The 113950-nt window shown below is 60.0% G+C and carries 105 protein-coding genes, 2 tRNA genes, 1 pseudogene and 1 riboswitch; of the genes and pseudogenes, 28 read left to right on the plus strand and 80 right to left on the minus strand.

Translation table 11 applies throughout. The features are described from left to right. Positions 1–82 precede the first annotated feature (82 nt). Together ACFP6B_RS04670 and ACFP6B_RS04675 are read left to right on the plus strand one after the other, a co-directional pair. On the plus strand, positions 83–1603 hold the full coding sequence (locus ACFP6B_RS04670) for an Eco57I restriction-modification methylase domain-containing protein (RefSeq protein WP_377127464.1): 1521 nt from the start codon (positions 83–85) through the stop codon (positions 1601–1603). Then, positions 1600–4161: a DEAD/DEAH box helicase family protein gene (locus ACFP6B_RS04675; RefSeq protein WP_377127467.1), complete on the plus strand. Its 2562-nt coding sequence runs from the start codon at positions 1600–1602 to the stop codon at positions 4159–4161. Before ACFP6B_RS04670 ends, ACFP6B_RS04675 begins: the two co-directional genes overlap by 4 nt. Before the next feature lie 626 nt (positions 4162–4787). Here the strand turns inward: ACFP6B_RS04675 and ACFP6B_RS04680 are convergent. Then, positions 4788–5075, minus strand: coding sequence for a hypothetical protein (locus ACFP6B_RS04680; RefSeq protein ID WP_377127470.1), 288 nt, complete (start codon positions 5073–5075; stop codon positions 4788–4790). A 785-nt stretch (positions 5076–5860) separates the two neighbouring features. On the opposite strand from ACFP6B_RS04680, the gene ACFP6B_RS04685 reads away from it, so the two are divergent. The 4 genes from ACFP6B_RS04685 to ACFP6B_RS04700 all read left to right on the plus strand — a co-directional run bounded on the left by ACFP6B_RS04685 (position 5861) and on the right by ACFP6B_RS04700 (position 7786). Then, on the plus strand, positions 5861–6526 hold the full coding sequence (locus tag ACFP6B_RS04685) for an NAD(P)H-dependent oxidoreductase (RefSeq protein ID WP_377127473.1): 666 nt from the start codon (positions 5861–5863) through the stop codon (positions 6524–6526). Positions 6527–6770: 244 nt separating this feature from the next. Further along, positions 6771–7043, plus strand: coding sequence for a type II toxin-antitoxin system RelB/DinJ family antitoxin (locus ACFP6B_RS04690; RefSeq protein WP_377127476.1), 273 nt, complete (start codon positions 6771–6773; stop codon positions 7041–7043). A gap of 230 nt (positions 7044–7273) precedes the next feature. After that, positions 7274–7519, plus strand: coding sequence for a type II toxin-antitoxin system prevent-host-death family antitoxin (locus tag ACFP6B_RS04695; protein WP_377127479.1), 246 nt, complete (start codon positions 7274–7276; stop codon positions 7517–7519). Positions 7520–7528: 9 nt separating this feature from the next. Then, complete coding sequence (locus tag ACFP6B_RS04700) at positions 7529–7786, plus strand: type II toxin-antitoxin system RelE family toxin (protein WP_377127482.1); 258 nt, start codon at positions 7529–7531, stop codon at positions 7784–7786. Between the two features lie 325 nt (positions 7787–8111). On the opposite strand, the gene rplT is transcribed toward ACFP6B_RS04700, so the two are convergent. The 3 genes from rplT to infC form a co-directional block, all read right to left on the minus strand. Further along, on the minus strand, positions 8112–8495 hold the full coding sequence (rplT, locus tag ACFP6B_RS04705; RefSeq protein WP_135011424.1) for a 50S ribosomal protein L20: 384 nt from the start codon (positions 8493–8495) through the stop codon (positions 8112–8114). 114 nt (positions 8496–8609) lie between these two features. Beyond that, complete coding sequence (gene rpmI, locus ACFP6B_RS04710; RefSeq protein ID WP_135011425.1) at positions 8610–8804, minus strand: 50S ribosomal protein L35; 195 nt, start codon at positions 8802–8804, stop codon at positions 8610–8612. Positions 8805–9007: 203 nt separating this feature from the next. Continuing rightward, a complete protein-coding gene (infC, locus tag ACFP6B_RS04715; protein WP_083093583.1) occupies positions 9008–9658 on the minus strand; it encodes a translation initiation factor IF-3 in 651 nt (216 codons plus the stop codon). Positions 9659–10025: 367 nt separating this feature from the next. On the opposite strand from infC, the gene ACFP6B_RS04720 reads away from it, so the two are divergent. After that, a complete protein-coding gene (locus ACFP6B_RS04720) occupies positions 10026–10445 on the plus strand; it encodes a DUF1844 domain-containing protein (RefSeq protein WP_237205532.1) in 420 nt (139 codons plus the stop codon). Here the strand turns inward: ACFP6B_RS04720 and ACFP6B_RS04725 are convergent. From ACFP6B_RS04725 to ACFP6B_RS04755, 7 genes are all read right to left on the minus strand, one after another. Beyond that, positions 10442–11362, minus strand: coding sequence for an SseB family protein (locus ACFP6B_RS04725; RefSeq protein ID WP_377127489.1), 921 nt, complete (start codon positions 11360–11362; stop codon positions 10442–10444). The two genes, ACFP6B_RS04720 and ACFP6B_RS04725, sit on opposite strands and share 4 nt — an antisense overlap. Beyond that, complete coding sequence (gene priA / locus ACFP6B_RS04730) at positions 11362–12093, minus strand: bifunctional 1-(5-phosphoribosyl)-5-((5-phosphoribosylamino)methylideneamino)imidazole-4-carboxamide isomerase/phosphoribosylanthranilate isomerase PriA (RefSeq protein ID WP_237186834.1); 732 nt, start codon at positions 12091–12093, stop codon at positions 11362–11364. Before priA ends, ACFP6B_RS04725 begins: the two co-directional genes overlap by 1 nt. 53 nt (positions 12094–12146) lie before the next feature. Beyond that, positions 12147–12317, minus strand: coding sequence for a hypothetical protein (locus ACFP6B_RS04735; RefSeq protein ID WP_167752239.1), 171 nt, complete (start codon positions 12315–12317; stop codon positions 12147–12149). Positions 12318–12320: 3 nt separating this feature from the next. Beyond that, positions 12321–13001 carry an imidazole glycerol phosphate synthase subunit HisH gene (gene hisH / locus ACFP6B_RS04740; protein WP_377127494.1) on the minus strand — a complete coding sequence of 227 codons (681 nt, stop codon included), beginning with the start codon at positions 12999–13001 and terminating at the stop codon, positions 12321–12323. Then, the gene (gene hisB / locus ACFP6B_RS04745) at positions 13001–13633 is read right to left on the minus strand and encodes an imidazoleglycerol-phosphate dehydratase HisB (protein WP_377127497.1); all 633 of its coding nucleotides are present in this window, start codon (positions 13631–13633) and stop codon (positions 13001–13003) included. The genes hisH and hisB overlap by 1 nt, the downstream gene beginning before the upstream one ends. 54 nt (positions 13634–13687) lie before the next feature. Then, positions 13688–14797: a histidinol-phosphate transaminase gene (locus ACFP6B_RS04750; protein ID WP_377127500.1), complete on the minus strand. Its 1110-nt coding sequence runs from the start codon at positions 14795–14797 to the stop codon at positions 13688–13690. Between the two features lie 75 nt (positions 14798–14872). After that, a complete protein-coding gene (locus tag ACFP6B_RS04755) occupies positions 14873–15475 on the minus strand; it encodes a LysM peptidoglycan-binding domain-containing protein (RefSeq protein WP_237186838.1) in 603 nt (200 codons plus the stop codon). A gap of 218 nt (positions 15476–15693) precedes the next feature. Here ACFP6B_RS04755 and lexA point away from each other — a divergent pair, with 218 nt between their 5' ends. Then, entirely contained in the window at positions 15694–16410 is a 717-nt protein-coding gene (gene lexA, locus ACFP6B_RS04760) for a transcriptional repressor LexA (RefSeq protein WP_237222223.1), read from the plus strand. Between the two features lie 14 nt (positions 16411–16424). Here lexA and ACFP6B_RS04765 read toward each other — a convergent pair whose 3' ends face one another. Next, positions 16425–18461 carry an ATP-dependent DNA helicase gene (locus ACFP6B_RS04765; protein WP_377127505.1) on the minus strand — a complete coding sequence of 679 codons (2037 nt, stop codon included), beginning with the start codon at positions 18459–18461 and terminating at the stop codon, positions 16425–16427. Further along, positions 18458–20062, minus strand: coding sequence for a GTPase HflX (gene hflX, locus ACFP6B_RS04770; RefSeq protein ID WP_135011434.1), 1605 nt, complete (start codon positions 20060–20062; stop codon positions 18458–18460). The genes ACFP6B_RS04765 and hflX overlap by 4 nt, the downstream gene beginning before the upstream one ends. An 87-nt stretch (positions 20063–20149) precedes the next feature. Between hflX and ACFP6B_RS04775 the strand changes: the two genes are divergently transcribed. Next, on the plus strand, positions 20150–20755 hold the full coding sequence (locus tag ACFP6B_RS04775) for a class I SAM-dependent methyltransferase (protein ID WP_237222226.1): 606 nt from the start codon (positions 20150–20152) through the stop codon (positions 20753–20755). Here ACFP6B_RS04775 and ACFP6B_RS04780 read toward each other — a convergent pair. From ACFP6B_RS04780 to miaB, 4 genes are read right to left on the minus strand one after another with little or no spacing between them, the layout of a single operon-like run. Continuing rightward, positions 20732–21373: a class I SAM-dependent methyltransferase gene (locus ACFP6B_RS04780; protein ID WP_377127509.1), complete on the minus strand. Its 642-nt coding sequence runs from the start codon at positions 21371–21373 to the stop codon at positions 20732–20734. The two genes, ACFP6B_RS04775 and ACFP6B_RS04780, sit on opposite strands and share 24 nt — an antisense overlap. Beyond that, positions 21374–22330 carry a diaminopimelate epimerase gene (gene dapF, locus ACFP6B_RS04785; RefSeq protein ID WP_237186843.1) on the minus strand — a complete coding sequence of 319 codons (957 nt, stop codon included), beginning with the start codon at positions 22328–22330 and terminating at the stop codon, positions 21374–21376. A gap of 36 nt (positions 22331–22366) precedes the next feature. Continuing rightward, complete coding sequence (gene miaA, locus ACFP6B_RS04790) at positions 22367–23329, minus strand: tRNA (adenosine(37)-N6)-dimethylallyltransferase MiaA (protein ID WP_377127513.1); 963 nt, start codon at positions 23327–23329, stop codon at positions 22367–22369. Positions 23330–23332: 3 nt separating this feature from the next. After that, on the minus strand, positions 23333–24847 hold the full coding sequence (gene miaB / locus ACFP6B_RS04795) for a tRNA (N6-isopentenyl adenosine(37)-C2)-methylthiotransferase MiaB (RefSeq protein WP_377127516.1): 1515 nt from the start codon (positions 24845–24847) through the stop codon (positions 23333–23335). Between the two features lie 34 nt (positions 24848–24881). Here miaB and ACFP6B_RS04800 point away from each other — a divergent pair, with 34 nt between their 5' ends. After that, complete coding sequence (locus tag ACFP6B_RS04800) at positions 24882–25937, plus strand: phosphotransferase family protein (protein ID WP_377127519.1); 1056 nt, start codon at positions 24882–24884, stop codon at positions 25935–25937. Positions 25938–26009: 72 nt separating this feature from the next. Here ACFP6B_RS04800 and ACFP6B_RS04805 read toward each other — a convergent pair whose 3' ends face one another. The 12 genes from ACFP6B_RS04805 to dapB all read right to left on the minus strand — a co-directional run bounded on the left by ACFP6B_RS04805 (position 26010) and on the right by dapB (position 39055). Then, positions 26010–26792 (minus strand): GIY-YIG nuclease family protein, encoded by a 783-nt coding sequence (locus ACFP6B_RS04805; protein WP_377127522.1) that lies wholly within the window; start codon positions 26790–26792, stop codon positions 26010–26012. Positions 26793–26937: 145 nt separating this feature from the next. Then, complete coding sequence (locus ACFP6B_RS04810) at positions 26938–27933, minus strand: RecX family transcriptional regulator (RefSeq protein WP_377127525.1); 996 nt, start codon at positions 27931–27933, stop codon at positions 26938–26940. Positions 27934–28028: 95 nt separating this feature from the next. After that, positions 28029–29135 (minus strand): recombinase RecA, encoded by a 1107-nt coding sequence (gene recA / locus ACFP6B_RS04815; RefSeq protein WP_377127528.1) that lies wholly within the window; start codon positions 29133–29135, stop codon positions 28029–28031. 204 nt (positions 29136–29339) lie between these two features. Beyond that, positions 29340–29561 (minus strand): DUF3046 domain-containing protein, encoded by a 222-nt coding sequence (locus ACFP6B_RS04820; RefSeq protein WP_377127531.1) that lies wholly within the window; start codon positions 29559–29561, stop codon positions 29340–29342. Between the two features lie 102 nt (positions 29562–29663). Continuing rightward, on the minus strand, positions 29664–30113 hold the full coding sequence (locus ACFP6B_RS04825; protein ID WP_377127534.1) for a helix-turn-helix domain-containing protein: 450 nt from the start codon (positions 30111–30113) through the stop codon (positions 29664–29666). A gap of 204 nt (positions 30114–30317) precedes the next feature. Then, positions 30318–30860: a CinA family protein gene (locus ACFP6B_RS04830; RefSeq protein ID WP_377127537.1), complete on the minus strand. Its 543-nt coding sequence runs from the start codon at positions 30858–30860 to the stop codon at positions 30318–30320. 6 nt (positions 30861–30866) lie between these two features. Further along, positions 30867–31469 carry a CDP-diacylglycerol--glycerol-3-phosphate 3-phosphatidyltransferase gene (gene pgsA, locus ACFP6B_RS04835; protein ID WP_237186850.1) on the minus strand — a complete coding sequence of 201 codons (603 nt, stop codon included), beginning with the start codon at positions 31467–31469 and terminating at the stop codon, positions 30867–30869. A gap of 81 nt (positions 31470–31550) precedes the next feature. Then, the gene (locus tag ACFP6B_RS04840; RefSeq protein ID WP_377127540.1) at positions 31551–34760 is read right to left on the minus strand and encodes an FtsK/SpoIIIE family DNA translocase; all 3210 of its coding nucleotides are present in this window, start codon (positions 34758–34760) and stop codon (positions 31551–31553) included. Positions 34761–34847: 87 nt separating this feature from the next. Continuing rightward, on the minus strand, positions 34848–36563 hold the full coding sequence (locus ACFP6B_RS04845) for a ribonuclease J (RefSeq protein ID WP_377127543.1): 1716 nt from the start codon (positions 36561–36563) through the stop codon (positions 34848–34850). 103 nt (positions 36564–36666) lie between these two features. Beyond that, positions 36667–37599: a 4-hydroxy-tetrahydrodipicolinate synthase gene (gene dapA / locus ACFP6B_RS04850; RefSeq protein ID WP_377127546.1), complete on the minus strand. Its 933-nt coding sequence runs from the start codon at positions 37597–37599 to the stop codon at positions 36667–36669. 91 nt (positions 37600–37690) lie between these two features. Next, entirely contained in the window at positions 37691–38296 is a 606-nt protein-coding gene (locus tag ACFP6B_RS04855) for a hypothetical protein (protein ID WP_377127549.1), read from the minus strand. Between the two features lie 3 nt (positions 38297–38299). Continuing rightward, on the minus strand, positions 38300–39055 hold the full coding sequence (dapB, locus tag ACFP6B_RS04860) for a 4-hydroxy-tetrahydrodipicolinate reductase (protein ID WP_237209447.1): 756 nt from the start codon (positions 39053–39055) through the stop codon (positions 38300–38302). 337 nt (positions 39056–39392) lie between these two features. Between dapB and ACFP6B_RS04865 the strand changes: the two genes are divergently transcribed. Further along, complete coding sequence (locus tag ACFP6B_RS04865) at positions 39393–41351, plus strand: acyltransferase family protein (protein ID WP_377127553.1); 1959 nt, start codon at positions 39393–39395, stop codon at positions 41349–41351. A 155-nt stretch (positions 41352–41506) separates the two neighbouring features. Here ACFP6B_RS04865 and ACFP6B_RS04870 read toward each other — a convergent pair whose 3' ends face one another. The 5 genes from ACFP6B_RS04870 to ACFP6B_RS04890 form a co-directional block, all read right to left on the minus strand. After that, positions 41507–42442, minus strand: a complete 936-nt coding sequence (locus tag ACFP6B_RS04870) for a DUF559 domain-containing protein (RefSeq protein WP_377127556.1) — start codon at positions 42440–42442, stop codon at positions 41507–41509. Positions 42443–42764: 322 nt separating this feature from the next. Then, a complete protein-coding gene (locus tag ACFP6B_RS04875; RefSeq protein WP_377127559.1) occupies positions 42765–44096 on the minus strand; it encodes a M16 family metallopeptidase in 1332 nt (443 codons plus the stop codon). Positions 44097–44210: 114 nt separating this feature from the next. Next, positions 44211–46439 (minus strand): polyribonucleotide nucleotidyltransferase, encoded by a 2229-nt coding sequence (locus tag ACFP6B_RS04880; protein WP_377127562.1) that lies wholly within the window; start codon positions 46437–46439, stop codon positions 44211–44213. Positions 46440–46673: 234 nt separating this feature from the next. Beyond that, a complete protein-coding gene (gene rpsO / locus ACFP6B_RS04885; protein WP_135012745.1) occupies positions 46674–46943 on the minus strand; it encodes a 30S ribosomal protein S15 in 270 nt (89 codons plus the stop codon). Between the two features lie 196 nt (positions 46944–47139). Then, on the minus strand, positions 47140–47442 hold the full coding sequence (locus tag ACFP6B_RS04890; RefSeq protein WP_377127566.1) for a hypothetical protein: 303 nt from the start codon (positions 47440–47442) through the stop codon (positions 47140–47142). An 88-nt stretch (positions 47443–47530) separates the two neighbouring features. Between ACFP6B_RS04890 and ACFP6B_RS04895 the strand changes: the two genes are divergently transcribed. From ACFP6B_RS04895 to ACFP6B_RS04905, 3 genes are read left to right on the plus strand one after another with little or no spacing between them, the layout of a single operon-like run. Continuing rightward, the gene (locus ACFP6B_RS04895; RefSeq protein ID WP_377127569.1) at positions 47531–48013 is read left to right on the plus strand and encodes an S-ribosylhomocysteine lyase; all 483 of its coding nucleotides are present in this window, start codon (positions 47531–47533) and stop codon (positions 48011–48013) included. Next, positions 47992–48753, plus strand: a complete 762-nt coding sequence (mtnN, locus tag ACFP6B_RS04900; RefSeq protein ID WP_377127572.1) for a 5'-methylthioadenosine/S-adenosylhomocysteine nucleosidase — start codon at positions 47992–47994, stop codon at positions 48751–48753. The genes ACFP6B_RS04895 and mtnN overlap by 22 nt, the downstream gene beginning before the upstream one ends. 36 nt (positions 48754–48789) lie before the next feature. Continuing rightward, positions 48790–49614 carry an aldo/keto reductase gene (locus ACFP6B_RS04905; protein WP_377127575.1) on the plus strand — a complete coding sequence of 275 codons (825 nt, stop codon included), beginning with the start codon at positions 48790–48792 and terminating at the stop codon, positions 49612–49614. A gap of 179 nt (positions 49615–49793) precedes the next feature. Here the strand turns inward: ACFP6B_RS04905 and ACFP6B_RS04910 are convergent, their stop codons facing one another. The 9 genes from ACFP6B_RS04910 to ACFP6B_RS04950 all read right to left on the minus strand — a co-directional run bounded on the left by ACFP6B_RS04910 (position 49794) and on the right by ACFP6B_RS04950 (position 58899). Then, positions 49794–50750, minus strand: a complete 957-nt coding sequence (locus ACFP6B_RS04910; RefSeq protein ID WP_377127578.1) for a bifunctional riboflavin kinase/FAD synthetase — start codon at positions 50748–50750, stop codon at positions 49794–49796. 80 nt (positions 50751–50830) lie between these two features. Then, entirely contained in the window at positions 50831–51253 is a 423-nt protein-coding gene (locus tag ACFP6B_RS04915; RefSeq protein ID WP_185173284.1) for a hypothetical protein, read from the minus strand. A gap of 195 nt (positions 51254–51448) precedes the next feature. Then, entirely contained in the window at positions 51449–51823 is a 375-nt protein-coding gene (locus ACFP6B_RS04920) for a hypothetical protein (RefSeq protein ID WP_377127582.1), read from the minus strand. A gap of 12 nt (positions 51824–51835) precedes the next feature. Beyond that, entirely contained in the window at positions 51836–52873 is a 1038-nt protein-coding gene (truB, locus tag ACFP6B_RS04925) for a tRNA pseudouridine(55) synthase TruB (RefSeq protein WP_377127585.1), read from the minus strand. A gap of 3 nt (positions 52874–52876) precedes the next feature. Further along, a complete protein-coding gene (gene rbfA, locus ACFP6B_RS04930) occupies positions 52877–53314 on the minus strand; it encodes a 30S ribosome-binding factor RbfA (protein ID WP_237198489.1) in 438 nt (145 codons plus the stop codon). Positions 53315–53611: 297 nt separating this feature from the next. Beyond that, the gene (infB, locus tag ACFP6B_RS04935; RefSeq protein WP_377127588.1) at positions 53612–56476 is read right to left on the minus strand and encodes a translation initiation factor IF-2; all 2865 of its coding nucleotides are present in this window, start codon (positions 56474–56476) and stop codon (positions 53612–53614) included. A 231-nt stretch (positions 56477–56707) separates the two neighbouring features. Beyond that, on the minus strand, positions 56708–56953 hold the full coding sequence (locus ACFP6B_RS04940) for a YlxR family protein (RefSeq protein WP_336603471.1): 246 nt from the start codon (positions 56951–56953) through the stop codon (positions 56708–56710). A 169-nt stretch (positions 56954–57122) separates the two neighbouring features. Further along, on the minus strand, positions 57123–58163 hold the full coding sequence (gene nusA, locus ACFP6B_RS04945; RefSeq protein WP_377127591.1) for a transcription termination factor NusA: 1041 nt from the start codon (positions 58161–58163) through the stop codon (positions 57123–57125). Between the two features lie 136 nt (positions 58164–58299). Next, positions 58300–58899, minus strand: coding sequence for a ribosome maturation factor RimP (locus ACFP6B_RS04950; protein ID WP_377127594.1), 600 nt, complete (start codon positions 58897–58899; stop codon positions 58300–58302). A 165-nt stretch (positions 58900–59064) separates the two neighbouring features. Between ACFP6B_RS04950 and ACFP6B_RS11440 the strand changes: the two genes are divergently transcribed. Further along, on the plus strand, positions 59065–59961 hold the full coding sequence (locus tag ACFP6B_RS11440) for a hypothetical protein (RefSeq protein ID WP_237209471.1): 897 nt from the start codon (positions 59065–59067) through the stop codon (positions 59959–59961). Here the strand turns inward: ACFP6B_RS11440 and ACFP6B_RS04955 are convergent. The 6 genes from ACFP6B_RS04955 to ACFP6B_RS04980 all read right to left on the minus strand — a co-directional run bounded on the left by ACFP6B_RS04955 (position 59958) and on the right by ACFP6B_RS04980 (position 68648). After that, positions 59958–60758, minus strand: coding sequence for a TSUP family transporter (locus tag ACFP6B_RS04955; protein WP_377127597.1), 801 nt, complete (start codon positions 60756–60758; stop codon positions 59958–59960). The genes ACFP6B_RS11440 and ACFP6B_RS04955 overlap by 4 nt on opposite strands. Before the next feature lie 109 nt (positions 60759–60867). Beyond that, entirely contained in the window at positions 60868–62667 is a 1800-nt protein-coding gene (locus ACFP6B_RS04960; protein ID WP_377127600.1) for a proline--tRNA ligase, read from the minus strand. A gap of 201 nt (positions 62668–62868) precedes the next feature. Further along, the gene (locus ACFP6B_RS04965; RefSeq protein ID WP_377127603.1) at positions 62869–64563 is read right to left on the minus strand and encodes a hypothetical protein; all 1695 of its coding nucleotides are present in this window, start codon (positions 64561–64563) and stop codon (positions 62869–62871) included. 176 nt (positions 64564–64739) lie between these two features. Further along, positions 64740–65933, minus strand: a complete 1194-nt coding sequence (locus ACFP6B_RS04970) for a GNAT family N-acetyltransferase (RefSeq protein WP_377127606.1) — start codon at positions 65931–65933, stop codon at positions 64740–64742. A 21-nt stretch (positions 65934–65954) separates the two neighbouring features. Beyond that, positions 65955–67118 carry a flavodoxin-dependent (E)-4-hydroxy-3-methylbut-2-enyl-diphosphate synthase gene (ispG, locus tag ACFP6B_RS04975; protein WP_185173294.1) on the minus strand — a complete coding sequence of 388 codons (1164 nt, stop codon included), beginning with the start codon at positions 67116–67118 and terminating at the stop codon, positions 65955–65957. Positions 67119–67301: 183 nt separating this feature from the next. After that, positions 67302–68648 (minus strand): M50 family metallopeptidase, encoded by a 1347-nt coding sequence (locus tag ACFP6B_RS04980; protein ID WP_377127610.1) that lies wholly within the window; start codon positions 68646–68648, stop codon positions 67302–67304. A gap of 425 nt (positions 68649–69073) precedes the next feature. On the opposite strand from ACFP6B_RS04980, the gene ACFP6B_RS04985 reads away from it, so the two are divergent. The 3 genes and pseudogenes from ACFP6B_RS04985 (at position 69074) to pflA (ending at position 72492) form a co-directional block, all read left to right on the plus strand. After that, positions 69074–71191: a pyruvate formate lyase family protein gene (locus ACFP6B_RS04985; RefSeq protein ID WP_377127613.1), complete on the plus strand. Its 2118-nt coding sequence runs from the start codon at positions 69074–69076 to the stop codon at positions 71189–71191. Between the two features lie 167 nt (positions 71192–71358). Further along, positions 71359–71601: pseudogene (gene grcA2, locus ACFP6B_RS04990) on the plus strand (autonomous glycyl radical cofactor GrcA2); the annotation flags it as partial. A 9-nt stretch (positions 71602–71610) separates the two neighbouring features. Further along, on the plus strand, positions 71611–72492 hold the full coding sequence (gene pflA / locus ACFP6B_RS04995) for a pyruvate formate-lyase-activating protein (RefSeq protein ID WP_237186880.1): 882 nt from the start codon (positions 71611–71613) through the stop codon (positions 72490–72492). Positions 72493–72608: 116 nt separating this feature from the next. Here the strand turns inward: pflA and dxr are convergent, their stop codons facing one another. The 12 genes from dxr to rpsB form a co-directional block, all read right to left on the minus strand. Beyond that, positions 72609–73913, minus strand: a complete 1305-nt coding sequence (dxr, locus tag ACFP6B_RS05000; RefSeq protein WP_377127618.1) for a 1-deoxy-D-xylulose-5-phosphate reductoisomerase — start codon at positions 73911–73913, stop codon at positions 72609–72611. A gap of 23 nt (positions 73914–73936) precedes the next feature. Then, entirely contained in the window at positions 73937–74956 is a 1020-nt protein-coding gene (locus tag ACFP6B_RS05005) for an alpha/beta hydrolase (protein ID WP_377127621.1), read from the minus strand. A gap of 91 nt (positions 74957–75047) precedes the next feature. Then, the gene (locus ACFP6B_RS05010; protein WP_377127624.1) at positions 75048–76886 is read right to left on the minus strand and encodes an ABC transporter ATP-binding protein; all 1839 of its coding nucleotides are present in this window, start codon (positions 76884–76886) and stop codon (positions 75048–75050) included. A gap of 186 nt (positions 76887–77072) precedes the next feature. Then, the gene (locus tag ACFP6B_RS05015; protein ID WP_185173300.1) at positions 77073–77336 is read right to left on the minus strand and encodes a GlsB/YeaQ/YmgE family stress response membrane protein; all 264 of its coding nucleotides are present in this window, start codon (positions 77334–77336) and stop codon (positions 77073–77075) included. Positions 77337–77568: 232 nt separating this feature from the next. After that, complete coding sequence (locus ACFP6B_RS05020) at positions 77569–79191, minus strand: solute symporter family protein (RefSeq protein WP_237242857.1); 1623 nt, start codon at positions 79189–79191, stop codon at positions 77569–77571. A 14-nt stretch (positions 79192–79205) separates the two neighbouring features. Beyond that, the gene (locus tag ACFP6B_RS05025) at positions 79206–79577 is read right to left on the minus strand and encodes a DUF485 domain-containing protein (RefSeq protein ID WP_377127629.1); all 372 of its coding nucleotides are present in this window, start codon (positions 79575–79577) and stop codon (positions 79206–79208) included. 120 nt (positions 79578–79697) lie between these two features. Then, the gene (locus ACFP6B_RS05030) at positions 79698–80300 is read right to left on the minus strand and encodes a DivIVA domain-containing protein (RefSeq protein WP_377127632.1); all 603 of its coding nucleotides are present in this window, start codon (positions 80298–80300) and stop codon (positions 79698–79700) included. A 31-nt stretch (positions 80301–80331) separates the two neighbouring features. Next, on the minus strand, positions 80332–81177 hold the full coding sequence (locus tag ACFP6B_RS05035) for a phosphatidate cytidylyltransferase (RefSeq protein ID WP_377127634.1): 846 nt from the start codon (positions 81175–81177) through the stop codon (positions 80332–80334). Between the two features lie 6 nt (positions 81178–81183). Then, on the minus strand, positions 81184–81741 hold the full coding sequence (frr, locus tag ACFP6B_RS05040; protein WP_185173305.1) for a ribosome recycling factor: 558 nt from the start codon (positions 81739–81741) through the stop codon (positions 81184–81186). A gap of 81 nt (positions 81742–81822) precedes the next feature. Beyond that, positions 81823–82563 (minus strand): UMP kinase, encoded by a 741-nt coding sequence (gene pyrH, locus ACFP6B_RS05045; protein ID WP_135012806.1) that lies wholly within the window; start codon positions 82561–82563, stop codon positions 81823–81825. 141 nt (positions 82564–82704) lie between these two features. Next, positions 82705–83535 carry a translation elongation factor Ts gene (gene tsf / locus ACFP6B_RS05050; RefSeq protein ID WP_185173306.1) on the minus strand — a complete coding sequence of 277 codons (831 nt, stop codon included), beginning with the start codon at positions 83533–83535 and terminating at the stop codon, positions 82705–82707. A gap of 123 nt (positions 83536–83658) precedes the next feature. Further along, positions 83659–84468, minus strand: coding sequence for a 30S ribosomal protein S2 (gene rpsB, locus ACFP6B_RS05055; RefSeq protein WP_185173307.1), 810 nt, complete (start codon positions 84466–84468; stop codon positions 83659–83661). Positions 84469–84993: 525 nt separating this feature from the next. Here rpsB and ACFP6B_RS05060 point away from each other — a divergent pair. Beyond that, on the plus strand, positions 84994–85530 hold the full coding sequence (locus tag ACFP6B_RS05060; RefSeq protein WP_377127640.1) for a M23 family metallopeptidase: 537 nt from the start codon (positions 84994–84996) through the stop codon (positions 85528–85530). Here ACFP6B_RS05060 and ACFP6B_RS05065 read toward each other — a convergent pair. From ACFP6B_RS05065 to ACFP6B_RS05110, 10 genes are all read right to left on the minus strand, one after another. After that, complete coding sequence (locus ACFP6B_RS05065; RefSeq protein WP_377127643.1) at positions 85527–87671, minus strand: S8 family serine peptidase; 2145 nt, start codon at positions 87669–87671, stop codon at positions 85527–85529. The two genes, ACFP6B_RS05060 and ACFP6B_RS05065, sit on opposite strands and share 4 nt — an antisense overlap. Before the next feature lie 70 nt (positions 87672–87741). After that, the gene (locus tag ACFP6B_RS05070) at positions 87742–88749 is read right to left on the minus strand and encodes a hypothetical protein (RefSeq protein WP_377127646.1); all 1008 of its coding nucleotides are present in this window, start codon (positions 88747–88749) and stop codon (positions 87742–87744) included. Positions 88750–88939: 190 nt separating this feature from the next. Next, positions 88940–89013: transfer RNA gene (locus ACFP6B_RS05075), tRNA-Ile, on the minus strand. A gap of 115 nt (positions 89014–89128) precedes the next feature. After that, on the minus strand, positions 89129–90334 hold the full coding sequence (locus tag ACFP6B_RS05080; RefSeq protein ID WP_377127649.1) for a glycosyltransferase: 1206 nt from the start codon (positions 90332–90334) through the stop codon (positions 89129–89131). A gap of 207 nt (positions 90335–90541) precedes the next feature. Continuing rightward, positions 90542–91411 (minus strand): phage holin family protein, encoded by an 870-nt coding sequence (locus tag ACFP6B_RS05085; protein WP_377127652.1) that lies wholly within the window; start codon positions 91409–91411, stop codon positions 90542–90544. A gap of 120 nt (positions 91412–91531) precedes the next feature. Continuing rightward, positions 91532–92827, minus strand: a complete 1296-nt coding sequence (locus ACFP6B_RS05090; RefSeq protein ID WP_377127655.1) for a M20 metallopeptidase family protein — start codon at positions 92825–92827, stop codon at positions 91532–91534. A gap of 232 nt (positions 92828–93059) precedes the next feature. Continuing rightward, a tRNA-Asn gene (locus tag ACFP6B_RS05095) sits at positions 93060–93132 on the minus strand. 96 nt (positions 93133–93228) lie between these two features. Further along, entirely contained in the window at positions 93229–95133 is a 1905-nt protein-coding gene (gene dnaG / locus ACFP6B_RS05100; RefSeq protein WP_377127658.1) for a DNA primase, read from the minus strand. 42 nt (positions 95134–95175) lie between these two features. Further along, positions 95176–96513, minus strand: a complete 1338-nt coding sequence (locus tag ACFP6B_RS05105) for a deoxyguanosinetriphosphate triphosphohydrolase (RefSeq protein ID WP_377127661.1) — start codon at positions 96511–96513, stop codon at positions 95176–95178. A gap of 48 nt (positions 96514–96561) precedes the next feature. Further along, positions 96562–97122 carry a GNAT family N-acetyltransferase gene (locus ACFP6B_RS05110; protein ID WP_377127664.1) on the minus strand — a complete coding sequence of 187 codons (561 nt, stop codon included), beginning with the start codon at positions 97120–97122 and terminating at the stop codon, positions 96562–96564. A gap of 225 nt (positions 97123–97347) precedes the next feature. Here ACFP6B_RS05110 and ACFP6B_RS05115 point away from each other — a divergent pair, with 225 nt between their 5' ends. Next, positions 97348–97767: a hypothetical protein gene (locus tag ACFP6B_RS05115; protein ID WP_377127667.1), complete on the plus strand. Its 420-nt coding sequence runs from the start codon at positions 97348–97350 to the stop codon at positions 97765–97767. Positions 97768–97789: 22 nt separating this feature from the next. Here ACFP6B_RS05115 and dusB read toward each other — a convergent pair whose 3' ends face one another. Beyond that, complete coding sequence (gene dusB, locus ACFP6B_RS05120) at positions 97790–98986, minus strand: tRNA dihydrouridine synthase DusB (protein WP_377127670.1); 1197 nt, start codon at positions 98984–98986, stop codon at positions 97790–97792. Between the two features lie 129 nt (positions 98987–99115). Then, the gene (locus ACFP6B_RS05125) at positions 99116–99898 is read right to left on the minus strand and encodes a DUF2382 domain-containing protein (protein ID WP_377127673.1); all 783 of its coding nucleotides are present in this window, start codon (positions 99896–99898) and stop codon (positions 99116–99118) included. Positions 99899–100328: 430 nt separating this feature from the next. Between ACFP6B_RS05125 and ACFP6B_RS05130 the strand changes: the two genes are divergently transcribed. Then, on the plus strand, positions 100329–100868 hold the full coding sequence (locus ACFP6B_RS05130; RefSeq protein ID WP_377127676.1) for a hypothetical protein: 540 nt from the start codon (positions 100329–100331) through the stop codon (positions 100866–100868). 362 nt (positions 100869–101230) lie between these two features. Here ACFP6B_RS05130 and ACFP6B_RS05135 read toward each other — a convergent pair whose 3' ends face one another. The 3 genes from ACFP6B_RS05135 to ACFP6B_RS05145 are packed head-to-tail and all read right to left on the minus strand — an operon-like array spanning position 101231 to position 102546. Further along, positions 101231–101404 carry a hypothetical protein gene (locus ACFP6B_RS05135; RefSeq protein ID WP_377127678.1) on the minus strand — a complete coding sequence of 58 codons (174 nt, stop codon included), beginning with the start codon at positions 101402–101404 and terminating at the stop codon, positions 101231–101233. Continuing rightward, on the minus strand, positions 101371–101565 hold the full coding sequence (locus tag ACFP6B_RS05140; protein WP_377127681.1) for an MGMT family protein: 195 nt from the start codon (positions 101563–101565) through the stop codon (positions 101371–101373). The genes ACFP6B_RS05135 and ACFP6B_RS05140 overlap by 34 nt, the downstream gene beginning before the upstream one ends. 6 nt (positions 101566–101571) lie before the next feature. Further along, positions 101572–102546, minus strand: coding sequence for a GNAT family N-acetyltransferase (locus ACFP6B_RS05145; protein ID WP_377127684.1), 975 nt, complete (start codon positions 102544–102546; stop codon positions 101572–101574). Between the two features lie 196 nt (positions 102547–102742). On the opposite strand from ACFP6B_RS05145, the gene ACFP6B_RS05150 reads away from it, so the two are divergent. Further along, complete coding sequence (locus ACFP6B_RS05150) at positions 102743–103363, plus strand: GNAT family N-acetyltransferase (protein ID WP_377127687.1); 621 nt, start codon at positions 102743–102745, stop codon at positions 103361–103363. Positions 103364–103503: 140 nt separating this feature from the next. Here ACFP6B_RS05150 and ACFP6B_RS05155 read toward each other — a convergent pair whose 3' ends face one another. Next, complete coding sequence (locus tag ACFP6B_RS05155) at positions 103504–104886, minus strand: glycine--tRNA ligase (RefSeq protein ID WP_237236387.1); 1383 nt, start codon at positions 104884–104886, stop codon at positions 103504–103506. A gap of 140 nt (positions 104887–105026) precedes the next feature. Between ACFP6B_RS05155 and ACFP6B_RS05160 the strand changes: the two genes are divergently transcribed. Genes ACFP6B_RS05160 through ACFP6B_RS05170 form a run of 3 tightly spaced genes read left to right on the plus strand, consistent with a single transcriptional unit; the run spans position 105027 to position 105843 of the window. Continuing rightward, positions 105027–105245, plus strand: a complete 219-nt coding sequence (locus ACFP6B_RS05160; protein ID WP_185173331.1) for an RNA-binding S4 domain-containing protein — start codon at positions 105027–105029, stop codon at positions 105243–105245. 39 nt (positions 105246–105284) lie between these two features. After that, positions 105285–105518, plus strand: coding sequence for a ribbon-helix-helix domain-containing protein (locus tag ACFP6B_RS05165; RefSeq protein WP_185173332.1), 234 nt, complete (start codon positions 105285–105287; stop codon positions 105516–105518). A 28-nt stretch (positions 105519–105546) separates the two neighbouring features. After that, a complete protein-coding gene (locus tag ACFP6B_RS05170) occupies positions 105547–105843 on the plus strand; it encodes a type II toxin-antitoxin system PemK/MazF family toxin (RefSeq protein WP_377127692.1) in 297 nt (98 codons plus the stop codon). Between the two features lie 27 nt (positions 105844–105870). Here ACFP6B_RS05170 and ACFP6B_RS05175 read toward each other — a convergent pair whose 3' ends face one another. The 3 genes from ACFP6B_RS05175 to ACFP6B_RS05185 are packed head-to-tail and all read right to left on the minus strand — an operon-like array spanning position 105871 to position 109176. After that, positions 105871–106557: an alpha/beta hydrolase gene (locus ACFP6B_RS05175; RefSeq protein ID WP_377127695.1), complete on the minus strand. Its 687-nt coding sequence runs from the start codon at positions 106555–106557 to the stop codon at positions 105871–105873. A 31-nt stretch (positions 106558–106588) separates the two neighbouring features. Continuing rightward, a complete protein-coding gene (metX, locus tag ACFP6B_RS05180; protein WP_377127698.1) occupies positions 106589–107815 on the minus strand; it encodes a homoserine O-acetyltransferase MetX in 1227 nt (408 codons plus the stop codon). 14 nt (positions 107816–107829) lie between these two features. Then, the gene (locus tag ACFP6B_RS05185) at positions 107830–109176 is read right to left on the minus strand and encodes an O-acetylhomoserine aminocarboxypropyltransferase/cysteine synthase family protein (RefSeq protein ID WP_237235950.1); all 1347 of its coding nucleotides are present in this window, start codon (positions 109174–109176) and stop codon (positions 107830–107832) included. 121 nt (positions 109177–109297) lie between these two features. Next, positions 109298–109415: riboswitch (SAM riboswitch) on the minus strand. A 138-nt stretch (positions 109416–109553) separates the two neighbouring features. Here ACFP6B_RS05185 and ACFP6B_RS05190 point away from each other — a divergent pair. From ACFP6B_RS05190 to ACFP6B_RS05200, 3 genes are read left to right on the plus strand one after another with little or no spacing between them, the layout of a single operon-like run. Next, complete coding sequence (locus ACFP6B_RS05190; protein WP_377127702.1) at positions 109554–111737, plus strand: S9 family peptidase; 2184 nt, start codon at positions 109554–109556, stop codon at positions 111735–111737. 8 nt (positions 111738–111745) lie between these two features. Next, positions 111746–112786: a hypothetical protein gene (locus tag ACFP6B_RS05195; protein WP_377127705.1), complete on the plus strand. Its 1041-nt coding sequence runs from the start codon at positions 111746–111748 to the stop codon at positions 112784–112786. A 1-nt stretch (position 112787) separates the two neighbouring features. Continuing rightward, positions 112788–113684, plus strand: coding sequence for a hypothetical protein (locus ACFP6B_RS05200; protein WP_377127708.1), 897 nt, complete (start codon positions 112788–112790; stop codon positions 113682–113684). Positions 113685–113950: the final 266 nt, after the last annotated feature.

A 113950-nucleotide genomic window follows, 5' to 3' on the forward strand; every position in this document is an offset into this window, starting at 1 on the left:
TAACGCTCATATTTTTGCCGCGGGTGGGGCCGTTGTCTAGTTGGTGGGTGTGGGGTGCGTGTCTACTTTTGAATAAGCCTCTATGCTCGACCAGGTGGCTCGCTCCTGGGAGGAGCGTTATGGTGAGGATATTTGGTCTAATCCTGACGTGAAATTTTTGGACCCTTTCACGAAGTCAGGGGTCTTCTTGCGTGAAATTACTTCACGCCTGGTAAAAGGGCTCGAAGACAAAATTCCCGATGTTCAAGAAAGGGTCAATCATATTTTGACCCGCCAGGTCTACGGGATAGCGATTACTGAGATAACGGCTCTAATAGCCCGGCGTAGTGTTTATTGTTCCAAGTGGGCCTCGAAAAAACATTCAATTTGCACTGCTTTTGAGACTGATGACGGCAATATCTGGTTTGAGCGGATAGAGCACACTTGGACTGGTGGGAAGAAGAAGCTAATCAGTCGCAAAAACGCTAAGACAAAGAAGTACACCTACGTCAATAGACGCTGTTCTTTCTGTGGGGCTAACGAAGCGGAATATAGCCGAGGTGACGACTTTGAATCCCATGCCTACGCTTTTATACACACTAACGAACCTCGAACACTGATAAGAAAGATTTTTGGAGAAGATATGCAGTTTGACATCGTGATTGGCAACCCGCCTTACCAGCTCTCAGATGGTGGGCATGGGGCCTCTGCTTCTCCTATCTACCAGCACTTTGTTGAGAAGGCTTTAGAGCTCGACCCAAAGTATGCGGTCTTTATTACCCCGTCCCGGTGGTTTGCTGGCGGTAAGGGCTTAGATGAGTACCGGCAAAAAATGCTATCTGACCACCGTATGAAAGCACTCGTAGACTACCCCAAACTCTATGAGGCCTTCCCCGGGGTTAAGATTCGTGGAGGTGTTTCCTACTTCCTCTGGGATAAGAATCATGACGGTAAGTGTAGCGTTCAGACTATTTGGGACGGTAAGCCCACAGGTGAGCCTGTCGAGCGGTACCTTGACCAGTTTGATGTCTTGGTGAGATCTAATCAGGCGGTTTCTATTCTCGAAAAGGTACAGGCCGTTGAAGAAGAAACCATGGACAAAATGGTTTCTAGTCAAAAGCCTTTCGGTCTACGAACTTACGTTCATGGAAACGCAAATTCAAAGGGAATGGAATCCCCTATCACTCTTTTTGGTTCCCAACGTATTAGCTGGATAGAAAGAAATGAGATTCCATCTAATCAAGACTGGATTGACCAGTGGAAGGTCTTGATGACAGGTGTGCAAGGGACTAGTGCTGCCGTCGAAACGATGTTCCTTTCTCGCCCTATTATTGCAGGACCTGATTCTGCATGCACCGAGACTTATCTAGTTGCTGGTCACTTTGAATCAGAAGATGAAGCAAAAAGCTTAGCTTCATATCTAAGAACCCAGTTTGCACGCTTTCTTGTTTCATTACGCAAAGTAGCTCAACATGCTTCAAAGAACGTATATGGCTTCGTTCCATTACAGGCCTGGGACCGTATCTGGACAGATGAAGACCTATATATCAAATATGGACTAACGGATGAAGAAATCTCCTATATCCAGTCTGTTGTTCGTCCCATGGAGGAAGAGCTGCTGTGAGTCAAAAGATTGAAGCGCTCCTCCCTGAAAAGCCCTCAGCCCGTCTCAAGGTCTACGCTTGGAAGCCGAATACCCCTCCTGCTGGTTATGAGGGTCTCATCAAGATTGGCCAGACCACCCAGGCCGATGTCAATGACCGTATTCGGCAGTCTCAAGGGCAAATGCAGCAGGAATACACCCTCCACATAGATGTCCTAGCAGAGCGTCAGGATGGCAGTCTTTTCAAGGATAGAGATGTCATTAACCATCTCAAGGCTAAAGGGTTCGATAACCCCGCTATTGGGTCGTCGCGTGAGTGGGTTCGCTGCACAGTTGCCGATGTATTAACAGCCATTGAGGAAATCCGTTTAGGCCAGGTCTTTTCAGGTAAGCGCCACCAAACTTTTGGGCTCCGCCCCGAACAACAACGTGCCGTAGATTTTACCTACGATTACTATTTTTCACTCTGGCACGAAGAACCCGATGTTACGCCCCGATTCCTGTGGAACGCCAAAATGCGTTTCGGTAAAACCTTTACCGCTTATAAGCTGGCCCAAAAAATGAATGCACAGCGCGTTCTGGTTGTTACCTTCAAACCAGCAGTACAGTCAGCCTGGCAAGAGGACCTTGAATCTCACATTGATTTTGAGGGATGGCAATACCTCAACGCGTCGAGAAAAGCCGCCCAGGAAGAATACGACCCCTCACGGCCACTCGTATATTTTGGGTCTTTCCAAGACCTAATGGGCCGGGACAGAGTAACAGGGCTCATCAAAGCTAAAAATGAGTGGCTCCACACCATTAACTGGGACCTTGTTATTTTTGACGAGTACCATTTCGGTGCCTGGCGTGATAAAGCAAAGGAACTTTTCGAAGGCGAAGAAGCCAAGGAACGTCAGGCAGAATTTAAGGCTGAATTTCACGACTCGCTTAGGACTTTTGACGAAGAATTAGATGAACTCGACAATTCCGAAGAGGACTTCCTACCTATCACTACCAGGGCCTACCTTTACCTCTCAGGTACACCTTTTAAAGCTCTAACCAGTGGTGAGTTCATCGAAGAGCAAATCTTTAACTGGACCTACACAGATGAGCAGCAGGCAAAAACTGATTGGGAACAGGAGCACCCCGGCGAGTTGAACCCCTACGGTTCTCTACCTGAAATGCGCCTGATGACCTATCAAATGCCTGACGATATTCTATCGATTGCAAGTCAAGGCGAGTTTGACGAGTTCGACCTCAACAGTTTCTTTGAAGCCACAGGAACTGGGGCTGAGGCCAGGTTCGTGCATGAATCAGATGTGCAGAAATGGTTAGACCTGATTCGTGGTGAACATGCACCAACTCAGCTAGACGCTCTCCGTTCAGGTTCGCGTCCGCCTTTCCCCTACGCCGACGTTAGACTCCTACCGTATCTACAGCACTCATTCTGGTTCCTGCCTAATGTTTCAGCTTGTCATGCTATGGCTAGACTTCTAAAGGCCAGGCACAATACCTACTGGCATGATTATCAGGTTTTGGTTGTAGCTGGTGCCGAAGCTGGGGTAGGTGTTGAGGCTTTACCGCCCGTTCGTAACGCTATTGGTGATGGTTATAGCTCTAAGACGATTACGCTATCGTGTGGGAAGCTCACCACGGGTGTGACGGTCAAGCAATGGTCTTCGATTTTAATGTTGAGGAATTTGTCGAGCCCTGAAACATATTTTCAGGCTGCTTTCCGGGTTCAATCGCCGTGGTCGATTAGGAATCCTGATGGTGATGATCCCAGCAGAGAAGATACCTTGAAGCCTGTAGCTTTTGTGTTTGATTTTGCTCCGACACGGGCTTTGCGTCAGATAGCTGAGTATGGCCAAAAGCTGAATCCGTCCGAGTCGAATCCTGAGAATTCGGTGGCTGAGTTGGTTAAATTTTTGCCCGTGCTTGCCTACGACGGTGCGAAAATGACTCAGATAGATGCTGGGAGCATTCTTGATATTGCTATGGCTGGTACCTCTGCCACGCTTTTGGCCCGTAAATGGGAGTCAGCTGTCTTGGTAAATGTTGATAATGCGACACTTCGTAGGGTCATGAATAGTGAGGCTGCTATGGAAGCTATCATGCAGATTGAGGGCTTCCGTGCCTTGGGAACTGATGTCATTGAAACTGTAGTTAATAAGAGTGACAAGGTTTCTGAGACGAAGAAGTCTAAAGGTGCTTCCTTGTCTGCACGCGAGAAGAAGAAGCTGTCTGCGGAAGAGAAAGAATATAAAGATAAGCGAAGGAAGATTCAAGAAAAGCTCATCAAGTTTGCAACTCGCATTCCTGCTTTCATGTATCTCACCGATTTCCGCGAGAACACCCTGCAGGATGTCATTTCGAGGATAGAACCGGACTTGTTTAAGACAGTTACGGGCCTGAGCGTTGCTGACTTCGAGTTGCTGGTTAGCTTGCGGGTTTTCAATTCGGTGCATATGAACCAGGCAGTTTTTGCGTTCCGCCGCTATGAAGACGCCTCCCTTTCATATACAGGACTTCGCAGCCACAAAGACCTTCACCAAGTAGGACTATTTAATACAGTAATTAAAATTGAAAAAAATTGAGATAAAAATTGTACACACTATTTTACCTACTACTATTCTCCACGCCAATCACATTTTTAATTTACCTTTTCACCTACCTGGGGCCTTCAATCAGCATATCAAAAAGAGAAATTTTTATCATCAGACACAAAGTGCGAAAAATATACGCTCAAAAATTTGCAGGAAGCAGCCTTCAAATAAACGAAATAAATAGTATACTATCCGCCACACCGACGATAATAATTTTAAGAGATTCCCCCCCCTACAATTATCGCAGAAATTATCACTAAATTAACTGGCTTAAAATCAGATGAAAAAATTTTTAACGATATCAATAATTTAAGAGATTCCGCTGTAAAAGTTAAACTTTCAAATCTAGAGAAATCAAGATTTTTCACCAAGATCCCCTCCACCCCAAGGGGTTTGAAATGGATTTTATTTACAACCTATATAGATTTCACTATACTGCTTTGGATTACAAGGACACAGCTATCCGGAGTAGGACTACTATTCAGTCTATATTTCCCTGTACTCATAGACAAAATAAGTAAATTTGTTACAACATCTGCACTATTAGCTTTTGCCGCTTCCTTTTTTAACTGGATATCAAACCCGAACAACGAACTTAGAGAAATCGATCAATTACTTCAGCAGACTTTAACCAGCACATCTTTACTGGCAGTTATTTTTGCCTCCATTGCCTGCCTAATCGAGATTCTTAAAATATACAAAGTTAGTCCGCCACGAGATTTTCTAAAAAATCGATACCATCTAACTATTAAATTAGCCTTACCGCAGTTAATCATTCTTTTTCTAGTAATGTCCTTAATTTCATTTGTGCGATTTGACGTAACTAATTTATTGCTTGACCCTTTTTCAAACATTACAGATTTGAACACCAGCGCTGGAATTATTCTTACACTTTTTGTCGTCATCCTCCCTTTTTATACCAATTACACCTTCCGGATTATTCGAAGCCACATACATGACACATTAAGTAAAACTGTCTCAATTTTATATTATTTTTACTACATACTTGTAGTTATCGGAATATCCACTTCAAGCAATTTAATTCCAGCGCCACTATTTCAAGCTGTAGCGTTTGCAGTAATATTCATAGTATATTTAGCGCCCACTCTATTATTCCTAACATTTTTTACGAGCATGCTAGATGCATACAGAGATTCAGTTAAATATAGCTTTACTTTTGGACAATATGGCATTACATGTACGATACTTCTCATTATATATACGAGTCCAATTTACTTCTGGATATCTATTTATTTTTCAAGTTCTCCGATCTTTCTCATTATTAATTACTTTACAAAGACTCCGCTAATCTCCAACCTACTCTTCCTGATTTCCGTTCCCACATTCTTAACTGCACCGTTGGCATTTCTAGCAATCCTTATTTTTATCCATTATCACCATTGGTACAGAAAAAGAATCGAGACTGTAAAAATTAAATCAAATATCAAGATATTGTCTTCTCCTAGCTATTTCAAAAAAATATATGGGCATACTTTGATATCAGCCGACTACAACTATAAAATTTGGGCAAGAACAACCTGGAAGAGAATAAGTGACTCACTGTTTCGATAAATAGATGTAATTATCAGGAGTATGGTAGCTTGAGCTCATCTTCCTGCCAACGGAATAAATCCATCACCTCGCTTGTTGTTACGGAGAAACTACCCACCCTCGAAGGAAGATACACCCCATGCAGAACCAAGCCATCAAGCAGCTCCTCCTCGACGCCGCCCACCGCCGCCGCGCCATCAAGTTCTTCGATCCCGAGAAGAAAATCAGCGACGACGACATCACCTACATCCTCGAAACCGCCCGCCTCTCCCCCAGCTCCGTCGGCGCTCAGGGCTGGCGCTTCGTCGTCCTGCAAAACCCAGAGATCCGCGAAGCCCTCAAACCCTTCAGCTGGGGAGCTGCCCGCCAGCTCGGCGGCGCAAGCCACTTCGTCCTGCTCCTAGCCAAGCGCAACATGCAGCACGACGGCCCTCATATGCAGGCCTCACTCGCCTCCCGTAACCTCTCCCCCGAAGACCACGCCAAAGCCCTCGAAACCTACAAGAGCTTCCAGGTCAACGACATGGGCCTCACCACCGACCGTGCCCTCTTCGACTGGTCAGCCAAGCAAACCTACATCGCCCTGGGCAACATGATGACCGCCGCCGCCCTCATCGGCGTCGACTCCTGCCCCATCGAAGGCTTCAACGCCGACAAGGTCAACGCCCTGCTAGCTGACCACGGCATCATCGACCCCGAAACCGAAGGCATCGTCACCATGCTGGCCCTTGGTTACCGCACCGAAGAGCTGCCCTGGCCCCAGACCCGCAAGCCCGCCGAAGAGGTCATCACCTGGGTTAAGTAGCAAACCCCACCCCACCTGCAGCTTCAGGTAGCGCAAAAAGCCCACCCCGCCACCGTCCGCACCAGGACGGAAGCAGGGTGGGCTTTTGCGTAAGCAGGCCCCCAGCACACCATGGCCCAAGCGCCTCGATCATCTCGTATTTGCTTTTTACTCACCTATTTCCTCGAACCTGATGACTCTTCAATCATTGATGTATCCCTGCTAATGTAGAACTATGTCGCACAAATGCAAGAAAGGAGCGACTATGAGCACCACTATTAGCGTTAGAACCGACGAGGAGACTAAACGCCAGGCAGAGGAACTCTTCAACGAGCTAGGTCTAAACATGTCTACAGCAATCAACATGTTCATGAAGCAGGCCCTTCGCGAAGGAAGAATACCTTTCACCGTTGGGCGCCCCTACCCCAACGCGACGACTATTGCTGCCATCGAAGAAGGACGTCGGCTCGCCCAGGACCCAAACACTCCCCGAATTACATCAATCGAGGAGTTCAAAACTCTCATTGACGACCTATGAGATACGAGATCATCACCACCAATGCTTTCAAAAAGGGTCTAAAAGCCGCTAAAAAGCGTGGAAAAGACCTCCAGAAACTCACGGATATTGTTGAGGCTCTCGCCGAGGGCAAGTTCCGGTGTCTAGCCCGCCCCACCGCCGTCCACCCACGGACGAAAGCGGGGTGAGCTTTTCCATACAGAAATAGCTACCCTCTTGAAACCATCTTGTACAAGATGTACTTTTAGGTCATGACTACAGCAACCCTCTCAGAGTTCCGTGCCAATCAAAGCGATTACATTGCGGCAGCACAGAAAGCACCCGTAGAGCTCGCTTCACGCGGGGCAAAACGCCGGGCCGTTGTGGTATCCCCTGAATTTTTTGACCGCGCCATCCAAGCCCTCGAAGACCAGGCCGATATCGCAGATGCCGCAAAAGCACGCTCAGAGAATGAAAGAATCAGTCACGAGGATCTGCTTAAAGAACTTGGCTTGTAACCGGTGTCCATGACCTACACCATCACCTATGCCCCTACCGCAGCCAAAACCCTCAAGAAACTGGATCGACAGATAGCCCGACAAATAATCACAGCGATAGAAGCCCTCCAGAGCAAACCCTACCCTCAGGGAGCAATTCAGCTCAAGGGTGGTGCTGGTGAACTCCGAATCCGCACAGGAGATTACAGAATTATCTACGAAGTAGAACACGGGGAACTGGTCATTTTGGCGCTCAAGGTAGGGCATAGACGAGAAATCTACAGATAAGGTACCAGTATTTCCTTTCCAGTTAAGAAAAAGGAACTACTCTAACAACCCAGCCATAGGCAGTCTGGGCCCTCTACTTATCAGCGGACGACCCCGCTCAAAATCTGACAGTCCACCAGACTCTCGCTGCGCCCATCATAGGCGTAGACGCCACGAGAGTCTGGTGGACGTTCACTGCGCACCCGGCCCCAGCCTCGGCACCCCGGATCCAGTAAGACCATAACAAAAAGGACGCCGCCCCTCGCTGCCCTGCCAGGTGGCAGGAAAGCGGGAGGCGGCGTCCGCACCCCAACGATCAGGTGGGGCAAGACAAACCTAAAAAGACTTAGGCAGCCTTGGGAGCTGAAGTGTCCTCAGGCAGGTTGTTCTTAGCGATTTCAACCAGAGCTGAGAAAGCAGCAGGCTCGTTAACAGCCAGCTCAGCCAGCATACGACGGTCAACCTCAACCTCAGCAGCCTTCAGGCCCTGGATGAAACGGTTGTAGGTCAGGCCCTCAGCGCGTGCAGCTGCGTTGATACGCTGGATCCAGAGACGACGGAAGTCGCCCTTCTTCTTACGACGGTGGTCGTAGCTGTATACCAGTGAGTGAGTGACCTGTTCCTTAGCCTTACGGTAAAGGCGTGAACGCTGGCCACGGTAGCCTGATGCACGATCAAGGATTACTCGGCGCTTCTTGTGCGCGTTAACCGCGCGCTTCACACGTGCCACGTGTGTCTCCTAACGTCTTGTGTCCTACCCAGCTAAAAATCTAGCGCTGGTGCAGGAGAGAAAATATCTACTTTTGGTGCGCCCACAGGGGGCGAAGCTTCAAAAAGAAGGAGCTTACTTGCCCAGCATCTTCTTGATGACCTTAGCCTGGCCGCCGGTTACGATCTGGTCAGATGCCAGACGACGGGTCAGACGGGATGACTTGTGCTCCAGGTAGTGGCGGCGGTTGGCCTGCTGGCGCTTAACCTTGCCAGTACCGGTGAGCTTGAAGCGCTTCTTAGCACCAGAGTGGGTCTTCTGCTTCGGCATGAGCCGATTCTCCTTACGTTCTACCCTCGCCCCGGTTACAGGGTGAGGAACTGAAAAACTCAACGACCCCGGCGGGCGGGGAAGTTTTAAGGGTGTTCTGCCCGCCCACCATCGCCTTTATTTCTCAATAAAAACGGCGGTAAGCGAACGACGACCAAGCACGAAACCCTACACGAGCCCGCGCCTGGTTGTCTAAACAGCTCCTATTCGGCTGACGCCTGTGCCTTGAGCTCCTCGGGCATTGCATCTGCCAGGGAGTTGGTCACAGGGGTTGCCTCGGTGGTGTTGACGCGTTCGCGACCCTTGCGGCCACCTGACTTCTGGCTCTCACGGCGGGCTTCCTGCTTGCCGCGCAGCGGGGCAAGAACCATCACCATGTTGCGACCGTCAACGCGAGGGTTGGACTCTACGGTGCCAACCTCGGTCAGGTCGTTCGCCATGCGTTCAAGCAGTCGCACACCCATCTCGGGGCGCTGCTGTTCACGACCACGGAACTGAATCATAGCCTTGACCTTGTCACCGCCAGCCAGGAAACGACGTGCGTGCCCGACCTTGGTTTCGTAGTCATGGGTATCAATCTTGAGGCGGAAACGGATTTCCTTCAAAGAAGCATTAACCTGCTTCTTTCGAGATTCACGTGCCTTGACTGCGGCTTCGTACTTGTACTTGCCGAAGTCCATAAGCTTGCACACAGGCGGCTTAGCGTTAGGGGCAACCTCAACCAGGTCAAGGTCAGACTCCTGAGCAAGACGCAGTGCATCTTCTACGCGGACAATACCGACCTGTTCACCGCCGGGGCCGACGAGTCGAACTTCCGGAACGCGAATGCGGTCGTTGATGCGTGGATCGCTAATGACAAAGCTCCTGTTGCTTGTGGTGGGGGTGTCCCCCGTGAATTTCTGTGGGAGCGAAAAAGCCCCCGGTTGCGGCTAGCAAGCGGAGGCTTAGGTTACCTACCCAGGCTGAAGGCGCGGGCGCCGGTAGTCGGCGCTATGAGCCTTCGAAGGTTTCCCTTGCGGGAGCCTGGGGCTGACCCGGTCACCAGATTTGGCGGCAGCGGGTGGGAACTTAAGTTCCACTTGCAAACAGCTCTTAACATTACTGGGTTAGGGGCGGTTTTTCAAGGGTTTTGGCTGTTTTTCTTGGGGCGGACGCCGGTGGTCGGGTTGAGTGTGACGGGCGATTCACGCTCGGTGGGGTTGGTGTGAGATTCTAGTAACCATGAGCAACGAAACTAGCTACCGTTTTGAAGATTCCGCTGAGCAGGGCGAGGCGCTACCCGATGGTCTGACTGCCGAGCAGGTTGAAGAAGTTAACGCCCAGATGCGCGATATCGCTGAGGTTCCCGCCGTTGAGGTCATTACGACCGCTGCTGTTCACCTGATGAGCGCCGCTGCCGTCAAGTGCGGCCTGGCTGCTGAAGAGAACGCCGAAGACCTCAAAGATCTTGATGAGGCCCGCAAGCTGATTACCGCCCTGGCAGGTTTCGTTACCGCTGCGGCGCCCGAGATTGGTTCCCAGCACGCCGCTCCCCTGCGTGACGGCCTGCGTTCCCTCCAGCTGGCCTTCCGTGAGGCTTCCCCCTACCCGGACGCCCCCGGCAAGGGGCCCGGCGAAAAGTTCACCGGGCCGGTTTTCTAGGCTGAGGCCAAAGCGATCTGCACTGAGTCAGCCTGCTCGGCAATGACCTGGTTGAGGGCGAGCCCCTGCTGGAAGGTCTGCACGGTCTGGTTGACCTGTTCCTGGGTGAGGCCGGGGCGGAGTTTGAGCATGATTTTCAGCTCTGGCCCGTGCCCACCACCTGCCAGTACGCGTCCGCTCGCGGTCTGCGAGTACACACCGGTGCCGGGGCCTGCTTCAACCGCAACCACAGCAGACAGGGGCGCTGCAATGTTGCTGAGCTCTTCGGCGACCCGGGGGTTGCGGTAGGAGGGCATCCATTCTTCTCCCTTGGCGATTGCCCAGAAAGCGGGGCGGCGCACGACGAAGGTAAGGTCGGCGCCGGGGTTTACCACAATCAGCTGGTTCTCGTCTTCAACGGCTGATAGGGCGGTTTTCCGCATGTCTGCGGCAACCGGGCGGGCTAGGTCGTGCCAGGCGGTGAGGGCGTCTACATTAGTGAATACGGGGAGGGCGCGGCGTCCGTCCGGAGCCTGGATACTCACCAGCGCCATATCCGATTCTTTGTCTGATACCAGGCCGTGCTCGGTGATTTCTGCTTGAGATAGCTGGGCTACGACCGGGGCAAAGATACGCACGGAGCGCAGGGCATCGACCACGGCGACTTCATCGACTTCGCCCGCGGCAAAAGCATCGAGAACTTTTTGCAGGGCGGGGTCGGTTCTGCCGTCGTCGCCGGGGAACTTGTGGGTGTGGCTGGTGCCTTCCCCCAGGTTGCGTCCTTCCCAGGGCTGCCCGCCGGTATCGGTTTTTTGGCCGGCGGACGCCAGCTGGGCAGCAATATGTGCGGGGAGTTCCCGGCGGGGTGCGCTGGGGTCTCCGGGGTTGCCGTGCCCGTGGGTGTGGGCGCGGTGCACGCGTTCTGAAAAGTCTGTCACTAGGGGCGACCTGCGACGTCGAGTGCCTGGGCGAGGGTAAACTTACCGGCGTAGAGGGCTTTGCCGGTGATAGCGCCCTCAACTCCATGGGGCACCATGGTGCGCAGGGCTGCGATGTCGTCCAGAGTTGCGATACCGCCGGAGGCGACCACCGGCTTGTCGGTGCGCTCAGCGACCTTGCGCAGAAGTTCCAGGTTGGGGCCCTGCAGGGTGCCGTCCTTGGTGACGTCGGTGACGACGTAGCGGGCGCAGCCGTCATCGTTCAGGCGGTCGAGAACCTCCCAAAGGTTGCCGCCTTCTTTGGTCCAGCCGCGGGCGGCCAGTACGTCCCCGCGGACGTCCAGCCCAACTGCGATAACATCGCCGTGCTCGGCGATGACCTTGCGGGTCCACTCGGGGTTTTCGAGGGCAGCGGTGCCCAGGTTGATGCGGGCGGGGTTGAGCGACAGGGCCCGTTCCAGAGATTCGTCGTCGCGGATGCCGCCCGACATCTCAATCTTGATGGAAAGTTCCTGAGCTACCTCGGTCAGAATCTCAATGTTGTCGCCGCGGCCAAAGGCAGCGTCGAGGTCGACCAGGTGCAGCCACTCAGCACCGGCGTTCTGCCACTCTAGGGCAGCTTCGACGGGGGAACCGTAGTTGGTTTCCGATCCGGCTTCGCCCTGTACCAGGCGCACGGCCTGGCCGTTGGCTACGTCGACCGCGGGCAGCAGTTCGAGACGATCAGTCATTGTTCTCTCCTTGGGAGTAGGACGGTAAAAATCTAGGTCTATGGGATAGCGAGCTAGCTGTAGTTCATCACGACGTACAGGCCGTACCCGGCAAAGGCTAGGCCCACCAGCAGCAGTACAAGCTGGGCCACCCAGGTAATTTTTTGCTTGTAGAAGGAGTAGGCTCCGCCGATGAACATCATGCCTACGGTCATGAGCAGCAGCCCGGACGTTGTAGCTGACATACCCTACTTCACCCCGTCTAGACGCCCGGTTACGGGCAGGGAACTGATCCAGTTCTTGAGCAGGCGGATGCCGGCCTCACCCGACTTTTCGGGGTGGAATTGGGTGGCAGCTAGGGGCCCGTTTTCGACCGCCGCGATGAAGTCGCCGCCGTGGTTAGCCCAGGTGACCTGCGGCGGCAGCATGGCTTCGTTGTTCTGGTCGAAGGTCCATTCTTGCACCCCGTAGGAGTGCACAAAGTAGAAGCGTTCGTTCTCGATACCGGCAAAGAGCGTGGACCCTTCAGGTGCGCGGACGGTATTCCATCCCATGTGGGGCACGACCTCGGCTTTGAGCTTTTCGACGGTGCCGGGCCACTCGCCCAGGCCGTCGGCTTCAACTCCGTGCTCAACGCCTTTTTCGAACATGACCTGTAGGCCCACGCAGATGCCGAGTACGGGGCGTCCGCCCGCAACGCGCCTGCCAATCATGCGGATAGCGTCCGCCTCTTTGAGCCCGTCCATCACGGCCTTGAAAGCGCCAACACCGGGCACGACCAGGCCGTCTGCACCCAGAATGTCTGACTCCTTGCGGGACAGCACCACGCGGGCCCCGGCTTCTTCAAGGGCGCGGACGGCTGAGCGCACGTTCCCTGCCCCGTAGTCAAGGACGGTGACGGTCGGCTTCTGCTGTAGAGTCTCGCTCATTAGAGAGCTCCCTTGGTGGAGGGGATACCGGCGTGGCGGGGGTCGGGCTCTACTGCCTGACGCAGGGCGCGGGCGAGAGCCTTGAACTGGGCTTCAGCGATATGGTGGGGGTCGCGCCCGTCCAGCAGGGTGATGTGCAGGCAGATACCGGCGTGATAGGCGAAAGCTTCAAAGACGTGGCGCACCATTGACCCGGTGAAGTGCCCACCGATGAGGTGGTATTCGAAGCCTTCGGGCTCACCGGTGTGGACCAGGTAGGGGCGGCCAGAAATATCGACCACGGCAGAGGCCAGAGCTTCATCGAGGGGTACGGTGGCAGTACCGAAGCGGCGGATGCCTGCCTTATCGCCCAGTGCCTGGCGGAGCACCTCGCCCAGCACGATGCCGGTATCTTCAACAGTGTGGTGCACATCGATGTGGGTATCGCCAGAGCACTTGATGGTCATATCAATCAGGGAGTGCTTAGACAAAGCGGTGAGCATGTGATCGTAGAAGGGCACAGCGGTGTCGATGTCTGATACGCCGGTGCCGTCGAGGTTAATTTCGACGCTGACGGACGACTCACTGGTTGCCCGCTCCATCTTTGCAATACGGGGGCCGATGCCTGTGGATGATTCAGTAGGTACTGCCATGTCTGTCTCTTTTTCTAAGGTGTCTGCCGATGTTGATGGGGCTACGCGCTGCGCTTAGCGCTCGAAAGTCTGCACGTAGTCAGTGAGGTGGTCTAAGAAGGCGCTGGTCTCGGATTCGGTTCCGGCGGTGACGCGCAGGTAGCCGGGGATTCCGTTATCGCGCACCAGGACGCCGCGTTCTAGCAGGTAGTTCCAGGCAGCTTTTTCGTCCTTGAGCCCGCCGAAGAACACAAAGTTGGAATCCGATACAGCCGGTTCTAGTCCCAGGCCGGTGAGGTGCTCCACGATGCGGTCGCGCTGGGCGCGGATGTCGTCGACGTTAGCCAGCAGCTGGGTGCGGTGGCGCAGGGCTGCAATCGCGGTTGCCTGGGTGACGGCTGAAAGGTGGTAGGGCAGGCGAACCAGGCGGACGGCATCGGCAACAGCGGGATCTGCTGCGAAGTAGCCCAGGCGGGCACCTGCAAGTGCGAAGGCCTTGCTCATGGTGCGGGAAACAACCAGGTTGGGGCGTCCGGGAAGTAGGGTGAGAGCATTCTGGGTGCGGTCTTGGGCAAACTCTGCGTAGGCCTCATCGATCACGACGATACCGTTGTAGGCTGCCACCGCATCGTAGACCGCTTCGATAACGTCTAGCCCCAGGCCGGTACCGGTGGGGTTATTGGGTGAGCAGAGAATAACGATAGAAGGCTTGTGCTCTTCAATCTGTTCAACTGCTGAGGCCGCGGTGAGGGAGTAGTCGGCTGCGCGGGTACCCGCAATGAAAGCGGTATTGGTGCCGTCTGCCAGCAGGGGGTACATAGAGTAGGTGGGCACGAAGCTCATGACCGAGCGCCCGGGGCCGCCAAAGACCTGCATAAGTTGCTGGAGAATCTCATTGGAGCCGTTAGCTGCCCAGATGTTTTCGGGGGTCAGACCGTGCCCCAGGTAGTCTGCCAGTTCTGCTCTGAGGGTATCGAACTCGCGGTCGGGGTAGCGATTCAGGGTTACGGCAGCCTCTGCTACATCGCGCGTGATGGCATCGATGACTTCTTGCGGCATGGGGTGGGTGTTCTCGTTAACGTTGAGGGTTACCGGAACATCAATCATGGGTGCGCCGTAGGGTGAACGGCCCCGCAAATCTTCGCGCAGGGGCAGGGCTTCGAGTGCTGTGGTAGTTTCGGTCACTCCCCTAGTGTAGCGACCTAGCCCCGTACGCTGCATTCTTGTTTCGCAGTCTGGCATAGGGTACCGCTCTTTTTCTTACTGCGACTGAGTGTAGACAGGCACCTCAAGAACCTGACCGGGAACCAGCTGTGCGCTGGTGAGGTCGTTAATCTGCATGATGCGATTGATGACATCGCGATTATCTTCACCGGGTGCCACATCTGCTGCGATGGTCCAGAGAGTATCGCCGTGCACAACGGTGACCGTTTGGCTAACCGGAACAACAGGTTCGACAGTGGCACTCTTAGCTTCGCCGGGTGCAAGGAAAGTCAGGGCACCGAGAACCACAAGAGCCACGAGGGTGAGTAGAGGCAGGCCCCTAAAAACCAGGCGCCCCCGGCGGGTCAAACGGATTTTCCCGCGCCCCGTCTTCGCTTTCTGAGACGGTTCTACTACCGCGCTAGGCCGCTGAGCCGGGGTAGAAGCAGCAGGGTGGGAAGGCAGATTCCGCAAGGGAGCTACAGGTGCGGGACGCGCAGACACAGGTGCCGCAAAACGAATGCGGTACTGGGGTTGCCGCAGTGCCCCGGCCGATGCGGGCACCTGCGGGTGCTGACGGACGGTAAAAGTAGCAGCCTGATCAAGGGGCTTCTTCAAAGAAGTACGAGCCATAAACTCGGGCAAGGCGATGGTGCTCATAAGTCTTTCTCCTGATTCACGCTCAAACATTCAACCAAAAGTCGAATCTTTGTTCTAAGATTTCTTCGTATCTATGTTCTATCAGAAAAATCGAACATAGTCGAGAAAAATTAGAACAAATGTTTGAATAACCTGTTTGCTTGACATAGTCTTAGAAGACCACTTGATAGTGAACACCGGGTGGCTGACATTTTAAGAACCAACAGAGACGAGATACCGTGAGCGAACGAACTCCGCAGACTCCGGCAAGCCCGCCCCACAAGGGCTCTCGCCCCCTCACTGCCCGCCAGAAAAAAATTTTGAGCGCCATTTCAAGCGCTATTGATGAGCACGGCTACCCGCCGTCTATGCGTGAAATCGGTGACCTCGTTGGTCTCGCTTCGCTCTCATCTGTTACCCATCAGCTCTCTCGCCTCGAAGAGATGGGCTATATTAGGCGCGACCCCAAGCGTCCTCGCGCCATTGAGGTTCTCACCGGCGAGACCTCCCCCGAAGAAGTAAAGCCTGAAACCAGCGTCATCACGCTGCCGATTGTGCCTACCTTCGCGCAGACCGACGATAACCTCGCTACCGTTCCCCTGGTGGGACGTATTGCTGCGGGCTCACCCATTGCCGCTGAGCAGGCAATTGAAGACGTCATGACGCTCCCCCGCCAGCTCGTAGGTCAGGGCGACCTCTTTATGCTGCGCGTCAAGGGGGACTCCATGGTCGATGCTGCAATCTGCGATGGCGACTGGGTCGTAGTGCGCGCCCAGAACACCGCCCAGAACGGTGACATCGTCGCGGCCCTGCTCGACGACGAGGCCACCGTGAAAACCTTCCGCCAGCGCGATGGTCACACCTGGTTACTGCCCCAGAACACCCAGTACGAGCCCATCCTGGGCGATAAAGCCACCATCATGGGTAAGGTCGTCTCCGTACTGCGCAGTCTCTAAGACTTAGCCTCTCACTAGTCGATTGACTGCCTAAGACGCTCGAGCGCTCCTAGTACAACGTCCTTGCGGGTTGTTGTCCAGAAGGGTGGAAGGGATTTCACCAGGTAGGAACCGTAGCGCTGAGTCGCGATGCGGGAGTCAAGGACGGCCACAACTCCCCTGTCACCGACCGACCGCACCAGGCGGCCGGCGCCCTGGGCCATGCGTACCGCTGCGTGGTAGGCAGACACAGCCATAAAGCCGTTACCGCCAGCAGCTGCTACCGCCCGGGTACGCGCCTGTGACAGCGGATCGTCGGGGCGGGGGAAGGGAATACGGTCCATCATGACCAGGCGGCAGGAGTCGCCAGGAACGTCCACACCCTGCCAGAGACTCATGGTGCCGAAAAGGCAGGAATCAGTGTCCTCGGTGAACTCCTGCACCAGAGCACGCAGAGACGACTCCCCCTGCAGAAGAATGTTCAGGTCGGTGCGCTCCCGCACGTACTCGGCAGCCAGCTCGGCCCCGCGCTTAGAGGAAAAGAGCCCCAGCGCGCCGCCACCCGAGGCAGTCACAAGCTCAACGATACGGTCCAGCTGCTCTACCGAAACTCCCCGCCCAGGTTTAGGCAGGTCAGAGGCTAGATACAGCACGCCCTGCTTGGGGTAGTTAAAGGGTGAGCCCACGTCGATACCGTCCCAGCGCGGAGCGTCCTTACCCATCAGCCCCAGGGCACCAGCGGCAGCATCAAAGCTTTCTCCCACCGTCAGCGTCGCAGACGTCAGCACCACGGTGCGGTTTTCGAAAAGCCCCTCTCGCAGGTAACCAGCAACTGAGATAGGTGCAATATTCAGGGTGGCGGGGTCATCGTCAGCTGCCGCCACATACCCCCTACCGGGCTCCCAAGAGCCGGTACGAGAAACCCAGATGACCTGATAAAGCGGGTCAGCGGTCAACATCTTCTCTGAGGTTTCGTGTACCTCGGTCAGGGCAGCACGCGCCATCTGGCGACCGGCGTCGCCGTCCTTGTCCCCGCTCTTCGTATCGGTGAGGGCCTGACGCGCCGCATCGCGCACGCGTTCCATGGCAGCGGCAACCCGGTCGGGCAAGCCCTTGGGCATCATCTCAGCGGGTACCCCGTTGAGAGAGTCGTCAAGGGCGAGCGCTGCCTGTTCTAGTGCCTTGTGGTCGGCATCCGTGTGCCGTTTAAGACTGCGGGCAACCTTGATAATAGCAGCAGGAGAGAGTGCCCCGGTGACGGCGCCAGTGACGCGGTCAGCCAGTTCGTGGGCCTCGTCGATGATGGCGATATCGTGGTCGGGTAGCACCGCAGCACCCTCAAAGGCGTTGATAGCGAGAAGGGCGTGGTTGGTAATGACGATATCTGATTCAGCAGCCCTGGTTCGGGCCGTCTCGCTGAAACATTCTTCGACCAGGGGGCATTTTTTGCCCAGGCATTCTGAGGCGGTGACGGCTACCTGCCGCCATGCCTTATCGCTCACGCCTGGCAGCAGCTCGTCGCGGTCACCGGTGTCGGTGGTCTGTGCCCATTCGCGAAGGCGCACAACTTCCTCCCCCAGTTTTCCGGCTGGACCGGTGGAGCCGGTAGCGGCGTCCATATCGAAGAGGGCATCGCCGTCGTCCTCGGGGTAGCCGCCTTCAAGCTTGTGCAGGCAGACATAGTTATTGCGGCCCTTGAGGATAGCGACGTCGGTTTCGTGCTCGGGTTCATCGCCCAGGGATTCCAGCAGGCGCGGAATATCGCGGTTAACAATCTGCGATTGCAGGGCCAGGGTTGCGGTAGCCACCACGATAGGTTTTTCTGCTGTTTGGGCAGCGTGAATGGCGGGTACCAGGTAGCCCAGGGACTTACCGGTGCCGGTGCCAGCCTGCACCAGCAGGTGTTTTTCGGTGTCGAGGGCGCGGGCTACGTGGGCTGCCATGGTGCGCTGGCCGTCGCGCTTCTGGCCGCCGGAGCGCTCCACGACGGTGTCGAGGAGCTGTAGGACGGGCTTGGCTCCGGGCAGGGTCTCTAGCTCCTGCCCGGTGGGTGCGGTGACGTGGTCGTTCATGCGCGCTGGGTTTCTACCGCCCCTGAGGCGATAGCTTCGTCGATTTCAGGTTGCAGTACCTCAAGAAGGTCTTCTTCGAGCACGTACTCAGCGAGGTCAGAGGCTACTTCTTCGCGGACCAGGGCCTGCACATAGGTACCATCTTGCACAAAGGCAGTACGCAGGATCTCGGCGTCCCACTCGTGCAGACGGGACACCACGCCACCTGCGGAGAAGGGTACCAGCAGGTTGAGCTCAATCGAGGGGCGGGGAATGGTGTCCGCAATCTTCTGCTGTAGCTCCTCGATACCTTCACCGGTGCGGGCTGAGACCACAACGTGGTTGGGTTCCTTCTGCCGCAGGCGCTCAATGACGAAGGGGTCGGCCGCATCTGCCTTGTTAAGCACGATAATTTCGGGGATATTTTGGGCGTCGACCTCGGTAATCACCTGGCGGACGGAGTGAATCTGCCCCTCGGGGTCGGGGTGGGAGACGTCCACGACGTGCACGATGACGTCGGCGTCCGCCACCTCTTCGAGGGTAGAGCGGAAGGCCTCCACCAGCTGGGTGGGCAGGGCACGCACGAAGCCGACGGTGTCAGACAGGGTGTAGCCCACGCCGTCCGGAGTCTGAGCCTTACGCACGGTGGGGTCGAGGGTCGCAAAGAGGGCGTTCTCGACCAGCACGCCGGCGTCGGTGAGGCGGTTGAGCAGGGAGGACTTACCGGCGTTGGTGTAACCGGCAATAGCTACGGACGGCACCCGGTTACGCTTGCGGTTCAGGCGCTTGGTTTCGCGGGCAGGAGCCATGGCCGCGATCTCTCGCTTGAGCTTGGCCATGCGGGCGCGCAGGCGGCGGCGGTCCATTTCGATTTTGGTTTCACCGGGGCCGCGGGAACCGATACCTTCGCCACCGGCGGCACGGCCACCGGCCTGACGGGACAGAGAGGCACCCCAACCGCGCAGACGCGGCAGCATATATTCGAGCTGGGCCAGCTCAACCTGGGCCTTACCTTCACGCGACTTAGCATGCTGGGCGAAGATATCAAGAATCAGGGCGGTTCGGTCAATGACCTTGACCTTGACGATATCTTCAATAGCTCGGCGCTGGGAGGGGGCCAGTTCAGCGTCCACGATCACGGTATCGGCGCCGGATGCCTCAACAATGTCTTTGAGTTCCAGCACCTTGCCGGAGCCCAGGTAGGTGCCAGGGTCGGGCTTCAGACGACGCTGCACCAGACCGTCCAGAACCTCAGAACCGGCAGTCTCAGCCAGCGCCGCTAGCTCACGCAGGGAATTCTCGGCTTCTTCCAGAGTGCCCTCTGACCAGACGCCTGCCAACACAACGCGCTCTAGGCGCAGCTGGCGGTATTCGACCTCGGTAACGTCATCAAGCTCGGTTGATAGACCGGCTACACGGCGCAGCGCCCGGCGCTCTTCGAGATCTACCTGGTCGCCGTCGTATTCGGAATGTTCACGCTGGTTATCTGAGAGTTCGCGGGCCCTCTCATCGAGCACACTACCGTTGCCCTGTGCCCGCCCCAGCACGCGGTCTACTGTACGTCTCAGCTGTTCATCTGAGGGAAGTTTGGGGTCATTGCTGGGGGTTGAAGTCTCGGTCATAGTACCTTTCGAGGTGGGTTGAGGCGTCCTTCTATTCTAGCTTTTCCGGGGCGGTAAGGGCAGGGGCTTAGCGTAGAATGAACGTCTATGAGTAGCGCGCACTATTTTTCTGAAAACCCCACCGGCGATTTTTCGCCCCAGCCTGTGACTGTTGAGCTGGGCGGACGCCGGGTGCAGGTTCTGACCGCTTCCGGCATCTTTAGCCCGGGTGGGGTTGATAAGGGAACCCGTATTCTCCTCGATGAGGCCCCCGCCCCGCAGGGGGCGCGCATGCTCGATATCGGGTGCGGGTGGGGCCCGATTACCCTGACCCTGGCGATGGCAGCGCCTGATGCTGAGGTCTACGGGGTCGAGGTGAACTCCCGTTCTGCCCGGCTCACCGAGATGAACGCTGAGCGCCTGGGTCTCACCAACGTGACGGTAGCTGCCCCCGATGCCCTCGATGAGTCGCTGACCTTCGATACCATCTGGTCTAACCCGCCCATTCGCGTGGGCAAGGACGTTCTACACGGCATCATGCGCACCTGGCTCCCCCGCCTGGCCCCCGGCGGTACCGCCTACCTGGTCGTGCAGAAAAACCTGGGCTCAGATTCCCTACAGAAGTGGCTGGCTGAGACTTTCCCCGACCTAGAGGTAGCCCGCTACGCTACCTCGAAGGGCTTCCGCATTCTAGAGGTGCACCGCCCGGCGTAGCACCATTACCGCGTCTGGAATGGTTGCCGGCTCGCCCTCGGGTGAGGTGATATCCCGAGTCCACTCTTCAGCCAGCACAATCTCAATATCGTCACGGCTGTGGGTGAGGGCTCGGGCCTCTTCGGTAGCCTGTACCATGCGGGCCTTGTGCCTGCGGGCGTCCTCGGGGTCTGCAAAGGAGGGCGCACCTGCGTGAGCCACCGAGATGAGCTCACCGCCGGGAGCTAAGAGGTCCAGGGCAGCTGCCAAGAGGGGCAGACGATCAAAGTCAGCGTGCGACTGTAAGAAACTGGTGACAATGAGGTCAAAACGCTGGTCAGTAGACCAGTCGGTCAGGTCAGCGTCGATGAAGGTAGCATCAATCCCTTCAGCTGCCGCACGGGCGCGAGCGCGCCCCACCGCGACGTCCGAAATATCGATGCCGGTAGCCTGCCAGCCGCCAGCTGCCAGCCAGAGCACGTCCCCACCTTCGCCGCAGCCAAGGTCAAGGACGGTGCTGGGGGCACGATCTCCGATGAGGGCGACCAGTGAGGCATTGGGCTTGCCCGACCACATCTGTTCCCGCTCCGAGTAAATCTCGTTCCAGAGTTCCCGGGTATTTTCTTTCGGTTCAGTCATTTAGCCCAGCAGCACCTTGCCGGTCATGGCTGCCGGGCCGGCCAGGACGACGTGTTCGAGGTTGTCGGGGCCCAGAACGAAGGTGACGGCCAGGGTGCCGCCGGGTACGCGCACCAGCCACTCGTCGGGGGCGTCCTCGCCACCCCAGAAACGGGTAGCGGCTGCGGCGGCGCAAGCGCCGGTACCGCAGGAGAGGGTTTCGCCGACGCCGCGTTCGTGCACGCGCATGCGAATTGAGCCGATATTTTCGGTGGCGGGGTCGCCGTCCTCTGCTGAGATTTCTTCGGGGACGACGAACTCTACGTTGGTGCCTTCAGGCGGGTTGGGTGAAACCTTGGGGGCCTCGTGCAGGTTCAGCCCGTCAAGTTTTCCGTCGGTGCCCAGCATGACGACGGTATGGGGGTTGCCCATGGTGATGGACAGGGCCCCGCGGGGAGTGCGCAGGCCCTTGGCGGTCACCTGGGCGTCGGTGCCGTTATCGCGGGCCATGTCACCGTTGATGAAGCCCCACGGGCCCATGTCGATGGCGTAGCCGTCTTCGGTACGACCCACGGCCTTGATACCGGCGCGGGTAGCGATGAGCAGGCGTCCACCCTCTTCGAGCTCAACCAGTTTCTCGGTCAGCAGGTAGTCAACGAAGGCACGTACCCCGTTGCCGCACATCTCGGCGATTGAGCCGTCGCCGTTGCGGTAGTCCATGAACCAGATAGCTTCGGGGGCCTCTTCCAGCAGGTGGGAGGCAAAATCCAGGTGCTCGGTCTTGACCGCGCGGATAAAGCCGTCGGCGCCGATGCCGAAGTGGCGGTCGGTCACCTTGGCAATGAGCTCAGCCGGTAGGTCGAGCCTAGCTTCGGGGTCGGTGACGAAGATGAAGTCGTTGCCGGTTGCCTGCCCCTTGGTGAGGGTCTTGCCGGTCAAATCGCCCCAGACGGGGGTTTCTACGGTGTGGGTTGCCACGGGTTTTGCCTTTCCGTTGTGGGGCGCTTTTTCTTCTTAGTCTAGTGGCTGGTGGCCCTTGATGATGGCCAGGGCCTCGGTGAGCAGATCGGGGCTGGACCAGTCAAGCCAGTGCACCCGCTCATCTGCCCTGAACCAGGTGAGCTGGCGGCGGGCAAACTGGCGGGTGGCGGTGACGGTATCTTCAACTGCCTGGGCGACAGAATATTCCTCACCGGCAGGCAGGGTGCCGCGGGCGGCGTCCAGAACCTTGAGAAATTCCCGGTAGCCGATGGCTGCCGGGGCGGTTTTGCCCCGGCGCAGGCCCTTGGCTTCGAGGGCTTCTACCTCAGCCAGCAGCCCGGCTTCTTCCATGGCGACGACCCTCTGGTGCAGCCGCTGGTGCAGCTGGGCGCGGTCGCCGTTGAGACCAATTTGCAGGGCAGGCTGGTGGTAGGTGCGGGTGGGCATGAAGGACGAGAAGGGGCGGCCGGTCACCTCAAAGACCTCAAGGGCGCGCACCAGGCGGCGGTCGTCCTTCACCCGCTCAGCTGATTCGGGGTCAACCGTGCGCAGGTGCTGAAGTAGGGGGCCGGGGCCGGACGCCGCCAGTTCAGCTTCCAGCCGGGAGCGCACCATTGGGTCGGTTTCGGGAAATTCCAAAACGTCCAGGGCAGCTCGCACATACAGGCCGGAGCCACCGACCAGAATCGGGTAGTTCCCGCGAGCGCGAATCTCATCAAAGATAGCCCTAGCCTGAGCCTGGAAGGTAGCGACCGAGGCTTCCTCCGTGACATCGAGGGTGTCGAGCAAGTGGTGGGGAACCCCCCGCATTTCTTCGGCAGTGACCTTGGCGGTGCCGATATCCATACCCCGATAAAACTGCATGGAATCGGCATTGATACACTCCCCGCCCACAGCCCGTGCCAGCTCGATAGCGAGGGCGCTTTTACCTGAGCCGGTGGGGCCCACCACAGCGATGATGGGCAGGGAGCTGCTGGCGGCGTCCTTCTCTGCCATGGGTTAGAGAGCGGGCTTGAAGGTGGGGAAGCCCAGGGAAACCGGGGTGCCGGGCACCTGGGTGGTACCGGTTCCGCAGGAGTCGGCCTGGGCGCGGTCCCAGGCGTCGCCTGCGCGGGAGCGACGCACCGAGTACTGGTTGGCAGTGGGGTCAGAAATCAGGTGGAAGGAGCCTGCCTCGGTGATGGGCAGGGTCACCAGGTCGCCGGGGCGGGGCACCTCGCAGCCTTCGGGCACGGTGAAGTGCACCAGGCGCTGGTCGCGGGCGCGGCCCGACAGGCGGCCGGTTTCTTCTGCCTTGCGCCCTGACTCTGCGGTAACCATCAGCTCAACGGTCTTACCCAGCTGCTTACGGTTTTCTTCACCGGCAATGCGGTCCTGCAGGGCAATGAGGCGCTCGTAGCGTTCCTGCACCACAGCCTTGGGCACCTGGTTGGGCATGGTCGCTGCCGGAGTGCCGGGGCGAATCGAGTACTGGAAAGTAAAAGCGGACGAGAAACGGGACTCCTCCACCACGCGCAGGGTCTCCTGGAAGTCCTCTTCGGTTTCGCCGGGGAAGCCGACAATAATATCGGTGGTGATGACGGCATCGGGGATGCGCTCGCGCACCTTCTCCAGGATGCCCAGGAACTTCTTGGAGCGGTAGGAGCGCTTCATGTCTTTGAGCACCTTGTCAGAGCCGGACTGCAGGGGCATGTGCAGTACGGGCATAACGTTGGGGGTTTCAGCCATTGCGTCGATGACGTCGTCGGTGAACATGGCCGGGTGGGGGGAGGTAAAACGGACGCGCTCCAGCCCCTCAATCTCGCCGCAGGCTCGCAGCAGCTTCGAAAAGGCCTGACGGTCGCCAAAGCCCACACCGTAGGAGTTAACGTTCTGGCCCAGCAGGGTCACCTCGATAGCGCCGTCGTCTACCAGGGCCTGCACTTCTGCCAGAATCTCGCCGGGGCGGCGGTCTTCTTCCTTACCGCGCAGAGAGGGCACGATGCAGAAGGTACAGGTGTTGTTGCAGCCCACCGAGATAGAGACCCAGCCGGAGTACACGTGGTCGCGCTTGGTCGGCAGAGTGGAGGGGAAAACCTCCAGGGCCTCCAGCAGCTCAGCCTGGGCCTCGTTGTTATGACGGGCGCGCTCCAGCAGGGTAGGCAGGGAGCCAATGTTGTGGGTACCGAACACCACGTCGACCCAGGGGGCCTTCTTCAGAATGACGTCCTGGTCCTTCTGCGCCAGGCAGCCACCTACGGCAATCTGCATGCCCTCGTTCTCACGCTTGACCGGGGCGAGCTGCCCTAGGTTACCGTAGAGCTTGTTATCGGCGTTTTCACGCACGGCACAGGTGTTAAAAACGACCAGGTCGGGGGTGGTTCCCTCTTCTGCGGGCACGTAGCCTGATGCCTCAAGCAGACCGCTCATGCGCTCTGAATCGTGTACGTTCATCTGGCAGCCGAAGGTACGCACCTCGTAGGTGCGGGTCTTGGGTGCTGCCACGGGCTTGTCGGTGTTCACGTCAATACTCACCCGTACAGTCTACTAGGTTGCTATTCTGGGCTCTATGCCGGTTCGCCCTTCTCCCTCATTCTTTGCATCACGTGCCGCCCAGGCTGCGAGCGCCTACTCCCCTAGCGCGGTGGAGCAGCCCGTAGATTCCCCCGCTTTTTTGCGTCTGCTGGCCGGGCTTTTAGAGCGGTCTGTGGAACTGACCGGTGTTCAGGTTGCTGATGCCCAGATTTTGTCGAGCGGGATGCGGTCGGTGGTGGTTCGGGTGCGGGGTCATCGCGGGGCGAGCTGTGTGCTCAAGTATTTTCGCCGCAAGGACTCAGCCCGCAACTCTGGCGGTTTTGGCTACCTGCGCGAAAAACACGGCCTTGCTGCCCTGGAGCAGGTCGCACCGGGGCTCTACCCCCGCCTGTTGGCTGCTGACGACGCTGCCCGTCTGCTGATTCTTGAGGACGTCACCGGCGGCTTCTCGTCTGCTATCAGCCTGGGTGAGCTTCTGCTGTCGTCCGGGGCGGACGCCGCACCCCGGCAGGCCCTGGACGCTTGGGTAGATACCTGGGCTAGTATTCTGGGCTCCCCCGCCCAGGCTGCTGCCCGGGCATCTTTTGCCGCTGAGCTTGCGAGCGCTGACGCGCGGGCGTCCGCACCGGGGTCCCTGCCCTCGCCCCAGCTTGCCTTCAAGGGTCTGCGCCTGCTGGCCGAGAGAGAGGGGGTGCCGGTGGGGTCGGTTGAGTTTACGCGGATGGAGCAGGCCGTGGAGGGCATTATCTACCCGGCGCCGGGTGAGAGGGTGCTGTCGTCCGGCGATTTTTCTCCGGCTAACCTGCTGTGGCAGGCGGCCCCTGGGTCGGGGATTCGCGGTATCGATGCTGAGGGCACCTGCTGGCACCACTGGGCGCTACCGGTGGCTGAACTCATGCTGGGCTTCCCGTCCTGGCCTGAGGGGCCGGTTTCAGCGGGCCTTGTGGAGAACACTCTGTGGCAGGGGGCCGTACAGCGTTTCTATGAGCAGGTGGCTCCGAGCCCCCGCGGGAGCGCACACGATGACGCCCAGGTAGCTGCAGCAAAGGTAGCGGTGCAGGCGATTATGGCAGAACAAAATGTTCTATAAATGTTGGATTTTCCCTCACCCCGTATAACCACAGGCATGGGTATAGTTCATAATTTCCGCAGATAACTTGTTTCACTCTGGGGAAACTCGGGATTCAACCTCTCCCAGAGTGTCTCCGGCCTGATTCTTCCACGAAGCGTTGCCGCTTCTACTATTGCCAGCAACAAAAGAAGCTGCTGACGAAGGGCTATTAAATTTAAAGTTATCCAGCAACTCGTATGTATTTGAGATATCAGCTGCTCGCTCTTCTCGCACACGACGGACGATGACGGGAGCAGAAGATGAAACCACAGAACTAATAGAGCTACCCTTCAGCACAACAAAACCTTCAGTAGTCTGCCGCCCTTTCGCAAGGTAGCCATTCCCTGCCAGGAAATAGTCAGAGGGTGCCGTGTCTTGAGAAGTGCTTTCGACAGCAGAGGGGGCGTTTTCTCTAATCAGCGGCTCAAAGATGTCGTACCCTAAAGCTCCTACTACAAGTTTTGCGTAGTCGATAAAGTCCTCAAGTTCTGACTCTTTTTCTTCTGTTACATGCCCGGAGTTGGGGTTATTCCCATTCTGTATGTCGTATCGACCGGTCTCACGAGCAATGTTATAGAAACGGTTTTCAAGGTAGCTAATCTCGGTCGGGCCGAAAGAGTTATTGGAGGTCGTTAGGACAACCGCTTCATTCCAGTAGTCTTTCTCCGGGTCAGCCCTATGTTCAAATAAACGTCCGATGAGGCCTCGACCATTGCTGCGTAGATTCGATTGCCCTATATAAGCGGATTCCCCGGCGTCCGCCTGCCGCCCAGAAAACAAAATATATACACCGGTTTGGTTTAGATGTTCTATCCGTTGCGCTTGGTCGAGCATTGTGCGAGGTATTTTGTAGGCAACCCCTGTCCAGTTAGCCAAAGTACATTTGACCCGTTCACTGGGTGTACCGTCCATTAGGTACAGGTTGATACTTTTCCCTCTGCGCATTTTTGCTGTTTCCCTTCTACGTGCTTTTCATCAGCTAATCATAGTAAGGAGAGTCACTGCTCATACCCATCTCCTGCGCGTAGCTCTCGACCTCTTCGCGCACCACGCTAAAAGCGAGGCCCGCCGGGTAGCCCTTACGGCCCAGCATAGCCACCAGGCGGCGCATAACCTTCTCTTTCTCAGCCCTGTCCCCCAGATCCATTGAGGGGCGCAATTTTTTGCGCACCAACTCGTGGGCGTCGGCGCGCTCGTCCTCCTCAGTGCGCTGCTCCAGGGCAAGCTCAGCTAACTCGCCCTCAACCCCTTTGGTTTTCAGCTCCCGCCGGATAGCCGACCGCGACAGCTTCTTCACGTTCATTCGAGTACGCACATACATGTCGGCGAACTCAGCGTCGTTAATCAGGTTGACCGCCTCAAAACGGTTCAGGATATCCTCAATAACCTCGGCCGAAATTTCTTTCTCAACCAGCTTTTTCTCCAGCATGGCCCGGGACTTAGGCGAGGCAGCCAGCTGATTCAGCACAATATTTTTAGCCCGCGTAAATTCGCTCTCCGGTTCCTTACCGGCGCGGCCTCTCTTCTCGGGCATGGGAGTGACCCCCTGCACCAGCATCTCTTCGTCGGTGACCGGCTCGTTCAGGGCTGAACCTTCACGGAAGAGGGGCTGCGAGCGCTTGCGTTGGGGAGCTTCGTTCTCTGGGGCGGACGCCGCCCCGATAGCGGGTGCGAAGGGCGAGCGGGCAGCGTATTTGGCGGGCGGCTTGCGGAACCCTTTTTTGAGGTTGGGGTTGCGACGGCGGGTGTATTTGCTCTGACGGGCTGGTTCCGCAGCTTCGGCTACTTGCCCACCGTCCCGGCTACTACCCGTTGGGGCCGATGCTTTACCGGTGTAGGGGGTAGCGGTTTGCGTGCTGGCGTAGGCGCCGGACTCCCCCGGCAGGTCCTGGGCCAGGCCCTGTGCCGCCGGGTGCCAGGCCGGGTACTCCTCAGGGGCAAGAAAATCTTCGACTCGTGGGTTTTCTGCGCTCATATTCCCCTCCTACTACCTACATCGTGTCATGTCGAAAGCCGCCACTACCGGGGGCTTTTCCCGGTGGTGGCGGCTACTAGCTCGCTGTTATGAGTTTAGAAGTTCTCAGAGATATCATCGAGCGGGTCAACAGAGGTGCTGGGCTCTACCTCGTCCAGCTCTTCCTCTTCACCCTCAATGATGCCGAGCTTGACCATGGTCTTGTACTTGATCTCTTCGGTCAGTTCGGGGTTGTCCTTGAGGAAACGGCGCACGTTTTCCTTACCCTGGCCCAGCTGATCACCCTCGTAGGTGAACCAGGCGCCGGACTTCTTGACCACGTTGTGCTCAACGGCAAGGTCGAGAATACCGCCTTCAACCGAGATACCCTCACCGTAGAGAATATCGAATTCAGCCTGCTTGAAGGGCGGAGCCATCTTGTTCTTGACGACCTTGGCGCGGGTACGGTTACCGATGGGGTTAGCGCCGTCCTTGAGGGTCTCAATACGGCGAATATCGATACGTACCGAGGCGTAGAACTTCAGAGCCTTACCACCGGTAGTGGTTTCGGGTGAGCCGAAGAAAACGCCAATCTTTTCGCGCAGCTGGTTGATGAAGATAGCAGTGGTGTTGGTTGCTGACAGGCGGCCGGTAATCTTACGCAGAGCCTGGGACATCAGACGGGCCTGCAGACCCACGTGGGAGTCACCCATCTCGCCCTCAATTTCGGCGCGGGGCACCAGAGCGGCAACGGAGTCGACCACGATGATGTCGATGGAGCCAGAGCCCACCAGCATATCCATGATTTCCAGGGCCTGTTCACCGGTATCGGGCTGGGAGACCAGCAGAGCGTCGGTGTCTACACCCAGCTTGGCTGCGTAGACCGGGTCAAGAGCGTGTTCAGCATCGATGAAGGCTGCGATACCGCCGGCCTTCTGCACGTTAGCCACAGCGTGGAGGGCGACGGTGGTCTTACCGGAAGATTCAGGGCCGTAGATTTCTACCACGCGACCGCGGGGCAGGCCACCAATGCCGAGGGCGGCATCCAGGGCCAGAGCGCCGGTTGAAATAGTCTCGACCTTACTGGCCTCGCGGTCGCCCAGACGCATGACGGAGCCTTTGCCGTAGTTCTTATCGATCTGGGCAAGGACGACCTCAAGTGCCTTTTCGCGCCCTTCGGCGGGCACCTGACCTACTGACTGCATGCGAGTTTTCGCTGCCATGTATGTTCCTCATTTCTTATCGCGGTACGAGAGTTCTTCTCTGGCTACCACGGTAATACCTAGGGCTGACACTTTAAGGGTTCAGCGCGAAGATTTTGAAAATCTGTGGATAACCCGGTTATGTGTCGCGGACTGCCGGTCGTTTGTTCACAATCCTACAGGAATTCGAACACATTTTCTATTAAGTACGAACGATTTTCTAGCCTAGGGCCGCGGTTCGATATCGGGACCCAGCTGCCGCTCCACAGGAACGTCCTGCACCCGGCAGATAGCCAGCCATACCTCGCGCATGTTGGCGCCGGCGTCCAGGGCTTGCTGGGCCGTCAAATCACCGAAGTCCCCGGGCACCAGATCACGGGCTAGATGGCGGGCATAGACCGGACCAAACTCATGATCCATCGCCGCCCAAAATTCGCTGAGCTTCATCTTATTCCTTCCTCCACAGTACACAGACACCACAGAACACGAAGAGAGCCGAGCCCTTGCGGGGCCCGGCTCCATCTCTTAGTTACCTAAAGAGCGAATCGTCTAGCGAGTTGCCAGGGGGCGCTCGACGGCGGGAATATCGCGGCTTGAGGTTGCAGCGATACCGTATTCACGCTTGAACTGTTCTGAGAACTCAGCGGGTACGGTATCGGGTACCGAGAAGCCTTCTTCCACAGCCATGCGGGCTGAGACTTCAGCCAGCATAGCTGAGAGGGAGATGTTCAGTGCCTGGCAGATGGAAGCCAGCAACTCTGATGAGGCTTCCTTCTGGCCGCGCTCGACCTCGCTGAGGTAGCCCAGTGATACTCGGGCTGAGTGGGAAACTTCGCGGAGGGTGCGGCCCTGGCGCTGGCGAACATCGCGCAGAACTTCGCCGATAGCGTGGCGGAGCAGGATTACTTTACCGGTGTCTTGGGCGGGGGCAGCGTTCTCGGTCTGACCCGCATCCTTCCAACGGACGACACCGTTCACGGATACGGGCTGCTTAGTCATTTTTATACCAATCTCCTGGTTGTCATGCTCCCGTTATATCAGGAGCGGGTGTTATCAGCCTATCGCATGTTCGCGCTTTCGTCAGCTGACCTCAAGAATATTTCGTTTACTTACGACTTTTTCTTGTTACATCTATCTAAACCCACGCTGCTGTGTTTTCATTCCCTGTTAGCTGAAAAATTCATCTGAAAATTTTCTGGGAGCTTACTTAGCGGTTTCAGCAAGAAACTCTGCAAGCAGGTTCAAGGCATCGTGGGCGGCTTGGGCACGAATTTCTGCCCGGTTGCCCGCATAGTTTTTTTCAAGCACGCGGCCGCCCCCGCTCGCCGGGTGCGCTACGGCCAGGTAGACGCGCCCTACCGGTTTACCGTCGCAGGGCTCCGGCCCGGCAGCCCCGGTGGTGGCTACGCCGAAATCAGCTTCGCAGACCCGGGCGGTTCCCTGAGCCATGGCGATGGCGACATCTGGGTCTACCGCTCCCCGCTCAGCGAGCAAACCGGCAGGTACCCCCAGCACAGAGGCCTTGACCTCGGTGGCGTAGGAGATAACGCCACCCCGGTACACCGCAGATGCCCCGGGAACGGTGCAGATGAGCTGGCCTACCATACCCCCGGTCAGGGACTCTGCCGTTGCCAGCTGAGCACCGGCGTCCGCCCCCTTCTGCGCCCCATCGGCTGCGCGAGCTACCGCAGCGGCAACCAGGCGGGCAGCTGCACGCTCAAGGTCCTGAGGCATCATCTCTACCATGCCGAGCTACTTCCCCTGAGCCGCGAAGTAGTCGCGGCGCAGCTGCATGGCCTTGATGACGTAGTCGATACCGGTCACCACGGTCACAACCACCACAGCGGCCATCACCAGGTAGCCGGGCCACAGAGCCCAGGAGCCCAGCTGACCCAGCGGGAGAATCATCAGCACCAGGGCCACCGTCTGCAGCACGGTCTTGAGCTTACCGCCCTTAGAGGCCGCCATGACCCCGTACTTGATGATGAACAGGCGCATCACTGTGATACCCCACTCGCGCACCAGAATGACGATGGTGACCCACCACCACAGCTCCCCCAGCATGGACAGCACCACGAAAGCAGCCCCGGTGAGTAGCTTATCGGCGATGGGGTCAGCGATTTTGCCGAAGCTGGTAATCAGGTTGTTTTTGCGGGCCAGGTAGCCATCGAGCCAGTCGGTAATCATGGCCAGTACGAACACGGCGGCTGCCCACCAGCGCAGGCTCAGGTTGGCCTCGCCGTGGGGCCCGCCGGCCCAGAGGGCCCAGACGAACAGGGGAACCATCACAATGCGCAGGGCGGTCAGCGCATTCGGGATGTTCCAGTTAGAAGCGGTTGCGGTCTGGTCGGCCACGGTGTTCTCCTTAGGGTGGCCCCGCCCCGCTCGCGATAAGCGGGGCGGACGCCGTCGGTTGGGTCTGGCAGGGATGGCCGGCTAGCGGCCGGTCAGGTTCCAGGCGTCTTCGCTGTCGGGGTCGTCTGCCTTGTCGTAGTAGTCAACGGCCTGCGGCACCCCGTCGTTTATGTGGGCGACGGGGTCCCCTCCGTAGGGGTCGCTGTCTACAGGGGCCGGGGGCTCTTCGCCGCGGATCTTAGCGAGGACGGCGGGCAGGTCATCGGGCTGGACCAGCACGTCGCGGGCCTTCGAGCCTTCGGAGGGGCCAACGACTTCGCGGGATTCGAGCAGGTCCATCAGGCGCCCTGCCTTAGCAAAGCCCACGCGCAGTTTGCGCTGCAGCATGGAAGTCGAACCGAACTGGGTGTTGACCACCAGTTCGGCTGCCCGCAGCAGGTCATCCAGGTCATCCCCGATGTCGTCGTCAATCTTCTTGGAAGGGGCAGCTGCGATCACGTCGTCGCGGTAGACCGCAGGAGCCTGCTTCTTCACGTGCTCCACGACCTCGTGAATCTCAGATTCGCCCACCCAGGCGCCCTGCACACGCATGGGCTTCGACGCGCCCATGGGCAGGAAGAGGGCATCACCCTGGCCGATTAGTTTCTCGGCGCCGGGCTGGTCGAGCACCACGCGGGAGTCGGTAACTGACGAGGTCGCAAAGGCCATGCGGGAGGGCACGTTGGCCTTAATCAGGCCGGTGACCACGTCAACGGACGGACGCTGGGTGGCCAGCACCAGGTGGATACCGGCAGCGCGGGCCAGCTGGGTGATACGGACGATGGATTCTTCCACATCGCGCGGGGCAACCATCATCAGGTCGGCAAGCTCGTCCACGATCACCAGCAGGTAGGGGTAGGCCTTGATCTGGCGCTTGGAGCCGGGTTCCGGCTGAATCTTGCCAGCCTTGACGGCCTTGTTGAAGTCGTCCACGTGCTTGTAGCCGTAGTGAGCAAGGTCGTCGTAGCGGGCGTCCATCTCTCGCACAACCCACTGCAGGGCCTCGGCGGCCTTCTTGGGGTTGGTGATGATGGGGGTAATCAGGTGGGGAATCCCCTCGTAGGCGGTGAGCTCCACGCGCTTGGGGTCAACCATAATCAGGCGCACCTGATCGGGGGTAGACCGCATCAGAATCGAGGTAATCATGGAGTTCACGAACGAGGATTTACCGGCACCGGTAGCACCTGCCACCAGCATGTGGGGCATCTTAGCCAGGTTAGCGATGACGAAGCCGCCCTCAACGTCCTTACCCACACCCATGACCATGGGGTGGTCGGTAGCGTGGGCCTTAGCCGAGCGCAGCACGTCGCCCAGCACCACGATTTCACGGTCGGTGTTGGGAATTTCGATACCGATAGCACTCTTACCCGGGATAGGCGAGAGGATGCGTACGTCGGCAGATGCCACGGCGTAGGCGATGTTCTTGGACAGGGCGGTGACACGCTCCACCTTGGTGCCGGGGCCCAGCTCAATCTCGTAGCGGGTGACGGTGGGGCCGCGGGAGAAGCCGGTGACTTCGGCGTCCACGTTGAACTGCTGGAGCACGTTGGTCAGGGCATTGACCACCTGCTCGTTGGCTTCGGAGCTTTCCTTGGCGGGCGGGCCGGCCTCGAGCATGGACTCGGTGGGCAGGGTGTAGGAGCCGGTCGACGACTCCACGACCAGCTCGCCACGCGGCTGCTCGGTTCGCTCTGCCACGGTGTTGTTTTGCAGGCGGGCGGACGCGCGCTCGGCGGCAGGACGCGCCGGGGCGGCTGCACCCGTAGCACCTGCAGCAGCCGCGCCGGTCAGGGCAGCGCCCAGGGATGCGGCAGGAGCTGATGCGGGTGCGGGTGCCGCTGCAGGAGCAGCAGCCGGTCGGCTAACAGGCTGTGGTGCAGCAGTCTCGGGCTCAAAGCCGTCACGGTCTGCTTCTACCGGTTCAGGGCTGTAGCCGTGATCCGCGGCAGCCTGGCGTGCCTGGTCGAGGCGCTGGGCGGGGGCGTCCGAACGCTCCTGCTCGGCGTAGCTGGCCGCGAGCTCGTCCTCGCTCTCCCACAGGCCCTGGTCAAAGAGCTCGCCCTGTTTCTTGGCGGCCTTAGCCGCTGCTTTCTTCTCTTTACGGGTCTGCTTGCGGGGGGCCTCAACGTCGAAGGCTTCTACTGGGCGAGCGGCATTCTGGGCAGCGTTCTTAGCGGTGCGGCGGGGCGCAGCAGGAACCTGCTCAACGCGGGCGGTTTCAGGTTCGGCGTCGTAACCGTCCTCAATAACAGCGGTCTGGTATGCCTCATCCGCCTCGTAGCGATCAAGCCTCCGGTCCTTCTCATCGCGGGGGCCAAAGCCCAGCCAGCTCAACAGGCCACCGCGACGACGGGGAGCCGGGGCGGGGGCGTCCTCATAGAGATAGGAGCGGTCGTGTTCGCCATCCAGCACGCGGGTTTCGGTATCGTCCTGGGTGCGGGAGGCACGGGAAGGACGCCCGGCGTCGGCAACAGAGCCGTGGGGCTTTTCGCCCAGCAGCAAGCCGAAAATATGCACGACCTTGGGCCAGATTTGGCGCAGGGGCGTATCGGTTGCCACCAGCAAACCGGCAAGGAAGACCAGAGCAATCACAAGCCATTCGAGCACGTTCACGCCGCCCACGATACGGCTTGCAGGGGTACCGATCAGCACGCCCACGGTACCGCCACCGCCCCAGAATTCATCAAAGCTCGATGAGAATGAGGGGTAGCCGGCGACCTTGGCGCCCATCATGGAGGCCGAAACCGTCATGATGGTAAAACCGATGGCGATACGGTTGTTAGCGCGTACCTCCAGCGGGTGGCGGAAGATTCTGATAGCGAAAATCAGGCAGAGGATGGGAATTAGCAGGGAGCCCTGACCGAAGAGGCCACCCACGGCGATATGCCACAGGTGCAGGGGCCACTCGTACCAGGCCAGGTTGGCGGGGTCAGCTCGCCAGCCCCACCACTCCACGCCCGCGGTGAGCAGGCCAATAGCCAGCACCAGCAGGGCCCCGCCGTCACGGCGCTCGTGCAGTTCGATATCGGTGCGAAGCTCGCCCATACGGCGCACGGCACCACCCACGGTAAAGGCTAGAGACTGCCAGGCTCTCACCAGGGCGCGCACAAAGGCGTTGCTCTCCTGAGGGGGTGCTGACGTGGCCTTACGGCTTCGACCTTGAGCGGAGGTTGAGCGACGTGAGGACGTCTTGGAGCGGCTCCCCGTAGAGCGGGGAGCTGATTTACTCGATGCAGACTTTCGCGGAGCCATTCTTCCCAATACTGGTTGACGTTGGTATGCGTTTAAATAGCTTACCCGGCAGCAGGTAAAACTGCCGCCGGGTATGCTCAAAGGTTGCTAGTTGCCTTCAGCCTCAGGGGTGTGGGTCTCGATGACCACGGGCACGATCATGGGCTTGCGGCGCAGGCGGCGGGCCACCCAGGCACCCATGGTGCGGCGGACGATCTGCTGCAGCTGGTGGGTGGTGTGCACCTTCTCGGGGGCCCGGTGCAGGGCGTCTTCGAGGGCTGCGGTGATCTTGGGGGTGATGTCGTCGAAGACGGAGTCGTCTTCGGCGATGCCGCGGGCGTGGATATCGGGGCCGGTGACCACGCGCTTGGTGGCACGGTCGACCACGGTCACGATGGAAACAAAGCCTTCTTCACCCAGGACGCGGCGGTCCTTGAGGTCATCCTCGGTCACGTGGCCCACGGACTTACCGTCGACGTAAACGTATTCGCAGGGTACCTGGCCGACAATATCGGCGCGGCCGTCGCGCAAATCGACGACGGTACCGGAGTCACCGATGATCACCCGATCACTCTTGATTCCGGTTTCGGTAGCCAGCTTGCCTGAGGCCAGCAGGTGGCGGACTTCGCCGTGCACAGGCATGACGTTCTTGGGCTGCAGGATGTTGTAGCAGTAAAGCAGCTCACCGGCAGCGGCGTGGCCTGAGACGTGCACCTTAGCGTTGCCCTTGTGAACCACGTTGGCGCCCAGCTTCATCAGGCCGTTAATCACGCGATAGACAGAAGTTTCGTTACCGGGAATCAGGGATGAGGCCAGGATAATGGTGTCGCCCTTTTCGACCTGAATCTTGTGGTCGCCGTTGGCCATACGGGAGAGAGCCGCCATGGGTTCGCCCTGGGAGCCGGTGCACATCATGACAATCTGCTCGGGGCGGTAGTCATCGACTTTCTTGAGGTCAACCAGAATACCTTCGGGTACGTTCAGGTAGCCCAGCTTCTCCGCAATGGTCATGTTGCGTACCATGGAGCGGCCAACCAGTACCACCTTGCGGCCGCGTTCAGCAGCTGCATCGAGCACCTGCTGTACGCGGTGCACGTGCGAGGAGAAAGAAGCAACAATGACGCGGCGCTTAGCATCGCGCATAACGTTGGAAATCACCGGGCCGATGTTCTTTTCGGTCGGGGTGAAGCCGGGCACCTCAGCGTTGGTTGAGTCGGGCAGGAAGAGGTCGATGCCCTCTTCACCCAGGCGGGCGAAGTGACGCAGATCGGTGATGCGGCCGTCGAGGGGCAGCTGGTCCATCTTGAAGTCGCCGGTGTGCAGGCACTTACCTGCCTTGGTGCGGATGAAGACTGCCAGGGCATCGGGAATGGAGTGGTTAACGGCTACGAATTCGCATTCGAAGGGGCCGAAACGCTCAACCTGGCCCTCAACGACGTCCATGGTGTAGGGCTTGATGCGGTGTTCCTGCAGCTTTGCCTCGACCAGGGCCAGGGTCAGCTGGGAGCCAACCAGGGGAATGTCGGGGCGCAGACGCAGCAGGTAGGGTACAGCACCGATGTGGTCTTCGTGGCCATGGGTCAGCACGATAGCCACGATGTCCTGCAGGCGGTCCTTGATGTAGTTGAGGTCGGGCAGAATGAGGTCAACGCCGGGCTGGGACTCTTCGGGGAAGAGCACACCGCAGTCAACAACGAGCAGTTTGCCGTTAATCTCGTAGACGGTCATGTTACGACCGACTTCACCCAGGCCGCCCAGGGGCACAACGCGCAGAGTGTCTTTTTTCAGTTTGGGGGGTAGGTGCGGGCTTTCAACTGTTTGCATAGTTTCTCTTTCGTTCGTTTTTCTTTTTCTGAATACGGGCAAAGCGGGCCACCCAAAATCGCCGTGATTTTGGGTGGGCCCGCCGGGTACCCGCAGTACGTTTTTACTTGACCAGGGTTGAGGCGATGATGGAGCCTTCGAGGTCGGAGCGCATGAGGGCGGCTTCTTCGTCGGTAGCCAGTACGTGCGGCAGGCGCACGGTAGCTGAGTCGAGGATGCCCTGCCAGGTAAGAATCTGCTTGGCGGCGACGCAGCCGGGTACGCGGCTCATGGCGGCGCGGACGACGGGGGCCAGGTCGAGGTGCAGTTTCTGGGCGGTTGCCAGGTCACCGGCGATGGTTGCGTCGATGAGCTGGCGGAAGTGTTCGGGGGCTACGTGGGAGGTGACGCCTACAAGACCGACTGCGCCCATGGCGAGCCAGGGCAGGGTGAGGCCGTCATCGCCTGAGTAGTAGTCGAGGTCGGTGGTTTCCATGACCTCGGTGGCTGCGGTGAAGTCTGCTTTGGCGTCCTTGACTGCCACGATGTTCTCGTGGTCTGCCAGGGCACGATAGACAGCGGGGGTGATGGGGATGCCTGCGCGACCGGGGATGTCGTAGAGCATGACGGGGGTCTTAACCGCGTCAGCGACAGTGCGGAAGTGGGCTTCAAGACCGGTCTGGGTGGGCTTGTTGTAGTAAGGGGTGACCACGAGCAGGCCGTCCACACCTACAGCTTCGGCGCGGGAGGCCAGGTGCAGGGTGTGGGCGGTGTCATTGGAGCCTACACCAGCTACAATTTTGGCGCGGTCACCCACAGCTTCCTTGACGATGCGGAAGACCTTTTCGTTTTCCTCATCGGTCATGGTGGAGTATTCGCCGGTGGTGCCGCAGACGATGAGACCGTCGTGGCCTCGGTCCACCAGGTTGGTCGCGAGCGCTGCGGTTGCTTGTTCGTCCACTTCGCCGTTGGCGGCAAAGGGGGTGACCATGGCGGTGAGCAGGCGCCCGAAGACGGGTTCTGCTGCGGTTGAGGTGTTCTGTGCGGTCTCAGACATATCTACTACGTTACCTTATCTGGCTGGGTGGGGTGGGGTGAGTTTGCTTAAAGCTAGGTGGCTGGGCGGGGCGGACGCCTGCGGGTAGCTTCTAGACGGAGAGTTGGGCCGGGGTTTTGCCGCGGTGAAGGGCGATGGCGGTGCGCATGGCTTTGCGGGCGCGTTTTCGGTCGCCGGAGGCGTCGTAGGCCAGGGAGAGGTGGAACCAGTTTTTCCAGTTGGTGGGTTCAGCCTCGGTTGCTGCGGCAACCCGAGTGAACTGGGCGTCGGCGGCGGTGCGGTCGATGCGGCCGGATTCTGTGCGGGGCAGGGTGTCTTCGGGTAGTTCCCCTGTTGCGGCGAGTTCTTGGCCGAGCGCCTGGGTGCGGGAGCCGAAGATAATTTCGCGGACCATGGCCCAGGCTCCCAGGACGGGCAGCACGATGAGAGCCCAGCCCAACAGTGCGCCCAGGGTTCCGGCGTTCTGCAGGAAGATGAAGCCCCTCTGAACGGTCAGCACCAGGTAGAGGCTCAGGGCTACCGTGACGAGGGCGGCGAAGGCGCGCCCCCGCCCACCGGCGTCCACCGCGATAAACACCGCGCAGAAAACACCAACCGCGAGTAAAAAGAGGCGGGTTCCCAGCGGCAGGGGCAGGATGAGCACGGTGAGGACGGCCAGGGTGATTGCCCCGGCGGTAAAAGCGCGCAGCGAGGTCATGGGTTAGTCCAGGTTGAGGTAGCGGTCAAGGCCCACGGTCAGGCCGGGGTGCTGTTCGACCTGGCGGACGCCCAGCAGGACGCCGGGCATGAAGCTGGTGCGGTCAAAGGAGTCGTGGCGGATGACCAGCTGCTGGCCAGCGTCGCCCAGCAGGATTTCCTGGTGGGCGGTCAGGCCGCGCAGGCGGACGGCGTGCACGTTGACGCCGGCAACCTTGGCACCGCGGGAGCCGCCCTCATCGGTTTCGGTAGCGTCGGGTGAGGCGGGCACGCCTGCTTCAGCGCGGGCTGCTGCAATTTTGTGGGCGGTGTGGACGGCGGTACCCGAGGGGGCATCTACCTTGTTGGGGTGGTGCATCTCGATGACTTCAACCGATTCGAAGAACTTAGCAGCCTTAGCTGCAAACTCGGTGGCCAGGATAGAACCGATAGCGAAGTTGGGAGCAATCAGCACACCCACCTGAGGGTGCTCGGCGAGCAGGGCTTCAAGGGAGGCAAGACGCTCTTCATTCCAGCCGGTGGTGCCAACCACCGCGTGGATACCGTGCTCAACAGCGAAGCGTACGTTCGCCTCGGTGGCGGAGGGAACGGTCAGGTCAATCATGACGTCGGCGCCGTATTCAACGAGCAGGTCCAGGGAGTCCCCGTTGCCCAGGGCGGCTACCAGGTCCATATCTTCTGCGGTGTTGACCGCTTTCACTGCCTCTGACCCCATACGACCGGCAGCGCCTACAACAGCGACCTTCCAAATCTTGCTCATGCCTCTATATACCCCTTAGATAGTCGTTAGCTTGGGTGCCGGGCGGCACCTGGCGGTACTCGCTCACACGCACAGCACCGGCTGGCGCAGGTATCGCATCAACAAGCCACATCACACTACTCTAGCGAACGGGGTAGCCCCACTGCACGCCCTGTTGCGCCCAAGCGTCCTTTCACCTGCGCTAATACCCGAAAGTAGGCGGGGGCATTTCAGCATCCGAAACCGGTTTCGGCCCGCTGAGTGCTAAAAGACCCGGCGGGTGCGACGCAAGAAAACCCGGTCATCTCTTACACTAGAAAGGTGCGCCTGCACCCCAGCTCACCAACCCAAGGGAACTATGAAAGACGACCACGTTTTTTACTCCGCCGTGCATCCCCATGAGGGGCAGCGACGCTTCGTCTTGCGCGGTCTTGATGGCATCCGCGCTATCGCGGTCTTGCTGGTGCTGGTCTACCACCTGTGGCCCCAGTATCTACCCGGGGGCATGATTGGCGTTGATATCTTCTTCGTCATCTCGGGCTACCTGATTACCGCCCTGCTACTGCGTGAAGGTGCCTATACCGGCAAGATGGATATCGTCTCTTTCTGGGTTCGGCGCCTGCGCCGCCTGGTACCGGCTTTTGCCCTGCTGACGCTGGTGGTGGGGTCCTTGGCCCTGCTGGTGGGTGGGGACGCCCAGGTAGGGTTGGGCCGTCAGATTCTCGGTGCCTTTACCTACTCGTCGAACTGGCTTCTTATCTGGGCCGGCAACGACTATTTCACGCAAACCTCCCCTGAGCTCATGACCAATTTCTGGTCGCTGGCGGTTGAAGAGCAGTTCTACCTCTTCTGGCCTGTGGTCATGGTCTTTGTCTTTATGTTTATGGCCAAGTGGTGGCAGCGAGCCCTGGTGCCGGGCGTCCTGGGGCTTCTTTCCGTACTGGCAGCGCTTACGTTAGGCCTACTGGGTGCATCTAGCACCCGCCTCTACTACGGCACCGATACCCACCTCTACGGGCTCATGCTGGGCGTGCTCCTGGCCATGATGATTCCCTGGTCCATGTACCCGCCCGTTGACGACCGGCTTTACCCCCTCGTAGGTTATGGCAACGGTATCTGGGGCTGGCTCCGCCAGCTGGTGGGCTGGGCCTGCTTGGCTGCGGTGGTTCCCTATGCTTTGACCCTGTCAGACCACAGCTCCTGGCTGACGCCCTGGGGGCTGCTGGTGGGTTCCCTCCTGGGCATGGGTATGATTCAGGCCCTGCTTCCGGACGTCCGCGGCGGCACCTCCGGGCTCTTTCGGGGCTTGCTGTCCCTAGCTCCCCTGCGCTGGATCGGCCAGCGCTCCTACGGTATTTACCTCTGGCACTGGCCCCTGATGGTGCTGGCTCACTATACCTTTGGTGCGGCACGCTCCCCCTGGGTGAACGTCGGTGTGCTGTTCTTAACCCTGATTGTTGCGGGTCTGTCGTATATGTATGTGGAGCAGCCCGTGCGCCAGCTGGGCTTCCGCGGAGCGCTTTCAGCCTGGTTCTCAGCCATGGTGGCACCGACTGGCCGGGCCCTACCGGTGGGCGCAGCCGTCCTTGCCGGAGTAACCCTGATTGCCACCGTTTTTGCGGTGCGTACCGCACCTACCATGACCCAGGCTGAAGCTGTGGTGGCAGCCGGTGCCAACTACGCGCAGGCGTCCGCACCGGCGCCCCAGCCGACTACCGCATCAGCTGCTCCCAGCTCTTCTGACAGCCCCAGCGCCTCGGCTGAACCGGCGGAAAGCGCCAGCCCCTCCCCCACTTCGTCTACCGCACCGTCCGCTGCCGTTGATGGTTCCCAGGTGACGATTGTGGGTGACTCGGTCACGCTGGCCTCCTCGATTGCCCTGGGCGAGGCTATGCCCCAGGCCCTGGTCAATGCGGAAGTTTCCCGCACCAGCGCAGCTGCCCTGCCCGTTGTGGAGCAGATGGTAGATTCGGGGCAGATGCGTGAGGTACTTGTGCTGTCGGTAACCGCCAACTCTACTTTCACCGTTGCCCAGCTAGAACAGCTCAAGGCATCGGTGTCGCCTAACGGGGAGCGCAAGATTGTGCTGGTCACCGGCGTTGGCCCGGCCAACCTGACCTGGATTGAGCCCTCTAACCAGGTGATTCGTGAGTTTGCGGCGCAGAACCCCGATACGGTCTTCATCGCTGACTGGCAGGCCGCTGCCAAGGGCCACCCCGAGTACCTGGTCTCCGACGGCGTGCACCCGCAAAACGAGGGCCTGACCGCCTACGCCCAGACCGTCAAGGACGCCGTGGCAAAGGCGCTGGCGGGATAAGGTCGTGCAGGGCCGGGCCGTCAGGTCTGTGCCGTGTCACGGGCTGTTCCCCGGCTCCCGGCGTCCTTCCCTCGTTTGCCCGCTTTTCCCCTCACTTTGTACCACGTGCTGCCCAGATTTAGCCCCAAATGTGGGCAGGGCGCGGTACAAAGTAGCTAGAGTGGTGCCCCTCTGCGCACTTCAAGCATTGCAGCAATTTCACTGGCTACCTGCTCCGGATGGTTTCTCACCTGCACCCAGCTATACCGAAGAACAATCCAGCCCTGATTCTGCAGCTGTTTCTCACGCCTGCGCTCTGCCATAACAGCCCGATCGGTAGGCCCGTAGTCCGTGTATTTGATGTGGCCGTCAAACTCGACAATGACCTTCTCATCCTCGTACAGAAAATCAGGTCTATATACCCTACCTCCAACCACTACATTTACTTGCTGTGCAGGTCTCGGTAGGCCACCGTCAATAATTGCGATCAATAGAAGAGTTTCACCGGGGCTTTCGCACAGGCTACTGAGATACGGAAGTGTAGCCCGCGCTCGGCGTGCTCCCCGGCCCTTGAGCCTATACAGCCGCTCTTCTACAGCTTCACTCGTTGTAAGTTGCCGGTTCAAAGCCGAGTTGATAATGCACACCGATTCGCTCAGCTCCAGGTATCTCGCACAGTCATCGAGTGTCTGTAGCAGGCTAGTTGCTCGCACTGTTCCTGATATGTATGCGATAGGCACAGAAGGTTTTACAGTGTAATGTTTGATGATTCCTTGAGCGCGGCCTCGGGTATTCGAGCCAGCCAGAATATCGACCAGGTTCTCTGAAGCAATGACGCTAAGGCCATGGAGCCAGGCAGCGCTCCTGTGGCTGAAGATAGCATCAGGGTTCTGTTTTGCATAGGCAGCTATGGCGTAGGGGTATCGCTCAGCTGGTCGCAGAGAGTTGTAGATAGAGCTTGGGCAGAATATGCCGGGGCGTAATTGCACGAGCTCGCCGCGGTGCATTTTGCGTGTGATGGTGGAGTTGCATAGGCCGGCGGCTACAAGTTCGGCACGGGTGGAAACGAAGGTTAGAGGTTCAGCGATCCGCATAGGGTGAGTTTGGCTCACGGTGTCTGAGGTTTTCTACCATACGGCAGCTTGTGGATAGCTGATAGGAATTTTGTGCCTAGCCAGGGGTCTTTGGGTCGTTCTTTTGGTGCAGTGAAGACGCTTTGTTTCGCCTTCTATCCACAGGGGTTGACCGGCTGTCGTTTACTCGCTTCGGGGAGGGGCCCCGTCCGCCTGCTCTGCTTTCCCCTCACTTTGTACCACGTGCTGCCCATATTTAGCCCCGAAAGTGGGCAGGGCGCGGTACAAAAAGCGGCAAGGTGCCCGTAGAGAGCGCAAAAAAGAAGGACGCCCGCAGATAAGCAGGCGCCCTCCCTAAAGTTTATTTGACGATGGTGGTGACCCACTCCTGGTCTGCCAGGTAGCGGGCCAGGTCGTTGACCTGGTCGGCGGTTACTGACCGAACCCCATCGAGCAGCTCATCAATCGAGAGGAACTTGCCCGAGTCCAGTTCTGCCCGGCCCAGGCGGCTCATGCGGGAGCCGGCGTCCTCACTGCCCAGTACGGTGGAGCCACCCAGCTGCCCAACAACCTTCTCAAGTTCTTCCTGTGTGATACCGTCACGTACAAACTCGTCAAAAGTAGAGCGCATGAGCTCGGTGACCTGCTCTGCCTTGGCAGGCAGGCAGCCAGCATACATACCGAAATAGCCGGCGTCTGAGTAGGATCCGGTAAAAGAGAAGGTGGAGTAGGCAAGGCCACGCTTTTCGCGGATTTCCTGGAAGAGGCGGGACGACATGCCCCCACCCAGGGCGGAGTTGAGCACGCTCATGGCGTAGCGGCGCTCGTCGCCGGCGATGAGGCCGGGACAGCCCATCACGATGTTGGTCTGTTCAAAGCCCTTTTCGAGGGTTTTTTCGCGGGCACCGGGCACGATGTCGCTCTGGTGGCGGACGCGGCGCGGGGCTGGCAGGGCCCCTTCGGTGAGGTCCCAGCCGCGATTGGCTAGAGACTCAAGCACCAGGTTGACGATTTCGGAGTGATTGAGGCTGCCCGCTGCTGAGATAACCAGGCGGTCGGGGGTGTAGAACTTCTTGCAGTGTTCCCAGACCTTGTCGCGGGCGACGTCGGTGATTTCCTGCGGGGTGCCGCCGATGGGGCGACCCAGCGGGTTGTTGCCCATGAGCTGTTCGATGAAGGATTCGAAGGCAACGTCGGTGGGGTCGTCCTGGTCCATGGCGATTTCTTCGAGGATGACACCGCGTTCCTGTTCCAGCAGGGCGGGGTCGAGCTTGGCTCCGGTGACCATGTCGGCGATGACGTCGATAGCCATGGGGGTGTCCTCATCGAGCACACGGGCGTAGTAGCAGGTGTGCTCCTTAGCGGTGAGGGCGTTGGATTCACCGCCTACCCGGTCGAAGGCGTGGGCGATGTCGAGGGCGGTGCGGCTTTCGGTGCCTTTGAAGAGCAGGTGTTCGAGGAAGTGGGTGGAACCCAGCATGCCGGGCTGTTCGTCGCGGGAGCCTACCCCTACCCAGAAACCGATGGAGACGCTGCGCTGGGAGGGCATACGTTCGGTGATGACGCGGACGCCGCCCGGCAGCACGGAACGGCGCACTTCGTTGCCTCCCCCACCGGCGTAGATGAGACGGCCGGTGCGGTAATTGAGCTCGTCGGTGAGGTCAGCGGTTTCAAGGGGTAGAAGGACGGGCATATCAGTCAGGTCTTTCTGATGGGGAAAGTAAGAAATTGAATGAGTAAGAGGGGGCAGACACCGGGTGTCTGCCCCCTCTATCTGCTTCGTACGGTAGAAGCTACGGAGCGGTCATTACTCTTCGTCGCCGCTCTCTTCGCCTTCGGCTACGACGGGTACCAGTGACAGCTTGCCGCGGTCGTCAATCTTGGAGATCTCGACCTGGACCTTCTGGCCTACGCCGACGACGTCCTCAACGTCGTCCACGCGCTTGCCGTCGTTGAGCTTACGCAGCTCGGAGATGTGCAGCAGGCCGTCCTTACCGGGGGTCAGTGAGACGAAGGCACCGAAGGTGGTGGTCTTCACGACGGTACCCAGGTAGCGTTCGCCGACCTCGGGAACCTGCGGGTTGGCAATCGCGTTGATTGCTGCGCGGGCTGCTTCGGCTGAGGGGCCGTCGGTTGCGCCGATGTAGACGGTGCCGTCGTCCTCGATGGAGATGTCGGTGCCGGTGTCTTCCTGGATCTGGTTGATCATCTTGCCCTTGGGGCCGATGACCTCACCAATCTTGGCGACGGGAACCTGGACGGAGATCACGCGGGGTGCGTAGTCGCTCATCTCGTCGGGTGCGTCGATAGCTGCGTTGATGACTTCGAGGATGTGCAGGCGGGCTTCACGGGCCTGGGTCAGGGCGCCAGCCAGAACGGAGGCGGGGATGCCGTCGAGCTTGGTGTCCAGCTGGATAGCGGTCACGAACTCAGAGGTACCTGCGACCTTGAAGTCCATATCGCCCAGGGCGTCCTCAGCACCGAGAATATCGGTGAGGGCTGCGTAGCGGGTTTCGCCGTTGACCTCGTCAGAGACAAGACCCATAGCGATACCGGCGACGGGTGCGCGCAGGGGCACACCGGCGTTCAGCAGGGAGAGGGTGGAGGCGCACACGGAACCCATGGAGGTAGAACCGTTAGAGCCCAGGGCCTCAGAGACCTGGCGGATAGCGTAGGGGAATTCCTCGCGTGAGGGCAGAACCGGGGTCAGGGCGCGCTCGGCGAGAGCACCGTGGCCGATTTCGCGACGCTTGGGTGAGCCCACGCGACCGGTTTCGCCGGTTGAGTAGGGCGGGAAGTTGTAGTGGTGGATGTAGCGCTTGGACTTGACCGGGTAGAGGGAGTCCAGCTGCTGCTCCATCTTGAGCATGTTCAGGGTGGTGACGCCCATGATCTGGGTTTCGCCGCGCTCGAAGATGGCAGAGCCGTGGACGCGGGGCAGTACCTCGACCTCAGCGGTGAGCTGACGGATGTCGGTCAGGCCGCGGCCGTCGATACGGACCTGGTCGGTGAGAATACGCTGACGCACAACGTGCTTGGTCAGAGCATTGAAAGCTGCGTTGACTTCGTCCTCGCGGCCTTCGAATTCCTTACCTTCACCGGCGAGGGACTCTACGATTTCCTGCTGCAGGTCAGCGGACGCGGTTTCGCGGTCCTGCTTACCGGCGATGGAGTAGACCTCAACGATCTTGGGTTCAAAAGCCTTGACGGCTTCGTCGATTTCTGCGGCACGCTCACCGAAGATGGGCAGCTCCAGGGCGGGCTTGCCGGCGCGCTCAGCCAGGTCAGCCTGGGCCTTGCAGAGGGCAGCGATGAAGGGCTTAGCAGCTTCGAGGCCCTCAGCAACAACTTCTTCGGTCGGTGCGGTGGCACCGTCTTCCTTGATGAGCTTCCAGGAGTTATCGGTAGCTTCTGCCTCAACCATCATGATGGCGACGTCTTCGGTGCCGTCAGCCTTGGTGACGACGCGACCGGCAACAGCCATGTCGAAGACGGCGTTTTCCAGCTGGGAGAACTTGGGGAAGGCAACCCACTGGCCGTCGATCAGGGCAACGCGCACACCGCCGACGGGGCCCGCGAAGGGGGCGCCGGAGAGGGTGGTGGAGCAGGACGCTGCGTTGATTGCTACGGTGTTGTAGATTTCGTCGGGCTCAATGGTGAGCACGGTGACGACGACCTGCACCTCGTTGCGGATGCCCTTCTTGAAGGCAGGACGCAGGGGGCGGTCGATCAGACGGGCAGCCAGGATCGCTTCGGTTGAGGGGCGGCCTTCACGGCGGAAGAAAGAGCCGGGAATCTTACCGGCTGCGTACATGCGCTCTTCAACGTCTACGGTCAGGGGGAAGAAGTCGAAGCCGTCACGGGGGCTCTTGCCGATAGCGGTGGCTGAGAGCAGGGTGGTGTCGTCGTCGATAGTGACCAGGGCAGAGCCTGCGGCCTGCTTGGCGAGGCGGCCGGTTTCGAAGCGTACTACGCGCTTACCGAACTTGCCGTTGTCAATGATTGCTTCTGCAAACTGAATTTCGGGACCTTCCAAGGTTCCTCCATTTCTGTTGTCTGCGCCGCGCCTTCGGTCATCGATTGAGGCTCACAGACCCCGCCAATGGGGCTTTCTGTAAACCGCTACCGAGGACCGTCAAAGCACGCGGCGACTTATTTCTATTCTGTGGGTGGTAGGTGTGGGTGAGGGCGTCACCGTCAGCCACGGGCTCCCGGCAAGGCAGCCGGATGCGTAGCTTGGGGTGTCGCCCTCACGCTCACAAACCTGGTGTTATCGGCGGATACCGAGACGCTCGATGAGGGCGCGGTAACGCTCGATGTCGACGCTCTTGAGGTAGCCGAGCAGGTTGCGGCGGCGACCAACGAGAATCATCAGACCACGACGTGAGTGGTGGTCGTGCTTGTGGAACTTGAGGTGTTCGGTCAGGTCGGTGATACGACGAGTCAGAACTGCAACCTGAACCTCGGGTGAACCGGTGTCACCTTCGTGGGTTGCGTATTCCTTCATGATTTCCTGCTTGATCTTGGGATCAAGAGCCATGGGTTAACTCCTAGAGTTAGTGCCGTGTGCGGCCCGGTCAACATTTTTGCTGCCGGGTGGAGAGCCAAGGACGCCGGTGAGCGGCTTGGCCGCTGCAGGTAACTGCCACGGACTGCAGTCACATGCATAGTCAACTCTACAGTACAAGCCAGCTACCGGGAAGAGAGGCCCCGGTGGTAGCTTGCTCACCTGCGGGCTACTTCTTCTCGCGGCCGAAGGCTAGGGAGGCGAGCGCGGTAGCGCCGGTGACAGCGCAGACGGCGGGCCAGGGGCCAATCTTCTTGTGCAGGACGTGGGAGTAGCCGAAGGCGCCGAGGTAGACAGCGGTGAGGGCGGCGGCGGTGCCGGTTCCGGCGTTCTTCTTCCAGCCGGCAAAGGCAGCAGCACCACCAGCAGCTAGAGCGACCCCGCCCAGGGCGCGGACGTTAGTAACACGGGCAACCTTGTAGCCGCCCATCAGGCCGGCTGAGGCAGCAGCGGTGGGAATCAGTACGTTCATGGAAGTACTCCAATCGTTCGTGAACACTTATGTCTTAGCCTACTCCTCCAGCTAGCGCGAGTTCCCTAAGTACGAGAGAATAGTAAGCATGCAAATCACTGAGAATTTTGAGAAGCAGAAGACTAATGTTGAGTCTTTCGACCTGGATCATACCGCTGTGGCGGCTCCCTACGTGCGTGTAGCTGACCGTAAGATTCTGCCGGGTGGGGACGTCCTGATTAAGTACGATGTGCGTTTCACCCAGCCGAACAAGGGTCACCTGGGTATGAAGGCAGTTCACTCGATTGAGCATATGACCGCCCACCACATGCGCAATCACACCGACGCTCTGATTGACTTCTCCCCCATGGGCTGTCAGACCGGTTTCTACGCCCTGACCCTGGGTGTTGAGCCTGCCGATTTTATGCAGATTCTTGAGGCTACGATGAATGACCTGCTGCAGGCCGGTGAGGTTCCGGCCGCTAACGAGGTTCAGTGCGGCTGGGGTGCTAACCACTCGCTCGACGAGGCCCAGGCTGCGGTTCGTGCTTTCCTCGAGAAGAAGGACGAGTGGGAGCAGGTGATGGCCTAGTGTCGGCTTTTGATCTTCCCGGCGGTTTTGATAACGCCGCTATCGTGCAGGTAGCCATGGACGAAGAGGCTGCCCCCTTCCTCGCTAAGACCGAGCCGGTCGGTGAGGCCTATGCCCTGGGTGAGGCCCTTTTCTACCCCCGGGTGCTTGCTACCGGTACTGACGAGCTGAAGATTCTGCTGGTGCGTTCAAAGATTGGCCTGGTCAATGCTGCCACGGCCCTGTCTGTTGCCCTGGCACTGGTACCCACCCCGCGCGTCATTGTGTCTGCCGGTACCGCCGGCGGCCTGCGCGCCGACGTAAATGTGGGCGACCTGGCTATCGGCACCGACTACACCTACACGGACGCGGACGCCACCGCCTTCGGCTACGAGTTCGGGCAGGTTCCCGGCATGCCCGCAACCTACGCCACCGACCCGGTGCTGGTTGAGAAGGCCCGCGCTGCCGCAGCGGCTTACACCGGTGAAGGCAGCGCCCTCTTTGGGCAGATGCTGGCCGGTGGGTCTTTTGTTACCGCCCACAACGTCAAAGACACCCGCCAGCTCTTCCCCCAGGCGCTTTCCACCGACATGGAAACCACCGCCCTGGCCCAGATTAGCTCCAGCCGCTTTCTGCCCTTCATCGCGGTACGCGGTATCTCTGACCTCTGCGGCCCGGCAGCCGACCAGGACTTCCACATGGACGCCCCCATCGTGGCCGAACGAAGCGCCACCCTGGTGCTTGACCTGCTCAGCCGCTAACCCGCATCCGCCCCGCTCCACCCGAGAGGAAAACCAATGCAAAACCATACCCTGCGCGACGGCACCTCAATCCCTCCCCTGGGCTTAGGCACCTACCCGCTCAACAACGTAGACGCCGAGGTCGCCGTCTCTGAGGCCATCACCCGCGGCTACCGCCTCATTGACACCGCGGTGAACTACGAGAACGAGGTGGGTGTTGCCCGCGGCGTCCTGCGCTCAGGCACTGCACGCGATGAAATCTTCGTGCAGTCCAAGCTGCCGGGGCGCGACCACGGCTACGAGCCTGCCCTCCGCTCCCTCGAAGGCACCCTGAGCCGTATGGGTTTTGACTACCTCGACGCCTACCTGATCCACTGGCCTAACCCCTCCCAGGGCCTCTATGTCGATACCTGGCGGGCTCTCATCAAAGCCCAGGAAGAGGGGCTGGTCAAGTCCATCGGCGTCTCTAACTTCCTGCCCGAGCACATCGACCGTCTGATTGAAGAAACCGGCGTAACCCCCGCCATCAACCAGATCGAGCTGCACCCCTACTCACAGAAACAGGACTGGGCAGCCTACAACCTCGACCACGCCATTCTCACCCAGTGCTGGTCACCCCTGGGCCGCAAAACTGACCTGCTCAAGGACGCCGCCCTCGAAACCATCGCCGCCGAGACCGGTAAAACCGTAGCCCAGGTGATTCTGCGCTGGGAGGTCCAGAAGAACCTGGTACCCCTGCCCAAGAGCTCCAACACCCTGCGCATGGAAGAAAACCTGGCAGTCTTCGACTGGGAACTCACCGACGACCAGATCGCCCGCATCGACGCACTCGAAGCTGGCGTAGGCCGCGGGTTTGACCCGAATACTCACGAAGAGATGTAGTATCTGGGTGCGGCAGGCTCACAGCGAAGCTGCTGGCTCGGGGCTGGCGTGAATCGCTTGTGAGCGCTAGCGAACCAGCGAGAGGGTCGGCAGCGAGCGTGAGCCTGCCGCGCCCATCATCTCTGATAAAGAAGTTCCCGGAATAAGAGTTCTTATTCCGGGAACTTTTTGTATGTTCTCTAGCCGATGCCGAGAATGGTCTTGGCCTGTTCAACGTCGGCGTGCATCTGCTCAATGAGTGCTTCGACGCCGGTGTAGGCGACCATGCCGCGCAGGTAGTCGACGAATTCTAGGGTGACGTGCTGCCCGTAGAGGTTAAAATCTTCCACCTTCTCTTGGGGGCGGCCGATGACGTGGGCTTCGACCTGGCGGGTGGTGATGCCTTCGAAGGTGGGGTTGGTTCCCACCGATACGGCAACGGGGTGGCGGGTTCCGTCCTCGTCAATCAGCCAGCCTGCGTAGACCCCGTCGCCGGGTACGAGGCCGACGGAGTCGACGTCCATGTTGGCTGTGGGGAAGCCGAGTTCGCGGCCGCGGGCGGCACCGTGCACGACTTCGCCGCTCATGTAGTGGTTGCGGCCCAGAATGGAGGCGGCGTCGCGCACCCGCCCTTCGGCGAGCAGCTGCCGGATGGAAGTTGATGAGCAGCGGCGGTCGTCGTGGGCGAGCAGGTCTTCAACAACGAGTACCTCAAAGCCGTATTTTTGGCCGAGTTCCTTCATGGTGTTGAGGTCGCCGGAGTTATTGGTGCCGAAGCGGACGTCGTCGCCGATGACCACGAATTTGGCATTGAGGGCATCGACGAAGGTTCGTTTGACGAATTCTTCGGGAGTTTGGGCGGCGAAGGCAAGGTTGTAGTGCAGCAGCAGGTAGTAGTCGACGCCGAGGTCAGCGAGGATTTTTTGGCGGCCGTCCTGCCCCATGATTTCGATGTGTACCCCGGCAGGGCCGTGGACGCGGGCGGGGTGGGGGTCGAAGGAGACGGCAACGGAGGAAAGGCCGTGCACTTTGGCGGTGTTGACCAGGGTGGAGAGCACTTTTTGGTGGCCGATGTGCACGCCATCGAAGTTGCCGATGGTGACCACGGTGGGGCCGAAGTCGGCGGGGATCTGGGCGAGATCGGTAAAGCGCTTCACTGTGCTCCTCGGTTGGGTTGCTTCGTGTCTATACTACGCGTATTTGGGGCCTTCTGCTGAGGGCAGGCGGACGCCGGTGGTTAGCGGGTGCGGCTGGGGCGGGTTTTGTTGAGCCACCAGAGGCCTACCATGGGCAGGATCAGGGGGATGTAGCCGTAGCCGGAACCGAAGTGGGACCAGACAGAGGCCAACTCAAAGTGCTGGGGTTGTAGGTAGGAGAAGATGCCGATGAGGAGCACGCCGGCCATTTCGATGCTGACGGCGGCCAGGGAGATTTTCCAGGCCCCCTCCCCCTTCTTAGCCAAAGCGATGGTGGCAACCAGGTAGATGAGGGCTGAGAGCGCTGAGAGACTGATAGATAGCGGGGCTTCATCGAACTTGCGGATGACCTGGTAGAGGGCCCGGGCCCCTGCGGACAGGGTAAAGACGCCGTAGATGACGACGAGCAGGCGGCCAAAGCCGCTATTTTTTGTAGCGGAGGCTTTGTTCTGTGTTTGATTCATTGTCTTCTTCCATCTCCCATGCAATGTTGATGCTGCTCTTATTGGCGTTTCTGGCCTTGAGCGCAGGGCGTGCGCTTGTAGCCGACTGGCTGGGGCTGGCATGAATTGGGTGAGCGCCCCAGCGCGAGCCCAAGAAGGTTAGTCGGCGAGAGCGCACGCCCTGCGCTTATTCTTGTAATGCTCCAGCTCATCGCCCTAGTAGTAGTACCAGAGCATATTCATGCGGTGCACCATAATGATCAGCACCGGCCCGGTTAACCCTAGTACCAGGGTTGACCAGCGGGTGCGTTCTGCCAGGGACCAGATGAAGGTGCCCACTGGAATAATCATGGCGGTGAGCAGATATCCGTAGTATTCGAGCCAGTCGCCACTGGGCCCGTCGGTGAGTGTCTGCATAATGATGGAGCCAACCAGGTAAACAATCAGGAAGGCTTCAAGAACGATGACTGATCCCTGCGACCAGTCGTCGGGGGCAGCGCCGCGGAGGAATCTGGTGAGGCAGATCAGGAAAGAGACGGTACCGAGAGCAAGGCTAATCCAGAACCAGAGGTCGAGTCCGGCAATCATCATGGTGTGGGGCTCCTAGAAGGTTCGACCGGCTTCGAAGACAAGCACGGGGGCGGCGACGTTTTCGCGGCGGAAGCGGGTGTTTTCGATAAGGGCTACGAGGGTACCGTCCGGGGCGAAGGCTGCGCTAATGCCGTCGGTGGTGGGTTTGTCGTGCCCGCCGGTGGAGCCGGTTGTGCGGCTGGGGCTAGCTGGCGCACTGCCTTCAGTGGGGCTAATACGGCGGCCATTGGCAAGGTCGGTTGCTTCGGCGGCGGTGAGCTGACGGACCTCAAAGAGACGGCGGGCTGCTTCTTCGATGGGCAGCAGCGGGGCTGGCTGTTCTGCCTCCCGCCCAGCGATGAGCTCATCGAGGGTGTGGGCGTCGTCAGCACGGATATCACCGATGGCTGTGCGGCGCAGGGCAGTAAGATGGGCGCCGGTTCCGAGGGCGGCACCCAGGTCGCGGGCTAGAGCCCGGATATAGGTACCTGCTGAACACACAACGGTAACGTCGAGGTCGAGGACGTCGGCGCTCGCCTCTTCGTCACCTAGCTGGTAGCTAGCGGTGGTGGGGCGCATTTCGTGCAGATCGAAAGAGTGCACGGTGATGGGGCGGGCTTCAAGTTCGACGTCTTCCCCTGAGCGCACGCGGGCGTAGGACCGCACCCCGTTCACTTTGATAGCCGAGACAGCAGAGGGTACCTGCATGATATCGCCGGTAAGCTCGGCGATGTGCCGCCTGATGGCGTCCTCGCTCACGACCGCTAGCGTACCCTCTTCAGCAATAGCGGTGGCGTCGCCGTCCGCGTCGTCGGTGAGGGTGGAGACGCCAAGACGAATCGTGGCGGTGTAGGTTTTGGTCTCCCCCACCACCCAGGTCAGTAGGCGGGTTGCCTTATTGACGCCAAGAATAAGCACCCCCGTGGCCATGGGGTCGAGGGTTCCAGCGTGCCCGACTTTGCGGGTGCCGGCGATCCACCGCATTTTGGAAACCACATCGTGGCTGGTTAATCCGGCGGGTTTATCAACAACGATCAGGCCCGAGGGCCCGGTGGGTGCTTTCTTGGCCACGGTTTAGGCTTCGTCTTCCTCAGTCTCGGTGTTCTTGTAGGCGTCCTCGCCACCGGCGTATTCGGCGCCTTCACGGGCAGCAGCCAGTTCGGCGTCGCGTTCCTTGGTCTTGCGCAGCAGGTCTTCGATGTGGGCTGCATTGACGGGTACTTCGTCGGGGACGAAGGTGAGGGTGGGGGTCAGGCGCGCTGTGATGTTCTTGCCGACCTCTGAGCGCAGGATGCCCTTGGCTGATTCGAGGGCAGCCTTGGTGGATGCCTGCTCTTCTTCGGAGCCGAAGACGGTGTAGTAGATGGTGGCGTGCTGGAGGTCGTTGGTGACGCGGGCGTCGGTGACGGTGATGAAGCCGAGGCGGGGGTCCTTGATGCGGCGTTCGAGGGCCTGGGCAACGATGACCTTGATGCGGTCTGCTAGGCGGGCGGCGCGTGCCGGATCTGCCATGATGTTCTCCTTCTCTAGAGAGGTGTCTATGTTTAAGTGTAAAGGCACCCCAGGGTTCGCGGCGAAGCTGCTGGCTCGGCGGCTGGCGTGAATCGCCTTGTGAGCGAAGCGAACCAGGCGAGAGGGTCTGCAGCAAGCGCGAACCCTAGGGTGCCTTAGCGTGATTGCTAGGTTATGTACCCGGCATACCGGCGGGGCGGGGCGCCCCAGAGCCGGCTGGCCGGGTCTGGCGTTAAGGGATGCCGGCGGGTGGGGCGCCCCGCCCGCCGACGTCCTTAATATCAACCAGGTAGAAGCCTAGACGCGGGGCTTTTCCTGCATCTCCCAGGTTTCAATGACATCGCCTTCCTTGATGTCGTTGAAGGAGCCCAGGCCGATACCACACTCGTAGCCTTCGCGGACTTCGGTGGCGTCGTCCTTGAAGCGGCGCAGGGATTCGATGGTGAGGTTGTCGGCGACAACTGCACCGTCGCGTACCAGGCGGGCCTTGGAGTTGCGCTTGATGATGCCGGTCTTGACGATGGAGCCTGCGATGTTGCCCCACTTGGAGGAGCGGAAGACTTCGCGGATTTCGGCGGAGCCGAGTTCGACTTCTTCGTATTCGGGCTTGAGCATGCCCTTGACGGCTGCTTCGACTTCTTCGATAGCGCGGTAGATGACGGAGTAGAACTTCATTTCTACGCCTTCACGGTCGGCTAGTTCTGCCACGCGTTCGGCGGGGCGGACGTTGAAGCCGATGATGATTGCGTTATCGACGGTTGCCAGGTTGACGTCGTTCTGGGTGATAGCACCTACGCCGCGGTGGATGACGCGCAGCTGAACTTCGTCGCCGCCTACCTCGATCTTCATGAGGGATTCTTCCAGGGCTTCAACAGCACCGGAGACGTCGCCCTTGATGATGAGGTTGAGGGTGTCCATCTTGCCTTCTGCCACTGCGGCGTCGAAGGATTCGAGGGTGACGCGCTTGCGGCGCTTGGCCAGCTGGGCGTTGCGGTCGGCTGCTTCACGCTTTTCGGCGATCTGGCGGGCGGTACGTTCTTCTTCGGTGGAGAGGAAGGTGTCGCCTGCGCGGGGCACGGTGTTGAGGCCGAGTACCTGCACGGGGCGTGAGGGGCCGGCTTCTTCGACGTTGTTGCCGTTTTCGTCGAACATGGCGCGGACGCGGCCGTAGGCGGAGCCTGCGACGATGGCGTCGCCGACTCGCAGGGTACCGGACTGGACGAGGACGGTGGTGACGGCACCGCGGCCCTTGTCGAGGTTAGCTTCGATGGCTACGCCGCGGGCTTCCTTGTTGGGGTTAGCCTTCAGTTCAAGGGCGCCGTCGGCGGTCAGGGTGACGGCTGCGAGCAGTTCGTCGATGTTCTTACCCTGGCGGGCTGAGACCTCTACGAACATGGTGTCGCCACCGTATTCTTCGGGTACCAGGCCGTATTCGGTGAGCTGACCGCGGATCTTGTCGGGGTTAGCGCCTTCCTTATCGATCTTGTTGACGGCAACAACGATCGGTACGCCTGCGGCCTGGGCGTGGTTGAGGGCTTCAACGGTCTGGGGCATGACGCCGTCGTCCGCAGCTACTACCAGGATCGCGATGTCGGTGACCTTGGCACCGCGGGCACGCATGGCGGTGAAGGCCTCGTGACCGGGGGTGTCGATGAAGGTCAGGTAGCGCTCTTCGCCATCGACCTCGGTGTGGATCTGGTAAGCACCGATGTGCTGGGTGATGCCGCCGGCTTCACCGTCGATGACGTTGGTGTTGCGGATGGCGTCGAGCAGGCGGGTCTTACCGTGGTCGACGTGACCCATGACGGTCACGACGGGCGGGCGTACTTCAAGTACTTCGTCGTCCTCAGCCTCGGCTTCGGCAGCCAGGTTGATGTCGAAGGATTCGAGCAGTTCGCGCTCTTCGTCCTCGGGGGAAACGATCTTAATGACGTAGCCCAGTTCGGCGCCGAGCAGCTCGAAGGTGTCCTCGTCGAGGGACTGGGTCTGGGTTGCCATTTCACCCAGGTGAATCAGTACGGTTACCAGGGCTGCGGCGTTTGCGCCAATTTTCTCGGCGAAGTCCATCAGTGAGGCACCGCGACGCATACGGATCTCGGTGGTACCGTCGCCGTGGGGTACGGCTACGCCACCGATGGTAGGCTGACGCAGCTGCTCTTCACGACGCAGAGCTGACTTAGTCTTGCCCTTCTTCTTTTTACCGCCACCGCGACCGAAGGCGCCCTGGGCGTTGCCGCGCCCGCCACCGGGGCCACCGCGACCGGGGCCGCGGTTGAAGCCGCCGCCACCGTTACCGCCGCCGGGGCCGCCTGAGCCACGACGGGGGCCGCCACCTGAGGGGGCACCGGCGCCGCCACGGGCACCGACGTTACCGCTCATCTTGGTGGGCATCATGTTGGGTGAGGGGCGGTTGCCGCCACCTGCGGGTGCGGGGCGGGGTGCGCCGCCGGCAGGACGGGGGCCACCGGCACCTGCACCGGCGGGGCGGGGTGCGTTGTTGCGTCCGCCTGCGGGGCGGGGACCACCGGCACCGGCAGGACGGGGTCCGCCGGGGTTGTTACCGCGGGCGTTGCGGCCACCTGCGGGGCGAGGGCCACCTGAGCGCTCGCCGCGCTCATTGCGGTCGTTGCGCTTGCCCATGCCCTGTGAGGGGGCGAAGGGGTTGTTGCCGGGGCGGGGGCCGGGCTTAGCGCCAGCAGGCTTGGGAGCCGCGGGCTTAGGAGCTGCCGGCTTAGGTGCAGACATGCCCTGGGTGGTGGAGAAGGGGTTGTTGCCGGGGCGGGGGCCAGCGGGCTTCGCGGCGGCGTCCTTCTTCTCAGCGGTAGGTGCAGCCTCAGCTGCGGGCTTGGGGGCAGCAGGAGCTGCCGGGGTAGCCGGCTTAGGTGCGGGAGCACCAGGCTTGGGAGCGGACGCACCCGGCTTAGGCGCAGATGCACCGGGCTTGGGAGCGGACGCGGGGGCGGCAGCCTTCTTCTCAGCGGCGGGAGCCTCTGCAGAGGCAGCAGCGTTGGGGAAGGCGGCACGCAGTTTCTTTACAACGGGCGGTTCAAGGGTAGATGATGCACCCTTGACGAACTCGCCAAGTTCCTGAAGCTTTGCGACAGCTTCTTTTGAGGGGATTCCGAGTTCTTTAGCGATCTCGTGAACGCGGGGCTTAGCCACTTTTCTCCTGTTCTGGTTCGCACCGAACAGGGGCGAACCTTCAGTTTGTATGAGGTGTCAGCTGGGTTGCAGCTGGGTTTTTGCCGGTGGGCGAGCACAGGAAAGTACTCATTGCGCGGCACTCATCGGGTTTCCATCAGTTTTCTGACTCGCTTTCGTACACAGTAAGTCGTCAAACTCGTTGACATTGTTGGTTCGCCACCCCTTGAGCGGGGTTGAACCGGCACCCCATTATGCTGGGATCACCAGTTCCTTGGCTTCGACCCGGGTTCTAAAAGCCCTGGCGAGCGCGTTTTTCTTAAGCGCTTGGGCAAGGCATTCGGGTGTGTGGTGGAGCCAGGCTCCACGCCCCGGGAGGTTTTTGGCCCGATCAAAGACTGCACGCGGTGGTTCAGTCTGTGTGAGGGCGATACGGACGAGGTCGTGGGCGGGTGCTGTGGTTCGGCAGCCGATGCAGGTGCGGACGGGGGTGTGCAGCTGGGGCGCTCCCTTCGTGTTGTTGACCTGTTTACTGCCAGCTCATGAGCGCGAGCTGGCAGGCATGGCTGGCTGCTGACCAGCCATGAGCACTCTATAGTGATGTGACCTCTATAGACCAGTTTAGCCCCCTTGCGGGGGCTAACGGCAAATATGTTAGTCAGCTCTCTTATTCAGCGTCAGATTCGGGCGCTTCTTCAGCGCTTTCTTCCTGGGCTGCTCGGGCTGCTGCCATTGCGGCTTCGTATTTGGAGGCTGAGATGATGTCGATACGCCAGCCGGTGAGCTTAGCGGCCAGGCGGGCGTTCTGCCCTTCCTTGCCGATGGCTAGGGAAAGCTGGTCATCGGGCACGATAGCACGGGCTGAGAAGGTCTTACGTTCAGTGACGGTAACTTCGCTGACCTTAGCCGGTGAGAGAGCTGCGGCAATGAACTCTTCGGGGCTCTCGGAGTGGTCAACGATATCAATCTTCTCGTTGTTGAGCTCACCCATCACCGCGCGAACTCGGGCGCCCATTTCGCCGATGCAAGAACCCTTGGGGTTAACACCGGGCTTGGTGGCGCGTACAGCGATCTTGGTGCGGTGGCCGGCTTCGCGGGCAATGGCCATGATTTCGACTGAGCCATCGGCGATTTCGGGAACCTCGTGCTCAAAGAGGCGACGCACCAGGTTGGGGTGGGAACGAGAGAGCACGATGGAGGGGCCCTTGGGTCCGCGCTTGGCTTCAAGCACGTAGGCGCGGATGCGGGTGTTGTGGGCGTAGCGCTCACCGGGCACCTGCTCGTTGGTGGGCAGCACAGCTTCAAGGGTGCCCAAATCAACGTGAATCATGCGGGGGTTGGGGCCCTGCTGGATAACACCTGAAATCAGCTGACCTTCGCGGTCTTTGAACTCACCGAGCACGGCTGATTCCTGGGCATCGCGCAGGCGCTGCTGAATGACCTGGCGGGCGGTAGAAGCCGCGATACGACCAAAGTTGTTGGGGGTATCGTCGAACTCACCAATCTGCTGGTCATCTTCATCGAGCTCAGGAGCCCAGATAGTGACCTTGCCGCTGGTGCGGTCAAGCTCAGCGCGTGAGCCACGGATGGCACCGGGCTGCTTCTGGTAGGCCAGGAGGATGGCGCTCTCAATCATCGGGATCAGCGTGTCGATTGAGATGTCGCGCTCTTTTTCGAGCAGGCGGAGGTTGCTCAAATCAATGTCCATAGTTGGCCCTTCCGTGTAACACGGTGCCGGGGCAAAAAGCTCCGGCACCGCTTGCGGTGTATGTTCGCGCACCTACGGCGCGCTGCCTCAAAAGTATTGAGTTGTGGTCTTGTCTTTATATTCTAGCGATTACTTGCTAGCGGTTGAATTCAATTTCTACCTTTGCAGCAGAAATTGTGCCCCAGGGTAGGGCGACGGCGTCGCGGTAGCTTTCGGGTTGCCCCTTCTTGGTTTCCTTCTTACGGCGAATAACCGGCCCCTCATCGGTGACGAAGTCGAGGCGGGCCAGGTACTTCTCTCCCCCGGCTTCGGTAATCTCAATCAGCCGGTCGATTGAGCGTTTCCAGTGGCGGGTTTCGGTCAGGGGGCTGGTCACACCGCGCGATGACACCTCAAGGGAGTAGGGCACTTCACCGTCATCAGCATCATCAAGAGCGGCTGACAGGGCCTGGGAAACCTCAGCAATGGTATCGAGAGACAGGGCATCGGTACGGTCTTCGGGGTAGTCCACCACGATTTCTAGGGTGCGGTTAGCGCCGCTGCCCTTAGCGGTCAGTTTCTCCAGCACCAGCTTGAACTCCTGCTCCACCACCCGGGTGACGGCCTCACGCACGCCCTCGACGCTCACAAAGCTACCGGCAGGGGCTTTCTTGGTGATGCCCTGCTCAGCGCGGGCAGCGGCCCGGCGCTCGCGGGCGTTGGGGGCGTCCTTTTTACTGGCTTTGGGTGATGCCATCGCGCGTAGCTCCTGGTGTCTAGGGGTAGGTAAATCCGTTCAAGCCTACCACCGGCTCCCAGTACGTCAGCCGAGAATTCGCTGAGGGCGGGCAGGCTACGGGACTTTTTGGCAGAATGGGAGGTGGGCTCTTGCCCGTCTGTTTTGTGTGAGAGGTAGCTGCCTATGAATCGCTCTGTTCGTCTGACCCCGGTACTTGTGGCCGCTCTATTAGCTGGTCTGCTGGTGGTGCTCCTTGCTGTGGGCTGGTTTTCGCAGCGGCAGGCGGAGCAGGTCCGCGCTGACCTTAGCGATCAGAGCACCATGGCTGCTCAGCTGACCGCCCTGCAGCAGGCAGCTGATGAGTCGGGTCAGGACGCGCTGGGGCAGGCGGCGCAGGCCGCCCTTGAGACCCTTGCCCCTGCGGCTCAGGACGTAACGGTTACGGAGTATGAGCCGGTAGAGCAGCAGCTCCAGAGCACGGTTTCGGCCCTGCTGGAGCTAGGTTTTGCGACCCAGGACGCCGGTGATCGGGCTCGGGCTCTCACAGCCGTTGCGGATGTGTGGCAGGCTGCCCGCCAGGACGGGCTGACTACTGCCGCCTACCCCGAGGCCCTGACCGATGAGATAGCACATATCAGTAGCTACACCTGTGGTGATGAGGGGCTTACTGCCGGTGCCCCCGATAGTTCAGGCAGTGAACAGGTTGTACAGCCTGCCTCCCTACTGCCCCTGCAGCAGAGTATCTATCAGCTCAACTACGTCAGCGAGGTCTACGCCGCCCGTGCCGAGCAGGGCTATACGGACGTAGCAGCCCAGGCAGCTCAGCTAGCAACAGCTACCACCGATATGGGGCACCTAGCTGCCCCCGTCCTGACCTGCTACGGGGTCTTTGAGGCGCCCGCGGCGTCCTACCCCCTTGTCGAAGCAGCGGACGCTTCCCCGCAGATCACCGACTTCACCGCGGCTATTGAATCCAACGCCCGCGCTGCCCTGGCCGACCAGACCCTCGCAACGTCAGCAGATGATATTGAAGCCCTCGCCCTCATTCTGGCCCTCGATAGCCAGGAGCTTGCTGCCTAAAGGGTACCCAGAATATCGGTGCCCAGCTTAATAATGAGGGCGCTGACTACCACAATCATCATCCAGCGAATAAAGCGGCTCCCCCGAGCCAGCGCCGTACGCGCTCCCAGGTAGCCACCCACCATATTCGCTGCTCCCAGCAAAAGGCCAAGAGCCCACACCTGCTGACCTGCCACCGCAAACAGCACCAGAGCTCCCAGGTTAGTAGCGGCATTAATAATCTTGGTCTGGGCTGTTGACTGCAAGAAGCTGTAGCCCATCAACGACACCATGGCCATCATCAGAAAAGAGCCGGTGCCAGGGCCCAGCAGCCCGTCATAAAAACCGATGATCGTGCCGATTCCCAGCCCCACCATGAGGTGCTTGAGCCCCCGGTGTTTTAGCTGGGTCAGTTCACCGAGTGAAGGCTTGAACACCGTGTAGACCAGCACCAGCATCAGCGCCAGTACGATGATGGGCTTGAAGAGTTCTTCGGGGAGGGCTGTGGCGACCAGGGCCCCGCCCATGCTGGTCACAAAGGCCAAGGACGCCGCAGGTAGGGTGGTGCGCACATCAACCGGGGTGCGCCGCAGGTAGGTTGCGGCGCTGGTGAGGGTACCGAAGACAGACCCCAGCTTGTTCACGGCGAGGGCTTGCACCGGTGAAAGCCCAGGAACCATGAGAACCGCAGGAAGCTGAATCATGCCGCCGCCGCCCACAACGGCGTCCACCCAGCCAGCGGCTAGGGCAGCCAGAAGCAACAAAACTAGCGTGGTCGGCTCAAGGCCGAGAGAGTCAAAGCCGAGGGTATCGAGCACGCTTCTGCCTTTCCTGGGAGTGCGGTTAAACCACAAGGTACCATCTGAGTCAGAAATGACCAGCTCGTTGGTGGTCTTTTCTGACTTAGATGGTACCTACCTGCGGGTATTAGCCCTGAATCTCAGCCAGCAGCTCGGTCACGGCGTCCGCTACAGCAACCTCGCGGGCTTCGCCGCTGCGGCGGTCCTTGATTTCAACCTTGCCCTCGGCAAAGCCGCGGCCGACCACCACGATAGTGGGCACGCCCAGCAGCTCAGCGTCGCCGAACTTCACACCGGGAGATACCTTGGGGCGGTCATCGAACATGACGTCAAGCCCGGCAGCTTCAAGGTCAGCAACCAGCTTTTCTGCGCCCTCAGCGATCTCGCTGCCCTTACCGGTCATCACCACGTGAACATCGGCCGGGGCCAGGTTACGGGGCCAGATCAGGCCCTTATCATCGTGGTTGCCCTCGGCGATGGCGGCCAGGGCGCGGGTCACGCCCACACCGTAGGAGCCCATAGTGACGGTCTGCAGCTTGCCGTTCTGGTCCAGCACCTTCAAGCCCAGGGCTTCTGCGTACTTGCGGCCCAGGGCGAAGATGTGGCCCATCTCGATGCCGCGGGCTGCAATCAGGGGGCCGGAGCCGTCCGGAGCGGGGTCACCCTCGCGTACCTCGCAGGCCTCGATCACGCCGTCAGCCTCAAAGTCGCGACCCAGCACCAGGTCGTAGACATGCTTCTGATCTTCGTTCGCACCGGTAATCCAGGCAGAGCCCTCAACCACGCGGGGGTCAACAAAGTAGGGAATACCGGTAGCTGACTCAGTGCCTAGGAGCTTCTCGGTCAGGGTCAGGCCGGGGCCGATGTAGCCCTTGACCAGCTGCGGGAACTTCTTGAAGTCCTCTTCGCTGGCAGCTTCAACCTCAACCTCGCCGCCAACGCCCAGCAGGGCGCCAACGTTGACCTCGACACGGCCCAGGTCAACGGCACGGTCGCCGGGCACACCAATGGCAACCAGCTGACGGCTGCCGTCGGGCAGGATAACAGCCAGCACCACGTTCTTCAGGGTGTCGGCGGCAGTCCAGGGCTCACCCTCGCGCGGGTGCAGGGCGTTGGACTGGTCAACTAGGGTTTCAATGGTCGGTGAGTCGGGGGTCAGCTCAACGCGGGCAGCGGGGGTGGCTGACGCATCTACGGGCTCGGGCACCACGGTGGTCACGGCCTCAACGTTAGCCGCGTAGCCGCCCTCGGAGCGCACGAAGGTGTCTTCACCAATCGGGGTGGGGTGCAGGAACTCCTCGGAGCGGGAGCCACCCATAGCACCCGACTGGGCCTGGACGATAGCAATCTCAAGACCCAGGCGCTCAAAAATCTTGATGTAGGCGGCACGGTGGGCCTGATAGGCCTCTTCCAGGCCCTCATCATCGACGTTGAAGGAGTAGGAGTCCTTCATGATGAACTCACGGCCGCGCAGCAGACCGGCGCGGGGGCGGGCTTCATCGCGGTACTTGGTCTGAATCTGGTAGAGGTAAACCGGCAGGTCCTTGTAGGAGGTGTAGAGGTCCTTGACCAGCAGGGTGAACATTTCCTCGTGGGTGGGGGCCAGCAGCATGTCTGCGCCCTTACGGTCCTTCAGGCGGAAGAGGTTGTCGCCGTATTCTTCCCAGCGGTTGGTCGCTTCGTAGGGTTCGCGGGGAAGCAGAGCGGGGAAGTGAACTTCCTGGGCACCGATCGCGTTCATTTCTTCGCGCACGATGTTCTCAATCTTGCCCAGCACCTTCAGCCCCAGAGGCAGCCAGGTGTAGACGCCGGGGGCCGCACGGCGGATGTAACCGGCGCGTACCAGGAGCTTGTGGCTTGCGACTTCGGCGTCGACGGGGTCTTCACGCAGGGTGCGCAGGAACAGGTGGGACAGGCGCTGGACCAAGTGGTTTCTCGCTTCTCTCGTACGGGGACCCGTTCACCGACCGTGCAGGCCGGGGTGGGCATACTTATCTACCAGTTTACCGCCAACCGGCGGGGTGTGTACCCCGCCTTAAAGAGAGGACGCCGGTACCCACTCCCCTGCCCTTGGGCAGGTAGGTGGAGCACCGGCGTCCTCGCAGAAAAATCTGCTCAGTCTAGGGGCTTAGAGCCCCAGGGCGGTGTACCAAGCCAGCTTGGCCTGGCCCAGGTCGTTGAGCTCGGCGTTCATGAAAGCGGTGCCCTTGGTCCAGACCAGGGTGCCACCTTCGAACTGCTGGGTCACGATAGTGGTGCCGTTAGCGGTGGCTTCGGTTGCTTCAGCAACGGGGGCACCGAGCATGGTCATCTCGTTCCAGATGTTCCAGTTACCGCCTGCTGCCCAGTCGTTGTAGGAAGAGAAACGACCGCGGTCAGAGAGGTTGAGCGCCTCGGTCAGGGCTGAGGACTCAACGGGCTTAGCACCTGCCAGGGGCTTACCCTGGGCATCAGCCTTGATGTAGACCACCTTGTTAGCGTCTACGCGCAGTTCAAGCACCTGCTGCAGGGGAATGAACTTAGCTGCTGACCAGTCGTAGGTGGTGTCGATCTCGGTGCCGGTTGCGGTGCGATCCATCAGACCGGCACCCCAGGTAACGGGGGATGCGGTGGTCTGGTTGTCCCAGTTGATGCAGGTGCCGTAGTCGTCGTACTGGATGAAGTAGTGGGAGATGACGGCGGTACCGGTGGAGTACAGGGCGTAGCCGTGGTCATCCCAGGTAACGGGGGTGGAGCACTGCTCAGCAGTGGTGTTGTAGAAGAGAGCACGCAGTTCAAGGGCACCGGTCTTCCAGTGCTTGGTGTACTCGTTCTGGTAGAGGTAGGTACCGTACTCGGCGGGCTTAGCCAGGTAGCTTGCGAGCGCATCGGTGTTGATCATGAGCGCCCGGTCCTGGGCAATGGAGTAGATGGCAGAGACGTTACCGCCAAAGTCCTGGGTAACCAGGTCAGCAGTTGCCTTGGTGAGCTCGCCACCGGTTTCGGCAACAGCTACGCCGTTAGCGGCAGCGACCGCGCGGGCGTCAGCAATCTTGTTGGCGGCATCGCCGAAGTTGGTGTCGGCGGGAGTCTCGGGCTCAGCGGGAGTCTCGGGTGCTACAGGCTCGGCAGGAGTCTCAGGGACTACCGGAGTTTCGGGTTCAGCCGGAGTCTCAGGTGCCACAGGCCCGGCAGGGGTTTCAGGAACAACCGGGGTCTCCGGCTCTGCGGGGGTCTCAGGTGCTACCGGTTCAACAGGGGCAACCGGGGTTTCGGGTTCAGCCGGAGTCTTAGGAGCTACAGGCTCAGCAGGAGTCTCGGGCAGCACGGGAGTGGTTTCAACAACAGCGTTGTTGGTGAAGCAAGCGCGGGTCTTGGAACGCTCTGCCTGCCAAGCCTTGGCTTCTGCCGAGTTGAGGTTGATGTAGGAGCCTGCCTGGGTCTTTTCATCCAGCACTACGAGCCAGCGGGTCTTGCCGTCGTGGGTGGTGATAGAGAGACCGCAGTGGCTGTGCTTCCAGGGGGCTGATTCAGCGTTGCCGAACTTCTCAGCGCCGCCGGCCTTCATGAAAGCCTCGCCCGCTGCGCCGGTAACTGCCTGCACGCCGCCGTACTTACCCTGGGTGACTACACCGTTTTCGAAGGTCTGCTGGGTGGCGCCGTTGGCGAAGGTCTGCTGTTCGCCGGTTGCTGCGCCCAGGGCGTCCTTGTTCTTTTCCCAGTAAGCGCCGATGGGGGTGTCGGTATCTACGGTGACGGCGTCAGCTGCGAAGGCGCCGGGGGCCATGGTCAGTGAAAGACCAAGCAGGGTGGTGACGCCAAGAGGTGTGCGGAGGCTCTTCAATGCTTTCCCTAAAAGTTCGTGGATCAGGTGCTCTGCGTCCGAAATTGGGGTGGGTGGGGTTTCAGACCTGCGATGCAGAGGTAAAAAGTGTGCATCATCAAAACTACCAGCTAATACTCAGCCAGAAAATCAGCCCTTTAGGGGACACCCGTGGCCCCACTGGGGGATATGTCTGTTTAAAACAGGACGGTTGCGAAGGTTGAGTGCTGCTGCCAGCCCGTTGCTGCGTAGAGGGCACGGGCGGGAGCGTTGTAGTCATTGACGTAAAGGGAGAGGTGGGGGAAGCGCTGGCGGATGAGGTGGCTGGCCTGCGCTAGGAGCACGGGGGCTAGGCGCTGACCGCGATAGGCCGGGTGCAGCCAAACTCCCTGGAGCTGGCAGGTGGAGTCGTGAGCTAAGCCCAGGTCAGTTTTAAAAATGACCACGTTCTCGCTGTTGACGGCCACCAGGGTGCGGCCGGTACGGGTGAGTTCGTCGATACGGCGGGTGTAGCCTGCGGGGTCACGCGTCATGGGGTCGTAGCCGACTTCTTCGGTGAACATAGCGACGGACGCCCGCAGCAGGCTGGGCCTGTCGTCGGTTCGGGCCCAGCGCACCGGCTCTGTGATGGCGGGAGCGCCCAGGGAGGGGCGGGCCAGGGGCGCGCGGACGAGCTCGCTCAGGTCAGCGGTCACGGGCAGCTCTAGCAGGGGTTGGTTTTCACGTACGTCAAAGGGGGTGGGCATGCGCGAAGCGAGGTGCGACCAGATTCCCATGACCGGTTCGCGGTGGCCAAAGATGGAGCCGATGCGCCGGTTGTGCCGCCAGATATAAGCCGCGACCTGGCGGTAGTGGGCCTCGGGCAGGGTGAGCGGAACGCAGTTGGCTCCCAGCCAGAAGGCCCCCACCAGGCAGTAGCGGGGTTCGGCAATCGCCGGGGTACGCGCGGACGCAGGCACTAGAGTCTCTGCCAGACCGGGCATGGCTGTGCGCGGAGCAGCTGCCTCTTCAGCAAAGTGGGCTCCAGCTGAGGTGCCGACCCTGGCAGTTGCCTTCGCAAACAGCCCCTCAAGGGTGGACCGCACACGGGCGGGCAGGCGCTCCCCCACGGTTTCGGTGAGGTGCGCAGCCACCCCGGCGGGGACGTCCTTTGGTCCCATCTCTCCGGGGACTTCACGGGGCATAAAGACCCCCATGAAACCGTGGGGAGTTTTCAGCGACGTCAGAGCGCTAGGGGCTGGTAGGCCGAAGTGGTGCAGGTGCTCGGCGGCAAAGAGAAAGCCCACCGGGTCCGACTCAATCATGGTTTCAAGTTCCGCCCGGTCATCATTGGTGAGGGGGCGGATTAGGGCATCTTCTGCCCCGCGGGAGAAACGTGAAAAGACGGTCACGGTGGGCTTTTCTTCAGCTACTTAGGAGACTGAGACGGTGGGTTCACCTGAAAGGTCAATTTCGCCGCGTTCTTCCATCTCGCGGGCGATGCGGTTGGCCTCTTCGATCAGGGTCTGCACGATGTCTTCTTCGGGCACGGTCTTAATAACCTCGCCCTTTACAAAGATCTGACCCTTGCCGTTGCCAGAAGCTACGCCCAGGTCGGCCTCGCGGGCTTCGCCGGGGCCGTTAACGACGCAACCCATGACGGCCACGCGCAGGGGCACCTTCATGCCTTCAAGGCCCTTGGTGACGTTTTCAGCCAGTTCCCACACGTTCACCTGGGCGCGGCCGCAGGAGGGGCAGGAAACAATATCGAGCTTACGAGGGCGCAGGTTCAGGGACTCAAGAATCTGAGAGCCGACCTTGACCTCTTCAACCGGGGGCGCAGACAGGGAGACACGGATAGTGTCACCAATGCCCTCTGAGAGCAGGGCGCCGAAGGCGGTTGCTGACTTGATAGTGCCCTGGAAGGCGGGGCCTGCTTCGGTGACGCCCAGGTGCAGGGGCCAGTCGCCGGCAGCAGCTAGCTGGCGGTAGGCCTCAACCATAATGACGGGGTCGTTGTGCTTGACCGAAATCTTGAAGTCCTGGAAGCCGTGCTCCTCAAAGAGAGAAGCCTCCCACACCGCTGATTCGACGAGCGCCTCGGGGGTCGCCTTACCGTACTTTTCCAGCAAGCGCTTATCGAGCGAACCGGCGTTCACACCGATACGAATTGAGGTGCCGTGGTCCTTAGCGGCTGCGGCGATTTCCTTGACCTGGTCATCAAATTTACGGATGTTACCGGGGTTCACGCGCACAGCACCGCAACCGGCTTCGATAGCGGCGAAGACGTACTTGGGCTGGAAGTGAATATCAGCGATAACAGGAATCTGGGACTGCTTAGCGATAATGGGCAGGGCTTCTGCGTCCTTATCGGTGGGGCAGGCAACGCGCACGATATCGCAACCGGCAGCCGTCAGCTCAGCAATCTGCTGCAGGGTCGCGCCAATGTCGTGGGTTTTGGTGGTGGTCATGGACTGCACCGAGATAGGAGATTCTGAGCCAACGCCTACGCTACCGACCTTAAACTGGCGGGTTTTACGGCGCGGAGCCAAAACGGGCGGCGGAGCAGCGGGCATTCCAAGGGCGACCGAGGTCAAATCTTCCTCCAAAGGTTCTTTGGCGGTGCGGTCTTGCGCACCTGTTCAACTATCTATTGTGCCACGCTTCAGCTCAAAGAGCGGTTGAGCTAAAGCACACAAGGGCAGGTAGGACGCCCTCGCAGCTGATTGGAATGGATGAGCGGGGAGGGGGCGGGGCAGGATGCACCACCTACTCAGCTCCTAGAACACGCTCACCGGCTTGAAGATATCGGCGGCTACCAAAATCACGGTCATCAGCAAGAAAGCACCGGCTACCACATAGGTCAGGGGTAGTAGCTTGACCGGGTCGAAGGGGCCGGGGTCGCGGCGTCCGAGCAGTTTGGCGGTCTTGCGGCGGAAGCCCTCCCAGAGGGCGCCCAGAACGTGCCCGCCGTCAAGGGGCAGCAGGGGTATGAGGTTGAAGGCAAAGAGCATGAGGTTCATCTGGGCGACCAGGGAAACCAGGGAGGCTGCCTTATCGCGCAGAATAATTTGGTCGTGGGCGGCGATTTCACCGGCGATGCGCCCCACGCCCACAACTGAGACCGGGCTGTTGGCGTCGCGCTCGCCGTTGGTGACTAAAGTGACGGCTACCCCGTAGACGCGGGCGGGCAGCTTGATGAGGGTGGCTCCAATACGCTGCAGCGACTCCCCTACTGTCGGCAGTACCTCGCCAATGGTTCCGGGGGTTAGTTCGCTGGTGGGGCCGATGCCGATGAAGCCGACTTCCTGGGTTTGGTAGCTTCCGTCGGAGTTGGTGAGGTAGGTTCCGGTGAGTTCATCGTAGATAGGGCGTACGGTCAGCATGGGGGTGATGGTGAGCTCTAGGCTCTGCCCGGCGCGCTCAACAGTGAGGGGCACCTCGGTGTCGGCGTTGGTGCGAATCAGTTCGGTGAGCTGGTCCCAGCTGGTGATGGTCTGCCCGGCGAAAGAGGTAATGGTGTCCCCGGGTTGCAACCCTGCTGCGTTGGCAGGAGATTGGGGGTCTTCGGCTCCGCATTCGGTGGAGTTAGCGGTGTCGGCGTTGGTGGAGTCAACGGTTTGTACGCACTGGGCAACGCTCTGGACGCTGGTGGTCGGCTGGTAGGAGCCAAAGCCGGTCACGAGCACCGCGGTTGCCACCACACCGATGAGAAGGTTCATGAAAGGCCCACCCAGCATAATGATGATGCGCTTATAGACCGGTAGCTGGTAGAAAAGCCTACCCTGGTCAGCTTCGGTGATGCGCTCGGCGTCCGCCTCCCTTGCCTCGCGGGCTAGCTGCTGGAGGGGGCTGGTGCCGCCGGCGCGTCCGTCCGCCCCGTCTTTGCCGGGCGGGTACATGCCAATCATCGAGATGTAGCCGCCTAGGGGCAGGGCCTTGAAGCCGTACTCGGTTTCGCCGAGCCGCCAGGAAAAGAGGGTCTTGCCGAACCCGATCATGTACTGGGGTACGCGCACGCCAAAGAGTTTGGCGGGCACCAGGTGCCCCAGCTCGTGCAGAGCGATAGAGGCGGCGATAGCCAGGGCCATCAGCACTACACCGACGATGAAAAGTAGGACGGTCACGCGAGGGTGCTCCTTGTAGATGCGGCGCCCGTGGTGGTTGGGCAGGTCATCTGCCAGAGTACGCCATGGGGCTGGGAGCTGTCGCCTTAGATGGCCTTGGAGTTTGCCCACAAAGAGGGAGGGCGAGCAGGTCTTTGGGGTGGTTTTTACCTTTACTTTTGGGTCAAAAAGGCCTTTACGTCACAAAGTGTCAAAGAGGGGATTTCTGGGATCTAATCTAGGCTGCGGCGGGCGCTCAGAAAACAGGAAAGAGCCCTCAATATCTGCGATGACTAGTAGAAATGTCGATTAATAGCACACCTTGGTGTTTTTAAGCATCTACCATACCTATTTTGTTTTACGGGGCAAACTAGGCAGAATAAAAGAAGAAAGCGCGCCGCCTCAGCAAAGGCGCCACCCCCATCACTTCACGAGGAGCACTCATCATGACTGCACAGGTTGAAGCCCCCACCACGGGAGTCTTTGTCAACGAACAATCCACCGCCGCCTGGGAAGGCTTCACCCCCGGCCCCTGGCAAGACAGCATCGACGTGCGCGGCTTCGTCCTTGCAAACTACACCCCCTACGAAGGCGACGCCGCCTTCCTCGCCGGGCCCACCGACAAGACCCTGCGCGTCTGGGACACCCTCGAAAAGAACTACCTCTCCGTCGAACGCAAAAACCGCGTCTACGACGTAGACACCCACACCCCCGCCGAAATCGACGCCTTCCCCGCAGGCTACATCTCAGACGACGACAACGTCATCGTCGGCCTCCAAACCGACGTCCCCCTCAAGCGCGCCATGATGCCCAACGGCGGGTGGCGCATGGTCGAAACCGCAATCCGCGAAGCCGGTAAAGAACCCGACGAAAACATCAAGAAAATCTTCACCGAATACCGCAAGACCCACAACGACGCCGTATTCGACATCTACACCCCCCGCATCCGCGCGGCCCGCTCCTCCCACATCATCACCGGCCTACCCGACGCCTACGGCCGCGGCCGCATCATCGGCGACTACCGCCGCGTAGCCCTCTACGGCGTCGACAACCTCATCGCCGACAAAGAACGCGCCAAGCACGCCGTTGCCGATCAAGGCTTCTCAGAGCACTGGGCCCGCTACCGCGAAGAACACTCCGAACAGATCAAGGCCCTGAAGCGCCTCAAGAAGATGGCTGCCCTCTACGGTTTTGATATCTCCGGCCCGGCCCGCACCGCCCAGGAAGCCGTGCAGTGGACCTACTTCGCCTACCTGGCCTCCGTCAAGTCCCAGGACGGCGCCGCCATGTCCATCGGCCGTCTCTCCGGCTTCCTCGACGTCTACTTCGAACGTGACCTGGCCGCAGGCCTCATCACCGAAACCGACGCCCAGGAAATGATTGACGCCCTCGTCATCAAACTCCGCATCGTCCGCTTCCTGCGCACCATCGACTACGACCAGATCTTCTCCGGCGACCCCTACTGGGCCACCTGGTCAGACGGCGGTTTCGCCGACGACGGCCGCACCCTGGTCACCAAAACCTCCTTCCGCCTGCTGCAGACCCTCCGTAACCTAGGCCCCGCCCCCGAACCCAACATCACCATCTTCTGGGACGAAAACCTCCCCACCGGTTACAAGGAATTCTGCTCCGCCATCTCCATCGAGACCTCCTCCATCCAGTACGAATCCGACCCCCAGATTCGTGAACAGTGGGGCGACGACGTCGCCATCGCCTGCTGCGTCTCCCCCATGAAAATCGGCAAGCAGATGCAGTTCTTCGGAGCCCGCGTCAACGCCGCCAAAGCCCTGCTCTACGCCATCAACGGCGGACGCGACGAAATGAGCGGCAAACTCATCGTCGAAGGCTACGAACCCATCAAGGGCGACGGCCCCCTCGACTTCGACGAAGTCTGGCTCAAGTACGAAGAAATGCTCGACTGGGTCATCGCCACCTACGTCGAGGCCCTCAACATCATCCACTACAGCCACGACAAGTACGCCTACGAGTCCATCGAAATGGCCCTCCACGACTCAGACATCATCCGAGCCATGGGCTGCGGCATCGCAGGCCTCTCCATCGTCGCCGACTCCCTGTCTGCTATCAAGTACGCCACCGTCACCCCCGTCCGCGACGAAACCGGCCTCATCGTCGACTACATCACCGAAGGCGACTTCCCCGCCTACGGCAACGACGACGACCGCGCCGACGACATCGCCGCCACCATCGTCCACACCGTCATGGAGAAAATCAAGGCCATCCCCCTCTACCGCGACGCCATCCCCACCCAGTCCGTGCTGACCATCACCTCCAACGTGGTCTACGGCAAGGCAACCGGTAACTTCCCCTCCGGCCACCGCGCAGGCACCCCCTTCTCCCCCGGCGCCAACCCCGAAAACGGCATGGACACCCACGGCATGGTCGCCTCCATGCTCTCAGTTGGCAAGCTGGACTACGAAGACGCCCTCGACGGCATCTCCCTGACAAACACCATCACCCCCACCGCCCTCGGCCGCACCAAGGAAGAACAGGTCACCAACCTGGTCGGAATCTTGGACGCAGGATTTATTCCTGAAGAGGACTAAAACTACAGAACGGCTCCCCAGGTTCGCGCTCGCTGCCGACCCTCTCGCCTGGTTCGCTTCGCTCACAAGGCGATTCACGCCAGCCACCGAGCCAGCAGCTTCGCCACGAGCCTGGGTTGCCGCCCTATTTCAATCAACTCACCACTAAGGAGAACATCATGGCCGTCAAGACCTACGAAGAGCGCCTCGCATCCATGAAGGCAAACCGCGCCAACAAGACCGCGCCCAAGGGCCTCTACCACGCCAACATCAACGTCCTCAACCGCGAAACCCTTGAGGACGCCATGGAAAACCCCGACAAGTACCCCAACCTGACCGTCCGCGTCTCGGGCTACGCCGTCAACTTCGTGCGCCTGACCCGCGAACAGCAGCTGGACGTACTCTCCCGCACCTTCCACCACGGAGCCTAGTGATTCTTCATGTCACTTGATATCTCTCACGAGATAACCGATACCGCCGGCGAGCTAGCATTTGCTCCGCCGGCGGACCGGCATTCCGGGGCCGGCACCTGGGGCCTGGGTGAGCTGACAGAACTCGAACGCAGCGCCCAGCTCAAACTCATGCGCGAAGGCCAGCTAGGGTCTGTACATTCCTGGGAGCTGGTAACTGCCGTTGATGGGCCCGGCACCCGCATGACCATCTTCATGAACGGCTGCCCCCTGCGCTGCCTCTACTGCCACAACCCCGACACCTTCAATATGAAGGACGGCAAACCCGTCATGGCTGCCGACCTCATCAAAAAGATTAAGCGCATGCGCAAGGTCTTCAAAGCCACCGGCGGAGGCATCACTATCTCAGGCGGGGAAGTGCTCATGCAACGCCCCTTCGCCGAGAACATCCTCATGAGTGCCAAGTCTCTGGGTATTCACACCTGCATCGACACTTCAGGCTTTCTCGGAGCTCAGGCTTCAGACGAATTCCTTGACAACGTTGATTTGGTGCTGCTCGATGTTAAATCGGGTTCTGAAGAGGTCTACCGGGAACTCACCGGTCGCGCCCTACAACCCACCATCGACTTCGGCGACAGGCTCTCAGCCCTGGGCAAGAAAATCTGGATCCGCTTTGTGCTGGTACCCGGCTACACCGATGACCCCGACAATATTGAAAAGGTCGCCGACATCGTCTGCCGCTGGCGCAACGTCGTTGAACGGGTTGAGGTGCTCCCCTTCCACCAGATGGGCACCGATAAGTGGGAGTCCCTGGGCTACGACTACAAGCTCAAGGACGTCCACCCGCCCAGCAAAGAAGCCACCGAAGCCGCCCGCGACATCTTCCGCGCCCGCGGCCTCACCGTCTTCTAGACTCCATACATCAAACGATGACCCCCTCGCTTCTCTCTTCACCCCATGGATTATCTCAGGGTGAAGAGAGAAACAAGGGGGGTCATCTCTTTAGATACGCCTACGCAGGGGTAGGTCTATGCCTGCCCCAGAATCTCGTTGGCACGGGTGCGGGCCCAGGCTTCTGCCTCAAGCACCGCTTCCAGAGTCAGAGAACCTGACTCGGCCAGGGCCGAAGAACTCGCGTGCTCATCGAGCACCCGCCCGGTTGTCTCAATCATGTCGGTAAAACGAATAGCACCGGCGTGGAAGGCCGCCACCGCCTCCTCATTAGCAGCGTTAAAGACCGCCGGGAAGGTACCGCCCCGCTGGCCCGCCCGCTTAATCATCTCCACCGCCGGGAAGGCCTTGTTATCCAGGGGTTCAAAAGTCCACTCGGTAGCCTGCGACCAGTCACAGGGCTGCGCGATACCCGGAATACGGTGGGGCCAGGTCAGCCCCAGGGCAATGGGCAGCAGCATGGTGGGCGGGGACGCCTGAGCCAGGGTCGAGCCGTCCACAAACTGCACCATAGAATGCACCACCGACTGGCGGTGAACCGTCACATCAATGCGGTCCAGGTCAATGCCGAAGAGGTGGTGGGCCTCCAGCACCTCCAGGGCCTTATTGACCATAGAGGCCGAGTTGGTGGTCACCACCAGCCCCATGTCCCAGGTGGGGTGAGCCAGGGCCTGTGCCGGAGTGACCTCCCGCAACTGCTCGTAGGTCATGCCCCTAAAGGGCCCACCCGAGGCGGTCAGCACCAGCCGGTCAATCTCCCGGTCAGTGCCCGATGCTAGAGCCTGGGCCAGGGCAGAATGCTCAGAATCCACCGGAATCATGGGCTGGTCCAGGGGTGAGGCGTCCACGGCGGCCTTGACCAGCTCGCCACCGGCAATCAGCGATTCCTTGTTCGCCAGGGCCACCTGGGAGCCTGCCTGCAGGGCAGCCAGGGTGGGTTCCAGGCCGATAGAGCCGGTAATGCCGTTGAGCACAACGTCCGCCCCGGCGCGGGCTGCGGCGGTGGCGGCGTCCTTGCCCCACTCAATCTGGGGGCTGTAGCCCGGTGCCAGCTCAGCCAGCAGCGAGCGCAGGGTGGCGGCGTCCGCTTCGGTGCCGCTGGTAGCGACCAGGTGCGGACGCAGGCGGGCGGCCTGCTCTGCCAGAAGGGGCAAGGAGCGGGAGCCGGCTGAGAGGGCGGTGACGCGCACGGGAGCGTCGTCGCTACCTGTGGAGGTTCCTGCCAGGGAGTTGAGGTGGTCGATGACCTGCACGCCCTGGGTGCCGATGGACCCGGTGGAGCCGAGCAGGGTGACCGTCCGCCCGCCCTGCAGGAAGTCTGCTAGCTGGTCGGTGAGGGTTTCGCGGGAGGCGCCGAAGCGCTGAGTTGAGCCAAATCGCATGGTTCTATGTTCTCACATCGGCTCTAGTTGCCCTCGAAGAAGGCCCGCAGGGCGGCCCGCTGGGCAGCTTCAAGTTCGCGGACGACCGGGGCTGTGGGTTTCAGGCCGGGGGCGTCGTGGTACATGCCGGGTACCTCATACAGGGTGCTCTCAACCCCGGCGGCCAGCAGGCGCTGGTGGTAGGAGGAGTTCTCGGCGTAGAAGAGGTCGATGTCGCCCACGCTAATCCAGGCTGCCGGGAGGCCGGCCAGGTTCTGGCGGCGGGCAGGGGCAGCGTAGTCGGGCAGGGAAGCTGCGCCCGCGCGTCCGCCCAGGTAGGTGTTCCAGGCCAGTTTGTTGTCGAGGGCGGTCCAGAGCCAGCGGCCCTGGCCGGGCTGGGCGGGGTGGTCGGTGCGGTCATCGAGCATGGGGTAGGCCAGCAGTTGGAAGCCGACCGGGTGGCCGGTATCCAGGGCTTTTTGGGCCAGGGAGGCAGCCAGGCCGCCACCGGCGCTAGAACCTGCCAGGGCAATCTTGGCAGGGTTGATGCCGTACTTTTCAGCCTGGGTTTGCAGCCAGCGCAGGGCAGCGTAGCAGTCGTCGAGGTCGGCGGGGAAGGGGGCCTCACCGGCGTTGCGGTATTCGACGGAGAGGACGGGTACGCCCAAGTCGGCAGCCATCTGGGAGACTTTTGCCTGGTCGGGGCCCGCGGAACCGAGCACGTGCCCGCCCCCGTGAATCCAGAGCACGGCTCCGTCGTACTGGCGGTGCTCGGGCAGGTTGAGGTAGCAGGGCAGGCCACCGGGCAGGTCGGGCTGGGCCACATCGACCATTTCGACGCGGACGCCGGGGGCCGGGGGCGCAACGACGGCGAAGGATCGCTGGGGCTCGCGCTTCAGGCGTCCTTTGAGGGCGACGTAGCCGGGGCGGGGGGCGAGAAAGAGCTTCCAGTGGCGGAGCTCCGGGTGGACGTACTTGTGCTGCTGGTAGCCCCAGAAGGCGAAGTGCCCGGCGGTGGCGAGGGCCAGCCCACCGGCTAGGGTGGTGAGGGTGCTTTTCTTCATACCTTAAGTTTTACACCCCGGTAGGTACCATCTAGGTCAGAAAAACCCACCTAGTTGATGGTCATTTCTGACCTAGATGGTACCTACCCTGCTAGCCGACGATATCGAAACTCTGCAGCTTCTTCTTGCTAGCCTTACCGCCGCTATTCTGCAGGCCCAGCAATTCGGCGTAGATACCGCCGGAGGCCGCCAGCTCGGCAGGGCTGCCCACCTCGTCAATCTGCCCCTCCTTGAGGGTGACGATACGGTCGACCGTTGCAATGGTCGAAAGACGGTGGGCAATGATGAGGGAGGTTCGGCCCTCCATCAGCTCTTCCAGGCCCTTCTGCACTGCCCGCTCGGCCTTGGTATCCAGGGCACTGGTAGCCTCGTCAAGAATTAGAATCGGGGCGTCCTTGAGCATGGCTCGGGCAATAGCGATACGCTGCTTCTGGCCGCCCGAGAGCTTCAGGCCGCGCTCACCGATCAGCGACTCGTAGCCGTCCGCAAACTTTGAGATGAAATCGTGGGCGTTCGCCTTAGTGGCAGCCTCGATGATCTGCTCACGGGTAGCGTCGGGGCGGCCGTAGGCAATATTCTCGGCAATAGTGCCCGAGAAGAGCGAGGCGTCCTGGAAGACCATGCCAATCAGCGAGCGCACCTGCGCCAGGTCGCTGCCGGCAATATCCATGCCGTCAACCAGCACCCGGCCCTCACGGGGGTCATAGAGACCTTCGAGCAGGGCCATGAGGGTCGACTTACCCCCGCCGGACTCCCCCACAAAGGCAATACGCTCCCCGCGCTTCACCGCCAGATTAATCCCGTGCAGCACATCTGCCTCCCCCTCGTAGCCAAAGGTCACGCCCTCAAAGCGGACGAGTTCGGCTCCGGGTTCAGCGGTGAGGCTGGCGGCAGTAGCGTCAGTAGCGGAATCCGGACGCGCCCCGGCAGCCCCGGCGGTAATGGCCAGGGCTCGGGCGTCCGACTGCCGTTCCATGACCTCGAAGTAGTCCTTAGAACCGGCAATAGCGCGCTGGGCTGTATCGACGATCCAGGAGAGTGAGTTGATGGGGGCAACCGCCATGGCCAGGAGCTGGATGAGCAGCACCATGTCGCCGATGGTGAAGTCCCCGGCCAGGGTGCGCAGGAAAATCAGCAGGTAGAGGGCGAAGAAGATGAGGTTGAGGAAAGAGAGCCGGGCAACGTCCATAGCGTGCCAGAACTTAGACTGGGCGCGGGTGAGCCCGATGGTCTTTTCGAAACGACCACCGAAATCAGTGAGTTCTCGGCGCTCGCGGCCGAAGGACTTCACCACACGAATCTGCCCGATAACTTCGGCAAAGCGGCCGGATGCGATGTCGATGTTCTCGTTCTTCTCACCTTCCCAGACCTGCCATTTTTCGCTGGTTTTGCTGGTGAGCCAGAAGTAGACCGGGAAGATAATAATGAGCAGCAGCCCCAGGGGCCAGTAGTAGATAGAGCTAATCACAATCACCGAAACCGTGGTGAGCACCAGGGAGATGAAGGTGTTGCTCATGGTCTTGACGAAGTTAGTAACTTCGGTGATGGAGCGGTTAAGACGGGCGATGATGGTGCCGGTCAGCTCGGTATCGAAGTAGGACAGGGGCAGGGAGAGCAGTTTCTCGTAGTAGCGTACCGACAGGATAGTACGCATGCGCTGGCTCATCACATCGCCGATATAGCCCCCGATGTTGGTGGTCAGCACACTCACCAGCTGGGCTGCCAGGTAGGCAACCGCGAACCAGGCGATGGCTGTGCCGGTGGTGGGGGCTGAACCGTTCAGGTGCCCCACAACGGCATCGGTTGCCCCCGAAATAATGAAGGGAGCCAGCAGGGAGGTTGCGCTGGTGAGTACCGCACAGATGATGATTCCTACGAAGTAGGGCCATAGCTCTTTTGTGGCTCTAACGATTCTGGCGATGCTTTTCATGAAAATCCCTACCTGCCGGTGTTCTTGTGGTGCCCCACTACCCTACCGCCGGCGTCCGCCCACCTGATTGAGGGGGCAGTGTTCTTTTGCCCACGCGGGTAGCACAAAGCCCCGGTGGGCGTCTTGTCCTTGGGTAAGGACGGACGCCCGCCGGGGCTTGAGTGCTTAGAGCTAGGCCGCTAGGGCTTAGGCCTTGTTCTTGGTGATGGCACCGTAGATCCAGAGGACCAGCAGTGAGCCTACAACGGCGGTGAAGAGGGTGCCGATGCTGAAGCTCTGGATGCCGTCTGACAGGCCGGGGATGAAGCTACCGATAAAGCCACCGAGAAGCGCACCTACGATACCGAGCACCATGGTAACCAGAATGCCGCCGCCCTGCTTACCGGGCATAATCAGCTTTGCGAGGGCACCAGCAATGAGACCAAGAACGATCCAACCGAAAATTGACATGTTTTCCTTCTTTCATAGGGTTACGGGGGTGAGCCCGAATTGTTCAGCGTACTTCTAGTTTATATCAAACTCCAAGATAAAGCTAAGTAAGCTACAAGTGTGTTGGCTTATTATCCCCCTGTGTTATACCAAAGCACCCCTACCTCACCACACAGTAAACCCCCACCGCCGACCAGCCCTGCTATGGGCTGCCAGCGATGGGGGTTTACAGCAGGCGCGAGCCTACCGGCTCTTAGTGGTCGATAGCTCCTTCGGCTCCAACACCGGTAAGAGAGCGAACTTCCATCTCAGCCTGCTTGATCTCATCTTCCTTATCGCCACCGAGTGAGCCCAGGAAGCCCAGCAGGAAGGCTGCAGGAATCGCTACGATACCGGGGTTAGCCAGGGGGAACCAGGCAAAGTCAGCACCGGGAATCATAGAGGTCTCAGCACCGGACATCACCGGGGAGAAGATAATCAGGATCACCGAGATGCCCAGACCACCGTACATAGACCAGAGGGCACCGCGAGTCTTGAAACCCTTCCAGAAGAGGGAGTAGACGATGGTGGGCAGGTTAGCCGAAGCCGCTACCGCGAAGGCCAGGGCCACCAGGAAGGCCACATTCTGCCCCTGGGCGCCGATACCGCCTGCGATAGACAGCAGGCCGATAACGACCACGGTGGTTTTTGCTACGCGGATTTCCTTGGCAGGGTCAGCGTTGCCCTTGCAGATAACGTTGGTGTAGATATCGTGGGCAAAGGAGGCGGACGCGGTAATCGCCAGACCCGCCACCACGGCCAGGATGGTTGCGAAAGCAACGGCAGCAATCACACCCATCAGCAGGGAGCCACCCAACTCGAAGGCCAGCAGGGGGGCTGCCGAGTTAACGCCGCCGGGAGCTGCCTTAATGGCGTCCGCACCCACCAGGGCAGCGGCACCGAAGCCCAGCACCAGGGTGAAGAGGTAGAAGAGGCCGATCAGCACGATAGCCCAGACTACCGATTTACGGGCCTCCTTAGCGGTAGGAACGGTGTAGAAGCGCATGAGCACATGGGGCAGGCCAGCTGCACCAAAGACCAGAGCCAGGGAGAGAGAGATAAAGTCCAGCTTAGTCAGATCATTCAGACCGTATTTGAGGCCAGGCTCCAGAATAGCCGGGTTACCGGAGGTTTCAACCGCCGAGCCGAGCATGGCGGAGAAGTTGAAGCCGTAGATTGCCAGGATCCAGATGGTCATAATAGCAACGCCAGAGACCAGCAGAACAGCCTTGATAATCTGCACCCAGGTAGTGCCCTTCATACCGCCGATCAGAACGTAGACGATCATAAGTACGCCCACGATGATGATGACCAGCGACTGGCCAGCCTTGGAGCTAATACCCATCAGCAGGGAAACCAGGGCACCTGCACCGGCCATCTGGGCCAGCAGGTAGAAGAGGGTAACAGCCAGGGTTGAGATACAGGCGGCAATTCGGACGGGGCGCTGACGCAGGCGGAAGGAGAGCACATCTGCCATGGTGAACTTACCTGTGTTACGCAGGGGCTCAGCCACCAACAGCAGGGCCACCAGCCAGGCAACCAGGAAGCCGATGGAGTAGAGGAAGCCGTCATACCCCTGCAGGGCAATAGCGCCCACAATACCGAGGAAGGAGGCCGCCGAGAGGTAGTCACCCGCGATAGCCAGACCGTTCTGGGTGCCACTGAAGGAGCGACCACCGGCATAGTAGTCAGCTGCGGTCTTGTTGTTCTTAGAGGCGCGAAGCACCACCACCATGGTGGCCAGCACGAAGGCACCGAATACGGCCATGTTTACCCAGGGGGTACCCACGGTCTGGGCGCTAGCTTCAGCCGCGAGGAGGGTTCCTGTAGTCGTCATGAAAAGTTCACCCCTTAGTGAGCCTTGTGGGCGTAGTTGCCGGATTCAATGTCGCTGCGCAGGCTAGCTGCGCGAGGGTCAAGCTTGCGGTTAGCGAAAGCTACATACCAACCGGTGATAGTGAAGGTGGTAACGAACTGCAAGAGACCAAAGATAATGCCGATATTGACATTGCCCAGCACCTTGGTTGCCATGAAGCCGGGGGCATACACCGCCAGAATCACATACAGCAGGTACCAGACCAAGAAGGCCACGGTCATGGGGAAGACGAAAGACCTGTGGATTGCGCGAAGCTCTTTAAACTCACCGCTATTCTGAGCTGCCTTAAAATCGACATGCTCAGCGTCGATTAGAGGCTGGTGAGATTCTGGTGATGTGTGTGCCATCACTACCTCCTTTGTGTAACTCAACACACATTAGCGTGTTATCTCCGTTACACACAAGTCTCTAGACTAAAAAAGGTGGACCACCCGAAATATTTCGGGTGGTCCACCTATCAAGTAGTCCTAGATGCTGGAAGCAGCCGTATCGTTCAGATACTCAATAGCCCTGTCCAAGAAGGCATCGACCTGGGTTTCCTCATAGCTGAGGTCCCCCGTTGCCGGGCTAAAAGCAGCCGACCTAACATCGGCGGGGGCGAGGACGTCCGCCCCCTCAAGGTGGGCCAAGAGGCGCTCACAGAGGGCATCAACTTCTTTCACGAAGTAGCCCTTGGTGAGACGCTTGGAGGGCCTACGGAAGCGCTGGCCGGTGGGGCGTTCCAGGCGTCCGCGCAAAAGGTCCTCAAGTTCCTGCACAGCCTGGTCCCAGGTCGCCTGCCCGTAGCGCTGCACGTACAGGTGGCGTTCCAGCTCGCAGAAGCGGTCTTCGACCTTATCGAGGGCTGCATCTACGTCGTCCGGAGCGTAGCCGCCCTTCTCTGGCTCAAAAACTGCCTCGCGCACTGTGCGGGAGGTATGCACATCTGCCCCCACCTCGGCGCCCGAGAGCATCAGCTCATAGTCGTCGGCTAGGCGGGTGAAAAAGGAGTCCACGGCAGCCACCGAGTACCCCTTCTCGTGGGAGCTAACCCGGCGAAACTCTCCGGAAGATTCAGCCTGATGTTTCATTGAGCCTCCAAATATCTGGCAGCACCCGCCTCTAGAAGAGGGCTGAGAGCACCGAGAAAATCACGTAACCGATAGCGATAGCGAACACGATGGAATCCAGGCGGTCCATTACACCACCGTGTCCGGGCAGAATATTCGACATGTCCTTAATGCCGATTTCACGCTTGACCATGGACTCCCCCAGGTCACCCGCTGTTGAGGCAACCACCAGGAAGACCGCCACAATCAGGCCGTACCACCAGGGGTCGCCGATGAAGAGCGAACAGATGATGCCCACAATAATGGAGCCCACCATTGACCCGGCAAAACCCTCCCAGGTTTTCTTGGGAGAGATCTTGGGGGCCATAGGGGTCTTGCCCCATTTCACGCCGGCGATGTAGCCCCAGGTGTCGTTTCCGATAGCCATGAGCAGAATCATGAGCACTTTGCCGGGGCCCGATTCTTCGCGGTAGAGCAACAGGGCCAGGGAAATCATGAAGGGCACCCAGGACATCACGAAGATGGAGCCCATAATCGACATAATCATGCCGTCGCGGTGCCCCACGATACGCCAGCCAATCAGCACCAGAATCGAGGCGACCACGGTAAAAATTAGCCAGGAGCCGCCCCCATAGTAGGCGGCAAAGGGCATGATAAAGGCTGTTGCAACAGCGGGAATAGCGGGGATTCCCATGCCGCGTTTCTGGTTGAGCCCGTGGCAGACCTCCCAGGTGCCCACAGAAACAGCTGCTGCTGCTAGAAGCACAAGGATGAGGGGAACAAAAAACAAACCCACCGCCAGCAACGCGCCCAGCACAAGGCCGACGGTGATGGCAGCGGGTAGGTTCCTGCCGACTTTAGAGGCCTGGGGCTGCTGTTCTTGAGAGTGAACAGTCATGCGGTTTTAGACCTCGAGCAGTTCAGCTTCCTTGGACTTCAGCAGCGCATCAACGGTGTCGATGTGCTTCTTGGTCAGGGCGTCGAGTTCCTTTTCGCCGCGTGCGCCCTCGTCCTCACCGATTTCGCCGTCCTTAACCAGCTTGTCGAGAGCGGTCTTGGCGTGGCGGCGGGTGTTGCGGACGGCAACTCGGCCTTCTTCAGCCTTGTGGCCGGCCATCTTGATGTATTCCTTGCGGCGCTCTTCGGTCATTTCGGGCATGACAACGCGCACGACGTTGCCGTCGTTGGCGGGGTTAGCGCCGAGGTCGGAGTCGCGGATCGCCTTTTCGATGGCACCCAGGGCGCTCTTGTCGTAGGGGGTGATCAGGACGGTGCGAGCTTCGGGGGTCTGGAAGGACGCCAGCTGCTGCAGGGGGGTGGGGGCACCGTAGTAGTCTGCGGTGAGGTTTGCGAAGAGGGCGGGGTTGGCGCGTCCGGTGCGGATTGAGGCAAATTCGTTCTTGAGAGCCTCGACGGACTTGTCCATCTTTTCGCCGGCTTCGAGCAGGGTTTCTTCAACCATCTGTTGTTAGTCCTTTAGGGTTGTGCCCGTCTGTGGGCGCGGTGTAGGTAGTCTTTATCTAGTCTAGTGGTCGTGGCGCGTTTAGGCAGTGACCAAGGTGCCGATTTCTTCGCCGAGGATGGCACGAGCCACGTTTCCCTCGCCCTGCATGCCGAAGACGCGCATGGTGACGTTGTTGTCCTTGCAGAGGGAGAAGGCGGTCTGATCCATAACGCGGATGTTACGCTTTAGGGCTTCGTCGTAGGTGAGCTTGTAGAGGCGCTCGGCGTTGGGGTCCTTGTTGGGGTCGGCGGTGTAGATGCCGTCAACGCCGTTCTTGGCGACGAGGACCTCGTCGGCGTGGATTTCGAGGGCACGCTGGGCTGAGACGGTGTCGGTGGAGAAGTAGGGCAGTCCTGCGCCTGCGCCGAAGATGACCACACGGTCTTTTTGCATGTGGCGGATGGCGCGGCGGGGGATGTAGTTTTCAGCGACCTGCTGCATGGAGATGGCTGACTGGACGCGGGTGTCGATACCGGCCTGTTCGAGGAAATCCTGCAGGGCTAGGGAGTTCATGACGGTGCCCAGCATGCCGATGTTGTCGGCGCGGGAGCGGTCCATGCCGGCTTCTGAGAGCTCTGCGCCGCGGAAGAAGTTGCCGCCACCAACGACGACTGCGACTTCGACCTGGCCGATGGTTGAGGCGATCTGTTCTGCGATGCCGCGAACTACCTCGGTGGAGATACCAACTTCACCGCCGCCGAAGACCTCGCCGGAGAGCTTGAGTAGGACGCGGCGGCGGCCGGTATCGTCGCGGTGGATGGTTCGGGTTGACTCTGCCATGGTGGCCCTCCTGAAAAAGGTCAAAATTTTTTTGCGGCGTCCCTTGCGCGCTTTGTTTCTAGCATACGGCAAAGGGGAGCCCCTGTGCGGGGCTCCCCTGAGCTATGAGCTTTTTTGGTGCTCAATCACACCTGAAGAGTATTAGGCGCCGACGCGGAAACGCTCGAAAGCGGTTGCGGTTGCACCGTTCTCCTCGAGAACTGCAGCTACGGACTTGGATGAGTCCTTAGCGAAGTCCTGGTCGAGCAGGGTGTTTTCCTTGTAGAAAGCCTTGAGCTTGCCTTCAACGATCTTGGGGATGATCTGCTCGGGCTTGCCTTCACCGCGGGCGGTTTCTTCAGCAACGCGCTTCTCTGCCTCGATGTCCTCAGCTGAGATGGAGTCTGAGTTGAGGTACTTGGGGCTCATTGCAGCGATGTGAACGGCTACGTCGTGAGCAACTTCCTCGGTGTTCTCGCCAGCTACTGCGAGCAGAACGCCAACCTGTGCGGGCAGGTCCTTGGAGGTCTTGTGCAGGTAAACTGCAACGTTCTCGCCCTCAACGCGAGCTACGCGGCGAACAACGATCTTTTCGCCGAGCAGGGCGCCTGCTTCGGTGGTGAGCTCGTCGACGGTCTTACCTTCGTAAGAAGCTGCCTTGAGTTCTTCCAGGGTGGAAGCGTTAGCGGCAACTGCTGCTTCGAGAACGTCGTTACCGAACTTGATGAAGGGCTCGGACTTAGCAACGAAGTCGGTTTCTGAGTTAACTTCGATCATGAAGCCAACGCCGTTTTCTACGCGGGCAGCAACGAGGCCTTCTGCGGTTGCACGGCCTTCGCGCTTGGTGACGCCCTTGAGGCCCTTAACGCGGATGATTTCCATTGCCTTCTGCTGGTCGCCGTTGGCCTCGTCGAGGGCCTTCTTGACGTCGAGCATGCCTGCGCCGGTCTTTTCGCGCAGAGCCTTGATGTCGGCTGCGGTGTAGTTCGCCATGGTGAACTCCTTATATTTTGAACAGATTAGGGAAATCTATTGGGTTCCTGCCGGTATCTTCGGCAGAAGAGGTGAGAACGGCACCCACCGAATGTGGGCGGGTGCCGTTTCTCTTATGAGGCTTTACTTAGCTTCTTCAGCGGGTGCTTCTGCCTTAGCAGCTTCGTGCTGCTCGAGCAGTTCGCGCTCCCATTCAGCCATGGGCTCTTCGGAAGCGTTAGCTGACTTGCCGGCCTTCTTGTTTTCGCGTTCCAGCAGACCTTCAGCAACTGCGTCCGCGATGACGCGGGTGAGCAGGTTGACGGAGCGGATTGCGTCGTCGTTGCCGGGGATGGGGAAGGAAACTTCGTCGGGGTCGCAGTTGGTGTCGAGGATAGCAACTACGGGGATGCCGAGCTTCTGAGCTTCGTCAACAGCCAGGTGTTCCTTCTTGGTGTCAACAACCCAGATCAGTGAGGGAGCCTTGGTGAGGTTACGGATACCACCGAGGGTCTTCTCGAGCTTCTCGTGCTCGCGACGCAGAAGCAGCAGTTCCTTCTTGGTGAACTGTGAGCCTGCGACGTCGTCGAAGTCGATCTGCTCGAGTTCCTTCATGCGCTCGATGCGCTTTGAAACGGTTGCGAAGTTGGTGAGCATACCACCGAGCCAGCGGTGGTTGACGTAGGGCATGTTCACGCGGGTAGCCTGCTCAGCGATGGCTTCCTGAGCCTGCTTCTTGGTACCAACGAACAGAACGGTGCCGCCGTGAGCAACGGTTGCCTTAACAGCTTCGTAAGCCTGGTCGATGAAGGCCAGTGACTGCTGCAGGTCGATGATGTAGATGCCGTTGCGCTCGGTGAGGATGAAGCGCTTCATCTTGGGGTTCCAGCGGCGGGTCTGGTGACCGAAGTGGACACCTGAATCGAGAAGCTGGCGCATAGTTACGACGGGCATGTCGTCTCCTTATGTATTAGGGGTGCCGGGCGGGCCCCTGATTCCAGGCTAGCTCCGCTCCGCGCATAGTAGTTATCGGTTTACATGTGGAGCATGTGGGCACAAGGCCCGCTCCCCTGGTAACGCTCAGACTTTTTCGTTGGAGTGACGAAGCTGTCTCAGACCTTCACCGGCCTGTGCCGGACCGAAAGTTCCTTATCAACTAGAGGCTAGTTGCTTCGCGTTACGCGACGTCAGATCCCGGGTGAAGCTCGCGTGAACGGCTCGCCAAGGAGGGGTCTCTATGTAAAGGGATTCCCCTTGCCCTCGCACTACCTGTTTTTGGGCAGGGCGCAGGGGCAAACTGCAATCAACAACTATACCGCATTATTGGGCTTTAATCACCGGGGTTGTGGCTCTTGTGGTGGCAGGTTTCCAGTGGTAAAGATGGAGACAACCTACGGTTGGCGCCACCTGGGGTAAGGGGCGGGCACCGACCGAAAGGTTTTTGTCGTGTCTTTTCTTCTATCGCTTTCTAGAAGGCTTGTGAGGTTTCTAGGGGTTTGTTGTTGTGCCCTGCTTTTAGTGGGGGCAGTAACCCCGCTAGCTTTTGCAGGGCGGACGCCGCCCTGGCAGGCCCCGGTGGAAGGGCAGCTTACCGTGGTTCGGGGCTTTGAGAAGCCGGCTGCCCGCTGGGCTGCCGGGCACCGCGGCGTTGACCTTGCGCTGGAAGCGGGTGGGAGCGTCCTTGCCCCTTACGAGGGGGAGGTAGTTTTTGCTGGAACCGTAGTTGACCGGCAGGTGCTCACCCTTGAGCACCCGGACGGGCGGCGGTCGTCCTTTGAACCTGTCATGAACCCCCTACCGGTAGGTAGCCGGGTGCAGGCCGGGGACGCCATCGCCCAGCTAGATTCTGAGGTTCAGCACTGTGCCCCACACTTTTGCCTGCACTGGGGTGTGAGGGAATCTGCCCCGGGCTCTGAAACAGCACGCAGGGGGCTCGATTACACGAACCCCCTGCTCCTGCTAGGGCTTGAAGACCCCAGCGTGCTGTTACCTATCGGCGATGATTTTACAGCCTAGCGGATGCGCTGCACCCCACCTTCGGCGCTCCACCGCACAACCGCACCCTTGGTGAAGCTCACCGTCACTGACCCATCGGGATGGGAAACCTCATCGGTAGTGGGGAAACCCAGCGATGATGTATAGCCGTTATTGACCCAGTACCAGTAGATTCCACCGTCTGCCACCAGGGTCTTAGCGCCCGTGGTAGGTGACCATACGAACAGGGTGCCTGCACCTGAAGGTGTCGTAAAGCGCTGCTGGGCGCCGCCGCCGGGAACAGCTTGCTCATCGGTGTCGGGGAAGCCATAGCGGGCAGTTCCACCTGCTGCTGTAAACCGGCCGCCAATAGCACCGGCCTCCCACACCACGTGGGTTCGATGGTGTCGAGGGGTCCAGTAGAAGGCAAATCGACGCCCGTCAGCAAGAGCAAACTTTTGCATCGCGCCACCGGTGATAGCAGTCTCTGCAAAGAGCGGATAACCGTACCCGTTCTCGTAGCCACCGGCTCGGTATCTAGCCCCGATACCTCCCGAGAAGTTCACGGGGTAGGCCCCGGTGCGGGCAGTCCAGTAGATCGTGAAATTACGTGAGAAGTTCTGCCCCGCTCCTCCATCACGTAGGGGAAATTCAGCACTCGTCGGCGTTCCAAAAGTAGCGGCTGCCCCGTGGGCGTAGTAGTAGGCTCCGATAGCACCAATCAGCGGGAAACCACGGGTATCTGCAACAGCTGAAACTGCACGAGGAGCGTTAACAAAACGGTACCCGTTGACGTTTGATCCGGTGTCCTTAAGAATGGTGCGAATCTGCTCTACGGTCAGGTTCGGGTTGCGTTCCTTCATCATAGCGATAATGCCGCTCACATGAGGGGCAGCCATTGAGGTGCCATTGAGCGGTCCGTACCCGGGCCCTGCCTGGGTGTAGGCACCTGTATTCACAGTTGACCAGACATCTGATCCAACCGCACCGCCAGGGGCCAGCACATCAAGCATGGGCCCCCAGTTGGAGTAACCTGTCATCACATTGCCGTTAGCGGTTGCACCGACCACGATAGCTCCCAGGCAGTTAGCCGGTGAGGTACCGACCGCATTTGCCCCGAAGTTACCTGCTGCCGCAACCACCGGTACCTTCCGTGCATGAGCCGCGTTGATGGCGTCCTGCAGGACCCTGGGGCAGGTTGCTGAATAGAAGCCCTCAGAGTAGTTAACGACGTGAGCCGGTGTGGGGTTAGCAGGTGCTCCGGGTACGGGCACACCGGCGCTCCAGGCAATGCCCGCAGCCTGGTCAGAAGTGTAGGCGCGGCCGTTGACACCCATAATGCGGGAATGCTGGATTCGCGCATTAGGGGCTACACCGGCTACTCCTGCCCCGTTATCGGTTGCGGCGGCAGCGATACCAGCTACGTGGGTTCCGTGCCACATAGAACGGGGAACCTGAGGCCCCCAGTCGCCTTCATCGTTGGGGTTGGGGTCCCAGCCGTTACCGTCCCGGCTCTGATCGGCCGAGACAAAGTCATAGCCGGGTAAAGTCTTTGCAGCTAGTTCGGGGTGCCAGGTCTGCCCGGTATCAGCGATACCGATGATGATGCCCTCACCGGTAGCGTATCGCCAGGCACCGGGCGCATCGATAGCTCGCATATTCCACTGATGACTAGCAAAGTAAGGGTCGCTAGGAGGATTACGGGGAGTAGCTGCCTGGCCGGTTGTGATGATGAGATCAGGTTCAGCGTATTCAACATCAGGTTGCTCTTCGAGAAGCTCAACCACCTGCGCCTGTTCATCCGGGGTCATCATCTGCTGAACATCTACAACCTGGGCCTGCTCAACCGTTTCGTGAGAGACTTCTGCGGTGTCTACAGCTGTGGTGGACGCAGCGACCTCATTCAGTATCTGGGCCTGTTCTTGGCCGTCTACCCCGTCCTTAAATTTCACCACCAGACGGTCGGTATCTGGTTCAGCTGTCGGCTGGTAGCGGGTGGTCATCTCGCCTGCGGCACCTGCGGACGGGCCACCCGCCACCTGCCCCTGGGCGGCTGCCTCACCTGTTGTGCCACCCGGAGGTGCTGCCTGAGCTACAGACGGGGCAGATATCAGTAAAAAGCCCGTTGCAAGCACCAGCGAACAGGTGCCTGCAACGGACTGAAAAAACGGCGAACGTGCCACGGTTACTCCCTCAAATATGTGTGTTACTACACAGCATACGGGATGAAGGAGTTCGCCGATATTTTATCTGCTAGCGCAGGTAGGCCACCGGAGTAACGACGCCGGTGTCGGCTGACCAGACCAGCAGGGTTTCGGTGCCGTCCGCAGCACGGAAGAGCTGCTGGGCGCCGCCTTCAACGTTGTATTCGTTAGCGACCGGCTCACCAAAGGTCTCAGCGCCACCGTGAGCGTAGTAGTAGGCGCCAATGCCACCGATCAGCTTGGGCTCAACCTTATCGAGGGCCTCTTCAAGGATCACGGGGAAATCGTAGTTGTGATGATGAATGCCGGGCAGCACGGTGAAATCTACGTTGTTAAAACCTGCTGCTGAGTAAATGCTGTAGCCGTTTTCTGCCGCGCCATAGGCTGACCAGGCAACAGGCCAGGTGGCGCCTACGCCATCCTCAGAGCCGATGTACCACTGCAGAGAGAAGTCCTTAGCGGTGTCTGAGGGCAGGGTCTGCATGCCGTTGCTGTTGCCGCCACCGACCATAACCGAGCCGCCGCCGGTGCGCCAGGAGTCCTGGCTATCGGCCAGCAGTTCAAAACCGGTGATTTCTGCGCCGCCGGAGTGGCCGATGGTCCAGACGTTAGAGGAGTCCAGACCTGCTTCGGCGATAAAGGAGCTTGCAAAAGAGCGGAACCAGTCGCCGTTGGCGTCCATGGACTGCCACCAGGTGATGCCGTTGCCGGTAGCGTCCTTATCGGGTGAGATGACGGGAACGAAAACCATATTGCGTTCGTTAGCGACCTCGGCCATACCCAGTAGCTGAGAGTTGTTGGGTGAGTGCACCTTGGACTGGTTAGTCTGCCAGTAGTCCCCGTCGAGGTAGAAGACAACACCAACGGGCTGGGACCAGTCAATGTTCTCTGCGTAGACGTGATAGTTGGAGCTCACACCAGCTTCTGAAGTGTAGGTTGCGAACTGGGTGGTGCTGGTGGTTGCCTGGGCACCGGCGGAGCCTGCAACGACCAGTGAACCTGCCAGTAGACCGGTTGCGAGTACGGGCGCGGTGATGCGCTTGAGGGAGAAAGACATAGTTTCCTCTGGGATAGGTGGAATGCGAGTGATTGAAAGTGAAACTTTCCTCAGCAAATGTAGCACCCGCCAGGTAAGAGTGTGGGAACTGCGTGAGAATACCCGGTGAACGGGGCGTGTCGCCCACACCCTGGGTAGGGTACAAAAAACGCCTTGCCTTTCTGAAAGCAGAAAGGCAAGGCGTTCATAGTAGGGCCGGCGGGGCTTGAACCCGCGACCAAGGGATTATGAGTCCCCTGCTCTAACCAGCTGAGCTACAGCCCCACAGCACCAGGCTCTAGCGAGCTTGACGCTGCCTCTAAGAATACCGAAAAGGGCAGATGAAGCCAAACCACGGGCGTCCGCGCATCTGGCGTAAGGCTTGAGCCTGTAAGCGCTCCTATCGTTCCGCCAGGAACCGATCATAGAGCTCATTAGAGCGGTACAGCGATTCAAAGGTCTCCCAGGTCTTTTCGGCGGCGTGGCGGGCTACCATCTGGCGGGAGCACTCCCCCATGGCCCTCCGCTCGTCCTCGGGCAGGCTCAGCACGTCGGCCAGGCGGGCAGCCAGCTCCGCTGTATCACCCGGGGTAAAAAGGTAACCGTTCTTCCCCGAATCAACCAGGTGCGGCAGGGCCAGGGCGTTAGCAAGGACCACCGGCTTTGAAGCGCTCATAGCTTCCAGGGTCACCAGCGACTGCAGCTCGGCAGTACCCGGCTGGCAGAAGACATCGGCGCGCAGGTAGCCCGCGCGAAGTTCTTCATCGGACACGTACCCCAAGAAACGCACCCGGTCAGCTACACCGCATTCTGCGGCCTTGGCCTGCAAATCAGAAAGAATCTCGCCGGTTCCAGCAATCTCAAGCACAGTTTTCTGCCTTAACTCAGCAGGAAGAAGCGAAAAACCCTCAATGAGCACATCGATATTCTTCTCAACGGCCAGGCGCCCGGCAAAGAAAATCGTTAGCTCATCAGCAGCTTTCTCGATCACTTCGCCCGGGGCAAGTTCATAATCAGAGCTTTGAATACCGTTTGATACCGGCATCACCGGCCGGCGGAACTTACCGGCGCTTTCCATCGCATCGGCACCGATTTGGGTGGGAGTAGTCACCACAGCAGCCCGGTTGAGCACCCGGCGCATATCAACCCACGAAGCCTTAACCACCAGCTCATTACCAACCTTACCGAATGGTAAGAAGGGGGTGATATTTTCGGGCATCACGTGGTTGGTAGCGATAACCCGCACACCGCGTTTAGCCCCAACACGAGCCAGTACCCGCCCAATGATGTAATGGCACTGAATATGAATCACATCGGGCTGAATCTCCTGCACCAGGCGGTCTGCCTCGGCGTAAATCTCCCAGGGGAAGTTCAGGCGCATGTAGGGGTGGGTAATTACCTTGTGCGAGCGCATGCGGTGCTCGACGATGCCGTCTACCGTGTGACGGCTGGTGACGCCTTTTTCCTGCTTGGGTGCCATCACATGTACGGTATGGCCGCGTTCGGCTAGAGCCTGGGCGAGACGGGATGAGAACTGAGCGGCCCCATTGATATCGGGCGGGTAAGTATCGGCGCCAATGAGGACGGTCAGAGGCTTATCAGCCATACAGGGGCCCTTTCGAGGTCTCTTCGTTCGGTACCCCACTGACCTTACCGGGTTTTTGGGGCCCGCGCATCAGCCGCGCAGCGGAGTTCGCCTGCCCCAGGCGTCCGCTCTTTCTCTGGGCAGTAAAAAGCCCGCCCCGGCAAGTGGTGCCGGGGCGGGCTTGAGTGCAAGGACGCCTATGCCGCCTCTTCCGAGGCAGGGCGGGTCTTACTTGCGGCGGCTAATGAGCTTGCCGAGGAAGACGAAGAAGGCTCCCAGGGAAGCTGCCAGGGTTGCAAAAGACTTCCAGTGGGCCTGCAGGGTCTCGGGGTTCGAGGCGTTTGCGGCCAGCTTCTTACCACCGTCAACGGCGGTAGCAGGAGCGTTCTTTGCGGAGGTCTTGGCGTTCTGTACCAGGCCCTGAGCACCGGCCTGCACGTCGCGTGAGTAGGTCTCGATGTCGTCGCGCAGGGTCTTGAGGTGCTCGCGGCGCTGCTTGGTGCGCTGCAGGAGCTGTTCCTTGCTGGGGGCGGGGGTAGCGGGTGCCTGCTGCTCGCCGCCGTCCTTCTTCTCCTCTGCCTTCTGCTCGGCCTTCTTGGCTTCTGCCTTCTCAGCCTGCTCGCGCTTGAGGCGCTTGGAGGTCATGGCGGAGCCTTCCTTCAGCACACCCAGGTCGTAAAGCAGACCAAAGATAGCTGATTCAGGCTTGAAGGGCAGCTGGGCCTTGATCATCTTGAAGCCGACCAGACCGGCAATGCCGGCAAGGAGCAGGAAGAGCACGAACAGAACCAGAGCTGCCGCCCAGTTAGGCATGATGGAGGCCAGGCCAACGTAGGCCAGGATGACCAGGGCAACAGCCATGAAGAGAGCGAAGACCAGGGCTATTGCGGCAACCGCGGCGCCCTTGCCCAGGGCGATGCCCTTTTCTTTGACCTCAATCTTGGCGATCTGGATTTCGTCTTTGAGCTGCTTAGGGGCTAGGTTGGTGAGCACCTTGCCCGCGTCAGCCACGTTCGTCACGCTAGCTTTGATGTTGTTGAAGCCGGCGCGCAGACCCTGGGCCCGGCGTGAGCCGTTCAGGTCGTTAGGAGTGGTCATGTGCCACCTCTCTCTGTGTCGATAAGCGTGCTTGCGTATTACGTGTACCAAATAGTAAGTTTACCGGCTTTTAGGGGCTTGTGGCGACTGCGCCCCGATTTGTGATGCGATTATTGGTTCTTAGTCTTGCGTTGTTTCAAGATGGGCCAGCGCAACCGCAAGGTGCATTCGGACGCCGGTGATGAGGGCTTCGTCGTTAGCGTAGAAACGCGGTGAGTGATTGGGAGCAAACCCGCGTCCGCCGTCAACAGGTTCTGGCATTGCACCCGAGCCGAATTTCACATCCTGCACACCGAGCAGGGCGTACATACCGGTGTACCGGTTAATGAACTCAGAGACGTCGTCGTACCCCAGCGACGCTGGCGCTGCAAAGACCCGGTCCGGGTCTGCTGCTGCGCTTTCCAAAGCAGGGCGCAAGACTTCGACCGTTTCAGGCGCGTTAACCACAGCCGGAATTTGCTGCAAGAACTCAACGGTAGCTGTACAGTCATAGGCTTCTGCGATGTGGGTAGCTGTACAGGAAATCTTAGTGTTGACGGCGTCCATTAGTCCGTCTTTGAGACAGCGCACGGTGCCCCAGAGAGTTACTTTTTCGCCGACGATGTTGAAACGCCCCTGATCTTCAACATGTCCAATGGAAATAGTAAACGCGTCTTTAGCATCTATCTGGCGGTAGATTTGCCCCATGGCGCTGATGATGTCCGCAGCCGCTGGCATCGGATCTCGCCCCGCCCACGGCGATGAACCGTGCACCTGCTCACCGCACACAGTTATCTTGACCATTTCAGATGAAGCATGCTGCACACCCGAGGACCATCCCACATAGCCACTTGGTGCAGGAATCACATGCATACCAAAGGCCAGAGTTGGCTGGGGGTCAAGTGAGTCAAAGGCCGCATCAGTTAGCATGTAGGCTGCGCCGCCCTCTTCTTCCACCGGGGCACCTTCTTCTGCTGGCTGGAATACGAAGTAGATTGTTCCGGCGAGTTCCTCTCGGTGCTCTGCGAAGGCACGCGCTGCACCCAAAAGCATGGCAACGTGGCAGTCGTGACCACAAGCGTGAGCAACGGGAAAAGGGCCACCGGGGTAGTTTTCATCTACTTCTTCAGAGGCGTAGGGCAGGCCGGTTTCTTCTTTGACGGGCAGGCCGTCCATGTCCGCCCGTAAGAGAACAGCCTTTTCTGAGGAGGTGCTCCCTCGCAGGGTGGCGATGATTCCGGTTCCGCCGATGTTTTGCTGTATGTCAGTATCTGCGAAGCCCATATCCTTGAGGCGTTCAACAATGTAGGCTGCTGTTTTTGTCTCGCGGTTTGAAAGTTCGGGGTGCTGGTGAAGGTGGTGACGCCAGGTGATGATGTCTTTCTCGTTTCGAGCAGCGGTGGCGTAGAGGTCGTTTAGAAGTTGCTGGTCAGACATTTCCTATTCCTTCATCTTTGAACTATGTAACAGTTCACATGCTACGCCCCTTCAGGCAAAGCCACCACCCTTAGTGAACAGAAGACACGACTTCAGCAAGTGTGGCGCTGATTCCCAGATGAGGTGGACTTTTCCGAGCGCGCGAGGAAATAAAAAGTTCACCGAATCCCGAGCGGAGCGAGGGGTTGCTAGTTAAAGCAAAAGACCCAGCCGAAGCTAGGTCTTTGTTCTGCTCCCCCGACTGGACTCGAACCAGTAACCCTTCGATTAACAGTCGAATGCTCTGCCAATTGAGCTACGGGGGAATGTCGTTCGCTTTGTTTCCATCGCTGCAACGAGTAATAACTTTACACAGGGTTTTTGCCGCGCGCAAATCGAGAATGAGTTACCTCAATCACACACTAGTCTTGGCCTTGCATTTTGCTGCGGCGGCGGAGTTCGAGGGTGAGGAGTTGCTGTTGAATTTCTCGGTAGGCTTGGGCGTCACTCTGGGGTGAGAGGCGCTGGAGCTGCATGAGGAGGTCTGATTTTTGCCGGGTGATTTCTTGCTCGAAGAGACGGTTGAGTATGTCGCGGGAGTAACGGTTGAGCTGGTCGTCGGTGCGGGCGGGGATGGGGGCGACGGTGAGTTCTGCGATGAGCGCGTGGACGGGTTCGGGGGCATAGGCTCGCACAGTGTTGACCCAGGTGGCTCCGGGCTCAGGGGCGATGGTGGAGGCTGCCCCGATGATGCCCTGGGCGATGCCACTGTGGGCCCGGTAGCGGTAGTGTACGGTGGCAAGTTCCTGCCACTGTTCGAGGGAGAGGTATTGGGGGTATTGCAGCACGATTTCGAGGGCTTCGCGCTCAGTGCGAGCTGCGGGGTCGCGCAGGTCGGGTAGCTCGTAGGGGTCTTCTACGGGGGCGGGGGTCTCTTCTGCGGCGGCGCGGGCGGCTCGTTCGGCTTCTGCAGCCTCTGCTCTTTGGCTGGCGGACGCCTGCGGATTGGCTGCTGCAGCGCTCACGGCTCGTTGGACTTCGGCTGCGTCAAGCCCTAACTGCCCTGAAACTTGCCGTACGTAGGCGGGGCGCAGGGCGGCGTCCTTGATTCCGGCGATGATGGGGGCGATGGCGCGCATGCCGCGCACGCGCCCCTCGAGGGTGCCGAGGTCGTAGTTGGCGAGGGTGGCGTCGATGGCGAATTCGAAGAGCGGACGCCGGGAGGCGATGAGGGAGCGCACGGCAGCATCCCCGCGGGCTAGGCGCAGGTCGCAGGGGTCCATGCCGTCTTTTGCGACGGCGACGAAGGTTTGGGCGACGAAGCGCTGGTCTTCTGAGAAGGCAGCGAGGGCGGCTTTTTGGCCGGCGGCGTCGCCGTCGAAGGTGAAGATGACTTCGCCACCGGTGCCGTCGTCGGAGATGAGGCGGCGCACGATTTTGATGTGGTCGGTGCCGAAGGCGGTGCCGCAGGTGGCCACGGCGGTGTCGATGCCGGCCAGCTGGGCTGCCATGACGTCGGTGTAGCCCTCGACGACCACAATCTGCTTCTTCTTGGCGATAGGGCGTTTGGCCAGGTCAAGCCCGTAGAGGACCTGTGATTTTTTATAGAGGGCGGTCTCGGGGGTGTTGAGGTATTTAGGCCCCTGGTCGTCGTCGAAGAGGCGGCGAGCGCCGAAGCCGATGGTTTCGCCGGTGATGTTGCGGATGGGCCAGATGATGCGCCCGCGGAACCGGTCGTAAAGGCCCCGCTGCCCCTCTGAGAACATGCCGGTTTCGCGGAGTTCCTCGGTGGTAAAGCCCTTGTTCATGAGGTATTTGAGCAGGTTATCCCAGCCGCGCGGGGCAAAGCCAACCCCGAATTTTTGGGTGGCTGCGGGGTCGAAGCCGCGGGCACCGAGAAACTTTTGGGCCTCAACGGCGGCAGGGGTGTAGAGGTTTTTTTGGAAGAACTCCGCTGCAATCTTGTGGGCGTCGAGGAGGCGCTGGCGGCGTCCTACCTCTTCGCGGCTCATGCCGCTACCCTGCTCGTAGTGCAGTTCGTAGCCGATGCGGGCGGCGAGTTTTTCAACGGTTTCGGTGAAGGAGGTGTGGTCCATTTCCATGAGGAAGCTGATCACATCGCCCGATTCGCCGCAGCCAAAGCAGTGGTAGGTTCCCATCTGGGGGCGCACGTGGAAGCTCGGGGTGCGTTCATCGTGGAAGGGGCACAGGCCCTTGAAAGAGCCGATGCCGGCGGATTTGAGGGTTACGTACCCTTCGATGATTTCGCGGATGTCGGTGCGCGAGCGCACCTCGTCAATGTCTTCTCGTTTGATTAAGCCTGCCACGGGTTCAATTCTAGTCGGGGGCGTCAAGCCGGTGGATTTTGCCTACCAGAGGGGCTTGTCCCCCACTGCCCAGTGGGTTCCGGTGATGCGTTTGAAGAGGGCGACCGCGGAGCGGTCAGTCAGGCAGGCGACCTGGTCAATGACCAGGCGCAGGCGGGCGGCGTCGTCATTACGACCAAGTTCTTGCAGGTCGGCGGCAAAGACCGGGTCAAGATAGTTGGGGTTATCAAAGAGGGCGTGGACTAGAAATTCAAGGATCTCCTGCTGGTTTCCCTCGGTTGTCTGCGCGGCTGCCGCATCGCGGGGAGCCATCACAAAAGCCGTAGCTATACCCTTGAGCACGGCGATTTCGTGCTCGGTTTCTTCGGGCACCACCAGCTGGGCCCGGTAGCGGGTGAGCGGTTCGTCCCCGTAGACATCGCGGGTTGCCAGCATAGCACTGGCAGCGAAGCGCCCAATGAGTTTGGAGGTAAGGGCCTTAAAAGCCGCCATGGACGAGCGGGTGCCCCTCATGTAAGGCACCCAGCGGTTGAGGTTCTCTAACCGGGTCAGGGCCTGATCGAGGGTGGCGTCCTCAACCCCTGGCAGGTACCAGAGGCGGGTTTTGTCGAAAACCTGCTGGCGGGCGTCCGCATTTTTTAGCTCATCGAGCTGCACGTGCCCGCCGAAGACGGCGTCCTCGACGTCGTGCACGGAGTAGGAGATATCGTCGGCAAGATCCATGACCTGGGCTTCGATGCACTTTTGAGTCGGCGCGGCCCCGGCTTCGACTGCACCGGAGCGGAGCCACTCGAAGACGGGTAGGTCATCGGCATAGACACCAAATTTGCGGTTAGGTTTACCATCGGTGCGGACGGGGGCCTGGGCGCGGGTCCAGGGATACTTGCAGGTTGCGTCCAGGGACGCCCGGGTGAGATTCAGCCCCGCCGATCCCCCGTCGTGTCTAATCACCTTGGGTTCTAGCCGGGTGAGCAGGCGCAGGGTCTGGGCGTTGCCTTCAAAACCACCGGCGTCCGCTGCTAGTCGGTCGAGAGCTGTTTCACCGTTATGGCCAAAGGGCGGGTGGCCTAGATCGTGGGAGAGGCAGGCGGTATCGACCACGTCGGGGTCGCACCCCAGCATACGGCCTAGTTCCCGGCCAATCTGGGCTACTTCAAGGGAGTGGGTTAGGCGGGTGCGCACAAAGTCGTCGGTGTCGGGGTCAACCACCTGGGTTTTAGCGCCCAGGCGGCGCAGGGCCGAGGAGTGCAGCACGCGAGCGCGGTCGCGCTCAAAGGGTGAGCGGTAGACGAACTTGTGGTGTTCGGGAACCCAGCGTTCGGCGTCCGCTGCGCTGTAGCCGGGGGTGGGGGCCTGTTCGGGGGTGAAGGTGCTGCTCATGTTTCTCGTCTTTTCTCTGCCGGGTAGGTGTACGCCTGGGGTCCTAGTTTAGAGGTCATCTCCCTGGTCAAGGCCGTATTCGGCGGGCCAGGTGACTTCGCCTGAGATGGGTGGGAAGTCAGGGGTGAGGTTGATCAGTTGCAGGGCTTCAGCTAGGGTGGCGGGCTCGATACCGTCGATGATGGCGCGCACCCCGTGGCGGGCTGCCGGCACGAAATCGAAGCGGCTGTAGTAGGTGGGTTCTCCGAGCACCAGCAGGCTGGTGGGTGCATTGCTGATCTGGGCGGACGCGCGTGCGCGTGCCAGCGCTTCAAGCGTAAGGGCGGTACCCACTCCCCTGCCCTGATAGTCGGGGTGGACGGCCAGCGGTGCAAGAGCATAGGCGGGCCAGGAGCCTACCCAGCAACGACTGATGAGAACGTAGCCGACGAGGGCACCGGTGGTGGCGTCACGGGCGGTGAGGGAGATTCCCGGCTCCCAGGCATTGGGGTTGCCGTGCAGGGCTTCCACCAGATCAGCTTCATAGCTGGTATCAAAGGCGGCCAGAAGCAAAGCGCGGATCTCTGCGGTATCGGCCGGGGTTTCGGGGCTGAGGGTGTGGGTTCTCATGCCTTTAAGTCTAGAGGCTAGGCCCAAGGTGCGGCGGGCTGCCCCTCGCCTACCTTCCTGACTTGCGGCGGGAAGGCGGGCGCGTCCGTCCGCGCGTGCGCCGCGAACCCAGTGTCTACAAGAATCGCGCAGCGTCCACACACGGCGTGGGCACTGCGCGATTCTGGTAAGCACCCAATGTAACCTATGGTTTGTGCCTCCTACTGGAAGGTACAGTCGTCTTCTATGAGCAAGAAGTACGTACCCAACTACGGCGATCTTGAGCGTTTTCAGTATGAAAGGCTGATCCGCACCAAGTCCAGGGCCTATCAGATGGCCTGCTGGCAGGGCTACCTCGGTACCCACGACTTCTTCCTGGGCAATAGCCTCAGAGGTTGGGCCACGCTCCTCCTCACCATGACAACAGCTTCCCTGCTCGTCTACGAGTGGATACTCGGGCTTCTCCTACTGATTCTCGTCATCGGCCTCAACATCACGGCGGTGCGAACCATCGCCGCATCAGACCCAAACAGCGACATCTACGGCGAAGAGTGCGGACCTGTCTTTCATCGCCTCCACATGGTGAGCTCCTTCTCTATCATGTGGGATATCAACCTCTGGAAGGGTAAAACTCACACCGACCCACCGCCGCCCGATATGGACTAGGCGGGCCCGGCCGTCCGCATCTTTAGCCGCCGCTGATATCCAGTTCAGCATCCACCAGGCCCAGACGCTCGGCGTCCCCCAGGACGCGGGAGTTCAGCCAGCCGTCGGGTAGGTGGGGCTTCTTGGGGTTGCCAGCTCGGCCACGGGGTCCCTCAACAGCGGCACCGGGGTAGCCGATGGAGTGATCCAGTTCGGCCAGGTACTCGCGGAAGGCCTCAAGGGTGGGCACGGTAGACATCTTGGCGCGCAGTTTGCCGCCCACCGGGTAGCCATGGAAGTACCAGGCCACGTGCTTGCGGATCTCGCGCAGGCCGCGGGTCTCATCCCCAAAGGTCTCTACCAGGAGTTCCGCGTGGCGATAAATCATATCCGCCACCTCAGAAACAGAGGGGCGGTGGCGCTCTTCCGAGCCCTCAAAGGCGTTCTGAAGGTCGCCAAAGAGCCAGGGGCGGCCCTGGCAGCCGCGGCCGACCACAATGCCGTCCACCCCGGTCTGTTCAACCATGGCGATGGCGTCCTCGGCTGAGAAAATATCGCCGTTGCCCAGAATTGGCACGTCGGGGATAGCTTCGCGCAGGCGGGCAATGGAACCCCAGTCAGCCTTACCCGAGTAGTGCTGGGCGGCGGTGCGGCCGTGCAGGGCGATAGCTGCAACCCCGGCGTCGCGGGCGATTTTGGCTGATTCCAGGTAGGTCAGGTGGTCCTCGTCTATGCCCTTACGCATTTTGATGGTCAGGGGTACGTCCCCGCGAGAAGCCTCACGGACGGCGGTCTGGACGATAGCGGTAAAGAGGTCGGTCTTCCAGGGCAGGGCTGAGCCGCCGCCCAGCTTGGTCACTTTGGGCACGGGGCAACCGAAGTTCAGGTCAATATGGTCGGCGCGGTCTTCTTCGACCACCATGCGGATTGCCTTACCCACGTTGACGGCGTCCACCCCGTAAATCTGAATGGAGCGGATTTTTTCGTCGCCGTCATGGTCAATAATGCGCAGGGACTCGGGGTTGCGCTCCACCAGTGAGCGCGCTGTGACCATCTCGGTCACGTACAGCCCGCCACCGTAGTCGCGGCAGAGCCGGCGGAAGGCCTTGTTAGTAACACCAGCCATGGGTGCCAGCACCACCGGGGTGTCAATGGTGTACTTGCCCAGCTGCAGGGGAGGCAATTTTAGTTGCTCGGCGCGGGCCGGGGTCTGGCCGGCCTCTAAAGTCTCTTCTGTCATAACCTTCCAATTCTGGCACAAACCCCGCGGGGGCGCTGTTAGCTAGAGCAACACAAGAGGGCCCCGGGTGGTTCATTCCCGGGGCCCTTCATGAGGCTGTGGTTCAGTGCTAGAGGCTTAGAGCGAGGCTTACTTGTTGTCGCCTTCTACAACGATTTCTTCCTTGCGGACGTCTGCTGAGACGCGCTCGGTGTCGGTGCGTACTTCCTTGCCAACTGAGACGCGCTCGGTGGCTACGGTTTCGGTGGAGACAACGGGGCGCTCTTCGTGGGCGGTGACGGTAACGTCTGCCTGTGCCTCGGCGGAGTCGAAGTCGTAGTTTTCTACAACTTCGCCGTCCTTGAGGTTGGTGCGCTCAACAACGATTTCTTCCTTGCGGACGGGCACCTCGACGGTTTCGGTTTCGGTGCGGACGACCTTGCGCAGGCGGACCTGGCCGGTCTGGGTTGCGCTGGTGGCGGTGCCAACGTTCAGGCGCTCTTCGTGGGCAACGACGTCGCCGTTCTCGGCAGTTGCGGTGGCCTGAGCTGCATGGGCGTCGGCGGCAGGACGCTCGGTGTTAGCTACACCGGCAGTTGCGGTACCTGCGGTTGCGGCACCTGAGGTGAGTGAGTAGTACTCGTAGAGGCGCTGCTCTTCAGCGGGTGAGAGTTCGCCGTCTTCTGCGATATTGGGGGCGTCCTTGACGAATTCCTTGGTGTAGGGAACGTGGATTTCTTCGCCTGCGTAGCGGGCCTTGTCCACGGGGATAAAGGATTCGTTGGTGCCGAAGAAACCGGTGTTGACGGTGACGAAGGTGGGTTCGCCGGTCTGGGCATCGAGGTAGAGCTCGCCTACCTTGCCAATCTTTTCGCCGTCGGTGCCGAATACGGTGCTGTTGCGCAGGGTTTCGATGGTTTCGTTGGTAGCCATGAGCTATTGCCTTTCTTTGCGACTCTCAGTACGAGGTGTTGCGCCAGCCGAGCTCTCCCGATGAGTGCTATCAGTAGGCTGAGCAACTGGTAATAACCTTACATACTTTCAGCAGGCTGAGCAACTACTAAGCGAACTTTTTAAGAAAAAAGACAATATTTCACTCTGAGGTGAAAAATAGAGCATGACCAGGCATTCCAATCAACGACATGCCTAGTCATGTCATTTTTGACAGATAAAGCAAGAAAGTAACAGGGGGTTAGTTTTAAATTAAATATTTTCCACATACACACCCCCAGCATAGGCAACACCTCAAATCCAATCGGTGAATCGTCAAAACCTCTTGACAGACACCCAAGAACAATCACATACTTGTGATACGTCAAGATTGCTTGACGCACCTAAGAAAGCGACTAAGAAAGGAGGCCCCGTGCAGTCCAACGACCCGCGCATTACCGCTGTCCGCACCGCTAACGAGCAGGTTAGCCAGGCAACCCGTGCGCTTGAGGACGCCGTGCAGGCAGCTCGCGCAGGCGGCGCCACCTGGCAGCTCATCGGCTCGGCTATCGGCGTGACTAAGCAGGCTGCTGCCCAGCGCTTTTCAGAAACTGTCTACAACGCCCGGTCTCTCTCACAGATTCAGGTGGAACTGGAACAAGTCACAGAGGCCCTCTTCGCCGCACTTGCCCACGAAGACATTGAGCATGTACACAGCCACATGACCTACACCACCGCCCGGCTGCTTTCCAAACGCAGGATTCTGAAAACCTGGCAGCAGGTGCTTGAGGCAAGCGGCCCCTTTGTCGAAGTCAAGAAAACGGTAGTGGAGCAGGCAGGCTCCGGCTTTACTCTCACCTACCGGCTGCGCCACGAACGTGGAGAGCCGGTCGGCCAACTCTCTTTCAACTCAGCCCGCAAAGTAACAGGATTGGTGATCTTCAATGACGACTCGACGCCCCTCCCCTGGTAACAGCATCTACGCACCCCTCATCATGGTGGGACTGTGGGGTCTCCACGGTTGTATCACCTGGTATCTCAGCCATGAACTAGCCCTGGCCCTCTGGGCAGTTGGTCTCGTGGCTGTTGGAACAGTGCTTACTCAGTGGTTCCTGCGCCCCAAGGGGAGCCGCACGATGGTATGGCGACCTGGACTGTTTGCCGGGACCCTAACGTTCACCTGGGTTTTTTGGGCGATTCTCAATACCGTGTGGGATATGGAAGTCCAACACGCTATTGCTTGGCCACTCATTGGGTACCTCAGTACAAGTTACAGTGCACGAGAGGCTTCAGCTCAGAGGCGCAAAGCCCGCGACATCGGCGTCTAGATCCTGCCTAGCCCTCCCCCAGCTCAGCTAACCGCTGGGCAGAGAGACGAGCCAGGGCGTCCGCGTCCATACGGGCAGCGCCAAGAGCGACCCGCCCCGCGCCGGTCAGCGGGGTGCCCTCGTCCTGCCAATGGGAGTACGCCTGCTCTAGGTGCCCCGGTATCTCACGCGGGCATTGCACACCCGCCACCAGGGAACATTCGATCCCCAGGTCGCCAACACGCGCCCCACCAGCCGGGGCGATTCGCCAACGACCGCGCCGACGTCCCCGTAGGTAGCAGCCTGCCCGGCAGGCACGCACTCAACCACGCGCAAGATTCTCTCTACACGGGTATCGTCCATAGCTGCTTAGCCGTCAACCAGCACTAGGGACTCACTGGTCACGGTGGCAGCCCCCATCTTCAGCAACTGGTCAATCAGTACGACCAGATCCTCCATAGAGTCATCGACCTCGATCTGCACAGCGTAGGAGCCGGTCAGCACCGAGAGCAGCTGCATGATAGCCTCGCGGGCGCCGGGGTGGCCCACCCGGTAGCCGATGGTAATTTCGGTGGCATCATCTTCAGAGACCGGCATCTGGCCAGCATCTACCTCGATGGGGCGGTAGCTCACAGCAAAGGCGATAATGTCGCCCTTCTTCCCGTTGGCCTGGGCACGCAGCACATCGTCGCGCAGCACGACGGCGCCCAGGGCTTCAGCTTCATCGGAGAGGAAGAGACGGTTAATGCGGCCTATGGGGAGGTCGGCAGGTTCATCCCAGGTGTGCACAGCCCGGTAGAACTCCCAGAAGCGCTGGGTCAGTTCCACTGACCCGGTGGCCAGATCCTCGATGGCCTGGGTGATGCGTTCGGAGTCATCCTGGCGCAGGGGTACGGACGGTACCGCCCCGGCCTCAATGCGCACCATGCGCGAGCGCTGGGCAGCCTTGAAACCACGGGCTAAGGCGAAGTTTAGGCCGGTGGATTCTGGCTCCACGGTGGCTCGGAAAGCCGAAACGCCACGAGAAGATGAGGCGGCGGCGTCCTTCAAGGCCTCTAGGAGCAGGCTGCCCAGGCCTGCCCGGCGGTGCTCGGGGGCTACTTCGATGTAGGACCAGAGGCGGTTGGGGTGCAGGTCGGTCTCGTAAACGGTACCTGCAGCTACGGGAACGCCCTGGTGCTCGGCGATGAGGGTGCGGGAGAAGCGGGTGTCGGAATCGGGACCGAAGGACGAGCGGAAGGCGGCTACCTGCCGGTTTTCGGCATCGTGCCAGTATTCGAGCAGGGCTAGGGTGTCGCCCTCGCGCCAGGGGCGCAGGGTATAGGTGTTCTCGGCGGTGCTCATGGTGGTGCCTTTCGGGTAGCCGGCAAGGTGTACCCATCTACTTTAGCGCCCCTACCCTAGCTGCGGGCGCCCGTGCGGCAGAAAGCCTGCACGCTGAGCGTGAACCGGGCAAGCAGCACCTTGATTTCACCGGCCCGTTACCGGCTAGACTTTAAGGGCTTAAAGTTTGTTTGACTCTATTATTTAGCGTGGTGTTATGACTTCCCCCCTTGCCCACAAGCCCACTCTGACCGGTTCCCGCATTGAGCTACGCCCCTTTGATGCTGAAGCCATCGACGCCATGATTGAGATTTTGCAGGAGCCGGAGGTACTGGTTAAGACCGGCACCGTGCACTCCCGCTCAACGGAAACCCACCCCTTCGATGAGGCTAAGACCCGCGAGTGGTACTCCCGCCGCAACGAGAAGAAGAACCGCCTTGACCTGGCTATTTTTGCGCTCGACCAGCAGAAGTATGTGGGCGAGGTAGCTTTCAACGAGTACGACCCCGACAACGGGTCGGTCAACTACCGTATCGCCATTGGTCAGGCAGGCCAGAACAAGGGCTACGGCACCGAGGCAACCAAGCTCATGGTGGATTACGGCTTTGAGAAGCTGGATCTGCACCGCATTGAGCTGGAGGTGCTGGACTTCAACGAGCGAGCCAAGCACGTCTATACCTCCTGCGGCTTTGTGCCCGAAGGACGCCGCCGCGAAGCCTTCCTGATCGACGGCGAGTACCACGACGCAGTACTGAAAGCTGTGCTGCGCAGCGACTGGGAGGCCGCCCGCTCAGTGGCAGGCCACCTGACCCTCGACTTGAAGCGGGTAGAAATCTAAGACAACACCAAAAGGACGGACGCGCGTTCGCCTGCTGACCCTCTTGGGGCTCGCGCTGGGGCGCTCACCCCAATTCACGCCAGCCCCGAGCCAGCAGGCTCTCCGCACGTCCGTCCTTTTGTGTATCTAAACTACGCTACTTACTTGGTCAGCTTAGCTGCCAGGTAGGCGGTGACCTGATCCAGGGAGACGCGTTCCTGGGTCATGGTGTCGCGTTCGCGGATGGTGACTGCCTGGTCTTCGAGGGTGTCGAAGTCGACGGTGATGCAGAAGGGGGTGCCGATTTCGTCCTGGCGGCGGTAGCGGCGGCCGATGGCGCCGGCGTCGTCGTAGTCGATGTTCCAGTTGCGGCGGAGTTCGTCGGCCAGGTTCTTGGCGGTGGGGACGAGGTCTTCCTTCTTAGAGAGGGGCAGGACGGCTGCCTTGACGGGGGCCAGGCGGGGGTCGAGCTTGAGCACGGTGCGCTTGTCGACGCCGCCCTTGGTGTTGGGGGCTTCGTCTTCGACGTAGGAGTCGACGAGGAAGGCCATCATGGAGCGGGTCAGGCCGAAGGAGGGCTCGATGACGTAGGGCACGTAGCGTTCGCCGGTGCCCTGGTCGAAGTATTCGAGCTTGGCGTTGGAGTGTTCGTTGTGCACGCCGAGGTCGTAGTTGGTGCGGTTGGCAACGCCCATGAGTTCGCCCCATTCGGAGCCCTGGAATCCGAAGCGGTATTCGAGGTCCATGGTGCCGGCTGAGTAGTGGGCGCGGTCGTCTTCGGGTACGTCGAACTTGCGCATGTTGTCGGGGTTGATGCCGAGGTCTACGAACCAGTTCCAGCAGTCTTCGATCCACTGGTCGTAGTACTTGGGGGCGTCGTCGGGGTGTACGAAGTATTCGATTTCCATCTGTTCGAACTCGCGGGTTCGGAAGATGAAGTTGCCGGGGGTGATTTCGTTGCGGAAGGCCTTGCCGATCTGGCCGATGCCGAAGGGCGGACGCTTGCGGGCGGCGGTGACGACGTTGTTGAAGTTGACGAAGATGCCCTGGGCGGTTTCGGGGCGCATGTAGTGCAGGCCCTCTTCGTTGTCGACGGGGCCCAGGTAGGTCTTCATGAGGCCGGAGAAGTTCTGGGGTTCGGTCCACTGGCCCTTGGTGCCGCACTTGGGGCAGACGATGTCGTCCATGCCGTTTTCGGGGGCGCGGCCCTTCTTGGCTTCGAAGGCTTCGATCAGGTGGTCCTGGCGGTGGCGGGAGTGGCAGGAGAGGCATTCGACGAGGGGGTCGGTGAAGGTGGCGACGTGGCCTGATGCTTCCCAGACTGCCTTGGGCAGGATGATGGAGGAGTCGAGGCCGACCATGTCTTCGCGGCCGCGCACGAAGGTCTGCCACCACTGCTGGCGGATGTTTTCTTTGAGTTCGGCACCGAGCGGGCCGTAGTCCCATGCTGAGCGGGATCCTCCGTAGATTTCACCTGCCTGGAAGACGAATCCGCGGCGCTTGGCCAGTGAAATAACGTTGTCGAGTTTGGACTTCGGTGCCATGGTTTTTGGTTTCTCCTATGAGCCTGCGCCACCGGTTGTGGCGTGCTTGGATGTAAAAAGAAAGTGGGCCGGGTGGCGCACTCGTCTTTAAGCCTACCGTACGTAGGGGTGCGAGTGTTGGCGCGGGTAGAGTGGTGGGTATGAGTATTGAGTCTGTTTTTATTCGTGATGAGATGATTCGTCTGGGTCAGTTTTTGAAGTTGGCGAATCTGGTGGAGAACGGGGTGCATGCCCGTGAGGTGATTCAGGACGGCCTGGTGAAGGTGAACGGTGATATTTGTGAGCAGCGTGGGCGTCAGCTGCATGCTGGCGATACCGTTGAGCTGAACGGTGTGACCGTGCAGGTGGAGGTTGAATAACCTCTAGCCAAGTGAATCCCATATTGGTATTCTCGGGTTATGACAGTTCAGATTGCAGTCCGTTTACCCGATGATTTAGTGGCCTTTCTTGATCATGAGGTTGAGGAAGGCCAGGCTAGAAGCCGCGCTGAGATTGTTGCTGAGGCTCTTGAGCATGAGAGGCGACGCCGGGCGGCTTTAGTTGATGCAGCTATTCTGGCTTCTCTGGGCCCAGAGGATGACCTGGATGAGTTAGTGGACTGGGCCAGCGGCACGCCTTCGTCTCAGCAGTAGGTGTTGAACCGTGCGCGAAATTTGTTTAGTGCATCTCGATAAGACAAGGCCGGCAGTTGTTTTGACCCGTGAGCCTACGCGGTTTGCGATGACTAAGGTGACCATCGCTCCTATCACCTCAACGATCAAGGGACTATCGAGCGAGGTTTTGCTAGGGCCTGCTAACGGTCTTGACCGTGAGTGCGCTATTTCTGTGGATAACATCCTGACGGTCCGTCAGGACACCCTAGGGCGGACGATTGGTTACCTCACGGAGCCTCAGGAAAAACAGCTAGCCCAGGCAATTATTTTCGCGTTTGATCTGCGGGCTCCCCTAGCCCGTTAAAGGCGAGCCCGCAGTCCTTACACATCATTATTCGGCAAGCACTTTCTCATTGAGGAAGGCTGTGATGTGGGTGAGTTCTGCGGCAGCGACTCCGTGCCCGATGCCGGTGTAGGTGTGGGCGGTGAGGTCGGTGTGCCCGGCTACCCATTCGCGGGTGTAGGCGATTTTGTCGGCGGTGATGATGGGGTCGGCTTCGTCGCGGCCCCAGAAGAGGGGTAGGGGCTCGCCCGCTAGCTGGGCGTCCTTGAAGTAATGCTCTCCCCCGGCCACGGCGTAGCCGGAGAGCCCCACCACGGCCTTGATGAGGTCGGGGCGGGCGCGGGCTACCGAGGTGGCAAGGGCCATGCCCTGGGAGAAGCCCAGCAGGGTCACGCTGCTGTAGTCGGCGGCGATGGGTTCGAGCCAGCCCAGCAGATAGTCGACAGCCAGTTCGATAGCGGTAAAACCGACGGTTTCTAGTTGCTGGTTGAGGGGCCACCACTGGTAGCCCATGGCGGGTCCCTCGACGTAGGCGGAGTCGGCGTCGGCCGGCAGCGGGTAGCCGACAGGCTGGGGCGCGCGGACGGACGCGTAGGTCACCTTTTCGCTGGGCAGATAGGGGGTGAGCCCCAGCAGGTCGCGTTCATGGGAGCCGTAGCCGTGCAGAAGGACAACCAGGTGGGTACCCCGGCGAAAGGGTTCTGCCTTTGAATATTCAACAGTGTACTGGTTCATAACCCCCAACTTACCACCGGCAGAGCTAGCCTTAGGCCACTGCCCACAGGTGCTTGCGCCCCCTCAATTTTGCTTCGTCGGCGGCGTCCTGGGTTTCGATGCTGGTGGCGAGGATTCTTTCGAGCTGTTCGTGTTCGATGAGGAAGCCGTCGTGGCCGCAGGGTGAGTGGATGACGGCTGGCTCTACGGGGTTGGGCAGGGAGGCTGCCAGGATGTGGGAGTCGGAGGGGAAGAAGAGGCGGTCGGAGTCGACGTAGGCGATGGTCCAGTTGCAGGTGGTGCGGGCGAGGGCTTTTTCGAGGCCGCCGCGGTCGCGGCCGAGGTCGTGGGAGAGTAGGGCTTCGTTGATAGCGAGGTAGGAGCCTGCGTCGAAGCGGTTGGTGAGTTTGGTGCCGTGGTGGTCGAGGTAGTTTTCGACCTGGTAGCGGCCGCGTTCTGCGGTGAGGGGGTGCAGGACGTTGTGGCCGTCTTGGGCGTCGCGGCCGAAGCGGAAGTGGAGTTCGGCGGCGGAGCGGTAGGTAGTGTGGGCGATGCGGCGGGCCAGGGCCAGGCCGGTGACGGGGCCGGGGCCTGGGTAGTAGTCGCCGCCGGCGAAGGCGGGGTCTTGGCGGATCGCCAGATTTTGCATGTGGCCCCAGGCGATTTGTTCGGCGGTGGCGGCGGGGCCGGAGGCGATGACGGCGCAGGAGCGGACGAGCTCGGGGTAGGTGACGGCCCATTCGGCGGCGCGGGCACCGCCGAGGGAACCGCCGATGACGTGGTGGAGGGAGGTAACGCCGAGCTGGTCGAGCAGGCGTTTTTCGGCGCGGACGCCGTCGCGGATGGTAACGAGGGGGAAGCGGGAGCCCCAGGGTTTTTGTTCGGGGTCGATACTGGCCGGGGCGGGTGAGGCTGGGCCGGTGGTGCCGTAGCAGCCGCCGAGCATGTTGGGTGAGATGACGAAGTATTTGTCGGTATCGATGACGCGGCCGGGGCCGACGGCGGTAGGCCACCACCCGGCGGCTTCGGCGGCCTCTCGGTCTTGCTCGCTGGCGTCCGCCCCTACGCGCCCTGCCGAGACGTGGGTGTCACCGGTCAGGGCGTGCAGGATCAAAACGGCGTTGTCGCCCGCCTCGTTGAGGGTTCCCCAGGTTTCGTATCCGATGGTGACGTCGGGCAGTACTGCCCCTGATTCGAGGGTCAGATCGCCGACTTTGGCGTAGGTGAGGACGCCATCGGTGCGGGTGGGGGTGGTCTCAGCGGGGCGGGCGGTCGTCATTGGGCTACCTTTCCTTAGCGGATGGCGGTGAAGCCGAGTTCGAGGTCGGCGAGGATGTCGTCGATGTGTTCGATACCTACCGAGAGGCGGATGAAGGCGGGGTTGATGCCGATGGCTTCAAGCTCTTCGGTGGTGGACTGGCTGTGAGTAGTGGACGCCGGGTGTACGGCCAGCGAGCGCACGTCACCGATGTTGACCAGCAGGGAGTGGAGGGAGAGGGAGTCCACGAATTTCTGGGCGGTTTCGGCGTCGGCGTCCTTGAGGGTGAAGCCGAGGACGGCGCCAGCACCCTTGGGCAGGTACTTTTGAGCCAGTTCGTAGTAGGGGGAATCGGGCAGGCCGGAGTAGGTAACCGATTCGACCTGGGGGTGGTCTTTGAGGAACTGGGCGACTTTGAGGGCGTTCTCTACGTGGCGTTCTACGCGCAGGGAGAGGGTCTCAAGGCCGATGGCGATGTTGAAGGCGTTGGTCGGTGAGATGGAGGAGCCCAGGTCGCGCAGTAGGGAGACGCGGGCTTTGAGGATGTAGGAGAGGTTGACTCCGAAGGCACCGTCCGCACCGAGGTCGCGGGCGTAGACCAGGCCGTGGTAGCTTTCGTCGGGCTGGTTGAAGAGGGGGTACTTGTCGGGGTAGGCGCCGTAGTCGAAGTTACCGGAGTCTACGATGACGCCGCCGACCGAGGTGCCGTGGCCACCCAGGTATTTGGTGGCGGAGTGGATGACCACGTCAGCACCGTGCTTGATGGGGTTGAGCAGGTAGGGGGTGGCAATGGTGTTATCGACGATGAGGGGTACACCAACCTCGTGGGCTACACCCGAGATAGCTTCGATGTCGAGGACGTCGCCGCGGGGGTTGGGCAGGGTTTCTGCGTAGAAGGCCTTGGTGTTCTCGCGGGCTGCTGCTCGCCAGGACTCGGGATCAGCAGGATCGTCAACGAAGGTGGTTTCGATGCCGAGGTTCTTGAGGGTGTACTTGAGCAGGTTGAAGCTGCCGCCGTAAAGGGAGGGGGAGGCAACGATGTGGTCCCCGGCCCCGGCAATGTTCAGGATTGCGAAGGTGGACGCTGCCTGGCCGCTGGCCAGCAGCAGGGCACCGACGCCTCCTTCGAGGGCAGCGATACGGTTTTCAACGGCTTCCTGGGTGGGGTTGTTGATGCGGGAGTAGATGGGGCCCAGCTCTGAGAGGGCGAAGCGGCCTGCTGCCTGGGCGGAGTCCTTGAAAACAAAGGACGTGGTCTGGTAGATGGGTAGGGCACGGGCGCCGGTTGCTGCGTCGGGTTCCTGGCCTGCGTGAATCTGCTGGGTTTCGAACTTCCAGCCGGCGGGGTTGGAGGGGGTGGGAACGGTGTTCTCGGTGGTCATGCGGTTACTCCTAGGGAGGTCGTTGTTTCAGTGTTCAGTTGAAACGGGCCGCATGCCGTATCTTCCGCCTGGGTAAGGAGGAAAAGAATCTGATGCCCTCACAGAAGATAGAGGCACATCGGTCCCGCGCTTGCGTACCTGGTTCTCGGTGGGTACGCCCGGTCATCACCCAGGGCACCCCACCGCGAGTGGAGGGTTGCCGACCAGCTAGCTGGGGCTTAGCGCTGGTTCTCTTGACCTGTCTCTAGTCTGGCTGGCTCACCCGGGGAGCGTCAAGAAAGAGCTCTAAAGTTTCAGCATGTGTCCTTGTATTGCGTACGTTACGTTCTGTGAGCGTCATTTAGAATGGTGGGAAGCGAGTTTTTACGAAAGGGCTGATGATGTCTCTGACTCCTCCTCTTGCCAAGCGTGTACCCGTTGAGCGCACCCATCACGGTGATACTTTTGTTGATCACTATGAGTGGTTGCGCGATAAGGAAAGCGCCGAGGTTCTAGAGCATCTACGCGCTGAGAACGCCTTTACCGAGGCGGTCACAGAAGACCAGCAGCCCCTGCGGGACGCTATTTTTGAAGAGATTAAGGGGCGCACCCAGCTCACCGATATGTCGGTGCCCTCGCGCCGCGGGGCCTGGTGGTACTTTAACCGCACGGTTGCCGGTGAACAGTACCCGGTCATGTGCCGCGTCCCCGCCCTTACAGAGGGCAGCGTTGAAGAGCGCTACCAGCCGCCGGTCGTCCGCCCCGGTGAGCCGCTTGACGGCGAGCAGGTCGTGCTGGACTGCAACGAGTTTGCCCGCGACATGGCCTTTTTCTCCCTGGGTTCCTTCCAGGTCACCCGCGACGGCTCCCTGCTGACCTTCGGTGTTGATGACTCGGGCGATGAGCGCTACACCCAGTACTTCAAGAACCTCGACACCGGCGAGATTCTGGAGGAAAAGATTGAGGACGTCTTCGCTGGCGCCTTCTTTGCCTCCGGCGCTAAGCACCTGATCTACTCGGTAGCTGACGAGTCCTGGCGCCCCTATGAGGTGCGCGCCCACGCTATCGGCACCAGTGCGTCTGAAGATTTCGCCCTCTACCGCGAGGACGACAACGGGCTCTGGCTGGGGGCCGGCATGTCGTCCTCCCGCACCCACGTGGTCATTACCTCTTCAAACTCCGAGTATTCAGAGACCCGCATTATTAACATCCACGAGCTGGGCCAGCTAGAGCCCACCCTCATTATGAAGCGGGACGCCGGCATCGAGTACTCCACCGACGTCATCGACGTGGAGGGCACCGGCTACCTGGTCATCGGCCATAACCACGAGGCTCCCAACGGCGAAATCGTGCTGGCACCCCTGCGGGAAGAGTACGTACCCTTTGCCGACTTCAAGGCCAGCTGGATTCCCCTGGTGCCCCACCGCGCGGACGTCCGCCTAGAGGGTTTCAAGTTCTCCCGCAACCATCTTGTGCTCATGGCCCGCGAGAACACCACCGTTAAGGTATTCGTGGCCCCCCGCGCCGCTGTCGCCGAGCAGGCAGCTTCTGCCCACCCCCAGGGCATTGGCCTCTACGAGCCCGGTGGCTTCACCGAAGAGCTCTACACGTCAGCCTTCTCCGGTGTGAACATCATGTCCCCGGTCATCCGCCTGAACTACACCTCCTACCTCACCCCCAGCAGCGTCTACGACTACTTCCCCGATACCGACGACCTCGTGCTGCGCCGCCGCACCCCCGTCATCGGCTACGAGCCAGAGAACTACACCGCCTACCGCATGTGGGCACCGGCAGCGGACGGGGCCATGATTCCGCTCTCCGTCATGCACCGCGCCGACCTCGATAAGTCGCGGGAAAACCCCGTGATTCAGTACGGCTACGGGTCCTATGAGTCCTCCATGGACCCCTATTTCTCTACTGCCCGCCTCAGCGTGCTGGACCGCGGCGTCATCTTCGTCGTTGCCCATATCCGCGGTGGCGGCGAAATGGGCCGTGCCTGGTACACCGAGGGCAAGAAGCTAGCCAAGAAAAACACCTTCACCGACTTCATCGACGCCACCGACTTCCTGGCTTCCCAGGCCTGGGTGGACGCTGCCCGTATCGGCATCATGGGTGGATCAGCCGGCGGCCTGCTCATGGGCGCCGTCGTCAACATGGCCCCCGAAAAATACGCGGCCTGTCTGACCCAGGTACCCTTTGTGGACGCCCTCACCACCATTCTCGACCCCAACCTACCGCTCTCAGCCCTGGAATGGGAAGAATGGGGCAACCCCATCACCGACAAGGAGGTCTACGACTACATGAAGTCCTACACCCCCTACGAAAACATCCGCCCCGTCAAGTACCCGGCCATCGCAGCTGTTACCTCCCTCAACGACACCCGCGTCTTCTACGTCGAACCGGCCAAGTGGGTAGCAGCCCTACGCGAAACCATCGACCCGACCTCCCCCACTCCCCTGCTCAAAATTGAGATGGACGGCGGCCACGGCGGCGGCTCAGGCCGCTACACCGCCTGGCGCGAAATCGCCTGGGACTACTCCTTCCTGCTCACCCACCTGGGTGCCACTAGCGTCACGGAGTAAACCCGCCCATGCCCCCGTCCGCTGATCTAGTTGACCTGACCCCGCGCGTCCCCCACGAAATCCTGCTCTCCCTGCTGAATAAGCCTCCCTACCGGGAAAAGTGGATGCGACACGTGCAAAGACGCCGGGGTAACTCCATCAACCAACGAGCCGTAGCTACCTTCATCGCCTACGAGCTTTCTGACTACCTGGACCAGGACATCGACCCGGCCACCATCAAAGACCGGGTCTCGCGCGCCCTGAACGGCGAAGCGATTTCGGGCGCCACCGCCCACATGTTCATCACGGCCTTCGAGTTCACCTCGGCCGAAGCCAGAGAACTGCAGCGGGCCCTCTCAGCCCACAGCCTCAGCCGCAAGCTCGCCCAGCGGGCAGAGACCCTCACCAGCGCCGAACGCACCATCGACACCCGCAACTACACCTCCCTCTCCACCCTGATGGACGGCCACATCGACCGATTCGGGTTCATGCGGCACTTCGTCGTCACCGAGATTATCCGCTCCGAAATCGACGAACTCACCCTCATCTCCCCCCGGTTCGAATCCACCGACTCCACCGTCACCCTCATCGAGGGCGGCGACCTGGTCTCCATGAACGAGCACGAACGCGCCCACATCCACCACCCGGAAAACACCATGTGGCAGCTCGCTATCAAGCCGCCTGCCCCCGTCCGCTACGGCCAGGTACACCAGATTCGCTACCGTATCGACCTTAACATCGACCCCATGCTACTGGAACAAGAAAAATGCAACTACGCCTCGCTGGGCCCCTTCACCCCGGCACGGTTCAACGTCTCCCTAGCGCTCACTTTCGATGCGGAGCCCTCGAATATGGTTCAAAAAATTTGGTCCCACACCATGAAGGACGAAAGCCTGCTAGAAGTCGTTGAGCTCCCCTCCCAGCAGCGCTACTCCATGAGCTTCCCCATCGCCGAAGACACCGTTTTCGCCTACTTCTGGGACGCCGACTACGAGGGTGCCATCCGCCACTACCACGGGGATGACCCCGCATGGCTCTCCCGCCTCACCCCCGCCGACCCCACCTCATAGCATGTCTACTACACCCCACTCAGACTCAACCACCCAGCTGGTCAGCGCCCTACTCCGCTCAGAGCTCTTGGAACCCTATGTGCGCGACACCTGGGAACGCTACATCCACCACGAAAAACTGGGCGAAGCCAACCCCTTCTCTATCAGGGCTATCGCCCGCGCCATCAGCGCCCACCAGCACACCGTCTACGGCCTAGAAATCCCGCCCCACAAGTACAAAGACCGGGTGCGCCGCGCTATTACCGGCGAGCACATCAGCAGCGAAACCATCGACCTATTCAGCGAAACCTTCGGCTTCGACGAACGCACCCAAAAAGCCCTCCACAAGGCAGCCACTCAAGGTTTCGACGACTCAGAAACCGTCCAGTTCCTCCGCACCAACCCCCAGGTGCTCACCTCAAGCTGCTACCTCGACATTCAGCTTGACCCGGCTGCTCCCGGTGACTTTACCCTCAACGCCACCTACACCCTGCTCAGCCTCGAATCAGGCTGCTCAGCCTTCGTCTTTGCCCTGCCCCAGGGGCAAGAGCTCATCTGCACCAACCGCCATTTTTCGGTATCGCGCGTGAGTGAAGACCAGGACTGGGTCTTCACCCCCACCAGCTTCATCCCGCCCCTACAAACCTTTATGCTGCGTTTCAGCGTCCGCGGCACCGCCCACCCCCAGGCGGACGGCAGCTACCAGCTCCTTTTACCCTTCACCCACCGCAGCTACTCCGCAGCCATCAAACTCACCACAGCAGGCAGCCCCCTAGCTGTGAGCTTCACCGAGCAGGCCTCTGCCGGGAACTCCCCTATCACCACCAGCTGTGCTGAAACCGTCACCGACTACCTCTCCCACTTCTACCCCAGCCTCAAAGACACCACTCTTGCCCTCAACTGGGCCCCCGCTACCTAAGGCCCTTTGTTTTCACCCAAAAATTTTTGCCGCACAATAAAACTGCGATATAAGCGAGACGTGGGAGAACATAACCTAAAGGTGTAAGGTTTGGTGGATGTGGTAACCATCTTTCCTTACACTCGATGATCTAACCGGTGTTCGAGACTCAGAGCTTCTGAAAAGAACATCCCGCCCCTGGTGCATGTTTTTCGCTCCTAGTTTCCCCCCTCTGTACTAGTGTGAGGGTCTCTCACCGTGTTAAATCGAGACCCTAGGTAGCTTCA

It is taken from the genome of Rothia nasimurium (assembly GCF_042660305.1).
Taxonomy (GTDB): domain Bacteria; phylum Actinomycetota; class Actinomycetes; order Actinomycetales; family Micrococcaceae; genus Rothia; species Rothia nasimurium.

Bases quoted from the DNA above. Each gene is read 5' to 3' on its own strand.
- ACFP6B_RS05150 (WP_377127687.1), top strand. From the start codon at position 102,743: ATGACTTCCCCCCTTGCCCACAAGCCCACTCTGACCGGTTCCCGCATT.
- ACFP6B_RS04825 (WP_377127534.1), bottom strand. From the start codon at position 30,113: ATGACTAAGCAGCCCGTATCCGTGAACGGTGTCGTCCGTTGGAAGGAT.
- dapA (WP_377127546.1), bottom strand. From the start codon at position 37,599: ATGTCTGAGACCGCACAGAACACCTCAACCGCAGCAGAACCCGTCTTC.
- ACFP6B_RS11440 (WP_237209471.1), top strand. From the start codon at position 59,065: ATGAATCGCTCTGTTCGTCTGACCCCGGTACTTGTGGCCGCTCTATTA.
- ACFP6B_RS05145 (WP_377127684.1), bottom strand. From the start codon at position 102,546: ATGAGCACCGCCGAGAACACCTATACCCTGCGCCCCTGGCGCGAGGGC.
- ACFP6B_RS04680 (WP_377127470.1), bottom strand. From the start codon at position 5,075: ATGACGACAAAAAGTGTAAGAATAATTCCAGCGCTGGTGTTCAAATCT.
- ACFP6B_RS05035 (WP_377127634.1), bottom strand. From the start codon at position 81,177: ATGACTGTTCACTCTCAAGAACAGCAGCCCCAGGCCTCTAAAGTCGGC.
- ACFP6B_RS04780 (WP_377127509.1), bottom strand. From the start codon at position 21,373: ATGACTGAACCGAAAGAAAATACCCGGGAACTCTGGAACGAGATTTAC.
- ACFP6B_RS04670 (WP_377127464.1), top strand. From the start codon at position 83: ATGCTCGACCAGGTGGCTCGCTCCTGGGAGGAGCGTTATGGTGAGGAT.
- ACFP6B_RS05085 (WP_377127652.1), bottom strand. From the start codon at position 91,411: ATGACCACTCCTAACGACCTGAACGGCTCACGCCGGGCCCAGGGTCTG.
- rpmI (WP_135011425.1), bottom strand. From the start codon at position 8,804: ATGCCGAAGCAGAAGACCCACTCTGGTGCTAAGAAGCGCTTCAAGCTC.
- ACFP6B_RS04855 (WP_377127549.1), bottom strand. From the start codon at position 38,296: ATGACCTCGCTGCGCGCTTTTACCGCCGGGGCAATCACCCTGGCCGTC.
- dapB (WP_237209447.1), bottom strand. From the start codon at position 39,055: ATGAGCAAGATTTGGAAGGTCGCTGTTGTAGGCGCTGCCGGTCGTATG.
- ACFP6B_RS04845 (WP_377127543.1), bottom strand. From the start codon at position 36,563: ATGCAAACAGTTGAAAGCCCGCACCTACCCCCCAAACTGAAAAAAGAC.
- ACFP6B_RS04840 (WP_377127540.1), bottom strand. From the start codon at position 34,760: ATGGCTCCGCGAAAGTCTGCATCGAGTAAATCAGCTCCCCGCTCTACG.
- rpsB (WP_185173307.1), bottom strand. From the start codon at position 84,468: ATGCCCGTCGTAACTATGCGCCAGCTTCTCGATTCAGGTGTCCACTTC.
- ACFP6B_RS05185 (WP_237235950.1), bottom strand. From the start codon at position 109,176: ATGACCACCGAGAACACCGTTCCCACCCCCTCCAACCCCGCCGGCTGG.
- ACFP6B_RS05010 (WP_377127624.1), bottom strand. From the start codon at position 76,886: ATGAAAAGCATCGCCAGAATCGTTAGAGCCACAAAAGAGCTATGGCCC.
- ACFP6B_RS04685 (WP_377127473.1), top strand. From the start codon at position 5,861: ATGCAGAACCAAGCCATCAAGCAGCTCCTCCTCGACGCCGCCCACCGC.
- ACFP6B_RS04875 (WP_377127559.1), bottom strand. From the start codon at position 44,096: ATGCCCGTCCTTCTACCCCTTGAAACCGCTGACCTCACCGACGAGCTC.
- ACFP6B_RS05015 (WP_185173300.1), bottom strand. From the start codon at position 77,336: ATGTCAATTTTCGGTTGGATCGTTCTTGGTCTCATTGCTGGTGCCCTC.
- pflA (WP_237186880.1), top strand. From the start codon at position 71,611: ATGTCACTTGATATCTCTCACGAGATAACCGATACCGCCGGCGAGCTA.
- ACFP6B_RS04890 (WP_377127566.1), bottom strand. From the start codon at position 47,442: ATGAACGTACTGATTCCCACCGCTGCTGCCTCAGCCGGCCTGATGGGC.
- ACFP6B_RS04735 (WP_167752239.1), bottom strand. From the start codon at position 12,317: ATGTCAGCTACAACGTCCGGGCTGCTGCTCATGACCGTAGGCATGATG.
- priA (WP_237186834.1), bottom strand. From the start codon at position 12,093: ATGACTGATCGTCTCGAACTGCTGCCCGCGGTCGACGTAGCCAACGGC.
- ACFP6B_RS05070 (WP_377127646.1), bottom strand. From the start codon at position 88,749: ATGTCTTTCTCCCTCAAGCGCATCACCGCGCCCGTACTCGCAACCGGT.
- ACFP6B_RS04830 (WP_377127537.1), bottom strand. From the start codon at position 30,860: ATGGTAGAGATGATGCCTCAGGACCTTGAGCGTGCAGCTGCCCGCCTG.
- ACFP6B_RS05090 (WP_377127655.1), bottom strand. From the start codon at position 92,827: ATGTCTGACCAGCAACTTCTAAACGACCTCTACGCCACCGCTGCTCGA.
- ACFP6B_RS05125 (WP_377127673.1), bottom strand. From the start codon at position 99,898: ATGGCTACCAACGAAACCATCGAAACCCTGCGCAACAGCACCGTATTC.
- frr (WP_185173305.1), bottom strand. From the start codon at position 81,741: ATGGTTGAAGAAACCCTGCTCGAAGCCGGCGAAAAGATGGACAAGTCC.
- ACFP6B_RS05200 (WP_377127708.1), top strand. From the start codon at position 112,788: ATGTCTACTACACCCCACTCAGACTCAACCACCCAGCTGGTCAGCGCC.
- ACFP6B_RS05190 (WP_377127702.1), top strand. From the start codon at position 109,554: ATGATGTCTCTGACTCCTCCTCTTGCCAAGCGTGTACCCGTTGAGCGC.
- ACFP6B_RS04775 (WP_237222226.1), top strand. From the start codon at position 20,150: ATGAGTAGCGCGCACTATTTTTCTGAAAACCCCACCGGCGATTTTTCG.
- nusA (WP_377127591.1), bottom strand. From the start codon at position 58,163: ATGGACATTGATTTGAGCAACCTCCGCCTGCTCGAAAAAGAGCGCGAC.
- ACFP6B_RS04950 (WP_377127594.1), bottom strand. From the start codon at position 58,899: ATGGCATCACCCAAAGCCAGTAAAAAGGACGCCCCCAACGCCCGCGAG.
- ACFP6B_RS04915 (WP_185173284.1), bottom strand. From the start codon at position 51,253: ATGAATCAAACACAGAACAAAGCCTCCGCTACAAAAAATAGCGGCTTT.
- ACFP6B_RS04755 (WP_237186838.1), bottom strand. From the start codon at position 15,475: ATGAGCACCATCGCCTTGCCCGAGTTTATGGCTCGTACTTCTTTGAAG.
- pyrH (WP_135012806.1), bottom strand. From the start codon at position 82,563: ATGGCAGAGTCAACCCGAACCATCCACCGCGACGATACCGGCCGCCGC.
- ACFP6B_RS05105 (WP_377127661.1), bottom strand. From the start codon at position 96,513: ATGAGCAGCACCTTCACCCCCGAACAGGCCCCCACCCCCGGCTACAGC.
- ACFP6B_RS04905 (WP_377127575.1), top strand. From the start codon at position 48,790: ATGCAAAACCATACCCTGCGCGACGGCACCTCAATCCCTCCCCTGGGC.
- ACFP6B_RS05080 (WP_377127649.1), bottom strand. From the start codon at position 90,334: ATGGCTGATAAGCCTCTGACCGTCCTCATTGGCGCCGATACTTACCCG.
- hflX (WP_135011434.1), bottom strand. From the start codon at position 20,062: ATGACCGAGACTTCAACCCCCAGCAATGACCCCAAACTTCCCTCAGAT.
- ACFP6B_RS04985 (WP_377127613.1), top strand. From the start codon at position 69,074: ATGACTGCACAGGTTGAAGCCCCCACCACGGGAGTCTTTGTCAACGAA.
- ACFP6B_RS05175 (WP_377127695.1), bottom strand. From the start codon at position 106,557: ATGAACCAGTACACTGTTGAATATTCAAAGGCAGAACCCTTTCGCCGG.
- ACFP6B_RS04700 (WP_377127482.1), top strand. From the start codon at position 7,529: ATGACCTACACCATCACCTATGCCCCTACCGCAGCCAAAACCCTCAAG.
- ACFP6B_RS05020 (WP_237242857.1), bottom strand. From the start codon at position 79,191: ATGACGACTACAGGAACCCTCCTCGCGGCTGAAGCTAGCGCCCAGACC.
- ACFP6B_RS04820 (WP_377127531.1), bottom strand. From the start codon at position 29,561: ATGAAGCTCAGCGAATTTTGGGCGGCGATGGATCATGAGTTTGGTCCG.
- ACFP6B_RS04690 (WP_377127476.1), top strand. From the start codon at position 6,771: ATGAGCACCACTATTAGCGTTAGAACCGACGAGGAGACTAAACGCCAG.
- ACFP6B_RS04810 (WP_377127525.1), bottom strand. From the start codon at position 27,933: ATGAGCGCAGAAAACCCACGAGTCGAAGATTTTCTTGCCCCTGAGGAG.
- rpsO (WP_135012745.1), bottom strand. From the start codon at position 46,943: ATGGCTCTTGATCCCAAGATCAAGCAGGAAATCATGAAGGAATACGCA.
- dusB (WP_377127670.1), bottom strand. From the start codon at position 98,986: ATGACAGAAGAGACTTTAGAGGCCGGCCAGACCCCGGCCCGCGCCGAG.
- rbfA (WP_237198489.1), bottom strand. From the start codon at position 53,314: ATGGCAGATCCGGCACGCGCCGCCCGCCTAGCAGACCGCATCAAGGTC.
- ACFP6B_RS05005 (WP_377127621.1), bottom strand. From the start codon at position 74,956: ATGAAGAAAAGCACCCTCACCACCCTAGCCGGTGGGCTGGCCCTCGCC.
- ACFP6B_RS04765 (WP_377127505.1), bottom strand. From the start codon at position 18,461: ATGAACGACCACGTCACCGCACCCACCGGGCAGGAGCTAGAGACCCTG.
- ACFP6B_RS05195 (WP_377127705.1), top strand. From the start codon at position 111,746: ATGCCCCCGTCCGCTGATCTAGTTGACCTGACCCCGCGCGTCCCCCAC.
- ACFP6B_RS05140 (WP_377127681.1), bottom strand. From the start codon at position 101,565: ATGGACGATACCCGTGTAGAGAGAATCTTGCGCGTGGTTGAGTGCGTG.
- ACFP6B_RS04865 (WP_377127553.1), top strand. From the start codon at position 39,393: ATGAAAGACGACCACGTTTTTTACTCCGCCGTGCATCCCCATGAGGGG.
- ACFP6B_RS05025 (WP_377127629.1), bottom strand. From the start codon at position 79,577: ATGGCACACACATCACCAGAATCTCACCAGCCTCTAATCGACGCTGAG.
- metX (WP_377127698.1), bottom strand. From the start codon at position 107,815: ATGACGACCGCCCGCCCCGCTGAGACCACCCCCACCCGCACCGATGGC.
- tsf (WP_185173306.1), bottom strand. From the start codon at position 83,535: ATGGCGAACTACACCGCAGCCGACATCAAGGCTCTGCGCGAAAAGACC.
- ACFP6B_RS05155 (WP_237236387.1), bottom strand. From the start codon at position 104,886: ATGGCACCGAAGTCCAAACTCGACAACGTTATTTCACTGGCCAAGCGC.
- ACFP6B_RS05165 (WP_185173332.1), top strand. From the start codon at position 105,285: ATGACAGTTCAGATTGCAGTCCGTTTACCCGATGATTTAGTGGCCTTT.
- ACFP6B_RS04920 (WP_377127582.1), bottom strand. From the start codon at position 51,823: ATGATGATTGCCGGACTCGACCTCTGGTTCTGGATTAGCCTTGCTCTC.
- hisB (WP_377127497.1), bottom strand. From the start codon at position 13,633: ATGGCAGTACCTACTGAATCATCCACAGGCATCGGCCCCCGTATTGCA.
- miaA (WP_377127513.1), bottom strand. From the start codon at position 23,329: ATGGCAGAGAAGGACGCCGCCAGCAGCTCCCTGCCCATCATCGCTGTG.
- ACFP6B_RS04800 (WP_377127519.1), top strand. From the start codon at position 24,882: ATGCCGGTTCGCCCTTCTCCCTCATTCTTTGCATCACGTGCCGCCCAG.
- ACFP6B_RS04805 (WP_377127522.1), bottom strand. From the start codon at position 26,792: ATGCTCGACCAAGCGCAACGGATAGAACATCTAAACCAAACCGGTGTA.
- ACFP6B_RS05160 (WP_185173331.1), top strand. From the start codon at position 105,027: ATGAGTATTGAGTCTGTTTTTATTCGTGATGAGATGATTCGTCTGGGT.
- ACFP6B_RS05115 (WP_377127667.1), top strand. From the start codon at position 97,348: ATGAGCAAGAAGTACGTACCCAACTACGGCGATCTTGAGCGTTTTCAG.
- ACFP6B_RS04695 (WP_377127479.1), top strand. From the start codon at position 7,274: ATGACTACAGCAACCCTCTCAGAGTTCCGTGCCAATCAAAGCGATTAC.
- ACFP6B_RS05030 (WP_377127632.1), bottom strand. From the start codon at position 80,300: ATGAAACATCAGGCTGAATCTTCCGGAGAGTTTCGCCGGGTTAGCTCC.
- hisH (WP_377127494.1), bottom strand. From the start codon at position 13,001: ATGAGCGAGACTCTACAGCAGAAGCCGACCGTCACCGTCCTTGACTAC.
- recA (WP_377127528.1), bottom strand. From the start codon at position 29,135: ATGGCAGCGAAAACTCGCATGCAGTCAGTAGGTCAGGTGCCCGCCGAA.
- ACFP6B_RS04895 (WP_377127569.1), top strand. From the start codon at position 47,531: ATGCAAATCACTGAGAATTTTGAGAAGCAGAAGACTAATGTTGAGTCT.
- dxr (WP_377127618.1), bottom strand. From the start codon at position 73,913: ATGCGATTTGGCTCAACTCAGCGCTTCGGCGCCTCCCGCGAAACCCTC.
- ACFP6B_RS05110 (WP_377127664.1), bottom strand. From the start codon at position 97,122: ATGAGAACCCACACCCTCAGCCCCGAAACCCCGGCCGATACCGCAGAG.
- ACFP6B_RS04720 (WP_237205532.1), top strand. From the start codon at position 10,026: ATGAGCAACGAAACTAGCTACCGTTTTGAAGATTCCGCTGAGCAGGGC.